The sequence below is a fragment of the Sphingomonas sp. 28-62-20 genome, from assembly GCF_002281505.1.
This window is the reverse complement of the sequence record NZ_NCGH01000002.1, coordinates 221456-330984: the sequence shown is the minus strand read 5'-3', so window position 1 is coordinate 330984 and position 109529 is coordinate 221456. Positions and strand designations below refer to the sequence as shown.

The 109529-nt window shown below is 61.3% G+C and carries 118 protein-coding genes and 2 pseudogenes (2 of these 120 running past the window's edge); 69 read left to right on the top strand and 51 right to left on the bottom strand.

All coding sequences use genetic code 11. From position 1 onward, the window contains the following. The 5 genes from B7Y43_RS03040 to purM form a co-directional block, all read right to left on the bottom strand. Positions 1-449, bottom strand: partial view of an aerolysin family beta-barrel pore-forming toxin gene (locus B7Y43_RS03040; RefSeq protein ID WP_374130126.1) — the 5' portion only. It extends 178 nt beyond the left edge of the window; 449 of the gene's 627 nt are visible here — the first part of the coding sequence; its start codon is at positions 447-449; the stop codon falls past the left edge of the window. 440 nt (positions 450-889) lie between these two features. Beyond that, positions 890-1510: a hypothetical protein gene (locus B7Y43_RS03035; RefSeq protein WP_374130125.1), complete on the bottom strand. Its 621-nt coding sequence runs from the start codon at positions 1508-1510 to the stop codon at positions 890-892. Then, positions 1507-1884 (bottom strand): MmcQ/YjbR family DNA-binding protein, encoded by a 378-nt coding sequence (locus tag B7Y43_RS03030; protein ID WP_374130124.1) that lies wholly within the window; start codon positions 1882-1884, stop codon positions 1507-1509. Before B7Y43_RS03030 ends, B7Y43_RS03035 begins: the two co-directional genes overlap by 4 nt. Next, positions 1881-2450, bottom strand: coding sequence for a phosphoribosylglycinamide formyltransferase (gene purN / locus B7Y43_RS03025; RefSeq protein ID WP_374130123.1), 570 nt, complete (start codon positions 2448-2450; stop codon positions 1881-1883). Before purN ends, B7Y43_RS03030 begins: the two co-directional genes overlap by 4 nt. Continuing rightward, a complete protein-coding gene (purM, locus tag B7Y43_RS03020) occupies positions 2443-3552 on the bottom strand; it encodes a phosphoribosylformylglycinamidine cyclo-ligase (RefSeq protein WP_374130122.1) in 1110 nt (369 codons plus the stop codon). Before purM ends, purN begins: the two co-directional genes overlap by 8 nt. A 63-nt stretch (positions 3553-3615) precedes the next feature. Here purM and B7Y43_RS03015 point away from each other — a divergent pair, with 63 nt between their 5' ends. Genes B7Y43_RS03015 through B7Y43_RS03000 form a run of 4 tightly spaced genes read left to right on the top strand, consistent with a single transcriptional unit; the run spans position 3616 to position 9199 of the window. After that, positions 3616-4875 (top strand): heavy-metal-associated domain-containing protein, encoded by a 1260-nt coding sequence (locus tag B7Y43_RS03015; protein WP_374130121.1) that lies wholly within the window; start codon positions 3616-3618, stop codon positions 4873-4875. Beyond that, positions 4872-5507, top strand: coding sequence for a chromosomal replication initiator DnaA (locus tag B7Y43_RS03010; RefSeq protein WP_374130120.1), 636 nt, complete (start codon positions 4872-4874; stop codon positions 5505-5507). The genes B7Y43_RS03015 and B7Y43_RS03010 overlap by 4 nt, the downstream gene beginning before the upstream one ends. Then, positions 5504-7678 carry a polyphosphate kinase gene (locus B7Y43_RS03005; RefSeq protein ID WP_374130119.1) on the top strand — a complete coding sequence of 725 codons (2175 nt, stop codon included), beginning with the start codon at positions 5504-5506 and terminating at the stop codon, positions 7676-7678. The genes B7Y43_RS03010 and B7Y43_RS03005 overlap by 4 nt, the downstream gene beginning before the upstream one ends. 24 nt (positions 7679-7702) lie before the next feature. After that, entirely contained in the window at positions 7703-9199 is a 1497-nt protein-coding gene (locus B7Y43_RS03000; RefSeq protein ID WP_374130118.1) for a Ppx/GppA family phosphatase, read from the top strand. Between the two features lie 157 nt (positions 9200-9356). On the opposite strand, the gene rnd is transcribed toward B7Y43_RS03000, so the two are convergent. Beyond that, positions 9357-10532, bottom strand: a complete 1176-nt coding sequence (gene rnd / locus B7Y43_RS02995) for a ribonuclease D (RefSeq protein ID WP_374130117.1) — start codon at positions 10530-10532, stop codon at positions 9357-9359. A 179-nt stretch (positions 10533-10711) separates the two neighbouring features. On the opposite strand from rnd, the gene aspS reads away from it, so the two are divergent. The 5 genes from aspS to B7Y43_RS02970 all read left to right on the top strand — a co-directional run bounded on the left by aspS (position 10712) and on the right by B7Y43_RS02970 (position 17408). Continuing rightward, a complete protein-coding gene (aspS, locus tag B7Y43_RS02990) occupies positions 10712-12514 on the top strand; it encodes an aspartate--tRNA ligase (RefSeq protein ID WP_374130116.1) in 1803 nt (600 codons plus the stop codon). A 28-nt stretch (positions 12515-12542) separates the two neighbouring features. After that, positions 12543-13943, top strand: a complete 1401-nt coding sequence (locus tag B7Y43_RS02985; protein WP_374130115.1) for an APC family permease — start codon at positions 12543-12545, stop codon at positions 13941-13943. Between the two features lie 7 nt (positions 13944-13950). After that, entirely contained in the window at positions 13951-14727 is a 777-nt protein-coding gene (locus B7Y43_RS02980; protein ID WP_374130114.1) for a polyphosphate kinase 2 family protein, read from the top strand. A 72-nt stretch (positions 14728-14799) separates the two neighbouring features. Continuing rightward, on the top strand, positions 14800-15936 hold the full coding sequence (locus tag B7Y43_RS02975) for a glycosyltransferase (RefSeq protein ID WP_374130113.1): 1137 nt from the start codon (positions 14800-14802) through the stop codon (positions 15934-15936). 68 nt (positions 15937-16004) lie between these two features. Continuing rightward, the gene (locus B7Y43_RS02970) at positions 16005-17408 is read left to right on the top strand and encodes a nitronate monooxygenase family protein (protein WP_374130112.1); all 1404 of its coding nucleotides are present in this window, start codon (positions 16005-16007) and stop codon (positions 17406-17408) included. Positions 17409-17456: 48 nt separating this feature from the next. On the opposite strand, the gene B7Y43_RS02965 is transcribed toward B7Y43_RS02970, so the two are convergent. From B7Y43_RS02965 to B7Y43_RS02955, 3 genes are all read right to left on the bottom strand, one after another. Beyond that, a complete protein-coding gene (locus B7Y43_RS02965; protein ID WP_374130111.1) occupies positions 17457-18626 on the bottom strand; it encodes a hypothetical protein in 1170 nt (389 codons plus the stop codon). Positions 18627-18839: 213 nt separating this feature from the next. Continuing rightward, on the bottom strand, positions 18840-19259 hold the full coding sequence (locus B7Y43_RS02960) for a phosphate-starvation-inducible protein PsiE (protein WP_374130110.1): 420 nt from the start codon (positions 19257-19259) through the stop codon (positions 18840-18842). A 71-nt stretch (positions 19260-19330) separates the two neighbouring features. Further along, on the bottom strand, positions 19331-20320 hold the full coding sequence (locus B7Y43_RS02955; RefSeq protein ID WP_374130109.1) for a 2-hydroxyacid dehydrogenase: 990 nt from the start codon (positions 20318-20320) through the stop codon (positions 19331-19333). 117 nt (positions 20321-20437) lie between these two features. Here B7Y43_RS02955 and B7Y43_RS02950 point away from each other — a divergent pair, with 117 nt between their 5' ends. The 33 genes and pseudogenes from B7Y43_RS02950 to B7Y43_RS02790 all read left to right on the top strand — a co-directional run bounded on the left by B7Y43_RS02950 (position 20438) and on the right by B7Y43_RS02790 (position 43909). Further along, complete coding sequence (locus B7Y43_RS02950; protein WP_374130108.1) at positions 20438-20929, top strand: SH3 domain-containing protein; 492 nt, start codon at positions 20438-20440, stop codon at positions 20927-20929. Beyond that, positions 20929-21432, top strand: a complete 504-nt coding sequence (locus B7Y43_RS02945; protein WP_374130107.1) for a GNAT family N-acetyltransferase — start codon at positions 20929-20931, stop codon at positions 21430-21432. Before B7Y43_RS02950 ends, B7Y43_RS02945 begins: the two co-directional genes overlap by 1 nt. An 88-nt stretch (positions 21433-21520) precedes the next feature. Further along, the gene (gene ndhC, locus B7Y43_RS02940; protein ID WP_374130106.1) at positions 21521-21895 is read left to right on the top strand and encodes an NADH-quinone oxidoreductase subunit A; all 375 of its coding nucleotides are present in this window, start codon (positions 21521-21523) and stop codon (positions 21893-21895) included. Beyond that, positions 21886-22425 (top strand): NADH-quinone oxidoreductase subunit B family protein, encoded by a 540-nt coding sequence (locus B7Y43_RS02935; RefSeq protein ID WP_374130105.1) that lies wholly within the window; start codon positions 21886-21888, stop codon positions 22423-22425. The genes ndhC and B7Y43_RS02935 overlap by 10 nt, the downstream gene beginning before the upstream one ends. A gap of 102 nt (positions 22426-22527) precedes the next feature. Next, positions 22528-23163, top strand: a pseudogene (locus B7Y43_RS02930) (NADH-quinone oxidoreductase subunit C); the annotation flags it as partial. 5 nt (positions 23164-23168) lie between these two features. Beyond that, entirely contained in the window at positions 23169-24404 is a 1236-nt protein-coding gene (locus B7Y43_RS02925; protein ID WP_374130104.1) for an NADH-quinone oxidoreductase subunit D, read from the top strand. Next, positions 24401-24844, top strand: coding sequence for a hypothetical protein (locus tag B7Y43_RS02920; RefSeq protein ID WP_374130103.1), 444 nt, complete (start codon positions 24401-24403; stop codon positions 24842-24844). Before B7Y43_RS02925 ends, B7Y43_RS02920 begins: the two co-directional genes overlap by 4 nt. 4 nt (positions 24845-24848) lie before the next feature. Next, complete coding sequence (locus B7Y43_RS02915; RefSeq protein ID WP_374130102.1) at positions 24849-25004, top strand: hypothetical protein; 156 nt, start codon at positions 24849-24851, stop codon at positions 25002-25004. Then, positions 25001-25258, top strand: coding sequence for a hypothetical protein (locus tag B7Y43_RS02910; protein WP_374130101.1), 258 nt, complete (start codon positions 25001-25003; stop codon positions 25256-25258). Before B7Y43_RS02915 ends, B7Y43_RS02910 begins: the two co-directional genes overlap by 4 nt. After that, positions 25251-25631 (top strand): cupin domain-containing protein, encoded by a 381-nt coding sequence (locus B7Y43_RS02905; protein WP_374130100.1) that lies wholly within the window; start codon positions 25251-25253, stop codon positions 25629-25631. The genes B7Y43_RS02910 and B7Y43_RS02905 overlap by 8 nt, the downstream gene beginning before the upstream one ends. Beyond that, positions 25631-25858, top strand: coding sequence for a hypothetical protein (locus tag B7Y43_RS02900; RefSeq protein ID WP_374130099.1), 228 nt, complete (start codon positions 25631-25633; stop codon positions 25856-25858). The genes B7Y43_RS02905 and B7Y43_RS02900 overlap by 1 nt, the downstream gene beginning before the upstream one ends. Continuing rightward, positions 25858-26526: an NAD(P)H-dependent oxidoreductase subunit E gene (locus B7Y43_RS02895; RefSeq protein WP_374130098.1), complete on the top strand. Its 669-nt coding sequence runs from the start codon at positions 25858-25860 to the stop codon at positions 26524-26526. The genes B7Y43_RS02900 and B7Y43_RS02895 overlap by 1 nt, the downstream gene beginning before the upstream one ends. After that, positions 26523-26747, top strand: a complete 225-nt coding sequence (locus B7Y43_RS02890; RefSeq protein WP_374130097.1) for a hypothetical protein — start codon at positions 26523-26525, stop codon at positions 26745-26747. Before B7Y43_RS02895 ends, B7Y43_RS02890 begins: the two co-directional genes overlap by 4 nt. 1 nt (position 26748) lies before the next feature. Beyond that, positions 26749-26907, top strand: a complete 159-nt coding sequence (locus B7Y43_RS02885) for a hypothetical protein (RefSeq protein ID WP_374130096.1) — start codon at positions 26749-26751, stop codon at positions 26905-26907. Between the two features lie 40 nt (positions 26908-26947). Then, positions 26948-27115 (top strand): hypothetical protein, encoded by a 168-nt coding sequence (locus B7Y43_RS02880; protein ID WP_374130095.1) that lies wholly within the window; start codon positions 26948-26950, stop codon positions 27113-27115. After that, positions 27112-28419 (top strand): NADH-quinone oxidoreductase subunit NuoF, encoded by a 1308-nt coding sequence (gene nuoF / locus B7Y43_RS02875; protein ID WP_374130094.1) that lies wholly within the window; start codon positions 27112-27114, stop codon positions 28417-28419. Before B7Y43_RS02880 ends, nuoF begins: the two co-directional genes overlap by 4 nt. Then, positions 28416-28646 carry a hypothetical protein gene (locus B7Y43_RS02870; RefSeq protein WP_374130093.1) on the top strand — a complete coding sequence of 77 codons (231 nt, stop codon included), beginning with the start codon at positions 28416-28418 and terminating at the stop codon, positions 28644-28646. Before nuoF ends, B7Y43_RS02870 begins: the two co-directional genes overlap by 4 nt. A 2-nt stretch (positions 28647-28648) precedes the next feature. Then, a pseudogene (locus tag B7Y43_RS02865) lies at positions 28649-28816 on the top strand (NADH-ubiquinone oxidoreductase-F iron-sulfur binding region domain-containing protein); the annotation flags it as partial. 185 nt (positions 28817-29001) lie between these two features. Then, positions 29002-29454, top strand: a complete 453-nt coding sequence (locus B7Y43_RS02860; protein ID WP_374130092.1) for a hypothetical protein — start codon at positions 29002-29004, stop codon at positions 29452-29454. Beyond that, a complete protein-coding gene (gene nuoG / locus B7Y43_RS02855; RefSeq protein ID WP_374130091.1) occupies positions 29454-31469 on the top strand; it encodes an NADH-quinone oxidoreductase subunit NuoG in 2016 nt (671 codons plus the stop codon). The genes B7Y43_RS02860 and nuoG overlap by 1 nt, the downstream gene beginning before the upstream one ends. Further along, positions 31469-31870 (top strand): hypothetical protein, encoded by a 402-nt coding sequence (locus tag B7Y43_RS02850; RefSeq protein ID WP_374130090.1) that lies wholly within the window; start codon positions 31469-31471, stop codon positions 31868-31870. The genes nuoG and B7Y43_RS02850 overlap by 1 nt, the downstream gene beginning before the upstream one ends. Continuing rightward, the gene (gene nuoH, locus B7Y43_RS02845; RefSeq protein WP_374130089.1) at positions 31867-32928 is read left to right on the top strand and encodes an NADH-quinone oxidoreductase subunit H; all 1062 of its coding nucleotides are present in this window, start codon (positions 31867-31869) and stop codon (positions 32926-32928) included. Before B7Y43_RS02850 ends, nuoH begins: the two co-directional genes overlap by 4 nt. Next, the gene (nuoI, locus tag B7Y43_RS02840; RefSeq protein ID WP_374130088.1) at positions 32925-33410 is read left to right on the top strand and encodes an NADH-quinone oxidoreductase subunit I; all 486 of its coding nucleotides are present in this window, start codon (positions 32925-32927) and stop codon (positions 33408-33410) included. Before nuoH ends, nuoI begins: the two co-directional genes overlap by 4 nt. 33 nt (positions 33411-33443) lie before the next feature. Further along, positions 33444-34055 carry an NADH-quinone oxidoreductase subunit J gene (locus B7Y43_RS02835; protein ID WP_374130087.1) on the top strand — a complete coding sequence of 204 codons (612 nt, stop codon included), beginning with the start codon at positions 33444-33446 and terminating at the stop codon, positions 34053-34055. Then, a complete protein-coding gene (gene nuoK / locus B7Y43_RS02830; protein ID WP_374130086.1) occupies positions 34052-34357 on the top strand; it encodes an NADH-quinone oxidoreductase subunit NuoK in 306 nt (101 codons plus the stop codon). The genes B7Y43_RS02835 and nuoK overlap by 4 nt, the downstream gene beginning before the upstream one ends. A 115-nt stretch (positions 34358-34472) precedes the next feature. Further along, positions 34473-36524: an NADH-quinone oxidoreductase subunit L gene (gene nuoL / locus B7Y43_RS02825; RefSeq protein WP_374130085.1), complete on the top strand. Its 2052-nt coding sequence runs from the start codon at positions 34473-34475 to the stop codon at positions 36522-36524. A gap of 5 nt (positions 36525-36529) precedes the next feature. After that, positions 36530-38071 (top strand): NADH-quinone oxidoreductase subunit M, encoded by a 1542-nt coding sequence (locus B7Y43_RS02820; protein ID WP_374130084.1) that lies wholly within the window; start codon positions 36530-36532, stop codon positions 38069-38071. Then, positions 38071-39516, top strand: a complete 1446-nt coding sequence (gene nuoN / locus B7Y43_RS02815) for an NADH-quinone oxidoreductase subunit N (protein ID WP_374130083.1) — start codon at positions 38071-38073, stop codon at positions 39514-39516. The genes B7Y43_RS02820 and nuoN overlap by 1 nt, the downstream gene beginning before the upstream one ends. A gap of 8 nt (positions 39517-39524) precedes the next feature. Next, entirely contained in the window at positions 39525-40223 is a 699-nt protein-coding gene (locus tag B7Y43_RS02810; protein WP_374130197.1) for a biotin--[acetyl-CoA-carboxylase] ligase, read from the top strand. 114 nt (positions 40224-40337) lie between these two features. Beyond that, positions 40338-41120 (top strand): type III pantothenate kinase, encoded by a 783-nt coding sequence (locus B7Y43_RS02805; protein ID WP_374130082.1) that lies wholly within the window; start codon positions 40338-40340, stop codon positions 41118-41120. 188 nt (positions 41121-41308) lie between these two features. After that, entirely contained in the window at positions 41309-42889 is a 1581-nt protein-coding gene (locus B7Y43_RS02800; RefSeq protein WP_374130196.1) for a ribonuclease J, read from the top strand. A gap of 5 nt (positions 42890-42894) precedes the next feature. After that, a complete protein-coding gene (locus B7Y43_RS02795; RefSeq protein ID WP_374130081.1) occupies positions 42895-43173 on the top strand; it encodes a DUF1467 family protein in 279 nt (92 codons plus the stop codon). Positions 43174-43492: 319 nt separating this feature from the next. Continuing rightward, the gene (locus tag B7Y43_RS02790) at positions 43493-43909 is read left to right on the top strand and encodes a MucR family transcriptional regulator (protein WP_374130080.1); all 417 of its coding nucleotides are present in this window, start codon (positions 43493-43495) and stop codon (positions 43907-43909) included. Between the two features lie 15 nt (positions 43910-43924). On the opposite strand, the gene B7Y43_RS02785 is transcribed toward B7Y43_RS02790, so the two are convergent. The 5 genes from B7Y43_RS02785 to B7Y43_RS02765 all read right to left on the bottom strand — a co-directional run bounded on the left by B7Y43_RS02785 (position 43925) and on the right by B7Y43_RS02765 (position 48463). Then, on the bottom strand, positions 43925-44356 hold the full coding sequence (locus B7Y43_RS02785) for a MarR family transcriptional regulator (protein ID WP_374130079.1): 432 nt from the start codon (positions 44354-44356) through the stop codon (positions 43925-43927). A gap of 18 nt (positions 44357-44374) precedes the next feature. Then, positions 44375-44809, bottom strand: a complete 435-nt coding sequence (locus B7Y43_RS02780; RefSeq protein ID WP_374130078.1) for a hypothetical protein — start codon at positions 44807-44809, stop codon at positions 44375-44377. A 45-nt stretch (positions 44810-44854) separates the two neighbouring features. Beyond that, the gene (locus B7Y43_RS02775; RefSeq protein ID WP_374130077.1) at positions 44855-45208 is read right to left on the bottom strand and encodes a hypothetical protein; all 354 of its coding nucleotides are present in this window, start codon (positions 45206-45208) and stop codon (positions 44855-44857) included. Between the two features lie 68 nt (positions 45209-45276). Continuing rightward, positions 45277-45831: a helix-turn-helix transcriptional regulator gene (locus B7Y43_RS02770; protein WP_374130195.1), complete on the bottom strand. Its 555-nt coding sequence runs from the start codon at positions 45829-45831 to the stop codon at positions 45277-45279. A 322-nt stretch (positions 45832-46153) separates the two neighbouring features. Then, positions 46154-48463 carry a hypothetical protein gene (locus tag B7Y43_RS02765; protein ID WP_374130076.1) on the bottom strand — a complete coding sequence of 770 codons (2310 nt, stop codon included), beginning with the start codon at positions 48461-48463 and terminating at the stop codon, positions 46154-46156. Positions 48464-48545: 82 nt separating this feature from the next. Between B7Y43_RS02765 and B7Y43_RS02760 the strand changes: the two genes are divergently transcribed. The 4 genes from B7Y43_RS02760 (at position 48546) to B7Y43_RS02745 (ending at position 52612) form a co-directional block, all read left to right on the top strand. Continuing rightward, a complete protein-coding gene (locus tag B7Y43_RS02760) occupies positions 48546-48839 on the top strand; it encodes an Hpt domain-containing protein (RefSeq protein WP_374130075.1) in 294 nt (97 codons plus the stop codon). A gap of 67 nt (positions 48840-48906) precedes the next feature. Next, complete coding sequence (locus B7Y43_RS02755) at positions 48907-50088, top strand: hypothetical protein (protein WP_374130074.1); 1182 nt, start codon at positions 48907-48909, stop codon at positions 50086-50088. A 35-nt stretch (positions 50089-50123) separates the two neighbouring features. Next, positions 50124-51230, top strand: coding sequence for a DUF2336 domain-containing protein (locus tag B7Y43_RS02750; RefSeq protein ID WP_374130073.1), 1107 nt, complete (start codon positions 50124-50126; stop codon positions 51228-51230). Next, positions 51227-52612 (top strand): HAMP domain-containing sensor histidine kinase, encoded by a 1386-nt coding sequence (locus tag B7Y43_RS02745; protein WP_374130072.1) that lies wholly within the window; start codon positions 51227-51229, stop codon positions 52610-52612. Before B7Y43_RS02750 ends, B7Y43_RS02745 begins: the two co-directional genes overlap by 4 nt. A 43-nt stretch (positions 52613-52655) precedes the next feature. Here the strand turns inward: B7Y43_RS02745 and B7Y43_RS02740 are convergent, their stop codons facing one another. Then, positions 52656-53939, bottom strand: a complete 1284-nt coding sequence (locus tag B7Y43_RS02740; RefSeq protein ID WP_374130071.1) for a type II citrate synthase — start codon at positions 53937-53939, stop codon at positions 52656-52658. 16 nt (positions 53940-53955) lie between these two features. After that, positions 53956-55413: a glutamate--tRNA ligase gene (gltX, locus tag B7Y43_RS02735; protein ID WP_374130070.1), complete on the bottom strand. Its 1458-nt coding sequence runs from the start codon at positions 55411-55413 to the stop codon at positions 53956-53958. 127 nt (positions 55414-55540) lie between these two features. Here gltX and B7Y43_RS02730 point away from each other — a divergent pair, with 127 nt between their 5' ends. Then, positions 55541-57694: a ComEC/Rec2 family competence protein gene (locus B7Y43_RS02730; protein ID WP_374130069.1), complete on the top strand. Its 2154-nt coding sequence runs from the start codon at positions 55541-55543 to the stop codon at positions 57692-57694. Further along, positions 57652-58383 (top strand): 2OG-Fe(II) oxygenase, encoded by a 732-nt coding sequence (locus tag B7Y43_RS02725; protein ID WP_374130068.1) that lies wholly within the window; start codon positions 57652-57654, stop codon positions 58381-58383. The genes B7Y43_RS02730 and B7Y43_RS02725 overlap by 43 nt, the downstream gene beginning before the upstream one ends. Here B7Y43_RS02725 and lexA read toward each other — a convergent pair. From lexA to B7Y43_RS02690, 7 genes are all read right to left on the bottom strand, one after another. Further along, on the bottom strand, positions 58374-59051 hold the full coding sequence (lexA, locus tag B7Y43_RS02720; RefSeq protein WP_374130067.1) for a LexA family transcriptional regulator: 678 nt from the start codon (positions 59049-59051) through the stop codon (positions 58374-58376). The two genes, B7Y43_RS02725 and lexA, sit on opposite strands and share 10 nt — an antisense overlap. 55 nt (positions 59052-59106) lie before the next feature. Then, the gene (locus B7Y43_RS02715; RefSeq protein WP_374130066.1) at positions 59107-60294 is read right to left on the bottom strand and encodes a molybdopterin molybdotransferase MoeA; all 1188 of its coding nucleotides are present in this window, start codon (positions 60292-60294) and stop codon (positions 59107-59109) included. 13 nt (positions 60295-60307) lie between these two features. Then, entirely contained in the window at positions 60308-61690 is a 1383-nt protein-coding gene (locus B7Y43_RS02710) for an NAD(P)/FAD-dependent oxidoreductase (RefSeq protein ID WP_374130065.1), read from the bottom strand. 67 nt (positions 61691-61757) lie between these two features. After that, complete coding sequence (gene moaC / locus B7Y43_RS02705) at positions 61758-62240, bottom strand: cyclic pyranopterin monophosphate synthase MoaC (protein ID WP_374130064.1); 483 nt, start codon at positions 62238-62240, stop codon at positions 61758-61760. Next, complete coding sequence (gene trpC, locus B7Y43_RS02700; protein WP_374130063.1) at positions 62237-63025, bottom strand: indole-3-glycerol-phosphate synthase; 789 nt, start codon at positions 63023-63025, stop codon at positions 62237-62239. The genes moaC and trpC overlap by 4 nt, the downstream gene beginning before the upstream one ends. Beyond that, entirely contained in the window at positions 63022-64008 is a 987-nt protein-coding gene (gene trpD, locus B7Y43_RS02695; protein ID WP_374130194.1) for an anthranilate phosphoribosyltransferase, read from the bottom strand. The genes trpC and trpD overlap by 4 nt, the downstream gene beginning before the upstream one ends. Positions 64009-64013: 5 nt before the next feature. Then, positions 64014-64598, bottom strand: a complete 585-nt coding sequence (locus tag B7Y43_RS02690; protein WP_374130062.1) for an aminodeoxychorismate/anthranilate synthase component II — start codon at positions 64596-64598, stop codon at positions 64014-64016. A gap of 178 nt (positions 64599-64776) precedes the next feature. Between B7Y43_RS02690 and B7Y43_RS02685 the strand changes: the two genes are divergently transcribed. Further along, positions 64777-65163 (top strand): hypothetical protein, encoded by a 387-nt coding sequence (locus B7Y43_RS02685; RefSeq protein ID WP_374130061.1) that lies wholly within the window; start codon positions 64777-64779, stop codon positions 65161-65163. Between the two features lie 69 nt (positions 65164-65232). Here B7Y43_RS02685 and B7Y43_RS02680 read toward each other — a convergent pair whose 3' ends face one another. Both B7Y43_RS02680 and B7Y43_RS02675 read right to left on the bottom strand, forming a co-directional pair. Beyond that, positions 65233-66753: an anthranilate synthase component I family protein gene (locus B7Y43_RS02680; RefSeq protein WP_374130060.1), complete on the bottom strand. Its 1521-nt coding sequence runs from the start codon at positions 66751-66753 to the stop codon at positions 65233-65235. A gap of 8 nt (positions 66754-66761) precedes the next feature. Further along, a complete protein-coding gene (locus B7Y43_RS02675; protein ID WP_374130059.1) occupies positions 66762-68699 on the bottom strand; it encodes a peptidylprolyl isomerase in 1938 nt (645 codons plus the stop codon). Positions 68700-68823: 124 nt separating this feature from the next. Here B7Y43_RS02675 and tpiA point away from each other — a divergent pair, with 124 nt between their 5' ends. Next, the gene (gene tpiA / locus B7Y43_RS02670) at positions 68824-69588 is read left to right on the top strand and encodes a triose-phosphate isomerase (RefSeq protein WP_374130058.1); all 765 of its coding nucleotides are present in this window, start codon (positions 68824-68826) and stop codon (positions 69586-69588) included. Here tpiA and B7Y43_RS02665 read toward each other — a convergent pair. Then, positions 69581-69727 (bottom strand): lmo0937 family membrane protein, encoded by a 147-nt coding sequence (locus B7Y43_RS02665; protein ID WP_374130193.1) that lies wholly within the window; start codon positions 69725-69727, stop codon positions 69581-69583. The genes tpiA and B7Y43_RS02665 overlap by 8 nt on opposite strands. Positions 69728-70164: 437 nt before the next feature. Between B7Y43_RS02665 and B7Y43_RS02660 the strand changes: the two genes are divergently transcribed. After that, entirely contained in the window at positions 70165-71181 is a 1017-nt protein-coding gene (locus B7Y43_RS02660; RefSeq protein ID WP_374130057.1) for an MlaA family lipoprotein, read from the top strand. A gap of 31 nt (positions 71182-71212) precedes the next feature. Here the strand turns inward: B7Y43_RS02660 and B7Y43_RS02655 are convergent, their stop codons facing one another. Together B7Y43_RS02655 and B7Y43_RS02650 are read right to left on the bottom strand one after the other, a co-directional pair. Further along, the gene (locus tag B7Y43_RS02655) at positions 71213-72604 is read right to left on the bottom strand and encodes a M17 family metallopeptidase (protein WP_374130056.1); all 1392 of its coding nucleotides are present in this window, start codon (positions 72602-72604) and stop codon (positions 71213-71215) included. Further along, positions 72601-74016 (bottom strand): serine hydrolase, encoded by a 1416-nt coding sequence (locus tag B7Y43_RS02650; RefSeq protein WP_374130055.1) that lies wholly within the window; start codon positions 74014-74016, stop codon positions 72601-72603. Before B7Y43_RS02650 ends, B7Y43_RS02655 begins: the two co-directional genes overlap by 4 nt. A 131-nt stretch (positions 74017-74147) precedes the next feature. Between B7Y43_RS02650 and B7Y43_RS02645 the strand changes: the two genes are divergently transcribed. The 3 genes from B7Y43_RS02645 to B7Y43_RS02635 are packed head-to-tail and all read left to right on the top strand — an operon-like array spanning position 74148 to position 76049. Beyond that, entirely contained in the window at positions 74148-74936 is a 789-nt protein-coding gene (locus B7Y43_RS02645) for a ceramidase domain-containing protein (RefSeq protein ID WP_374130054.1), read from the top strand. Positions 74937-74967: 31 nt separating this feature from the next. Next, entirely contained in the window at positions 74968-75411 is a 444-nt protein-coding gene (locus B7Y43_RS02640; protein WP_374130053.1) for a MarR family winged helix-turn-helix transcriptional regulator, read from the top strand. Positions 75412-75452: 41 nt separating this feature from the next. Then, positions 75453-76049 (top strand): hypothetical protein, encoded by a 597-nt coding sequence (locus B7Y43_RS02635; protein WP_374130052.1) that lies wholly within the window; start codon positions 75453-75455, stop codon positions 76047-76049. A 48-nt stretch (positions 76050-76097) separates the two neighbouring features. On the opposite strand, the gene B7Y43_RS02630 is transcribed toward B7Y43_RS02635, so the two are convergent. Both B7Y43_RS02630 and rimO read right to left on the bottom strand, forming a co-directional pair. Then, positions 76098-77396: an NRAMP family divalent metal transporter gene (locus tag B7Y43_RS02630; RefSeq protein ID WP_374130051.1), complete on the bottom strand. Its 1299-nt coding sequence runs from the start codon at positions 77394-77396 to the stop codon at positions 76098-76100. 82 nt (positions 77397-77478) lie between these two features. Continuing rightward, positions 77479-78816, bottom strand: a complete 1338-nt coding sequence (gene rimO, locus B7Y43_RS02625) for a 30S ribosomal protein S12 methylthiotransferase RimO (RefSeq protein WP_374130050.1) — start codon at positions 78814-78816, stop codon at positions 77479-77481. Positions 78817-78924: 108 nt separating this feature from the next. Between rimO and B7Y43_RS02620 the strand changes: the two genes are divergently transcribed. The 3 genes from B7Y43_RS02620 (at position 78925) to B7Y43_RS02610 (ending at position 81134) form a co-directional block, all read left to right on the top strand. Further along, positions 78925-79332 (top strand): DUF1761 domain-containing protein, encoded by a 408-nt coding sequence (locus B7Y43_RS02620; protein WP_374130049.1) that lies wholly within the window; start codon positions 78925-78927, stop codon positions 79330-79332. A gap of 72 nt (positions 79333-79404) precedes the next feature. Continuing rightward, the gene (locus B7Y43_RS02615) at positions 79405-79941 is read left to right on the top strand and encodes a DOMON-like domain-containing protein (RefSeq protein ID WP_374130048.1); all 537 of its coding nucleotides are present in this window, start codon (positions 79405-79407) and stop codon (positions 79939-79941) included. Beyond that, positions 79938-81134, top strand: coding sequence for an exo-beta-N-acetylmuramidase NamZ domain-containing protein (locus B7Y43_RS02610; RefSeq protein ID WP_374130047.1), 1197 nt, complete (start codon positions 79938-79940; stop codon positions 81132-81134). Before B7Y43_RS02615 ends, B7Y43_RS02610 begins: the two co-directional genes overlap by 4 nt. Positions 81135-81143: 9 nt before the next feature. Here the strand turns inward: B7Y43_RS02610 and B7Y43_RS02605 are convergent, their stop codons facing one another. Both B7Y43_RS02605 and B7Y43_RS02600 read right to left on the bottom strand, forming a co-directional pair. Continuing rightward, complete coding sequence (locus B7Y43_RS02605) at positions 81144-81266, bottom strand: hypothetical protein (protein ID WP_374130046.1); 123 nt, start codon at positions 81264-81266, stop codon at positions 81144-81146. A gap of 96 nt (positions 81267-81362) precedes the next feature. Continuing rightward, positions 81363-82541: a VWA domain-containing protein gene (locus B7Y43_RS02600; protein ID WP_374130045.1), complete on the bottom strand. Its 1179-nt coding sequence runs from the start codon at positions 82539-82541 to the stop codon at positions 81363-81365. 119 nt (positions 82542-82660) lie between these two features. On the opposite strand from B7Y43_RS02600, the gene B7Y43_RS02595 reads away from it, so the two are divergent. Further along, on the top strand, positions 82661-84139 hold the full coding sequence (locus B7Y43_RS02595; protein ID WP_374130044.1) for a methyl-accepting chemotaxis protein: 1479 nt from the start codon (positions 82661-82663) through the stop codon (positions 84137-84139). Here the strand turns inward: B7Y43_RS02595 and B7Y43_RS02590 are convergent. The 4 genes from B7Y43_RS02590 to B7Y43_RS02575 all read right to left on the bottom strand — a co-directional run bounded on the left by B7Y43_RS02590 (position 84136) and on the right by B7Y43_RS02575 (position 87920). Then, positions 84136-84675 (bottom strand): CHAP domain-containing protein, encoded by a 540-nt coding sequence (locus tag B7Y43_RS02590; RefSeq protein WP_374130043.1) that lies wholly within the window; start codon positions 84673-84675, stop codon positions 84136-84138. The two genes, B7Y43_RS02595 and B7Y43_RS02590, sit on opposite strands and share 4 nt — an antisense overlap. Before the next feature lie 180 nt (positions 84676-84855). After that, entirely contained in the window at positions 84856-86193 is a 1338-nt protein-coding gene (locus B7Y43_RS02585; RefSeq protein WP_374130042.1) for a glycoside hydrolase family 1 protein, read from the bottom strand. Between the two features lie 95 nt (positions 86194-86288). Continuing rightward, positions 86289-87005 carry an ABC transporter permease gene (locus tag B7Y43_RS02580; protein ID WP_374130041.1) on the bottom strand — a complete coding sequence of 239 codons (717 nt, stop codon included), beginning with the start codon at positions 87003-87005 and terminating at the stop codon, positions 86289-86291. Between the two features lie 12 nt (positions 87006-87017). After that, a complete protein-coding gene (locus B7Y43_RS02575) occupies positions 87018-87920 on the bottom strand; it encodes an ATP-binding cassette domain-containing protein (RefSeq protein WP_374130040.1) in 903 nt (300 codons plus the stop codon). A 76-nt stretch (positions 87921-87996) separates the two neighbouring features. Here B7Y43_RS02575 and B7Y43_RS02570 point away from each other — a divergent pair, with 76 nt between their 5' ends. After that, the gene (locus B7Y43_RS02570; protein ID WP_374130039.1) at positions 87997-88449 is read left to right on the top strand and encodes a hypothetical protein; all 453 of its coding nucleotides are present in this window, start codon (positions 87997-87999) and stop codon (positions 88447-88449) included. Continuing rightward, complete coding sequence (locus tag B7Y43_RS02565; protein WP_374130038.1) at positions 88449-88685, top strand: helix-turn-helix transcriptional regulator; 237 nt, start codon at positions 88449-88451, stop codon at positions 88683-88685. Before B7Y43_RS02570 ends, B7Y43_RS02565 begins: the two co-directional genes overlap by 1 nt. On the opposite strand, the gene B7Y43_RS02560 is transcribed toward B7Y43_RS02565, so the two are convergent. The 5 genes from B7Y43_RS02560 to B7Y43_RS02540 all read right to left on the bottom strand — a co-directional run bounded on the left by B7Y43_RS02560 (position 88640) and on the right by B7Y43_RS02540 (position 92586). Continuing rightward, on the bottom strand, positions 88640-89527 hold the full coding sequence (locus B7Y43_RS02560) for a DUF817 domain-containing protein (RefSeq protein WP_374130037.1): 888 nt from the start codon (positions 89525-89527) through the stop codon (positions 88640-88642). The genes B7Y43_RS02565 and B7Y43_RS02560 overlap by 46 nt on opposite strands. After that, positions 89520-89933 (bottom strand): GFA family protein, encoded by a 414-nt coding sequence (locus B7Y43_RS02555; protein ID WP_374130036.1) that lies wholly within the window; start codon positions 89931-89933, stop codon positions 89520-89522. The genes B7Y43_RS02560 and B7Y43_RS02555 overlap by 8 nt, the downstream gene beginning before the upstream one ends. Beyond that, a complete protein-coding gene (locus B7Y43_RS02550; protein WP_374130035.1) occupies positions 89930-90781 on the bottom strand; it encodes a MoxR family ATPase in 852 nt (283 codons plus the stop codon). The genes B7Y43_RS02555 and B7Y43_RS02550 overlap by 4 nt, the downstream gene beginning before the upstream one ends. Positions 90782-90886: 105 nt before the next feature. Beyond that, entirely contained in the window at positions 90887-91573 is a 687-nt protein-coding gene (locus B7Y43_RS02545) for a hypothetical protein (RefSeq protein WP_374130034.1), read from the bottom strand. Between the two features lie 119 nt (positions 91574-91692). Next, positions 91693-92586, bottom strand: a complete 894-nt coding sequence (locus tag B7Y43_RS02540; protein ID WP_374130033.1) for a hypothetical protein — start codon at positions 92584-92586, stop codon at positions 91693-91695. Between the two features lie 158 nt (positions 92587-92744). On the opposite strand from B7Y43_RS02540, the gene B7Y43_RS02535 reads away from it, so the two are divergent. Continuing rightward, positions 92745-93698 carry a hypothetical protein gene (locus tag B7Y43_RS02535; RefSeq protein ID WP_374130032.1) on the top strand — a complete coding sequence of 318 codons (954 nt, stop codon included), beginning with the start codon at positions 92745-92747 and terminating at the stop codon, positions 93696-93698. A 19-nt stretch (positions 93699-93717) separates the two neighbouring features. Here the strand turns inward: B7Y43_RS02535 and rpoD are convergent, their stop codons facing one another. From rpoD to B7Y43_RS02520, 3 genes are read right to left on the bottom strand one after another with little or no spacing between them, the layout of a single operon-like run. Beyond that, entirely contained in the window at positions 93718-95742 is a 2025-nt protein-coding gene (gene rpoD, locus B7Y43_RS02530) for a sigma-70 family RNA polymerase sigma factor (protein WP_374130031.1), read from the bottom strand. Continuing rightward, positions 95742-97619: a DNA primase gene (gene dnaG, locus B7Y43_RS02525; protein WP_374130030.1), complete on the bottom strand. Its 1878-nt coding sequence runs from the start codon at positions 97617-97619 to the stop codon at positions 95742-95744. The genes rpoD and dnaG overlap by 1 nt, the downstream gene beginning before the upstream one ends. Position 97620: 1 nt before the next feature. Next, positions 97621-98073 (bottom strand): GatB/YqeY domain-containing protein, encoded by a 453-nt coding sequence (locus B7Y43_RS02520; protein ID WP_374130029.1) that lies wholly within the window; start codon positions 98071-98073, stop codon positions 97621-97623. 131 nt (positions 98074-98204) lie between these two features. Between B7Y43_RS02520 and carA the strand changes: the two genes are divergently transcribed. Together carA and B7Y43_RS02510 are read left to right on the top strand one after the other, a co-directional pair. Continuing rightward, positions 98205-99464, top strand: coding sequence for a carbamoyl-phosphate synthase small subunit (gene carA / locus B7Y43_RS02515; protein ID WP_374130028.1), 1260 nt, complete (start codon positions 98205-98207; stop codon positions 99462-99464). After that, the gene (locus B7Y43_RS02510; RefSeq protein ID WP_374130027.1) at positions 99461-99913 is read left to right on the top strand and encodes a hypothetical protein; all 453 of its coding nucleotides are present in this window, start codon (positions 99461-99463) and stop codon (positions 99911-99913) included. Before carA ends, B7Y43_RS02510 begins: the two co-directional genes overlap by 4 nt. A 96-nt stretch (positions 99914-100009) precedes the next feature. Here B7Y43_RS02510 and B7Y43_RS02505 read toward each other — a convergent pair whose 3' ends face one another. Beyond that, positions 100010-100423 (bottom strand): type II toxin-antitoxin system VapC family toxin, encoded by a 414-nt coding sequence (locus tag B7Y43_RS02505; protein WP_374130026.1) that lies wholly within the window; start codon positions 100421-100423, stop codon positions 100010-100012. Further along, positions 100420-100872 (bottom strand): hypothetical protein, encoded by a 453-nt coding sequence (locus B7Y43_RS02500; RefSeq protein WP_374130025.1) that lies wholly within the window; start codon positions 100870-100872, stop codon positions 100420-100422. Before B7Y43_RS02500 ends, B7Y43_RS02505 begins: the two co-directional genes overlap by 4 nt. Between B7Y43_RS02500 and carB the strand changes: the two genes are divergently transcribed. The 3 genes from carB (at position 100859) to B7Y43_RS02485 (ending at position 105390) form a co-directional block, all read left to right on the top strand. Next, the gene (gene carB, locus B7Y43_RS02495; RefSeq protein ID WP_374130024.1) at positions 100859-104191 is read left to right on the top strand and encodes a carbamoyl phosphate synthase large subunit; all 3333 of its coding nucleotides are present in this window, start codon (positions 100859-100861) and stop codon (positions 104189-104191) included. The genes B7Y43_RS02500 and carB overlap by 14 nt on opposite strands. 78 nt (positions 104192-104269) lie before the next feature. After that, positions 104270-104746 (top strand): transcription elongation factor GreA, encoded by a 477-nt coding sequence (greA, locus tag B7Y43_RS02490; protein ID WP_374130023.1) that lies wholly within the window; start codon positions 104270-104272, stop codon positions 104744-104746. Between the two features lie 68 nt (positions 104747-104814). Next, complete coding sequence (locus B7Y43_RS02485) at positions 104815-105390, top strand: rhomboid family intramembrane serine protease (protein WP_374130022.1); 576 nt, start codon at positions 104815-104817, stop codon at positions 105388-105390. A gap of 19 nt (positions 105391-105409) precedes the next feature. Here the strand turns inward: B7Y43_RS02485 and B7Y43_RS02480 are convergent, their stop codons facing one another. Genes B7Y43_RS02480 through B7Y43_RS02460 form a run of 5 tightly spaced genes read right to left on the bottom strand, consistent with a single transcriptional unit; the run spans position 105410 to position 107412 of the window. After that, on the bottom strand, positions 105410-105640 hold the full coding sequence (locus B7Y43_RS02480; protein ID WP_374130021.1) for a DUF4170 domain-containing protein: 231 nt from the start codon (positions 105638-105640) through the stop codon (positions 105410-105412). Between the two features lie 57 nt (positions 105641-105697). Further along, positions 105698-106126 (bottom strand): hypothetical protein, encoded by a 429-nt coding sequence (locus tag B7Y43_RS02475; RefSeq protein WP_374130020.1) that lies wholly within the window; start codon positions 106124-106126, stop codon positions 105698-105700. Next, positions 106119-106481, bottom strand: a complete 363-nt coding sequence (locus B7Y43_RS02470; protein ID WP_374130019.1) for a hypothetical protein — start codon at positions 106479-106481, stop codon at positions 106119-106121. Before B7Y43_RS02470 ends, B7Y43_RS02475 begins: the two co-directional genes overlap by 8 nt. Then, positions 106478-106843 (bottom strand): phage holin family protein, encoded by a 366-nt coding sequence (locus B7Y43_RS02465; protein WP_374130018.1) that lies wholly within the window; start codon positions 106841-106843, stop codon positions 106478-106480. The genes B7Y43_RS02470 and B7Y43_RS02465 overlap by 4 nt, the downstream gene beginning before the upstream one ends. Positions 106844-106860: 17 nt before the next feature. Beyond that, the gene (locus B7Y43_RS02460; RefSeq protein WP_374130017.1) at positions 106861-107412 is read right to left on the bottom strand and encodes a hypothetical protein; all 552 of its coding nucleotides are present in this window, start codon (positions 107410-107412) and stop codon (positions 106861-106863) included. Between the two features lie 152 nt (positions 107413-107564). Between B7Y43_RS02460 and eno the strand changes: the two genes are divergently transcribed. The 3 genes from eno to pdhA form a co-directional block, all read left to right on the top strand. Then, positions 107565-108851, top strand: a complete 1287-nt coding sequence (gene eno, locus B7Y43_RS02455; RefSeq protein WP_374130016.1) for a phosphopyruvate hydratase — start codon at positions 107565-107567, stop codon at positions 108849-108851. A gap of 31 nt (positions 108852-108882) precedes the next feature. After that, entirely contained in the window at positions 108883-109194 is a 312-nt protein-coding gene (locus B7Y43_RS02450) for a septum formation initiator family protein (RefSeq protein ID WP_374130015.1), read from the top strand. An 87-nt stretch (positions 109195-109281) separates the two neighbouring features. Beyond that, positions 109282-109529, top strand: partial view of a pyruvate dehydrogenase (acetyl-transferring) E1 component subunit alpha gene (pdhA, locus tag B7Y43_RS02445; protein ID WP_374130192.1) — the start only. Its footprint extends 799 nt past the window's final position; 248 of the gene's 1047 nt are visible here — the first part of the coding sequence; its start codon is at positions 109282-109284; the stop codon falls past the right edge of the window.

Below are 109529 nucleotides of genomic sequence, written 5' to 3'. Positions count from 1 at the left end.
ATCGGTGCGGAGAAATCCATCGTCTCGGTCTTCATTGTCGCGACCATATCGACCTTGATCATCGAATTGGGTGGTACGGTAACGCTTACCGTCGCCGATGACCCCTTGTTTACGCTGTTCGAGTTCGACTGGCCGACGGTTGTCGAGACGCTGAACGACATCCCCATCTTGAACACGCCTTCGAGGCTGATTTCGCTGGAAAAGGTCATGCCTGCCGTGATGGAGGACGACCAGGCCGTGGTTTCGGTCCATGCGCCCTGTACCGTGAGCGAAATAGCCGCTGGCGCATCGCTATTGTTATAGGCGGTATTGCTGCCGACAATGGCCTGGGTCGGCGACGTCTGCGTACCTTCGCTATAGTTGATCTGGCCAAGTATCTTGTAGCAGTAATGACCATATTGCTGCGTAATCGCTGGCGTGACAGCGTTATAGTAAGTCGTGTCATTCAAGGCTATCCCGTCCGGATTCGTACCCCAGATTTTATTGAAACTGGCACTGACTGCGTTGGGACTCGAATTCAAGGCGACAAGATCCGACCAGAGCATATATTCCTGGGGCATGGTGCTTCCTCTCAATTTTGGGTTGCGGTAAACGAGTCGCTCAAAGGGACGACTTCCACATGTTGAAACAGCAGAAACGGAGTCGCAACTTGATAATTCAGTCCATATCCGATGTAAAAATATGAAATTACTTTTTACCAAACTGACATTTTTACGTCATCAATCGGGAAAGATTTCATCATGGATGACGGACGTGATTTTGCCTGCACTGTGAAATGACGGGCCGTGCGAGGTGTCGACTAACCGATTGCACGCAAGTTTGCGGGGTGGCGTGATCGTTGAAAGGCGTTTAGCCAGCTAGACTGAAGCGCCAGTCAGCCGCTACCGGCCTAATTTCGGCTGGCGGGTGCGACCCTGGACCACAGGGCATTGACCCGCGCCTGATCAGGCTTTCCGCGTTCGCGCAGGATTAGCCCTTCCAATGTTAGCGAGCGACCGAGAATGACGCGCCCTTCGGTTCGCCAAACGATATCGTAAATGGCGCGATCGGTGATGTGCTGGTCGCCATCCCAATAATCGCTGGCGATCATGACGGGGAGCCGACCGGTGCGTCGATCAGCCCCGCCATCGGTCATCGCCATCAGCTTGGCGGCGAACCAGCGTGCTGAAATTGTCGGTGTGGGCGCACTGGTCTGGGGGGAAAGGCCAAAGGCGGTGGGAAAAGTGACGGTGATGCTCTGCACCGGGTGCGCCGCATCGGCGAGCGCCAATTCCTCGCCGCCACGCTGCGGCGTGCTGGTTAGCAGGACGACCGTTTTCGCCTTGGCCGCCAGCGCCTTTTCGGCGCGTCGATCAGCTTCGTCGGCGCGGTGATCGGCCCAACTGCTCCACAGCGCGAGCGCCGAAATGATCAGCCCGGCGATCGCAACAACCTCGCCCAGCGTGACCCAGCGGCGCCGAATCGCTGCAGCTTCAGCTTTTTCGGCGGGGGTGTCGGGCAGGTCGTTCATCGTCCACCCATTTCCAGCAACCGGCGCGGCGCGACCAGTTCCCAACTCGTGGCGATCCGGTCCGCGACCCGGTCCCAATCCGTATCTGGCTGGTCGAGCCGCATGCCGATCCAGCCACTTGGCCCCAGATAGGGCGGCACGAAATAGAATTCCGGGTCCATATCGACAAGCATCGCTTGTTCCTCGCGCCCGCTGGTCTTCACATGGCAGGCGGTGATCCCGTCATGATGATGATTATGCCAGAAATAGGCGAAAAACTTGCCCTTGGTGATGAAGAAACCGGGCGATCCGTGGGACAATCGCTCGTCCGCCGCTGGCAGGGCGAGGCAGATCGCGCGGATTCGCGCTAGCTCGATGGCGGGATCGGGGCTCATTGTGTGGCGAATTCTGCCAGAATACGCGGGTAAAGGCGATGCTCTGCGGCGAGCACGCGATCGGCTAGGCTGTCGGCCGTGTCGCCCGGCAGAATCGGCACCTCGGCCTGGCCAAGCACCGCGCCGCCATCAAGCTCTTCGGTCACGATATGCACCGAACAGCCAGCCACAGCATCGCCAGCAGCAATTGCCCGGGCATGCGTGTCCAGGCCCTTATATTTCGGCAGCAGTGAGGGGTGGATATTGATGATCCGTCCACGCCAGCGCGCGACAAAGGCATCGGACAATAACCGCATATACCCGGCAAGTGCGATGATCTCGACACCGGCGTCACGCAGCGCGGCATCGATCAGGGCTTCATAATCGCTTTTGGCCATGCCCTTCGGGCTCTGCGTAAACACCGACAGCCCCTGCGCGGCAGCCCAGGCGATGCCAGGTGCTTCGAGCTTGTCGGAGGCGACCAGCGCGATTGCATAAGGGCTGTCGTTCGCCTGTGCTGCCTGAACCAGCGCCATCATGTTCGATCCGCGCCCTGACAGCAGGATGCCGACCTTTTTCCTAGCCATGATTGTGGGTCGCCGACCAGCCAGCGCGAGCGCCCCAAACATCGGCAGGTCCCGCCACCGTGCAGCCGCGCGCACCGGCGTCGATATGGCCGATGGTGAAGACGGTCTCGCCCGCGGCCGTCAGCGCATCGGCCACTGCGGTTGCCTGTTCCGCTGCCATGATCGCGATCATGCCGATCCCGCAATTAAAGGTTCGCGCCATTTCCTCGGGCTCGATGCTGCCCTGCGCTTGCAGGAAAGCCATCAGCCTTGGTTGTTCCCAGCGCGCTGCATCGACCATGGCGTGCGCCCCATCGGGTAACACGCGCGGGATATTTTCGAGCAAGCCGCCGCCGGTGATGTGCGCCAGTCCCTTGATCCGGCGCTCGGCGAGCAGCGGGAGCAGGCTCTTCACGTAAATTCGGGTCGGTGCCATCAGCGCGTCGATCAGCAGGGTTTGCTGATCGAACAGGGCAGGGCGATCAAGCCGCCAGCCGCGATCCGCCGACAGCCTGCGCACCAATGAGAAACCGTTGGAGTGTACGCCTGAAGAGGCAAGGCCCAAGATGACGTCACCCGGCGCGATCTCGGCACCGGTCAGCACCCTGTCGCGCTCGACCGCGCCGACGCAGAAGCCCGCCAGATCATAATCGCCCTCGGCATACATGCCGGGCATCTCAGCCGTCTCGCCGCCGATCAGCGCGCAGCCAGCGAGCAGGCAGCCCTGCGCGATCGACGCGATGACGCGCTCGGCCACGTCGGGCACCAATTTGGCGGTGGCGTAATAGTCAAGGAAGAATAATGGCTCGGCGCCCTGGACGATCAGATCATTGGCGCACATCGCGACCAGATCGATGCCAACGCCGTCATGCGCGTTGTGCTCTATCGCCAGTTTCAACTTGGTGCCGACGCCATCATTGGCCGCGACCAGCAACGGATCGACAAAGCCCGCCGCCTTCAGATCAAAGAAACCGCCAAAACCGCCAAGATCGGCGTCTGCGCCTTTGCGCCGGGTGGCCTTGGCCATGGGCCCAATCGCCCGGACAAGCGCGTTGCCGGCAGCGATCGAAACCCCGGCTTGCGCATAGGTATAGGGCTTGGCGGAGGCGTTGGTGTCGTTCATGGACGATGCGGTAGCCATATCCTGCTTGGATTTCCACGCTTGCTTCGCCAAAAGGGCGCCGACATGGCCAAGAACCTCCTCCGATTTTTCCCTGCCGCTCTGGCAATGGCCGCAGTGCTCGCCAGCGGCGGCAGCGTCGCACAGGGCGATAGCGCTCAGAGTCGCAATGGGGCGGGTCGGCCTGCGGTGGGCACGGCCGGCAGCTTTGAAATCGGCGGTGTGGAGGTTGATGCCACGGGCAAGAACGCCTCGGCGGCCCGCCTGGCGGGCTGGCGGCTTGCCCAGCGCAAGGGGTGGCAGATGCTGTCACGCCGCATGGGCGGCGGTGGCGGCGGCCTTTCTGATTCGGCGCTTGATGCAATCGTGTCGGGCATTGTCGTTGAAAATGAACAGATCGGGCCGAATCGCTACATCGCCCGGTTGGGGGTGATGTTCGATCGCAATCGTGCTGCTGCGATTCTCGGCGTTTCGGGCAAAATCCTGCGCTCGCCGCCGATGCTCGTCATCCCCGTCGAATGGTCGGGCGGCGCGGGCCGTGTGTTTGAACAGCGTACCGATTGGCAAGATGCTTGGGCGGCATTTCGCACCGGCAACAGCGCAATTGATTATGTCCGCCCCAGCGGCACTGGTCCCGATTCGCTGCTGCTGAATGCTGGCCAAATCAATCGGCCAGGTCGGCTTTGGTGGCAGGCATTGCTGGCGCAATATGGTGCGTCGGATGTGCTGATTCCGATCGTGCACCTTTCGCGGCTTTACCCAGGCGGGCCGATCGTTGGTAAATTTCAGGCGCGATTTGGTCCCGACAACCGCTTGCTGACGCAATTCTCGTTGCGCGTGGCGAGCGGGGATGCGCTGCCCGCGCTGCTGAATGCCGGCATCAAGCGTATCGATCAGGCCTATCAAGCGGCACTGGCGAACGGCATGCTCCGCGTCGATCCGGGTCTGAATGCCCGCCTCCCTGAAGCTGAAATCGCACCGACCGAGACTGACGAATCGCTTGCGGCTGATGCCGGCGTGCTCGAATCGGCGGGCGCGGGCAATCTCAGCGTCCAGTTCGATACGCCCAGTGCCAGCGCGGTCGAGGCGACTGAGCGCACCCTGCGCGGCATTGCGGGCGTCCGGTCGGCGGTGACCACCAGCCTGGCGCTTGGCGGTATTTCGGTGATGCGGGTCGGCTATGATGGCGATGTCGCGACGCTCAAGGCCGCGCTGGAAGCGCGTGGCTTTGTCGTGACGCTCGGCAGCGGCGCAATCCGCATCCAGCGGCCGCGCGCGTCCTTGCCGCCCCCTGATGTGCAGCCGGAAAACGCGACCGCGGGATGAAGCAACTCGCCCTGCCGCTGCCCTATCCTGAGGAGGCCGGGGAAGCGGCATTCCTGATCAGCAGCTCTAACAGCCGCGCTGCCCAGGCGCTCAAGCGATGGGGTGCCTGGCCGGTCATGGCGGCGATGCTGGTCGGCCCGCGAAAATCCGGGCGCAGCCTGCTCGCGCGGATTTTTGCCGCGCAAAGTGGGGGCACGATCATCGACGATGCCGAACGCGTCGATGAAGAAGTGATTTTTCATGCCTGGAACAATGCCCAGGCCGATCGCCGCCCGTTGTTGATCGTGGCGGATGCCCCGCCGCCCAACTGGCCGGTGACCTTGCCCGATCTTCGTTCACGGCTGGCCGCGACGCCGATCATCGCGATTGAGCCGCCCGATGAAGCCTTGATGCATGCGTTACTGGAGCGCGATTTCGCCCGGCGCGGGCTCGATGCCCGACCCGAACTGGTGCAATGGTTGCTGGCCAGGCTGGAGCGCAGCCACGTCGCCCTAGTGCGCGCTGTCGATGCACTTGATCAGGAGGTTGGCCAGACCCGCAAACGCTTGTCGATTCCGCTCGCACGGGGCACATTAGCGCCAGCCGGCCTGATCATCGATCGCGCCATGATCACAGGGAATGATGCAGCATGAACCGCCCCGCCCATATCGCGGAAGTCGATGACGACGACCTGTTTGTTGGCAGCAGTGCGGGCGAACGCTATTTCAATCGCGAACTATCCTGGCTCGCCTTTAACCGGCGCGTGCTGGAGGAAGCGTGCAACCCTGCGCATCCGTTGCTGGAACGGCTCCGCTTTCTGTCGATTTCAGGGTCGAATCTGGACGAATTCTTCATGGTCCGCGTCGCGGGATTGAAGGGGCAGCAGCTTCAGGATGTCGATCGGCTTTCCGCTGACGGGCTGAATTCCAGCCAGCAATTGACGGCCATCGTGGCGGGGGCCGATGCGCTGGTTGAAAGCCAACGCAATGTCTGGCGCGAATTGCGGCGCTTGCTGGGCGAAACCGGCATCGCCGTGCTCGGGTCAAAGATGATCGATGAGGCATTGCCGGCTGCCGATCTCGCCTGGCTCGAAACACATTTTCGCGAACAGATTTTCCCGATCCTGACACCCCAGGCACTTGATCCGGCGCACCCGTTCCCGTTCATGCCCAATAAGGGGCTGGCGGTAATGTTCGATCTGGTGCGCTTGTCGGACGACCAGCCGATCCAGGAACTGGTGATGCTGCCCGCCCCGATGCCGCGCTTCGTGCGCGTGCCCGGGGAGACGGTGCGCTACATTGCGGTCGAATCGCTGGTGAAGCGCTTCTCGTCAGTGATTTTTCCGGGATACCGGGTGATTGGCGCTGCGGAATTCCGCGTGCTGCGCGACAGCGATATCGAGATTGAGGAAGAAGCCGAGGATCTGGTCCGCTATTTCGCCAATGCCATCAAGCGGCGGCGGCGCGGGCGCGTGATTCGATTGGAACTCGAATCGGGGATGCCCGATCAGCTGAGCGCGGCGTTGCGCGATGAGCTGGGCGGCGCAGATGCGTTCGTTACCGATGGCGCTGCGTTTCTGGGCGTTGGCGATCTTGAAGCGATCGTCGATGAAGACCGGCCTGACTTGAAATTCCCGCCTTATTCGCCGCGCTTCCCGGAGCGCATCCGCGAATATAGCGGTGATTGCTTCGCCGCGATTAAGGCCAAGGACATCGTCGTCCACCACCCTTATGAGAGTTTCGACGTCGTGCTCGCGTTCCTGCGCCAGGCCGCGAGCGATCCTGATGTCGTCGCGATCAAGCAGACGCTCTACCGCGCCGGCAAACAGCCCGCCGTCATCAACGCGCTGATCGCGGCCGCTGAAGCGGGCAAGTCAGTCACTGCCGTTGTCGAGCTAAAGGCACGCTTCGATGAAGAGCAGAACCTGCTCTGGGCCTCCGCGCTGGAACGCGCCGGGGTGCAGGTCGTCTATGGCTTTATGGAGTGGAAAACCCACGCCAAAGTCTCCATGGTCGTGCGCCGGGAAGGCGGCCAGTACCGCACCTACTGCCATTTCGGCACCGGCAATTATCACCCGATCACCGCAAAAATATATACTGATCTCAGCTTCTTCACCGCCGATCCTCGGATCGGGCGCGATGCGGCGCAGATGTTCAATTATGTCACTGGCTATGTCGAGCCGGAGAATATGGCGCTGGTCAGCCTGTCGCCGCGCGATCTGCGCAAACGCCTGGTCGATTGCATCGATGCCGAAATCGCCTTTGCGCGGGCCGGCAAGCCTGGGTCGATCTGGGCCAAGATGAATTCGCTGGTCGATCCGGCAGTGATCGAAAAGCTCTATGAGGCCAGCAATGCCGGCGTGGAAATCGATCTCGTCATTCGCGGCATTTGCTGCCTGAAACCCGGTGTGCCCGATATGTCAGAGCATATCCGCGTGAAATCGGTCATTGGCCGCTTCCTGGAGCACAGCCGCATCTGGGCCTTTGGCAATGGCAAGGCGTTGCCCAATGATGGCGCAAAGGTATTCATCTCTTCAGCCGATGCGATGCCGCGCAATTTCGATCGTCGCGTGGAATATTTGCTGCCGATTGAAAACAAGACCGTGCATGATCAGGTGCTCGATCAGGTCATGGTCGCCAACCTGATCGACAACGAACAAAGCTGGGTATTGCAGGCCGATGGCAGTTATGTGCGCGTTGAGGCGGGCACGCGTCCGTTCAACCTGCATCGCTATTTTATGACCAACCCCTCGCTTTCCGGGCGCGGTGCCGCGTTGCAGGGCAGCGATTCCGTGCCGAAGCTGTCGCTGCGGCGGCGTACCTAATGCCATCTCCGGCGTTATAACCCCATGGCCACCCTGCTTTTCCGCAAGCCCAAGGTAGAAAGCGTCGCCGAACCGCGCACGGCGATCATCGATATCGGCTCCAATTCGATCCGCCTGGTGGTTTACCAGGGGCCGGCGCGGCTGCCGGCGATCCTGTTCAATGAAAAGGTCATGGCCGGACTGGGGCGGGGTTTTGCCGCCACCGGCGCTATTGATGCAGAGGCGCTGAAGACGGCACAGGCGGCGCTTGGCCGCTTTGCAGCGGTGGCGCGCGAAATGGAGGTTGCCCAGCTCCGCACCGTCGCCACGGCTGCCGTGCGGGATGCCACCAATGGCCATGTGCTGATCGACAATGCCCGGTCACTTGGCCTGGAAGTGGAACTGCTGTCGGGCGAGCAGGAAGCGCTTGGCGCGGGGCTCGGCGTGCTGTCAGCCATTCCGCTGGCGGATGGCATTGTCGGCGATCTTGGCGGTGGCAGTCTGGAGCTGGTCCGCATCGCCAAGGGGCAGGTCGAAGACCGAGCCTCTTTCCCACTTGGCGTGCTGCGGATCGCCGCGCTCAGAGCCAAGGGACTGAGATTATTTGATCGCCGGGTCGGCACGATGATTGATGAAGCGGGCTGGACGGGCAAGGGGACTGGCCTGCCGCTTTATCTAGTTGGAGGATCGTGGCGCTCGCTCGCCCGGCTCGATATGCATATCACCGGCTATCCGTTGCCCGTTATCCACCAATATGAAATGTCGCCCGCGGCGATCACTCGGATCGGCCGCACGCTCAGCCATGTCGCCAAGGGAAAGCTGCGCGAGATTTCAGCGCTGTCATCGGCGCGCGTTCCGACGTTGGGGGATGCCAATGCGCTGCTCGGGGTCTTGCTGCGCCACCTTCAGTCCCGGACCACGATTGTTTCCGCCTTTGGCTTGCGCGAAGGCTTGCTGTTTGGCGCGCTGACAGCAGAGCAGCGCGCACAGGACCCGCTGATTGTGGCCGCGCGCGACGAAGGTCGGCGGCTTGGGCGCTTTGCCGAACATGGCGATCTGCTCGATCGCTGGATTTCGCCGCTGTTTGCCGGCGAGCCCCCCGAACTCGCCCGCCTGCGCCATACCGCCTGCCTGCTCGCTGATGTCGGCTGGCGCGCCAATCCTGAATTTCGCGCTGAACGCGGCGTCGAAATTGCGTTGCACGGCAATTGGGTGGCGATTGATGCGCGCGGCCGCGTGCTGCTTGCCCAAGCGCTGTTCACTTCGCTCGGCGGCGGCACCGATTCGTCGCCGCTGATTCCGCCGCTTGCCAGCCCGTCAGACATTAAACGCGCGACGGCGTGGGGCTTGGCCATGCGGCTGGGGCAACGGCTTAGCGGCGGCCTTGCCGGGCCGCTGCAACGCTCCCGGCTCGACGATGACGGTGCCGCAATCGCGGTCACCTTGGCGCAGGACGATTCGGCGCTGTACAGCGAAGCGGTCGAGCGCCGTCACAAGGGGCTGGCCAACGCCTTGGGGCGTCAGGCGGTGGTGCGCGGGTAACGGCCTAGAGTGTGATAACTTCGAATGGGACCTACCCAAACCCCGTTCGCCCTGAGCGAAGTCGAAGGGCATGTGCAGCGCGTGGGCTTCGACTTCCCCCGGACCTGATCCGGGGCCGAACGGGGGTGAGGTTCTATCGCCCTTGCGCCATTACGCTCTAGCCTGCATCCTCCGCCCGCGTCATCTTCAGCTTGCCGTTCTTGACCGCAAAGGCCAGCCGTCCTTCGACCAAGGCCAGCGCATCGCGGCCGAATTGTTCGAACCGCCAGCCATCCAAAATCGCCAGCCCCTCGCGCTGACCGGCGGCCAGCGCCTCAAGATCCTCGGTGCGTGCTAGCAATTTTGCCGCGACATCGATGTCGCGCGCCCTGATTTTCAACAGCAGTTTGAGGAGATCGGCAACCAACGCGCCTTCCTTGCCCATGCCCGGCTTGCGATCATCGCGGCTGGGCATCTCGGCTGCCGCCATCGGTGTTGCCTGCTCCAGCGAGGCCATCAACCGCGCGCCGATATCGTTATTGGCCCAGGCGGGCGACAGCCCGCGCACGCGCGCCAGATCGGCCTGCTTCTTGGGCGGGGTGCCGGCCAGATCGGCCAGGGTTTCATCCTTGATGATGCGGCCGCGCGGCAGATCCTTGCCCTGTGCCTCAAGCTCGCGCCATTTCGCCAGCGCCTTTAACCGGCCAAGCACATCGGCCTTGCGGCTGGCGATCCGCACCCGACGCCAGGCTTGTTCAGGATCATTTTCGTAATTGGCCGGATTGCCGATTCGCTCCATTTCCTGGTCGAGCCAGTCGCCACGCCCGGTCTTGCGCAGCCGATCGAGCATTTTTGGAAAAATCGTCGACAAATGGGTGACATCGCCGATCGCATATTCGATCTGGCGTTTGTCGAGCGGACGGCGGCTCCAATCGGTAAAGCGTGCGCCCTTGTCGACGCTGATGCCCAGATAGCTTTCGACCAGATTTGAATAGCCGATCTGTTCGCCTTGCCCCAGCGCCATCGCTGCCACCTGGCTATCAAACATCGGAAACGGCGTTTTGCCGGTCAGGTTATAGACGATCTCGATATCCTGCCCGCCGGCATGAAAGACCTTCAGCACCTCATCATTCTCGGTCAACAGATCGAGCAATGGTTTCAGGTCGATGTCGGGTGCCATCGGATCAATCGCTGCCGCTTCATTCGCATCGGCGATCTGGATCAGGCAGAGTTCGGGCCAATAGCTGTTTTCGCGCATGAATTCTGTATCGACCGCCACGAACGGTGACTGCGAGAGGCGGTGGCAGAGATTGGCGAGCGACGCGGAATCGTCGATCAAGTCGTGAATGTGCATGAATGATGCCATAGCGAGGGATGTCTGTCTTGACAAAGCCGGGGTTGGCGGGGAAGCGCGAGCCCTCGCTCATGCCCTCCTGTCGATGAAAGTCGGCATTGCGCGGTAACGGACGAACACCCTTGCCCCAACAGGCTCCAGCCTGCGCTGGGGCGACGCTATTTGAGAAGTTTAACGCCATGCACGCCTATCGCACCCATAGCTGCGCCGAACTCCGCCCGGATCATGTCGGGCAAACCGTCCGCGTTTCGGGCTGGGTCCATAAAAAGCGCGATCATGGCGATCTCGTCTTCATCGATCTGCGCGATCATTATGGCATCACCCAGATCGTCACCGACGTCAGCGGCCCGGCCTTTGGCGTGATTGAGCGCCTAAAGAACGAAAGTGTCGTCACGATCACCGGCGTCGTCACGGCGCGCGATGCCGAAGCGATCAATCCCAACTTGCCAACCGGCGCGATTGAAATCCGCGCGACGGAAGCGGTGATCCAAAGCCATGCTCAGGAACTGCCGATGCCGGTGGCGGGCGATGCGGAATATCCTGAGGATATCCGCTTGCGCTATCGCTTCCTCGATCTGCGCCGCGAACGGCTGCACGCCAATATCATGCTGCGCTCGCATGTGATCTCATCGCTGCGCCAGCGGATGATCGGGCAGGGCTTCACTGAATTCCAGACCCCAATCCTGACCGCGTCGTCGCCCGAAGGCGCGCGCGATTATCTGGTGCCCAGCCGCGTTCATCCGGGCAAATTCTATGCGCTGCCGCAGGCGCCGCAGATGTTCAAGCAGTTGCTGATGGTCGCCGGCTTCGATCGCTATTTCCAGATCGCGCCGTGTTTCCGGGATGAGGATGCCCGCGCGGACCGGTCGCCCGGCGAATTTTACCAGCTCGATTTCGAAATGAGCTTCGTCACGCAAGACGATGTTTTTGCGGCAATTGAACCCGTGCTGCACGGCGTGTTCGAAGAATTCGCTGATTGGCAGGGCAAGGGCAGGACGGTCTCCGCACTGCCGTTCGCGCGCATTCCTTACCGCGAATCGATGCTGAAATATGGCAATGACAAGCCCGATCTGCGCAACCCGCTGCTGATCACTGACGTGTCGGATCACTTCAGGGGATCGGGCTTTGGCCGGTTCGCTTCAATGGTCGATAGCGGCAGCGTTGTCCGCGCTATCCCGGCACCCAACACCGCGGAGAAAAGCCGGAAATTCTTCGATGACATGAACAGCTGGGCGCAGAGCGAGGGCTTTCCCGGCCTGGGCTATGCCACGCAGAAACAGGGCGTGTTTGGCGGGCCAATCGCCAATAATCACGGGCAAGACGGGATGAGGGCGATCGCCGACGCGCTTGGCCTTGGTCCTGATGACGGCATCTTCTTCGCGGCCGGTTCGGCAGCGCAGGCGGCAAAGCTGGCGGGGCTGGCACGTACCCGAATTGGGCAGGAGCTCGGCCTGATCGACGAGAGCCGGTTTGAATTCTGCTGGATCGTCGATTTCCCGATGTTTGAATATGATGAGGACGCCAAGAAGATCGATTTCAGCCATAATCCCTTCAGCATGCCGCAGGGGGAGATGGCCGCGCTGGAGAGCAAGGACCCGCTCGATATCCTCGCCTATCAATATGACATCGTCTGCAACGGGATTGAGCTGTCATCGGGCGCGATCCGGAACCATCGTCCTGAAATCATGTACAAAGCCTTTGAAATTGCGGGCTATAGTCAGGCCGATGTCGATCGTGATTTCGCGGGCATGATCAACGCCTTCAAATTCGGCGCGCCGCCGCATGGTGGATCTGCCCCGGGCGTCGATCGCATCGTCATGCTGCTCGCCGATGAACCGAACATCCGTGAAGTCATCACTTTCCCGATGAATCAGAAGGCGGAAGACCTGATGATGGGCGCGCCCAATGTGGCAACAGCAAAGCAGTTGCGAGAACTTAACATCCGTACCTTAGAGGTTGCCGCACCAAAGCCTGCTGTATAGCGAGGCAACCAACAGGGTTAGGGGAATAATGCTCGATCACCAGCTGGAACCGGCCGCGCCAACTGCGCTTGTCCGCAGCCTGGGTGTGGTGGGCGTATTGCTGCTGACCTTGTCGGTGACCAGTCCGGTCTCTTCCTTGTTCGTGATCGTCCCCGGCATGTTGCGCGTGGCGGGGACGGGGGCGATCTGGGCGGTGCTGCTCGCTGGGATCGTCTGTGTGGCGACGGCCTATGTCTACGCTGAGCTCTCGTCGGTCTGGCCAGTCGCGGGCGGCGAATATGTGATGGTTGCCCGAACGCTCGGGCCGTTGGCTGGCTTTGTCATGCTCGGCGTCAATGTCTTCAATAACCTGCTGTTTCCACCCGCAATCGGTCTGGGGTTAGCGGCGATTCTATCGACCGTGATACCGGGCCTGCCGGCTGTGCCGCTCGCGGTAACCGTGATCATTGGATCAACGTTGGTTGCGTTGCTGCAAATCCGTGTCAACGCTTGGGTTACCGGCATTTTCCTGCTCATCGAGTTGGTGGCGGTTGTTTTGGTGGTGGCGCTTGGTTTTGGCGAGATAAGTCGTCCATTTGCTGAGATGCTATCTAATCCGACGATGCTTGGGGCAACCAGTTCGACCCTTGTACCGGCATCGGCGGCATCGATTGGATTGGCCACGTCGATCGCCATCTTCGCGCTCAACGGTTACGGCGCGGCGGTCTATTTCGGCGAGGAAATGCATGAAGCGCCCCGCAAGATTGCCAAGGCGATTTTCTGGGCGGTGGCGCTGACCTTGCTGCTCGAAGGCGTGCCGATGGTCGCCATTCTGGTTGGCGCCCCCGATCTCGTTACGCTGTTCAACAGCGATGATCCGTTCGGGTTGCTGGTCCGCCTGCGCGCTGGCGATGCAGCGGCGAGCTGGATATCGATCGGCGTGGCGACGGCCATCGTCAACGCGATCATTGCCTGTATCCTGGCCTGTTCGCGCTTCTTTTATGGGACCGCGCGTGACCGATGCTGGGGGCGGCCGATCGACGAGCTATTGACCGCCATTCATCCGCGTTATGCCTCTCCGTGGATCAGCACGCTGATCGCTGGCGGGGCAGGGGTCGCTTGCTGTTTCCTGCCACTGGAACTCTTGCTGGTGCTTAGCGGCACCGGGCTGGTCGTAATCTATGCCGGTATCGCGCTGGCGCTGATCGCCGGGCGGCGCAACGGCATGCTGGCCGATGCGCCTTTCAAGAGCCCGCTTTACCCGCTGATGCCGTTCCTGACGTTGCTCGCGCTGGGGTATATTATCTGCCTGAATTGGCTCGATGTGGAAGAAGGTCGGCCGGGTCTGATGATGACGGGCGCGCAGATACTGCTTTCGGCGGCCTATTATTGGCTGGTATTGCGGCGCAGAGGAGTTTGGGACGTTCATGTCCCGTCCCTGATAAAGTGAGTTGTCGATGAGCATCGATCTGGCCGATTTTGAAAAGGGCGCTGCCTATCCCGGCGATTATGATCAGGATCTCGCCAATTTGCAGGAGCGGCTGGCGCATATTCAGGCCGCGCATATCTGCCATGGTCGGCGTGCCGCGATTGTTTTTGAGGGATGGGATGCGGCCGGCAAGGGCGGCATCATCCAGCGCCTCACGACCGAATGGGACCCACGTTACTTCACCGTTTGGCCGATTGCGGCCCCGACGCCGGAGGAAAAGGCCCGGCATTTCCTGTGGCGCTTCTGGAAGCGACTGCCGATGAATGGCGACATCGCCGTGTTTGATCGCAGTTGGTATGGCCGGGTATTGGTCGAGCGGGTCGAAGGTTTCGCCACCGAGGCCGAATGGCGGCGCGGCTATGACGAGATCAATGAATTTGAAGCGCAACAGGCCGATTCGGGCACGACGATCGTTAAGCTCTTCATCCATGTCACCCAGGAATCGCAGGACCAGCGGCTCAAGGATCGGCTCGATCACCCGTGGAAGCGCTGGAAGACCGGGCTTGACGACTATCGCAATCGCGCCCGCCGCAGCGATTATCTCGATGCGATGGCGGAGATGTTCCGGCGGACCGACAAGCGCTGGGCTCCCTGGCATGTGATTGATGGCAACAACAAAAAGGCGGGCAGAATCGCTGCATTGACGGCGATTGCCAATCGGCTTGAGGCAACCGTGCCGATGGACCCGCCGCCGCTTGATCCAGCGCTCGAAAAGATTGCGCGCCAGGCGCTCGGTCTCGATTGATGACGACTAATATCGGCGATGCCCGCCGGGCGAGCGCTGGATTCATCGGCGGACTGGGCTAAAGTCGGCGGAATGCCGCAGCCGGTCCATATCCTGCACCTTCATTCCAGCTTCGATCTTGGCGGCAAGGAAGCGCGCGCCATCCGGCTGATGAATGCCTGGGGCGATCGCGCCCGGCATACCATCGTCTCGGGTGTGCCCGGCATGCTCGGCGCCCGCGACGCTATTGCGCCTGGGATCGCCTATGAAATCGCGCAGGACTCGCCGCCGCTCACGGGCCGGCCTTCGGTCAGCCGCTATGAAGCAATTGCGCGGTATATGCGGCGCTTCGATCTGGTGCTCAGCTATAATTGGGGGGCGATCGATGGCGTGATGGCACGCCGGGTGTTCGCGAAAGCCGTGCCGCCGCTCATCCACCACGAAGACGGCTTTAACGAGGATGAGGCGGGTGGACTGAAGGCGGAGCGCAACGCCTATCGTCGGCTGGCGCTGGGCGCCGCGCAGGCGCTGGTCGTGCCGTCGCAGACGCTTGAGACGATCGCGCTCGACATCTGGAAGCAACCACGCGGGCGCGTCCACCGCATCGTCAATGGCATTCCGATCGAGCGCTACGCGGCCAAGCCCGCCGCGCGCGCCATTCCGGGCTTTCGCCGCAAGCCGGGCGAGGTCGTGATCGGCAGCCTGGCGGGCCTGCGCGCGGTGAAAGACCTGCCGATGCTGGTGCGCGCCGTTGGCGGCGTATCGGGGCGATTGCAGCTGGTGATCGTGGGCGAGGGGCCTGAAAGGGCAAATATCAAGCAGGCAGCGATGGCGATGGGGATCGCCAATCAGCTCCACCTGCCGGGCTTTTTAGCTGATCCTGCGCGCTATATCGGGTTGTTCGATATTTTCGCGCTCTCGTCGCGCAGCGAACAATTTCCAATCTCGGTGGTCGAAGCGATGGCGGCAGGGCTGCCCGTTGTCGCTCCCCCGGTCGGCGATGTGCCGGTGATGGTCTCGGCCGCCAATGCGCCGCTGATTTGTTCCTATCCGGGCGAGGTCTTTTTGCGCGATTCTCTTCAAATGCTGGTCAATGATGCGGGTCTACGTCGCCGGATCGGGGCAGAGAATCAGGCCAGGGCAATGGCAGATTATGATGAAAAAACCATGATTTCGGCCTATGCTCGCCTCTATGGCGCCGCAATTGGCAAAGCCGATCTGTTCGCCTGAGTCGTAATTTTCTCGCGCCGAGCGCCGTAACGCGTATAACAGCAAGATTGAGATAAACGGAGAGAAGCGTGTTCAAGGGCGTAAAGCCGATTATCTATGGCGGCCACGAAGTGTGGCCACTGGTAGAAGGCGGCAAGGGCGTGGCAGCGACCAACCATGCCAGCGCAGGGGCCTGGGCCGCTGCAGGCGGCATCGGTACCGTCTCTGCGGTCAATGCCGACAGCTATGACGCGGATGGCAAGATCATCCCGCAAATCTACCGCGCGCTCACCCGCCGTGATCGCCACGAAGAACTCGTTCAATATGCCATTGACGGGGCCGTCGAGCAGGTCCGCCGCGCTTTTGAAGCCGCCGGTGGCAAGGGCGCCATCAACATCAATGTGCTGTGGGAAATGGGCGGGGCGCAGCGCGTGCTGCACGGCGTGCTGGAACGGACGCGCGGCATGGTTGCTGGCGTTACCTGCGGTGCGGGCATGCCGTATAAACTTTCCGAAATCGCGGCGTCCTATGAAGTCAGCTACCTGCCGATCATCAGCTCGGCGCGTGCCTTTCGTGCGCTGTGGAAGCGGGCCTATTCAAAGGCGTCCGAATGGCTGGCAGCGGTCGTTTACGAGGATCCCTGGCTGGCAGGCGGGCATAATGGCCTATCCAATGCCGAAGATCCGCGCGTGCCGCAGGACCCCTATCCACGCGTGAAGGCGTTGCGCGAGACGATGCGCGAAGGCGGTATTTCGGATGACGTGCCGATCGTGATGGCAGGTGGCGTCTGGTATCTGCGCGATTGGAACAACTGGATCGACAATCCCGAGCTCGGCCAGATCGCCTTTCAGTTCGGCACGCGGCCCTTGTTGACCAAGGAAAGCCCGATTCCGCAGGGCTGGAAAGACAAGCTGACGCACATCGAGGAAGGTGAGGTGCTGCTGCACCGCTTCTCCCCGACCGGCTTTTATTCAAGCGCGGTGCGCAATCCGTTCCTGCGCCACCTCGAAGCGCGGTCCGAGCGCCAGATCCCTTATTCGACCGAAGTGGCGGGCGACCACCAGTTCCAGCTCGATGTCGGCGTGCGCGGCAAGAATTTCTGGGTGACCAAGGGCGATCTGCTCCGCGCCCGTGCCTGGTACGGCGCTGGTTTCACTGATGCGCTCAAGACGCCGGACAATACCTTGGTGTTCGTCACGCCAAGCGAAAAGGCCGAGATTCGCCAGGACCAGTCGGATTGCATGGGCTGCCTCAGCCAGTGTGCCTTCTCGTCCTGGATGGACAGCGAGACTAACTCCACCGGCCGCCTCGCTGATCCGCGCAGCTTCTGCATCCAAAAGACGCTGCAGGACATCGCGCACGGTGGCGATACCGAACAAAATCTGATGTTCGCGGGCCACGGCGCTTATAATTTCAAGAAGGACCCGTTTTATTCGAACGGGTTCGTGCCGACGGTGAAGCAACTGGTGGACCGGATTTTGACGGGGGATTGAGCGAAGGCTGGTTGGCTGGTTTCGCGCCAACCCCAATTTGCAGGATGGTCAGCGTGCATGGGGCAGATGAGTTTGCTCGCTACCCCCCACGTCAATGGCGCGTAAATTGTACCGTCCGGGCGGCAGCATCAGCGCAATCGTCTCGCCGGGACGGATGGCCACCCGGTCCATTGGGACGGAGGTGGCCGGCTCGCCCACCGGCCGTGCCTCGATCACGCGCCAACCCGTTGACGGAAGCAGCGCTTGCGGAATGCTAACGGCTATGTCCCCTGCCAATAGCCGCCATTCGGGGCGACCCTGGACGAAGCGGGCACTGGGATGGTCGATGAGCAAATCGAACGCCCCCGCTGGCTGATCGGCAGGCAGCGCCGAAAATCGCACCGTGTCTCCGCCACCGCGACAAATTGTCTGCGAAATGGTGAGCGGATCGATGCCGGTCTTTTCCTTCAAGCGCGCGGCCATCCATTTGTCACCATTAGGCTGCGGCACTTCGGCCGCGTGCGAATAACCGACATGCACCAGCAATTTGGTGCCGGGGTGCTCGCGCAAGAAAGTCGCCAGATGGTTGGCCTGCCCCTCCTCGCGGACAGCAATTCGCTGTTCCCGTGTCGCGTCTGGCGCGGCAACGCCATGTTGTTCCGCGATGAACTCGTAAGGCAAAAGGCGATAGCCGAGCACCTTGGCGCGCCGCCCGAGTCTGCCGAACCCCGCTTCGTAGAGATAGTAACCGTCATCCTCGCTGAAAAAGGGCAGGTTCGGCTGCCTGCGAAATGTCGGTAGGGATCGTTCCGGTGTGCCGGGGAGCGAGTAGGAAAGCGTTTCAATCGCCAGCGTGTCATACCCCAGCGGCCGCAATCGGCTTGCAACCTCGGCGATGAAGCCACGATGTTGCGACCGTTCATGGCTTTCGCTGATGATCACGATCGACGTTTGGCGCGCCCTGCTCGCGATCTCATTGAGCACAGTCGACGTCGTTTGCAGTGGCGCGCAGCCATTTGCCTTGTAGTCACCGCTTGTGGCAGCGATCAGATCCTCTCTGCCAAACAAGCTTAGGGTCTGGCTGGCCCTTTGTCTGGCCCGTTCATCGGCAAGCAAATGATCAGGACCGATTTCGGCAAGATTTTTGAGCTTGCCTTTTAGATCGCCCGATGAATTTTCTGCCGAAACTCTCTCGAAAGGTTGCACCAGTCGGACGCGGTCGTCGGGGGGCGGCGTCATGGGTATTGCCGCTGATCCAAGGGCGCAGATCGCAACCAGGCCCACAAAAAGGTGACTGGCAAGAATCGGAAGAGTTAAGCGCATTACTAACGCTATAGAGCCATTTAATTCTTTTCAAGAGAAGCGCAGGTCACGGCAACTCGACCACTTAACTTCCCCTGATAACGCCTAAGCGCGACCCTCCTGCGACAGATAAGACGACCGCCAGACTGCTCAGCTGCCAAATTCCTTGCGCGAACGCAGGATGATCGCAACGGCCACTGAAAGCAGCAGGATCGATCCCGCTTCAAACAAGATGTTTTCGGGCTTCATGTCCTTGCCCTGCAGCACGATCAGCCGGGCCAGCGCAGTGATCGCGATGAAGATCGGGTACACGAAGGGCGATGCCGATCCGCGCCCGGTGTAGAACACGCCGATCATGCTGATGACTTCGGTATAAAGAAACATCTGCAGGATATCGGCCAGGGTGACCACCTGCGTGATGATCACCGTGTTCACTTCGCGCGCCACCGCGCCGAGCGTCAGCACCGCGATGATGATGAGCAGGCCGTGTTCGAGGAGGTGAAAACCCGTCAGCGCATAGCTGCTGATGCGCTCATTGGTCGTTTGTCCCGTCGGCTCATCTGGCTGCATGCGGCTTGCCCTGTGCTCTATTGGCCTAATGCGATCTGCCTATACCAGATTTCAGCCAGGGTACGCTGTCGCTAAATCCAGCCTTCCAGCACCTGATCCGGCGGGCGGTGGCCATCGGCCCAAACGCGAATATTGGTGATGACCTTATCTCCGGTCGCCAATCGCCCCTCAAAGGTCGCGGAGCCCATATGCGGCAGCATCACGACATTGGGGAGGGCGAGCAGGCGAGGGTCGATTTGCGGTTCATGCTTCCACACGTCGAGACCTGCACCCGCCAGTCGCCCAGCCTCAAGCGCATCGACCAAGGCATCTTCGTCAACGATGCCGCCGCGCGCCGCATTGATCAGGTAGACGTGCGGTCGCATCAGGCCGATCCGCCTGGCGTCCAGCAAGCCCTCGCTTTCAGCATTGCGGGGTGTGTGGATCGTCAGGATGTCGATGGCGGCCAGCATCTCGTCGAGCGACTCGTGCCAGGTCGCGGCGAGCTGTGCTTCGAGCACCGCAGGCAGGCGATGGCGGTTGTGATAATGGATCGACAGGCCAAAAGCGCGCGCGCGCAATGCCACAGCCTGCCCAATGCGGCCCATGCCGATGATCCCCAGCGCCTTGCCGCCAATGCGGTGGCCGAGCATCCCGCCCGGGCTCCAGCCCTTCCACTGGCCGGATCGGACAAGCTTTTCGCCCTCCGCCAGCCGACGCGGCACCGACACGATCATCGCCATTGTCATGTCGGCAGTGTCTTCGGTCAGGACGCCCGGTGTATTGGTGACGATAATGCCGCGCGCGCGCGCCGCTTGCAGCGCAATATGGTTTACCCCCGCCCCGTAATTGGCGATCAGCCGAAGCCGTTCGCCCGCCCCTTTGATCAGCGCCGCATCGATATCGTCGGTCACCGTTGGCACCAAGACGTCGCAATCGGCCATGGCCGAGGCAAGCTCTTCGCGCGTCATCGGAACATCGCGGCGATTATTGGTGGTGTCGAACAGTTGTTCCATGCGATCCATCACCTGATCGGACAGCTCGCGCGTCACGATCACCTTGGGATGGGGCACCTTTGGCATGGGACGTCTCATTTCGGGCATGGATATGGATTGGCGGGTCTCGATTGCGCCGTCAACGGTGTTGAAGATCGGCCACGGAACACGGTAAACGGGCGATAACCAAATAAGGGGTCGTAGATGCGTTTCTGGGCATGGATGATAGCGATTGCGGGCACGTTGCTGTTCGCTGGCCTAGCCGATGATGCCGCGCAATCGCAAAAGCGCAAGACGCCCTATTTTGCGTCGATCGCCGCGGGCAAGGCGCGGATGCGGACCGGACCGGGCCGCAATTATCCCGCAAGCTGGCTGTATCAGCGCGCCGATCTGCCGATCAAGGTGATCGACAGTTATAAGGAATGGCGCAAGATCGAGGATCCGGACGGCACCCAGGGCTGGATGCAAGGCAATTTGCTGAGCGAAACCCGCACTGGCATCGTCATGGGCAATAGCGCTGAATTGCTGGAGGCACCGCGCTTCAACGCGCCGCTGCTGTGGCGCGTGGCACCCGGTGTTGTCGGCCGAATCAGCCGGTGCGCGCGGGGCTGGTGCTGGTTCGATGTGCGCGGCCGGGCCGGTTATATCGAGGCGAACCGCATTTGGGGTGTCGATCAAGGCGAACAATTGTCCTGATGACAACGCCGACTCGGTTCACAATCATTCAAGACGACGTGACGGGGCCTGAAATTACGGCATTGATCGCGCTGCACCTGGCGGCCGTAGATGACGGCACAGCCGCCGAGTATAGGTTTGCGTTGGGCGTAGAGGCGCTTCGCGCGCCCGGCATTACACTCTGGAGCCTGTGGGAGGGCACAAACCTTCTCGGCTGCGCGGCCCTCAAAGATCTCGGCGAAGGGCAGGGCGAGGTGAAATCGATGCGCACGCACCCCGCGCATCTGCGGCGCGGCGTCGCCGGGCTGTTGCTCGGCCATCTGATCGGACAGGCGCGGGCACGCGGGTGGCACCGACTCAATCTGGAAACGGGGACCAATGCGTCATTTATTCCGGCGCATGCGCTGTATCGCCGTTTCGGCTTTGTCGATTGCGGCCCCTATGCCGATTATGTCGAAAGTCCGCATAACCGGTACATGACATTGGCGCTTGAATCCGGCGCAGTCGATCGGGGACCGGGTTGATCGGATTAAGCTGTTTGCTGCCCTTGCCCCTGCCAATCCATCGTCCTAGAAGCGCGCCAAGTTAAATTCCGCATCTGCGAGAAGCCCATTGGTCGATCTATCCCAATATCTGCCGATCCTGCTGTTTCTGGGGGTCGCGCTTGCGCTTTCGGGCGTATTCGTGTTCGCGCCGATGGCGGTTTCGCGGCTGACGGGCGCGCATAAGCCGACTGCTGAGAAGCTCACCGAATATGAGTGCGGCTTCCCGGCTTTCGAAGATTCGCGCAGCCAGTTCGACGTGCGGTTTTACCTCGTCGCCATCCTGTTCATCATCTTCGATCTGGAGGCGGCGTTTATTTACCCCTGGGCGGTTTCGGTGTTCAAACTCGGCTGGGTCGCTTGGATTTCGATGATGATCTTCATCGCTGAACTCGCGCTTGGTCTGGCCTATGCGTGGAAGAAGGGAGCGCTCGATTGGGAGTAGAACTCGAACGGGCACCTGCGGCTGGCACCCTGCCGGACGTCGGTTTCCTCAACGACATCAACAGCGAACTGGGCGACAAGGGCTTCCTCGTCACCTCGACCGAAGAGCTGTTCCAATGGGCACGCACCGGATCGCTCTGGTGGATGACCTTTGGCCTGGCGTGCTGTGCGGTCGAGATGATCCATGTGAACATGCCGCGCTATGATCTTGAAAGATTTGGCGCCGCCCCGCGCGCATCGCCGCGCCAGTCTGACGTCATGATCGTGGCCGGCACGCTCTGCAACAAGATGGCCCCGGCACTGCGCCGCGTCTACGATCAGATGAGCGAGCCCAAATACGTCATCTCGATGGGCAGCTGTGCCAATGGCGGCGGTTACTATCATTACAGCTATTCAGTGGTGCGCGGCTGCGACCGGATCGTGCCTGTCGACATCTATGTGCCCGGCTGCCCGCCGACCGCCGAGGCGTTGCTTTACGGGATCATGCAACTCCAGCGTAAAATCCGCCGCGTCGGGACGATCGAACGGTGATGGCCCGCGCAGCGATCAGTCTTTTATTCTCCGCGTCTCCGCGCCTCCGCGCGCGCAAAAATTGGGTTCACGCGGAGCTGCGGAGACGCGGAGGAGTGGCTCATGCGTAGCCCTGCTCCTGCCTATGCGACGAATGATGGGGTCATTGACGCTGCAGTCGCCGCACTTGGCGGCCTGATCGTCGATACGCTCGATGCGCATGGCGAAGTGACGCTGACGGTCGATCGGCTTCACTTGATCGACGCGATGGTCCTGCTGCGCGACACGCCCGGCCTTGAATATCAGCAGCTGATGGAAATCGCTGGGGTCGATTATCTCGATCGCGCTGAGCGGTTCGAAGTCTGCTATCATCTGCTCAGCCTGACGCGGAACCACCGTATCCGCGTGCGCGTGACGACCGATGAGGAAAAGCCGGTGCCGTCGGTAACCGTGATCTGGCCGGTTGCGGGCTGGCTGGAGCGCGAAGTGTACGACATGTACGGCGTGCTGTTTGACGGCAACGCCGATTTGCGCCGTATTCTGACCGATTATGGCTTTCGCGGCCACCCGCAGCGCAAGGATTTTCCGCTCTCCGGCTATGTCGAGCTGCGTTATTCGGAAGAGGCTAAGCGCGTGGTGTACGAACCCGTCAAGCTCGCCCAGGATTTTCGCACCTTTGATTTCATGAGCCCCTGGGAAGGGGCGGACTATATCCTGCCCGGTGACGAAAAGGCGTCGCCGCCGCCCGCACCGGAGGCGAAGAAATGAGCGACTATATGGAAAAGCTCGAAGGGCTCACCGACGCCGCCGATCCCACCACGGGTGACGTCGCGATCGAGAATTACACGATCAATTTCGGCCCGCAGCATCCCGCAGCGCACGGCGTGCTTCGCCTCGTGATGGAACTGGACGGCGAGATCGTCGAGCGGCTCGATCCGCATATCGGCCTGCTCCACCGCGGCACCGAAAAGCTGATCGAACACAAGACCTATCTGCAGGCGCTGCCCTATTTCGACCGGCTCGATTACTGCTCGCCGCTGTCCATGGAGCATAGCTATGTGCTCGCGATCGAGAAATTGCTCGATCTGGAAGTGCCGCTGCGCGCGCAATATCTGCGGGTGTTCTTTGCCGAATTGACGCGCATTTCCAATCACATGCTAAACCTCGGCAGCCATATGATGGATGTTGGCGCGATGACGCCCAACCTGTGGCTGTTCGAAATCCGCGAGGATTGCCTCAATTTCTTCGAGCGCGTGTCGGGCGCGCGGATGCATTCGGCCTATTTCCGGCCCGGCGGCGTGCATCAGGATACCCCGCTCAAGCTGCTGACCGACATTGCCGACTGGCTCGACACCCGCCTACCGCGCCTGTTCGAGGATGCGATCAGCCTGGTGGCCGACAACCGCATCTTCAAGCAGCGCAACGTCGATATTGCGGTGGTGAGCCGCGAGGATGCGATCAAATGGGGCTTTTCGGGCCCGATGATCCGGGGTGCGGGCATTGCGTGGGACCTGCGCAAGTCGCAGCCCTATGACGTGTATGACCGGATGAAGTTCGAAATCCCGGTCGGCACGCGCGGCGATTGCTATGACCGGTTCATGGTCCGCGTGGAGGAAGTCCGCCAGTCGGTGCGGATCATGAAGCAGTGCCTGAACGAAATGCCCGAGGGGCCGATCGCCAGCCTCGATCGCAAGGTGGTGCCGCCCAAGCGGGGCGAGATGAAGCGATCGATGGAAGCGCTGATCCACCACTTCAAGCTTTACACCGAAGGGTTTCACGTCCCCGCCGGTGAAGTCTATGTCGCGACCGAAAGCCCCAAGGGCGAATTCGGCGTTTATCTGGTCAGCGACGGGACGAACAAGCCGTATCGCTGCAAGATCCGGCCGACGGCGTTTTCGCATCTGCAAGCGATGGACTTCATGAGCCGGGGGCACATGCTGGCGGACACGACGGCAATCCTGGGGGCGCTCGACATCGTGTTCGGGGAGTGTGACCGGTGAGGTTTTTGCAAGCCATCACCGCCATTGCTTTGCCATCCGTTGTTTTGGCCCAGCCAGCGAATGACCAGAGTGCAGACATAGCGCGTGTCGCTGTATATCTGGTGGCACTCCGCGACTCCAAAGCTGACCTGCGACGCATGGTTACAAGCGATGTTGTTTTAATCGATTCAAAGTCGCAGCAACCTCGAACGCTCGATCAATTTTTTTCTTATGCTACCGAATGTAAGTTGCAGAAGATCGAAGCCGTTGCTTCTAGAAATTCTGGGCTTCCGATATCTACAACTTGGAATTGCAATCGCTTTCAAATCATAAATGGTAAGCCGGTTTGGGACGAGCGCACCGCTTCTTTCTGGTTCAACGGCGACAAGATTAGCAGGATAAGTTGGGGTGAACGTCCGGTAGTGTTCATTGCCCCGCTGCGTCCAGCGGGAGGCAAGTAAACCGATGTCTGGTTCCCCCGCCACCCTCAACCTCGCCGACAAGCTGGTGCAATTTGCCGATCGCTGGAACCCGCGCAGGTCCTCGCGTCGGCAAGCGCTGGCCGATGCGACGACGGTTCTAGGCGCGCGCGATATCGTGTTTGGGGAGTGTGACCGGTGAAGGGCTTGACCGGGATGCGGGTTATTTTCGGCAGTTGCGCCGTGATGTTTTGCGCGGCGGCGATCGCTCCGCTCTTGCTGCGCCTGATGGGCATTGATTTCTTGCCGCTGAAATGGCCGATCCTGATTTACGGGGGGCTGGCGTTGGTCGGCATGCTGGTATCTAGTCCGCCTTGGATTGCGGCTGAGCTCAATCACAAATTCCAGTACAAGAACCGAAATCGGACCAAGGAAGGGGCACAGCACAATGGCTGAACCAGCGTCCACCCCCGCCACCCTCAACATCGCCGACAAGCTCGCGCAGTTCGCCGATCATTGGAACCCGCGCATCATCGGCCATTATAACGGCAATGAAATCCGTGTGGCCAAGGTGCAGGGCGACTTCAGCTGGCACGCGCATGCCGATACCGACGAGCTTTTCCTTGTCGTCGCGGGTGAGCTCGGCATCGAGTATCGCGATGGCGTGCGCCGCTATGGCCCGGGCGAGATGGTCGTCGTGCCCAGGGGCACCGAGCACAAGCCCTTTGCCGACGCCGAATGCCACATCCTGCTGATGGACCGCGAGGGCGAGCCCAACACGGGCCTCAACCCCTCGCACCTGACGCGCGAAAAGTTGGAGGTCATTTGATGACTGAAGCTGAATCGTCAATCATGCTTGAGATTCTCAAGCGCCTCCAGTCCGACATGTCGGAAATGAAGGCCGATATGTCAGACATGCGTCTGCGCATGACGGCGAACGAGGAACACCTTGCCACGTTGGTTATGTCGGTTTCCGGGATCAACCATAGGCTGGATCGTTTGGCCGACCGGGTAGAACGCATCGAGCGTCGTCTCGATCTGCTGGATACGCACTGATGGCCGACCACGCCCATATCCCCGACGAAGCCGAAACCCGCGCACGCTGGGGCGATTTCGCCTGGACGCCCGAAAACGCCGCGAAGGCGAAGGAAATCGTCGGTCGCTATCCGCCGGGTCGCCAGCAATCCGCGTCGATCCCGTTTCTCGATCTCGCCCAGCGGCAGGTCGGCGCGGCGACGCAGACGCAAGGCTGGCTCCCCGTGCCGGTGATCGAGTTCGTCGCGCGCGAACTCGGCATGCCGTACATGCGCGTGTACGAGGTCGCGACCTTCTACACGATGTTCAACATGGCGCCCGTCGGCCGCTATCACGTTCAGGTCTGCGGGACGACGCCGTGCATGCTGGCGGGCTCGGACGATGTGTTCGCCGCGTGCAAGAACCACGGCCTGATCAAGGGCAAGACCACGCCCGACGGGCTGTTCACGCTGACCGAGGTCGAATGTCTTGGCACCTGCGCCAATGCGCCGATGGTGCAGATCAACGACGACAATTTCGAAGACCTGGACTATGATCGCACCACGGCAGTGCTCGAAGCACTGGCGCGGGGGGAGAGCCCCAAAGCGGGTTCGCAGATCGGACGGCAAACAAGCTGTCCAGAGGGTGGCCCTACCAGTTTGAAGGACATGGTGACCGAGAACCACGATTATCGCGGGGAATGGGCATGACGGTTGAGGAAACGCGCTTCATTACCGAGATGCTGCAAGGCATCCGATCGGAGCTGCGCGATTTGCGGGAAGAGCAGCTCAACCAGGGCATGCGGCTGACAGCGGTCGAGCATCGACTGCTTGGGATCGATACGCACATGGCTGCACTTCAGCACGGGGTTGATAGCGTTAAAACCGACATGCGCCGGGTGAAACAACGGCTCGAACTGGTGGAGGAATGAAATGAACATCCTGATCGCAATCGGCTTCGCGCTACTCGCGGTATTTGTCTTGGTGGCGCTGGTGAAGCTTGCCTTTGGGTTGATCGTGCTTGCGCTCGTGCTCGGTACGGGCGTCGCGGCCTATTTCGTTATGGAAAAGCTGATCGGACAGGGCCGTTGATGCGCACCGTTATCGACAGCAATTGGCGGGGAGCCTGGTGATGCCCAAGTCTGCAATGGCTGGTGTGCCCGTGCTCGGCGTCATTTTCCTGCTGCTGGCGGTAATGAAGCTGATCAATGGCGAAGCCTGGGTCGTTTGGGCCATCCTGGGCTTTCTGTTTGGCGGATTCGGCGTTTTCGCGAACCGGTCAGGAGGAAATAAGGCGTGACCCTTGCCGACAAGGATCGCATTTTTACGAATGTCTACGGCTTTCAGTCATGGAAGCTGGAGGCAGCGCTCAAGCGTGGCGATTGGGATAATACCAAGTCACTGCTGGCGCTGGGCCCGGATACGATCATCGACCGGATCAAGGCGAGCGGCCTGCGTGGGCGCGGCGGGGCAGGGTTCCCCACCGGCACGAAATGGTCGTTCATGCCCAAGGAACCGAAGCCGGACCGGCCCAATTTCCTGGTCATCAATGCCGATGAATCGGAACCGGGCAGCTGCAAGGATCGCGAGATCATCCGCCACGATCCGCACAAGCTGATCGAGGGCGCGCTGGTTGCCGGTTTCGCGATGCGCGCGCGCGCCGCTTATATCTACATTCGCGGCGAATATATCCGCGAGGCGGAGGTGCTGTTTGCCGCGATTGCCGAGGCGTATGATAAGGGGCTGATCGGCAAGAATGCGTGCGGATCGGGTTATGATTTCGACGTTTTCTGCCACCGCGGCGCTGGCGCCTATATCTGCGGCGAAGAAACCGCGATGCTCGAAAGCCTGGAGGGCAAAAAGGGTCAGCCGCGCCTCAAGCCGCCCTTTCCGGCGGGGGCAGGGCTTTATGGCTGCCCGACGACCGTCAACAATGTCGAATCAATTGCGGTCGCGCCCACCATTCTGCGCCGCAGCCCCGAATGGTTCGCCAGCTTCGGGCGCGACAATAACAAGGGCACCAAGCTCTTCCAGATCAGCGGCCATGTGAACCGCCCCTGCGTGGTCGAGGAAGCGATGAGCATCCCGTTCCGCGAACTGATTGAGGTGCATTGCGGCGGCGTGCGCGGCGGGTGGGATAATCTGCTCGCGGTCATCCCCGGCGGGTCATCGGTGCCGCTGGTGCCCGCCGCCGAGATCATGGACGCGCCGATGGACTTTGACGGGCTGAAGGCGCTTGGCTCCGGCCTCGGCACCGCTGCCGTCATCGTCATGGACAAGTCTACCGATATCGTCCGCGCGATCAGCCGATTGTCCTACTTCTACAAGCACGAAAGCTGCGGCCAATGTACCCCGTGCCGCGAAGGCACCGGCTGGATGTGGCGCGTGATGGAACGCATGCGCACCGGCGATGCGGACATCAGCGAAATTGATACGCTGTATCAGGTGACCAAGCAGGTCGAAGGGCACACGATCTGCGCGCTGGGTGACGCCGCCGCCTGGCCGATTCAGGGTCTGATCAAGCATTTCCGCCCGGAGATGGAACGGCGCATTGCCGAAAAGCGCGGCGGTGGTGCCGAGCCGATGATGGAGGCAGCGGAATGACCGACGAACGCGCCAATCTGATGCTGGAAATTCTGAAAGGCATCCAGAGCGATGTCGCCGCGATCAAGCGCGAACAGGTGTCGCAGGGCATCCGCTTGCTGGCGCTCGAAGATCATATTCGCGGCCTCGTCGGGACGATCTATGGCATTCAGTCTGACATCGCTGATTTGAAGATGCGCGTCGATCGCATCGAAAAGCGCCTTGGCCTGATGGATACGGAACATTGATGATGCCCTCGGTGACCAAACAGGTCGAAGGCCACACGATCTGCGCGCTGGGCGACGCGGCGGCGTGGCCAATCCAGGGCCTGATCAAGCATTTTCGCCCCGAGATGGAGCGCCGCATTGCGGAGAAGCGCGGTGGTGGGTTGGAAACGATGCAGGAGGCAGCGGAGTGACGAGTTTTCAGAAGGTCGCGATCGCGGTTCTGGCCGGGCTCATCCCCAATGCCGTTTCAGCGCAATTGTCATCGCGCGACGGTCTGCTTGAGGCAGTGCCGACAGCGCAAGCCCGTGTTGCGTTGATAGAATATGCGTCTTGCCTCGTCGCACGGCGTCCGCAACCCGTCCGTCAGCTGCTAACGATGGATGCGCGTTCCACTGATTATTTTTCGAAGATGAACAAATTGATCAATGATCTTGAAAGCTGCCGACTGCCCGGGCGCCTGAAAATGTCGAATGTCTTGTTGCTCGGTGGCTTGGCTGAGGCAGCCTATAAGCATGATTTCGCCGGTCGTAGGGCATTGGATCCAGTGTTACTGGCAGAAAATGTATCGCCGAATTTGCCGTTGGATAGCAATGAAGCTGCATTGGCATGCGTTGTTCGGAAGAAGCCTCAGGCCGTGCATGATCTGCTCGGGACGCGCATTGAGAGCGCACAGGAGCTGGACGCAATCAAGCCGCTCGCCGAGGAGTTGTCGAGCTGCATGGTTCCGGGAACTTCCAGCCGACTGAACAAATCATATTTTCGGTCGGTGCTGGCGCTGGCGCTGTTTCGCTCGGCAACTCTAACCGCTTCGCAAGCGGGGGCCCGCTGATGCCTAAGCTCAAAGTAGACGGCGTCGAGATTGAAGTCCCCGCTGGTGCCACCGTGCTCCAGGCGTGCGAGATCGCGGGCAAGGAAATCCCGCGCTTCTGCTATCACGAACGCCTGAGCATCGCGGGCAATTGCCGGATGTGCCTGGTCGAGGTGAAGCCCGGACCACCAAAGCCGCAGGCGTCGTGCGCGCTCCCTGCTGCCGAGAACCAAGAGATTTTCACCAATTCGCCGATGGTCAAGAATGCGCGCGAAGGGGTGATGGAGTTCCTGCTTATCAACCACCCGCTCGATTGCCCGATCTGCGATCAGGGCGGCGAGTGCGATCTGCAGGACCAGTCAGTCGCCTATGGCCGGGGATCGTCACGCTATGACGAGAACAAGCGCGCGGTAACCGAAAAATATATGGGCCCCATCGTCAAGACGGTGATGACGCGCTGCATCCAGTGCACGCGCTGCGTCCGCTTTGCCGAGGAAGTCGCTGGCGTCGAGGAGATCGGCGCGATCGGGCGTGGCGAGAATATGCAGATCACCAGCTACCTCGAACATGCCGTGTCGAGCGAGCTCTCCGGCAATGTCGTCGATCTCTGCCCGGTCGGCGCGCTGACGTCGAAGCCGTATGCGTTCGAAGCGCGGCCATGGGAGCTGAAGAAGACGCTGACGATCGACGTGATGGACGCGGTCGGCACCAACATCCGGCTTGATAGTCGCGGGCGGCAAGTGTTGCGTTGCCTGCCGCGCATCAATGAAGACGTGAACGAAGAATGGGCGACCGACAAGACGCGTCACGCGATCGACGGGCTCGTCCGCAAGCGACTCGACCGGCCGTTCGTGCGCAAGGGCGGCAAGCTGGTCGAAGCGACATGGGACGAGGCCTTTGCCGCGATCGCCGCCGTTAAGGCGGGCAAGAACGTCGCGGCGATTGCGGGCGATTTGGTCGATTGCGAAACCATGTATGCGGCCAAGGCGTTGCTCGCGAAAATGGGGTCGTCGCTGCTCGAAGGGCGGCAGACCGGCATGGATTATGACGTGACGTCGCTGGCCGCCGTCAATTTCAATACGACAATTGCCGGCACGGAAATGGCAGATGCGATTCTGCTGGTCGGCACCAATTTGCGCTGGGAAGCGCCACTGGTGAACACCCGCGTCCGCAAGGCGATCAAGCGCGGGGCGAAGGTGTTTGCGATTGGGCCAGAGACCGATCTGACCTACAAGGTCGAATGGTTGGGCAATGGCCTTTCCGCGATGACCAAGCTGCCCGAGGCGGCGGCAGCGGCGTTCAAAAATGCGCGGCGCCCGATGATCATCGTTGGCGGCGCGGCGCTGAAATCGGGGCATGGTGCGGCGCTTGCCTTTGCCAAAAAACACAAACTGGTCCGCACGCTGGAAGATGGCACGGCATGGAACGGCTTTAACGTCGTCCATATGGCGGCCGCGCGGATGGGCGGGCTGATGCTCGGCTATGCGCAGCCTGGCGGCATTGCAGACATTGCCGCTGCAAAGCCAAAGCTGGCGTTTTTCCTGGGGGCGGACGAGGTGGATTTCTGGGACTTCGCCAAAAGCTTCAAGGTGTATATCGGCCATCACGGTGACAAGGGCGCGGCGCATGCCGATGTCGTGCTGCCTGGGGCCAGCTATGCCGAGAAATCGGGCACCTGGGTCAATCTGGAAGGACGGGTTCAGCGCGGCGAACATGCGGTGTTCCCGCCCGGTGACGCCCGCGAGGATTGGACGATCCTGCGCGCGCTGTCGGCGGTGATGGGTAAGACATTGGCGTTCGATACGCTCGATCAGCTCCGCGCTGAAATGGCAAAGGACGTGCCCACGCTCGGCATGCTCGGCCTAACACGATTCGATTGGGCCCCCCCTGCACTCGAGGCAAAGGGGGAGGGCGAGATTACCTATCCGATCAAGGATTTCTACCTCACCAACGCCATTTGCCGCGCCAGCCCGACAATGCAGCGCTGCTCGGCTGAGCTGGTGCACGGCCAAAGCTTTGCGGAGGCGGCCGAGTGATGGGCACCATTTTTCAGCATATCCGGCTGGCCAATGCGGCCCAGCCTGATCTGGAAGAGATTGACGCACGAGCGCTGGTCGATTCCGGTTCAATCGACCTTTGCATTCGGCCTCTGTTGGCAAAGCAGCTTCGGCTCGCGCCCATCGAGCAGAGGGTGGTGACGGTCGCTGATGGCCGGAAGGTCTCTGTCGATTACGTTGGTCCCATCAGGGTGGAAGTGTTTGGTCGCCATGCTTTTACGGGGGCGATGGTAATGGGAGATATGGTTCTGCTCGGGGCGATTCCGATGCAGGCAATGGATGTGCTGATCGATCCAAGGCGCGAACAATTAATCCCGAACCCCCAAAACCCGGATATTCCAGGGGCAATGGTGATGAGCCATAGGACGTCGCATCAATGACCTGGTGGTTCACCTATCTCGGCATGTCGTTTGAGGGCGCTTGGTTCCTGGCCACGCTGATCGACATCCTGCTCATCGCTCTGCCGGTGATGCTGGCGGTTGCGCTGATCATCTATGCCGATCGCAAAATCTGGGCGGCGATGGCGCTCCGGCGCGGGCCGAACGTGGTCGGGCCGTTCGGCATCCTGCAGAGCTTTGCTGACGGGCTGAAGGTGTTCCTGCAGGAAACGATTATCCCGTCGAGCGCGAACAAGGGCCTGTTCCTGCTTGCGCCGATCATCACCTTTACGGTCGCGCTGATCGTGTGGGCGGTGGTGCCGTTCCAGGCCGATCTGATCCTGTCGAACATCAATGTCGGGCTGCTCTATGTGCTCGCGGCGAGTTCGCTCGGGGTTTACGGCATCATTCTGGCCGGCTGGTCGTCCAACTCGAAATACCCCTTCTTCTCCGCGATCCGCGCGGCAGCGCAGATGGTGTCGTACGAAGTCGCGATCGGCTTTGTGCTGATTTCGGTGGTGCTGTGGACGGGCAGCTTCAATCTCGCCGCGATTGTCGAGGCCCAGAAAGATGTGTGGGGTTTTGCCGCATTCCCCATCAATGGCTTTGCGTTCAATCCATTGCTGTTCCCGATGGCGGTGGTGTTCTTCATCTCGTCGCTTGCCGAAACGCAAAGGGCGCCGTTCGATCTGACCGAAGCGGAGAGCGAGCTCGTCGCGGGCTATCAGACCGAATATTCGTCGATGGCGTTCGCGCTCTACTGGCTGGGCGAATATGCCAATGTTATCTTGATGTGCGTGCTGAACGCGACATTGTTCTGGGGTGGTTATCTGCCGCCGGTCGACTGGGCACCGCTTTACTATGTGCCCGGCATCGTCTGGCTGTTTTTGAAGATGTGCTTCTTCTTCTTCCTGTTCAGCTGGGTGAAGGCGACCGTGCCGCGTTACCGCTATGATCAGCTGATGCGGCTTGGGTGGAAGGTTTTCCTGCCCTTGTCGCTGTTCTGGGTGTTTTTAGTGAGCGGGTATTTGATGCTCGTTCGCGTGGGAGTGTCGGCATGAATATCGGCCAGACCATCAAGGCCTTCACGCTGTGGGAATTCGTCCGCGCGCATGCGCTGACCTTGCGGTATTTCTTCCGCGCCAAGGCGACGATCAACTACCCCTATGAGAAGAACCCCATCTCCCCGCGCTTCCGGGGCGAACATGCGCTGCGTCGCTACCCCAATGGCGAGGAGCGCTGCATCGCGTGCAAGCTGTGCGAGGCGGTGTGTCCGGCCCAGGCCATTACGATTGAAGCCGAACCGCGCGACGACGGCAGCCGCCGCACGACGCGCTACGATATCGACATGACCAAGTGCATCTATTGCGGCCTGTGCGCAGAAGCGTGCCCCGTCGATGCTGTGGTCGAGGGGCCGAATTTCGAGTTCGCGACCGAAACGCGCGAGGAACTGATCTACGACAAGGCGAAGCTGCTCGATAATGGCGACCGGTGGGAGCGGGTGATCGCCGCGAACCTTGCCGCCGATGCTCCGTACCGTTAAGCGCACACCGATTCCAAGGGGCCTCCACACATCGTGATTCAGGTTTTCGCCTTTTATCTTTTCGCATCGATCGTGCTCGTTTCGGGTGCGATGACGATTGCGTCGCGCAACCCGGTGCATTCGGTGCTCTGGCTGATTTTCGCCTTTTTCAACGCCGCCGGGCTGATGCTGTTGGTCGGCGCCGAGTTCATCGCGATGCTGCTCGTTATCGTTTATGTCGGCGCAGTATCGGTGCTGTTCCTGTTCGTGGTGATGATGCTCAACATCGATTTTGCCGAAATGCGCCAAGGCTTTGTGCACTATTTATGGCCGGGGCTCGCGCTGGCGGTGGCATTGGCGATCGAGTTGTTCATTGCGGTCAACGCCTGGACGGCCGGCGGGATCGAACTGGCGCGCCGGATTGCGCCGACGCCGGATACGACCCCCAATATCGAGGCGATCGGCGATCTGCTGTACACGCGCTACCTTTATATCTTCGAAGGCGCCGGACTTGTGCTGCTGGTGGCGATGATCGGGGCGATTGTGCTCACGCATCGCCAACGCAATGGGGTAAAGCCACAGAATATCGCCCGCCAGGTCGCGCGCCGGCCGCAGGACGCTACGCGCAATGTTGATGCGCCGGTCGGCCAGGGGGTGAAGCTGTGATCGGCCTTGTCCATTATCTGGTGGTTTCGGCCATTTTGTTCACGATGGGGGTGCTCGGCATCTTCCTCAACCGCAAGAACATCATCGTCATCCTAATGGCGATCGAGCTGATCCTGCTCGCGGTGAACATCAATTTCGTCGCCTTTTCGGCCTATTTGCACGATCTGGTCGGCCAAGTGTTCGCCATGTTCGTGCTGACTGTTGCAGCCGGTGAAGCCGCGATCGGCTTGGCTATTCTCGTCATCTATTTCCGCGGCCGGGGCACGATCTCGGTCGACGATGTCAATCGGATGAAGGGGTGATGACGTTGTCCCAGACCCCTTTCGTCACCCCCGCAAAGGTAGGGCGCCCGCTTCTTTGCGGGGTCGAAAAATGTAGCTGGTTCCCCGCCGTCGCGGGGATGACGGTGGTAATTAAATGAATCCGATCCTTCTCATCGTCTTTCTGCCGCTGGTGGCCGCGTTTGTTGCTGGGTTCAGCAACAAGGCGTTTGGCGCGACGTTGCCAAAGATCCTGACCACGGTCGCGCTGTTCACCTCCGCCGTGCTGAGCTGGACGATTTTCCTACCTTTCGTGGCCGGCACCGCCAGCCCAAGCGTCACCCCGGTGTTCGATTGGATCCGATCGGGATCGCTCGACATCGTCTGGTCGCTGCGCGTTGATGCGCTGACGGCGGTGATGCTGGTCGTCATCACGTCCGTCTCGGCGCTCGTCCACCTCTATAGCTGGGGCTATATGGAGGAGGACCCGGATCAGCCGCGCTTCTTCGCCTATCTCTCGCTCTTCACCTTCGCGATGCTGATGCTGGTGACCGCCGACAATATCGTCCAGATGTTCTTCGGCTGGGAAGGGGTGGGGCTCGCGTCCTATCTCCTGATCGGGTTCTGGTTCCGCAAACCCAGCGCCAATGCCGCTGCAATCAAGGCGTTCGTCGTCAACCGCGTTGGCGACCTTGGCTTCATGCTCGGCATTTTCGGCACCTATCTTGTCTTCAACACCGTCCAGATCGATGAGATCCTGCGGCTCGCGCCGGGGATGAGCGGGTCGACGATCGGTTTCCTGTGGTTCCGCGCTGATACGATGACGGTGCTCTGCCTGCTGCTGTTTGTCGGCGCGATGGGCAAGTCCGCGCAGCTTGGGCTCCACACCTGGCTGCCCGATGCGATGGAAGGGCCGACGCCCGTCTCCGCGCTGATCCACGCCGCGACAATGGTCACGGCGGGGGTGTTCATGGTCTGCCGCCTCTCGCCGATGTTCGAGGCGAGCCCCTTTGCGATGACGGTGGTGATGACGGTGGGTGCCGCGACCTGTTTCTTCGCGGCCACGGTCGGGCTGGTGCAGACCGACATCAAGCGTGTGATCGCCTATTCGACCTGTTCGCAGCTGGGCTATATGTTCTTTGCCGCCGGCGTCGGCGCTTATGGCGCGGCGATGTTCCACCTGTTCACGCACGCTTTCTTCAAGGCGCTGCTGTTCTTGGGCGCCGGCTCGGTGATCCATGCGATGCACCATGAGCAGGACATGCGGCATTATGGGGACTTGCGGAAATCGATCCCGCTCACCTTCTGGGCGATGATGATGGGCACGCTGGCGATCACTGGCGTCGGCATTCCGGGCGTGATCGAGGGGCTTCCCGCGATTGGCTTTGCCGGCTTCCATTCGAAGGACGCGATCATCGAAGGGGCCTGGGCCTCGGGCAATATGGGCGCGTCGATCGTCGGGATGATCGTCGCGCTGCTGACGAGCTTTTATTCGTGGCGGCTGATGTTCCTTACCTTCTGGGGCAAGCCGCGCTGGGCGACGTCCGAGCATATCCAGCACGCGCTGCACGATGCCCATGGTCACGGCCATGACGATCATGCCAATCACGACGACCACGCGCCTGCAGACCATGGCGACGGCACCGGCGGCTACCATCCGCATGAGAGCCCCTGGACGATGCTGCTGCCGCTCGGCCTGCTCTCGGCGGGCGCGGTCGCGGCGGGGTTCATTTTCCACGGCGCATTCATCGAACCGGAAGCGGGCAAGGAGTTCTGGAAGGGCGCCATCGCGTTCAGCGAGCACCTCGCCCACGCCACGCATGAGGTGCCGTTGTTGGTGAAGCTGAGCGCCGCCATCGCCTGGATCATCGGGCTGGCCGGGGCCTATTTCGCCTATATCCGCGCGCCAGAGCTGCCAGCGCAGATAGCGCGCAGCTTCAGCGTGGTTTACGACTGGCTGCTGCATAAATGGTATTTCGACGAGCTGTATGACCTGCTGTTCGTCAAGCCATCCTTCACGATCGGTCGTTTCTTCTGGCATCGGGGTGACGAGCAAACCATCGACCGGTTCGGCCCCAATGGCGCGGCGGCGTTCGTCGCTTCGGGCAGCCGGTTGGCCGGGCGGATGCAGACCGGCTATATCTATACCTATGCGTTCGTGATGCTGATCGGCCTGACCGCGGTCGTCACCTGGGCGATTGCGAGCTGATGACGATGAACGGCCTTCCCATCCTCTCGATCATGATCGCCGTGCCCGCTATTGCGGCCATGCTGTGCCTGTTTGTCGGCGCGAATGGTGCACGCTGGCTGGCGTTGATCGCCACGCTGGTCAACCTGGCGCTCGGCGCGGCGCTGTGGACCAATTTCGATGTCGGCGGCCCGCAATGGCAATTCGTCGAGCATGCCCAAATTCCAGCATTTGGCACCTTCGGCTGGGCGCTTGGCATTGATGGCTTCGCGCTGATGCTGATCATGCTCAGCGTGTTCCTGATGCCGATCTGCATCGGCGCGAGCTGGACCGCGATTACCAAGCGCGTGCCCGAATATATGGCGGCGTTCCTCGTGACCGAAACGCTGATGATCGGCACCTTCGCGGCGCAGGATATGTTCCTGTTCTACATCTTTTTCGAAGCCGGGCTGATCCCGATGTATCTGATCATCGGCATCTGGGGCGGCGCGAACCGAATCTACGCGAGCTATAAATTCTTCCTCTACACCTTGCTCGGATCGGTGCTGATGCTGGTCGCGATGCTGTGGATGGCGAATTATGCGGGCACGACGGACATCCCGACCTTGCTCACCACCGATTTCCCGCGTGAGGCGCAATTCTGGCTGTGGCTCGGCTTCTTTGCCTCGTTTGCGGTCAAGATGCCGATGTGGCCAGTCCATACCTGGCTGCCCGACGCGCATGTCCAGGCGCCGACGGCGGGATCGGTGATTCTGGCGGGTGTGCTGCTGAAGCTGGGCGGCTATGGTTTCTTACGCTTTTCGGTGCCGATGTTTCCGGAAGCCTCAGCGAGCTTTACCTGGCTGATCCTTGGCTTGTCTGCCGTCGCGGTCATCTACACCTCGCTGGTCGCGCTGGTGCAGTCGGACATGAAGAAGCTGATCGCCTATTCGTCCGTCGCGCATATGGCGATTGTGACGATCGGCCTGTTCGCCTTCAACCAGCAGGGCATTGAGGGCGCGATGATCGTGATGCTCAGCCATGGATTGGTATCGGCGGCGTTGTTCTTGTGCGTCGGCGTGATCTATGACCGACTGCATACCCGCGAGATCACCCGTTATGGCGGCCTCAGCATCAACATGCCGCGCTATGCGATCCTGTTCCTGCTGTTCACGATGGCAAGCGTCGGCCTACCCGGCACAAGCGGGTTCGTTGGCGAATTCCTGAGCCTGGCCGGCACCTATCAAGTCTCTACCGTCGCCACCTTGCTCTGCACGACGGGGATCATCCTTGGCGCGGGCTACATGCTCTATCTGTATCGCCGGGTCGCGTTTGGGGAGATCGTCCATGATGATGTCCGCGCGATGCCCGACTTGTCGATGCGCGAGATGGCCTTGCTGGTGCCGATTGCCGCAGCGGTGATGTGGATGGGGGTTTATCCCGAAAGCTTCCTGGCGCCGATGCGCGGCGATGCAGCGACACTGGTTGCGCGCGTCTCGCGGGCCCAGCCGGCAGGGGATTCACTGCCCACGCCGGGGCGCCCCGCACCGGTCGCTGCCCCAATTGCCGCGCATGCGGAGGCGCACTGATGGACTATACCGCAAATCTGGTGATGACCCTGCCGGAGATCGTCCTGTCGGTCGGCGCGCTCCTCTTGATGCTCGTTGCGGCATGGGGCGGGCAGAGCGCGTCACGGGCGATTTCCTGGGCCTCGATCGCCGTGCTGATCGGCGCAGGGATCGCGCTGAGTGGACCAGCCTCGAGTGGCGGCGTCGCCTTTTACGGCCTGTACCGGGCCGATGGCTTTGCCGCCTTTGCCAAGGTGTTGATCTTTGGCGCGGCAGCGGTCGCGATCATCATGGCACCCGGGTTTTTCGAACGAACGAGTGGCGACAATCTGCGTCCCGAATATCCCGTGCTGATCCTGCTGGCAGCCGTCGGCATGGGGATGATGGTATCGGCGACTGATTTCTTGACACTCTATGTCGGGCTCGAACTGCAGAGTCTCGCTGCCTATGTGCTGGCAAGCTTCATGCGGCAGGATGCGCGGTCAGCTGAGGCTGGGCTTAAATATTTCGTGCTCGGTGCGCTGGCGAGCGGGATCCTGCTCTACGGCATTTCGCTGGTCTATGGCTTTAGCGGCACGACGGGGTTTGATTCCGTCGCCACGGCCTATGTCGCCGGCCATTCAAAGGGGCTCTTGTTCGGGCTGGTGTTCGTGTTCGCCGGGCTCGCTTTCAAGATGAGCGCGGTGCCGTTCCATATGTGGACCCCCGACGTGTACGAAGGCGCGCCGACGCCAGTAACGGCGTTTTTCGGCAGCGCGCCCAAGGTCGCCGCGATCGCGCTCACCGTTCGGGTAGCGGTTGAGGCGATGGGGCCGGCGTTGCTCGAATGGCGTCAGATCGTGATCTTCGCGGCGCTCGCCTCAATCATCCTCGGCGCGGCAGGCGCGATTGGCCAGACCAATATCAAGCGGCTGCTGGCTTACTCCTCGATCAACAATGTCGGCTTCATTCTGGTCGGTCTGGCTGCGGGAACGCAAAAGGGCGTGGCGGCAGTATTGTTCTACCTGGTGGTGTATGTCGTCATGACGCTCGGCAGCTTTCTGGTTGTCCTGCAAATGCGCGATGGGAACGGGCAGCCGATCGAGCGGATGGACAGCCTGTCGGGCCTTTCGCGGACGCGGCCGGGTCTGGCGCTGGCGATGGCGATCTTTATGTTCTCGCTGGCGGGGATTCCGCCCATGCTGGGCTTCAACGCCAAGCTGGCGGTGTTCGATGCTGCTGTGTCGGCCGGGCTATTCCCGCTGGCGGTAATTGGCTTCGTCGCGTCGGTGATCGGGGCTTATTATTATCTGCGCGTCGTCAAGATCATGTATCTCGACGAGCCTGCCGAGCCGTTCGGCCGCGGTGATGTGGTTGAGGGCGGATTGATTGCGGCAGCGGCGATCTTCATCTCGCCTGTTGGCTGGATATTGCTCTCGACGCTCAGCATCTGGAGCATGACAGCGGCCAAGGGGCTGTTCCCATAAGCGCGACAATCCGCGTTGTTGCGGAGACGGGCTCCACCAATGCCGACCTGATCGCGCTGGCGGCAACGGGATCGCCCGAGGGGTTGTGGCTGCGTGCCGAACGCCAGACGTCGGGGCGCGGACGGCAGGGGCGGGAATGGGTTTCGCCGCTGGGCAATCTCTACGCCAGCACGCTCGTCCGGCTGCGCCCCGCCGATCCCGCGCCGGCGACGTTGGCGCTGGTTGCAGCGGTGGCACTGGAGGAGGCGGTGTCGGCCTATCTTGGTGCGGGGCGCGTCCAGCTGAAATGGCCAAATGACTTGCTGCTGGCGGGCGCGAAGCTGTCGGGCATTCTGCTTGAACGGTCGGGCGACGCCATCATTATCGGCTTTGGCGTCAACCTCGCGCACCACCCGACCGATCTCGATCGGGTCGCCACAAGCTTAGCCGCGCACGGTGTTAGCGTTGATCCGGACGACTTCCTCGTCACGCTGTCGGACGGATTCGCGCGCTGGCTTGGCAAATGGCGGGGGGAGGGGCTCGCCGCCGTCCGAGACCGCTGGATGGCGCGCGCGCACCCGCCCGGCACCGCGCTGACCGCTCGCCTGCCCGATGGGGTTGCGGTGGAAGGGCTGTTCGATCGGCTGGACGGTGACGGCGCGCTCATCCTGCGCTTGGCGGACGGCGGCACCCGTGTCATTCACGCGGGCGATGTGTTTTTGATTTGAAGACCCAACCGCCGTTCGCCCTGAGCGAAGTCGAAGGGCAGGCGCAGCGCCGGGGCTTCGACTTCGCTCAGCCCGAACGGGGGTAGGCTTGGGGGTAGGCTAATGGAGGCAGACATGCTGCTCGCGATCGATGCCGGAAATACCAATGTCGTATTCGCGCTGGTCCGCGATAATGCCATCATCGCGCGCTGGCGGATCGCAACTGATCCGCGGCGCACGGCGGACGAATATGCGGTGTGGCTCAGCCAGCTGCTCCAGCTTGAGGGGCATGATCGCAAGGATATCGCCGGTGTCATCATCGCAACGGTGGTGCCGCGCGCGCTCCACAATCTGCAAACCCTGGCGCGCAAATATTTCGATACTGAGCCGCTGATCGCGGGCCAGCCGCCGGTCGAATGGGGCATCGAAATCGACGTCAAGGAGCCCAATTCGCTGGGGGCCGACCGCGCGGTCAACACGATTGCCGCGCACGCGCTGCACCCCGGCGATTTGATCGTCATCGATTTCGGTACCGCCACCACCTTCGAGGTCGTCGATTATACCGGCGCGTACAAGGGCGGGATCATCTGCCCCGGCATCAACCTGTCGCTCGACGCGCTGGTTACCGCCGCTGCCAAGCTACCGCGCATCGCCATTGAAGCGCCCGCAGATACCAGCGTGATCGGCCGCGATACGATCAGCCAGATGCATATCGGCATCTATTGGGGCTATATCGGCATGCTCGAAGGGCTGGTTGCGCGGATCAAGGCGGAGGTCGGTCGCCCGGTCAAGGTGATCGCGACCGGCGGATTGGCAACGCTTTTTGAGAAACAAACCAATGTTTTCGATGTCGTTGAGCCTGATCTGACTATTCAGGGGCTGGCGATGATGTGGGATCGCGCCCATATAGCAGCGTAGAGTTGCATCGGAGCGCGCCCAACCGCGCCGCTTCGCTCCCCCATCTCGATGATATTCTGCGCCTGACCGCGCACCTTCCATGGCCGCTCGCCTGTGCCGGTGGCCGAAATTGAAAGAACAGGACCTTAGTGACTACCCCAAAGAAAGAACTGCTTTTCCTGGCCCTTGGTGGGTCGGGCGAAATCGGCATGAACGTCAATCTTTATGGCTGCGACGGCAAATGGGTGATGGTCGATTGCGGCATCACCTTTGCCGATCCCAATTACCCTGGCGTTGAGGTGATCCTGCCCGACCTGGCCTTTATCGAGGAGCGCTTGGACGATCTGCTCGGCATTGTGCTCACCCACGGGCATGAAGATCATATCGGCGCGCTACCGTATCTTGCCGAAGATCTCGGCGTGCCGCTGTTCGCGTCGCCTTTCACTGCCGGGTTGATCCGCGGCAAGCTCGACGAAGAGGGCATTGCTGACCGGGTCAAACTCAACATCGTCAAGCCCGGCAAGGAATTCCAGCTTGGGCCATTTGGCTTTCGCTTTGTGCCGGTCGCGCATTCGATCCCCGAAGGTAACGCGCTGTTGATCACAACGCCTTATGGCAAGGTATTCCATACCGGCGATTGGAAGCTCGATGACGAACCCGTCATCGGTGCCCCGGCGAGTGCCGATGTGATGACGGCAATCGGCGATGAGGGCGTGCTCGCGCTGGTCTGCGACTCAACCAATGTGTTCAACCCGCAAGCATCGGGTTCGGAAAGCTCGGTGCGCAAGGGCTTGTTTGACGTGGTCGCCGCCGCCAAGGGGCGCGTGCTGGTCACCACCTTTGCCTCCAACGCGGCGCGGCTGAAGACGCTGGGCGACGTTGCGCGCGACAGCGGTCGCGCCATCTGCGTTGCTGGCCGATCACTCGATCGCATCCTGAAGGTCGCGCAGGCGACCGGCTACCTCACCGATTTTCCTGAACGAGTCGATTGGGACGCGGCGATGCGGATGCCGCGCGACAAGGTGCTGATCGTCGCGACCGGCGGGCAGGGCGAAGAACGCGCCGCACTCGCCCGCGTGGCGTTCGGTTCGCACCAGATTTCACTCGATGCCGGCGACACGGTGGTCTTCTCATCGAAGCAGATTCCCGGCAATGAAGTCGCCATCGGGCGTATCCAAAATGCGCTGGCGGCAAAGGGCGTGATCATGATCACCGACCGACAAGCGCATGTCCATGTGTCGGGCCACCCGGGTCGCCCGGAACTCGCCACAATGTATGGCTGGATCCGGCCCGAACTGCTGATGCCCGTGCATGGCGAGATGCGCCATATGATGGAACATGCCCGTTTCGGGCTTCAGCAGGGTGTGCCGCGTGCATTGGTGCAAAGCGACGGCGATATCATTCGGCTCGCGCCGGGTGCGCCTGAGAAGATCGGCCATGCGCCCGTTGGGCGATTGGTGCTCGACGGCGATGTGATCCTTCCCGCTGACGGTACGACCATCAACGAGCGCCGCAAGCTTTCGCTCAACGGCCAGATCTCGGTCGCGGTTGCGCTGGGCAAGAATGGTGGGTTGCTGGGCGATCCGCAGATCAAGTTGCAGGGCGTCCCGGTCGAGGAGGATCGCGACCCATTTATCGACGAAGCGGTCGATGCGGCTGCCAAGGCGGTGCGTGACGGCGGCAAGGATCGCGAAAAGACCCGCGAACAGGTCCGCCTTGCGGTTCGCCGCGTCGCCTCGCGCTGGACCGGCAAAAAGCCGATCGTCGATGTACTGATGATCGAGGCCTGATCGCCATGCAGATCACCTCAATGGTCGCCATTTATTTTCTGATGTGGGCCTTTTCGGTGTTCCTGGTGCTGCCTTTTGGCGTCCGCACGACTGAAGAAGCGGGCGCCGAACGTGTCCCCGGCCAGGCCGAGAGCGCGCCGCATGTTTTCAGCCCAGGCCGCTTCATTCTGCGCACCACTATTGTCGCGACAATCATGTTTGCGCTGTTCATGCTGAACTACGAATTTGGCTGGGTGCGGGCGGAGACGTTCGATTTTTTTGGCGGCATGAAGCCAGTAAATTGACCCGCGGCCTGGACGTTTTTATCGCGAATCGCGGCGCGCCGCCGACGCTATTTTGACTCAAAACAGTCGAGTCGCGAATTGATTCGGGTGGCCACGTCCTTGTGCATTCTAGATAATGAACGGCATGACCTTAGCGGAGTATACTTCGAAATTGGCACGCTGTGTGCCGCAAACTATTAAAGTCTAAGGAAATTTCAAAACTGGCTCATCACCGCTGTGTTTGATCAAACCGCATAGCTTTTGCCCGACTTGCCATTGATCCAAATCGGATGAATATTGGCAATGCACTTCGGTGTTTTTGGGTAGAAGGAATGAATGAATGAACGCACCAGTTGGTTCCGATGATGCGCTTGTTGCGCTGACGGCAGATATTGTCGCCGCACATGTCAGCAACAACAGTACATCCGTTTCGGACCTGCCGAGATTGATCGAGTCTGTTCATGGCGCGCTTGCCGGGCTGGGTAGCCCAATTGCCGCGCCAGTGGTTGTTCAGGAGCCAGCGGTTTCGGTGCGATCGTCTATCAAACCGGATTATATCGTTTGTCTTGAAGACGGCAAGAAGCTGAAGATGCTCAAGCGCCACCTGATGACTCACTATAAGATGACGCCAGACGAATACCGCGCCAAGTGGAAGTTGTCTGCTGACTATCCGATGGTCGCGCCGAACTATGCCGAGCAACGCCGCGATCTGGCCAAGAAAATCGGCTTGGGCACTAAACCACGTAAGCGGCGGTAACCGCCCGGTTCAAGCTCAACGGCCATAGCGATCGAGCCAGTCTCTCATCATCACTGATGCTTTGTCGCTGAGTCTTACGGTTGATCGCCGGCGGTCTTCGGAATCCGCCCGGCGAACAATCATGCCCCGCGCTTCAAGGTTGCCAAGGTGACGCAGGGCGGTTGTGTTGGGTACCTTTGCGGCCGAGCAGGCGGTCGAGATCGATATTTCTCGACCGTCGGCACGGGCCGAATAGAGGGCAAGCAAAATGTCCCAGGCCGGTTCGCCGAACAATATTGCGTCGGCACCAAAACAGGCATCGCGCATCCGCCGAGCTTGATAAGCTTCGGCAGCGATGTCCTGCGGTTCTTCTAGCGAAAGAATGCGGGAACGGGCATCGGCCAGAACTGTTTCCAGTTCTTCAATCTCCGCCAACGCTCCTTGGATTGAGCGGTGCTCATATGACATTGTCGTCTCCGGATAATTTTAGCGATTCCAGGCGGCATCGCTGCCGTATGTTTGCAGCCGGGCCCGATGCCGCCACGTGCCGATCGCGAGAATGATAGGGATGGGGTAGTTCCACGCGGCAATCATTACTGAATATGACCATGGCATGAGTGACGGCGTCAGCATCAGGGCATGGGTCAGTACGATGTCGAGCAAGATGGCGGCCATCCACATTGGCCAATATCGCTGTGCATGAATGGCAATTGCGACAACAGCGACCAAACAGGCCGTATCGACGGCCATGATGCCATATTCGATTCCCTGAAATCGGATGGCATTGGATGCTGGGGCAAATACGCTTGCGATGATTGCTGCGACCAACGTTAGCGCAGCTAACCGCTCGGGTGGGCCGCCGCGCATCCCTGCGTAGAGGCAGCTCACCACGAGGATCGCGAGATACACCAAAACATTCATAAGCGTTTACCGGAGCAATGATGATCGCTGGTATCAATGACCGTATCAGGCGACAGCGACAAGCGGTGCAGCCGGTTCGACGGTTGCACGGGGCGTGTCATGGGGCGGTGTTTCGAAGATGTCGCCCAAGCCAAGCACATTGTGATGGACTGCAGTCGCGCGCAATTCCTTGTGGGCACATTGAATGTCCTTCATTGCCCCAAATACCTTGGCAGTCGCTTCGCCGACAAAATCGACGGCAGCTTGGCCCTCCAGCGGATGAAAGGTCCCATCGGCACGTGCTGTCAGGACCGCAGTGCCCATAGCAAGTACCTTGAGCGCGGCCTCGTTCACTGCTTTTTCAGCAGGCTGCAGGGACCGAGCGATGCGAACGGCGGCAGTTGTCTTTGCAGAAGTCATGATATCTCCTCCACGCGATCAATCCGATCGCGAGCTAAAGGTTTAAATTTTCGAACTAATTCGGCTGCTTACTTGGTGATCAAGAAAAGCGCAGAAACCCCGTTTAGGAAATTGGCGACGACGAACATGATGATCAGCGCCAAGGCACAGATCCAGCCCAGTCGTTGGATTGATGTCAGGTCATTTTCCTGCCTCCCCTGCCGGCGGAAGGGCACCGCAAGGCGAGGCGCCGTTTCCGTCCGGACTGAGGACGATATGGCAAGCACGGGGGGTGGTTCGGCAAGGTCCGGTGACTGGGTAACCAATTCTTGGTTATCCTGCGCCTCTGAAATCTCTAGTGCGCGAGCAGCATCGCGCCGACTGCTTGCCCCAAGCGTCTTGATGGCCCGTTTCAGGTAAAGATCGACGGTGTGATGAGAAATGCCGAGCTCTGCCGCAATCTCTTTTGACGAGTGACCGCGCGCGACAAGCCGAAGACAGCCGCGCTGGCGGTCCGTGAGCAGTTCGACTCTCGCGTTTGTCATCGGACAACTAACGCATATTTGATCCGTAATCTCAACCAAAGCGGAGTGAAATGCGATTCCTGAAGCGGGATTGTTGATGGCCGGTACCCGCGATGGCATCACCAATAGGTGTCGCCACAATTAGTCCGTATCGGCTGGACCGGCGGAAATCGGGGACTGAACGGCGATGACTTGTCGATGCCGGCCGATTTGCGCTCATGCCACTGCCTTGTTTTGCATGGCGACGGAATGGCACTTTCTTTTGCTTATCACCGAACGTTGGTCCAGCATCTGCCCCGTGAAATTGACTTGGCAGCGTCGCGCCAGCCGCCGAGCATCAGGCCGTCAATTGATGGCTGCAATGTGACCCGTTGCCACGGAAGCAGGGCGAGTCGCTGGGGGATTGATTGTGCAGGGGCTCCTGCGTGGCGTCCCGAAAGCGTTAGGTACGCAACCGCTCAATGGCCTGGGCAAGCGCGACATAGAGTTTGCCCATGTCTGACGATAGCAGGGTCACGCTCATCGGGGCGCCATCGCGCTGGGCAAGAATCGTCCGCAGCATCGCTTCGAAATCATGGATATAGCGATTGACCTGTTCGCGGAATGCGCCGTCGCCGTCGTAGAGGCGGGCAACATCGCGCGCTTCGCCGGCATCGAGCAGGCGGACAGCGCGGCGCGTGAAAACGCCCCGATCGCCCTTCAAATACGCCGCCCAGGCGCTATCCGACACTTCCGACGAAAAGCCTTTGGCAATGTCGATCGCCCCGGAATTAAGCGCTTCGATGAGCAGTGAGGCGCGCCGTGCGAAGCTATCACTGTCGGCCTTTTCACGTTCTGCGCGGGCATCTTCGATGCGGTTCTCGACAAGCGATGTTGTCTCCGCGATTGTCAGCATCTGCTGCGTCAACCGATCAGAGGCGCGCGCAGCGGCCTCCACTGCATTGTCGGCGGCAGCGGCGATGGCGTGGACCTGGCTCTCCACCGCATTCCCAACCGCGCGCTGCATCGCCTGGGCACTCGCCAGTTCCAGCGACCGCGCCGCCTCTGGGATGACCGTGGCCAATGTTTCGCGCGCGCGGTCAGCGGCGGTGGCGGCAGTGTCGCGGACCCGCATCAGCGCTTCGACCAATCGGGGCGCGGCCTGTTCCGCAAAATCATGAGTGCGGCTGATTGCCTCGTCGAGCGTTCCGCCAATCGCACTGGCCTTGTCGCGGCCATCCTCCAGCGTTTGGATCAGCAGAGCAGACAGTTGATCGAGCGTGAGGCGCTGAGTCTGGATGACCTGGGCAATCGCCTCGATGGCGTCATGCGTGCTCTCTGCAGCAGTAACAAGCGCGAGCAATTCGGGCTTGGCGCTGGCAACCACGCCGCGGCTGGTGGAGATCTTTGCCTCAAGCCGGGCGAGCGCCTCTGGCAAGGTCTCGTCAATTTCGCGCGCAGCGGCATCCAACGCGACAAGCAGTTCTTCCGTTGTGCCAATAACTGTTTTGGCCATTGAGTCGCCGGTCTTGAGCGCCTCCGTCATCGCATCGGCGGACCCGCCCAATGCACTGATTGATGCGGCCAGGGTTTGCGTGCGATCAATACCCTGGCTGTGGAACGCGGCGACCTTGGCTTCGACCGCGGTAAAGTCAGCCTCGACAGTGCGGACCATCGCCTCGCTGACGGTACGCTGCTCGTCGAGCCGAGCAGTAATGCGATCAATCACTGTTTCGATATCAGCGATCCGGTTGCCGAGCGTTTCAACGGATTCGCGACCAGTGCGGTCCAGTGCAGCCTGATTGGTTGCAACGACGGCCATCATTTCTTCGCCCTGTGTGGCGATGGCTTGGCGCGCTTCGTCAATTGCTCTGGTGGTGCGATCAACCAAGCCATCGATTGCACCGGACATTTCGGCAGTAACGGTTTCAAGCCGTGCGCCCGTTGTTTCGCTGGTTGTTTCCATCCGGGCGATATGGGACGCGAGTTTTTGAGCAGCCATGCCGGCAACCGCATTGGCTTCACGGCCGCGTTCAGCCAGCGCAACCATCTGGCCGTCCAGCGCGGCGGCGTGATCGCTGGCGATCTGCGCGGTCGCTTCCAGCGTCTTCGTCAGGCTGGCTGTTTCGCCATGCGCTTTGGGCAAGGCAGCCAGCAAGGTAGAAAGGTTGTTCTGCGCCGTACTGATCGCGTCGGCCAAGCGCCGCGCCTGATCGTCAGCGGTGGCGATTTCGTGGCCCATACCATTGCTGATCGCGACCAGGCGTTCGCTTGCCCCGTCGCCGATGATCATCAACTCGTTGGTTTGTTTCGCCAGCGTATGGCGGTTGGCATCAAGCTGGCGGGAGACGATCGCGAGCGTGCGTTCGAGTGCTGCCGCTTCGGCGCGCATTTGCCGGGCGGTCGCGCCGAAACGCTGCGCCTCGGCACTGCTGGATCGCATCGCCAGCAACCATAAAATGCCGATCAATGCCGGAGGCATGCACAGCGCAGCGACGAATTGCACAAGCTCAAGCGGGCCAATGCCAATTTCCAGCCGCGACCAGCTGAGCCAGATCATGCCGCCAAACCACGCCACGCTTGCAATCAAGGCGAAAGCTGGGATGACCATTGCCCAGGCGCTGCGCTTCGGCGGCGAGGGCGCAAGATCTTCATCCAGAAGCGTTATTTCGGGTTGGGTTTCCGCTTGGGGGGCTGATAGCAACAGCTCATCGACCGTCGCAGTTTCCGCCACGTTCGGCATGAGGTCGATGATCCGCGAACTTCTGCTCATGCGGCAGGTTTACCACGATTTCTGGCGGAACAAAGCGAATAGCATAACCTTGTGTTAACGGGTCGAGTTGTAAATCTGCCCAATGGCATATGATCCCGGTGCAATTGATGCGACGTTGGCGGCAGCAGTGGGCGATGAGCCCGCTCTGATCGCCGAATTGCGTGAAGCCTTTATCGATAGCGCCCATCGCGCAGTGAAGGCGATGGAGATTGCCGTTGCGCCCAGTGAATGGCGCGATGCGGCGCTCCGGCTGAAGGGGCTCGCCGCCAGTTTCGGGGCCGTTCGCCTGCTGGCGATCGCGACAGAGGCAAGTGAAAGCCTGCCGCATGCGCCGCAGATGCTCCAGCGCGTCCGTCGCGCGGTCGAACGGACTTAAATCTTTCGTTTGGGGGCGAACGTTACGCCCCTTTGCCAAGCAGCGATTGAGGCCGTAAGCGCCTGCCATGCTTGCAGGGCTGATATTCGCAACCGACGACGCTCATGATCGTCCAGACATGCTCGCCGCAACGCTGCCGTTCGGCGGCGGGACGCTGATCGAATTCCAGGCCCGATTGCTGGTGACAGCGGGGGCGGGGCAATTGATCATCGTGGTCACCCGGTTGACCCCCGAATTGGTTGGTGCCGTCAATCGGATGAAGCGGCGTGGGATTGGTGTGGATATCGTGCGCACCGCCCGTGAGGCCGAGGAAAAGCTGCACCCGCTCGCCCGAATATTAGTGATCGCCGATGGGCTCGTCACCACGGATAGCGTAATCTCCCTGTTGAGCAGCGAGGGTAGCGATACCCTGCTGGTGACCGCAGATGCTGATGCGCTGCCGGGATTGGAGCGCGTCGGTGCCGATGCAATCTGGGCGGGGCTTGCACGGGTCGAAGCGCAACGGATCACTGATGTCGCGGCCTTGCCCAAGGATTATGATTTCGAATCAACGCTGTTGCGGGTCGCCGCGCAGGCAGGGGCCGATCATCTGCTGCTGCCCGGCGGCGCGGCACGGGACGGCCATGGCATCGAACGCGATTCTGCCCGCCTGCGCGCGCGCAATGAGGAAGTCGTCAGCGCCTTTGTGTCCAACCGCGTATCCTGGGTGGATCGCTTCGTGATCGCGCCGATGGCCCGGCTGGCCCTTCCGTGGCTGATCGGACGAGCGGTGCCGGGGCTGGTGGTCGGTGGCTGTTCGGCGGGCGTGATGGCGCTGGGGCTTGGGCTGATGGCTTGGGGCTTGCCGATCATTGGCCTGCCGCTGGTAACGGCATCGATTGCCGGATTGGCAACGGGGGCGGTTTTGTCGTGGATGCGCGATGCGGAAAGCGAAGCACTTGTCCAGCGGGGCGTCATTGCCGGAGGATCGGCGGCGGCAGTGCTGTTGCTCGGCCAGTCGATCAGCCGTGCGGAGGGAACCGGCACTGGCCTGACGATTGCGGTGGCTTTTGTGGTTCTTGCGGCACTGCTCGAACGCAGTACCAATGATCGCCAGCGACAGCGGTGGTGGGGCAGTCCGGCTGCCTATCCATTGATTTTGCTGCCCTTTGTCGGGATGGGCTATCCTTTGCTCGGACTCTGGGCCGGCGCGAGTTACGCAGTCGTGTCACTTGCCGCCGTTATTGAGCGGTTGCGAGAAAAGCCTTAGCTTGAATTTAACGCTGTATCCTTACGTCTGGGACCATGTCGATCGACCCATCGCGCGTGAACGATGGCACTGCTCATGGTGCCAGCCAGCTGCTTGCCCGCGGCGCGGCTGATAATGTCTGTGCGGATCGACGGGTCATGGCCGCGATCGATGACTTTTTTGTCGCCGAAACGGCACGGCTTGATGACCGTGTGCGCGGTGGATTGGCCGAAGCGCTCGCCAGACTAACCAGCGCGATCGAGGGCGAATTGCGCCAATATGCCGCCCGGTTGCTGATCGGTCGCGGCGAGCCCGAGCTGGCCGAGCGGCTGGTGAACGATCCGCTGATGGTGCAGGCGGCGCTTCGCCAGGCAGGTCTGCTGCAGGATGGCGAGTTAATGCGTGAGCTGCTGGCGCGGGTACGCCAGGAAGTTTTGGGCGAGGCCTTGTCCCCGGCCGCACCGGATGATCCGGACCGACCGAGTTTGGTGGCGCGGCTGGTCGGCAGTCCAGATGGCGTTGTGGCAACCGCAGCGACCGGCTTGCTGGCGGCGGATGCGCGGCGGCGGGCTGCGATCGACACGGGTGGCGCACCCCGCAGCGATTTGCCGGCCGAATTGCATCATCGCCTGGTGTGGTGGTCGGCGGCGGCGTTGCGCAGCCTGGTCCTATCACCGCCCTTGGCAGCGCTCGACCGCGCCTTGACCGAGGCCGCCCTGCGCAGCCTGGCCGCGCATGATGAAGGGGATCGGCTGGAGGCAGCGGCCGTGCGGCTGGCTGCTGCAATTGGCGCTCAACCCCATGAATTGCCTGATTTACTTGTCGAGTCCCTTGGCGACCGGCGTGTGGCGCTTTTCGTTGCATTGCTCGCGCAGGCACTGGATTTCAGCTATGATGTTACACGTGACATCGTGCTTGATCCTATTGCCGATCGGCTCTGGCTGGCGCTGCGAGCGGCATCGCTCGATCGTGCGGCGATCGCTGCCATTGGGCTTTCCCTTTGTGAAGCGGATCCGTGCCGCGATGTGGAAGCGTTCGCTGACCAGATTGACGCGATTATGGCGGTAAGCCCCGATGCCGCGCGCCAAGCACTGTCGACCCTGAGCTTGCATCCCGATTTCCGCCAGGCGCTGATGGCGTTGATCAAGGCGCAACGGGCATGAATGTGATCGATCCTGGCCTGCCGCCGGTGTACGGCCTGGTCAACGCCGCCGGGCGCCTGATCGAGGCCGATGCCCGGCTGAACGAGCTCAACGCTCGGGCGGGCGGTGAGATTGGAGCCCCGCTTGCCGTGCCGCAGCTGGCGACACTGGTTCGACTGGTGCAGCGGCTGCGGATTTTGGTGTCGCGCGGTATTGTTGCTGCCGATGGTGACGACGATGTCGATATGTGGGTACGCGCCGAACCCGTCGGCGATGACGGCGTCCGATTGGCGATCACGGGATGGAAACTGCGTCAGCCCTGGCAGCCGACCACAGAAAATGGTGTGCGGGAGCGCGACTTTGTTCGCAGCGCCGCCAACTGGCTATGGGAAACGGATTCGGCGTTGCGGCTGACGTTTCTGTCGGCAGACGCGGGCGTGCGGCATGGCTTTGATGCGCCGCCGCTGCTGGGTCAGCCGCTGACCCGGCTGTTCATCTTGGCCGAAGATTCCAGCGGTGTTTTTCCAATTCTGGGCGCGCTTGCGATGCGCCAGCGTTTCGCCGAGCAGCCAGCCAAAATCCGCGCGACCGGCCGTCCGGTGCTGCTTTCTGCCGCCCCGCGCCTTGATATCGAGGGCAGTTTTGCTGGCTTTGCGGGGGCGACCCAGATGATGGAGACGGCGCAACCGCTTGCGCCGATTGTGCCGCAGACAGCAGAACTTGGCCTGCCCGCAGCCTTCAGCACTCGGTTAGACAAGGCGTTGCGGGCGCCGCTGGGGCGGATCATTGCCAACGCTGACAGCATCAACGCCCAATCGGAAGGGCCGCTGCGCCAGGATTATGCCGATTATGCCGCAGATATCGCGACGGCTGGGCGGCATTTATTGGGCCTGGTCGATGATCTGGTCGATCTCCAGGCGATTGAACGCCCCGATTTCGTGGTTGCCGCCGAACCAATCGACATGGCCGATGTTGCGCGCCGCGCCGCTGGCTTGCTTGGGGTGCGCGCTGCCGCCGTCAAAGTTCGGATCGATCGCCCAAGCGTTCAGGAGAGTCTGCCCGCCACGGGTGAGTTCCGCCGCGCCTTGCAGGTGCTGGTTAATCTGATCGGCAATGCCGTGCGCTATTCGCCCGATGATGGCATGGTATGGATCCGTGCCGAGCGTGATGGCGATTTCGCCGCCGTCGTTGTTGCTGATCAGGGCAAGGGCATCGCCATCGAGGATCAGGCGCGCATTTTTGACAAATTTGAGCGGATCGACGCGACCGAACCGGGCGGCAGTGGGCTCGGCCTGTATATTGCCCGGCGTCTGGCGCGGGCGATGGGCGGCGACGTGACAGTCGATAGCGCCCCAGGGCAGGGCGCGCGGTTTGTCTTTACCCTGCCGTATCGCGCCCTCTGAGCCGCCCCGGTTACCCGAGGCGGCTTGAAAAGGGTAAGCGTGATCAGCGTCCGCTGAGCGCCGGATAATCGCGTTGGGCGGGCCCAGTATAGAGCTGGCGCGGACGGCCGATTTTCTGTTCTGGATCGGCGATCATTTCGTTCCACTGTGCAACCCAGCCGACGGTACGCGCGAGCGCGAACAATGCCGTGAACATCGTGGTCGGGAAGCCGATCGCCGACAGGATGACGCCCGAATAGAAATCGACGTTCGGGAACAGCTTCTTTTCGATGAAATAGGGATCGTTAAGCGCCATTTCCTCGAGCTGAAGTGCCACGTCGAAGATCGGATCAGTGACGCCGAGCGCCCCAAGCACTTCGCGCACTGTCTGCTGCATCACCGTCGCGCGCGGATCGTAATTCTTGTACACGCGGTGGCCAAAGCCCATCAGGCGGAACGGATCATTCTTGTCCTTGGCGCGCGCAATATAGTGCGGAATACGGTCTGGCGTGCCGATCTCGCGCAGCATGTTGAGCGCGGCTTCGTTGGCGCCGCCATGTGCGGGTCCCCAGAGACACGCGATGCCCGCCGCGATGCAGGCAAACGGATTGGCGCCCGATGACCCTGCCAGGCGCACCGTCGATGTTGACGCGTTTTGTTCGTGGTCGGCATGCAGGATGAAAATGCGATCGAGCGCCTTTTCGACGACCGGATTGACCTCATATTCCTCGGCCGGCACGCCAAATGTCATGCGCAGGAAATTGCCGGTGTAGGACAGCGAGTTCTTTGGATAGACGAAAGGCTGGCCGACCGAATATTTATAAGCCGCCGCCGCAATCGTCGGCATCTTGGCGATCAGCCGGTGGCTGGCAACCATGCGCTGATAGGGATCGGTGATGTCGGTCGAATCGTGATAAAAGGCGCTGAGCGCGCCAACGACGCCGCACATGATCGCCATCGGATGCGCGTCGCGGCGGAAACCCCGATAGAAGGTCATCAGCTGTTCGTGCAGCATCGTGTGGCGCGAGATCGTATAGGTGAACTTGTTCAGCTCGTCGCTGCTCGGCAATTCGCCGTTGAGCAGCAGGTAGGATACCTCCATGAAGCTTGATTGTTCGGCGAGCTGGCCAATCGGATAGCCGCGATGGAGCAGGATGCCTTCATCGCCATCGATATAGGTCAGGCCTGATTCGCAGCTCGCCGTTGAGGTGAAACCGGGGTCGAAGGTGAACTTGCCGGTCTGCGCATAGAGCTTGCGGATATCGATAACCTGGGGACCGACACTGCCAGAGACCACCTTATAGTCGTTTTCGGCGCCATCGATGATCAGCTTTGCGGTGTCAGTCATAGGTCCCTCTTCTTGTCTAAAGCGTTTCTGTGCCAGCGGCCAATGTGCCCGCCATCTGGTCAGCAATTCGGCCGAGACTTTCATTCCGCCCGAGTAAAACGAGCACGTCGAAAATCCCCGGCGATGTCTTTCGTCCGGTCAGCGCCGCGCGCAAGGGTTGCGCAACCGCACCGAGTTTCACCCCGGCCGCCTCAGCCACCTGGCGGACGGCATTTTCAAGGCCTTCCGTATCCCAGTCATTCAGGGCGTCAAGCGCGGCGTGTATCTGGGCGAGCAGGGCAGGTGCGGCGCCCGCCAAAAGCGTCGCGGCATCGCTATCCATGGCCAATGGCCGTTCGCGAAACAGAAAGCCGGCACCGTCAGCCAATTCCAGCAAATTGGCGGCGCGCGGCTTCAGGAAGGGCATAGCGCGGCGCAACAGATCATATCCAGCCGCGCCAATATCGTCCCCAAACCGGTCCGCCACCAGCCGGGCCAACCGATCATCATCGGCGAGCCGAATGTAATGGCCGTTCAGGTTTTCCAGTTTCTTGATGTCGAACCGGGAGGGTGATTTGCCGACGCCCGAAAGATCGAACCAGTCGATCGCCTGCGCCCGGCTGATGATCTCATCATCGCCGTGCCCCCAGCCGAGCCGCAACAAATAATTATCAAGCGCCTCGGGCAGAATGCCCAGAGTGTCGCGATAGGCGTCGACCCCGACCGCGCCATGCCGCTTCGACATTTTTGCGCCGTCGGTGCCGTGGATCAGCGGGATATGGGCATAGACGGGCACGGGCCAGCCGCCTTCAATGGCATCCATCGCCTGCATGATCGGAATCTGGCGGAAGGCGTTGTTCAGGTGATCATCGCCGCGAATGACATGCGTGACGCCCATATCATGATCGTCAACGACAACAGCGAGCATATAGGTCGGTGTGCCGTCCGAACGCAGCAGCACCATATCATCCAGCTCGGCATTCTGGACGGTGACGTCGCCCTGCACGCGATCCTGAATCGTCATGGCGCCTTCGCGCGGCGCCTTGAGCCGGATAACGAAGGGCGCGCCGGCAGCGGCCTCGGCCGGATCGCGATCACGCCAGCGACCATCATAGCGCGCCGGCTGCTTGGCGGCCTGTTGCGCCTCGCGCATCGCGGTCAGCTCTTCGGCGGTCGCAAAGCATTTATAGGCATGGCCCGCCGCGAGCAGCTGGTGCGCGACGTCGGCATGGCGCGCCGCGCGCGAGAACTGATAGGTAACCTCGCCGTCCCAATCGAGCCCGAGCCATTGCATCCCATCGAGGATCGCGTCGATGGCAGGCTGGGTTGACCGGGCGCGATCGGTATCTTCGATCCGCAGCAGAAATGTGCCGCCCTGGGCGCGGGCAAACAGCCAATTGAACAACGCGGTCCGGGCACCACCAATGTGCAAAAACCCGGTGGGTGAGGGCGCAAATCGCGTGACCACAGGGGGTTGGGCTGACACCGCATTCATGGCTGCGACAATTTCTTAACTTGCGCCACGATGCGGCTGCTCCCACTCTTCAACTTCAATGGCCAGTTCAGCCACGCGCGCCTCTAGCACGGCCCTTGCCCCGCTTCAAACTGCGGCGTGGTGGCGCGTGGAGAGGCCCCAGCAGCCGATTGAGCACTGGCTCGATCTTGAGCGTGACCAACTGTTTTTGTGGGTGCCCGTCATGCTGGGGTTGGGCGTCAGCGCCTGGCTCTGGTTGCCCGATCCGCAAGCCTGGACGAGCATTATGCTGGCGCTGGTCGCCGTTGCGCTGCTGGCGCTGGCGGCGGATCGTGGGGGGCGAGCATCGCGGGCAGTCGCCATTGGGTGCGCTGGCGTAGCGATCGGTTTGGGCTTGATTTGGGCAAAGGCGGAGCGGGTTGCCAGTCCTGCACTGACAAAGCCCAGTGCTGTACAATTCGAAGCGCGCGTAGAGCGGATCGAGATGTTGGCGCCGCGCGGCATCGTCCGGCTGCGGCTGGTGCCAATCAGGATGATCGATCGGCCTGGCCGTCGCTCAGCTGCGGCTCTGCCAGCGCAATTGCGGGTCAATCTGCCGATTGCGGATCTGCCGATGGGCTTGTCACGGGGCGCTGTTGTGCAAATGGGCGCCCGGCTGGTGCCGCCACCGCCGCCATCGGTGCCCGGGGCTTATGATTTTGCGCGTGTCGCCTGGTTTGACGGGATTGGGGCGACGGGCAGGGGCTTTGGACCAATTGAGCTGATTGCGCCCGGCGATGCCAGCGGCGGCGAGCTGCGGGCACGTCTATCGATGCATGTTCGTGCGCAGGTTGCGGGTGGGCCCGGCGCGATTGCGGCGGCGCTGGCAACAGGGGATCAGGGCGCGATACCGCTTGACGATGCAGAAGCGATGCGCCGCGCCGGGCTCTCCCATTTGCTGTCGGTGAGCGGTCTGCACATCACGGCCGTGGTCGGCATCGTGATGCTGGTTGTGCTTCGACTGCTGTCGCTTAGCCCATGGTTGGCGCTGCATTGGCGATTGCCGCTGATCGCTGCCGGTGCAGGGGCCTTGGCGGCGATTGGCTATACGATCCTGACCGGGGCTGAAGTGCCTACCGTCCGGTCGTGCGTGGCCGCGCTGATGGTGTTGCTGGCCGTCGCGCTTGGCCGCGCCGCGATGACGCTGCGGCTGGTGGCGACGGGCGCGATCATTGTGCTGTTGTGCTGGCCAGAGGCGCTGGCCGGCCCGAGTTTTCAGCTTTCGTTCGCGGCCGTAACAGCGATCATCGCCCTGCATGAATCGCCACGCGTCAAGGCGTGGTTTGCAGCGCGTGATGAGGGATGGATGCCCTGGCTCGCGCGCCAGCTTGCCTCGTTGTTGCTGACGGGGATCGTTGTCGAGGCGGCCCTGTCGCCGATCGCGCTATATCATTTCCACAAGGCAGGGCTCTACGGATCGCTCGCCAATATCGTCGCCATCCCATTGACTACCTTTCTGGTTATGCCCGCCGAAGCATTGGCACTTCTGTTCGATCTCGTCGGGCTGGGTACGCCTTTCTGGTGGGTGGTTGAGCAGGCCTTAAGGTTGGTTCTGGCCATCGCCCATGCCATTGCGGCCGCGCCGGGCGCTGTCACTGCGTTGCCGGCGATGCCGCAGGGCAGCTTTGCCCTGATAGTCCTTGGCGGGCTTTGGATCGCACTGTGGCGGTCGGCTGCGCGATTAATCGGGGTGGTGCCACTGGCGATCGGTGCTTTCTGGGCCGTCTCGACGCCGCCGCCCGATCTGTTGGTGACCGCCGACGGTCGGCATCTGGCGCTGCGCACGATTGACGGCGAGATTGCACTGCTGCGCGACCGAGCAGGGGACTATACCCGTATGATGTTGGCCGAAAATGGCGGGTTTGACGGTGAACCGGGGTTGCTCTCTGAACATCGCTTCGCCCGGTGCAGCCGAGATCTGTGCATAGCCGACCGCGTGATTGCAGGCAGGCAGTGGCGCATCGTTGCGACCCGCAGTGCCTATCTGCTGCCCGCCACCGATCTGATCGCCGCGTGTCGCGGGGCCGACATTGTGGTGAGCGAGCGGCGCCTGCCCTTGCGATGTCAGCCACGGTGGTTGCGGCTTGATCGCCCCATGTTGGCGCAGACGGGCGGAGTCGCGATCACCTTGGCTACCCGACAGGTGGTGACCGTGCGTCAACCGGATGATCGCCATCCGTGGCGCGTGCCCGCGCGCGCTGCTCAGGGAAGCGATAATTTATGTTGCAGTATGCAGGGCTTGGCGAAACAAAGGCAGCTATGACGTTGCCGCCATCCGTGCTTGATCGCGTCGGTCCCTATGTGGTTCGGGACGATGTCTTGCCGCCAGCAGAGGCGCAGGCGTTGTTGGCTTGGGCTATCGATCACGAAGCCAATTTTGTGTCGTCGCGCGTGCGTGACGGCGCGCTTCGGTCTGACGTCCGCCATTCCCGGCAGCTGCGCAACGTCGATTTTACCGATTGGCGGCGGTGCCTAAAGGGGCATTTCAAGCCATTGGTCGCCTTGCTTATTGGCGAACTGGCGGTGACCCCGTTTGAAATCGCGGGCACCGAAATGGACGTTGCCAGCCATAATGACGGTGACTTTTACCGCCAGCATATCGACATGCGGACAGGGCCCGTTGATCTGGAACGGCGACGTGTCCTCAGCCTGGTCTATTATTTCAACGCCGAGCCTGCGGCGTTCGCCGGTGGTGCGCTTCGCCTGCATGCCGCTGCCCGGCGACATGCCGCTTCCACCGACCTGAGCCCTGCGCGCTTTGTCGATATCGCACCCGTGCATAACCGGCTCGCTGCCTTCCCCTCATGGATGCCGCATGAGGTATTGCCGGTACACTGCCCGTCAGGGCGTTTTGCCGATTCCCGCTTCTCGATTAACTGCTGGTTCTATGCAGCCGTCCCCAGCGGCGTCTCCGGCGCAACGCCGAGCGCGATGCCTAGCAATCAGTCGTAACGGCGCAGCAGCCCGGCCAGCTTGCCCTGGACGCGAACCTGACGCGGATCATAACGCTGTGGGTCATAAGCGCGATTGGCTGGATCGAGCCGAACCATCGCACCTTCGCGACGGAAATATTTCAGCGTGGCCTCGCTATCTTCAATCAGCGCGACGACGATCTCGCCATCACGCGCGACATCCGTCCGGCGGATCAGCGCATAATCGCCATCCAATATGCCAGCATCGACCATCGAATCGCCGGCAACTTCCAGTGCATAATGTTCTCCACCGCCCAAGAGCGCAGCGGGTACCGCCAGCATTGCATGATCCTCAAACGCCTCAATCGGGACACCGGCGGCAATTCGGCCATGCAGCGGAATTTCGATCACATCATTGGCCGGTTGCGGCATGCTGCGGACATTGCCAGCCACGGCTGGGGCGGACGTCTTCGCCTTACGGGCCGGTTCCGGGCGATCGGGCATGCGCAGCACTTCCAGCGCGCGCGCGCGATTGGGCAACCGGCGGATGAACTGGCGCTCTTCCAATGCACTGATCAAGCGGTGCACGCCCGATTTGGATTTCAGGTCGAGCGCCTCCTTCATTTCTTCAAAAGAGGGGGAAACGCCGGAATCGGCCAGGCGATCGTTGATGAAGCAGATCAGCTCGTGCTGTTTGCGCGTGAGCATTATGTTCCTCCGTCCAGAACAGACGACGAACGTTTAGGCAACGGTAAGCGCCAAGTCAAGCAAGCGGCAAAATGCTGACGGAATCGCCCGCCACGGCTGCCGGCGCAAAGGGTGGCCGGATGATCAGGCAGGCGGCTTTGGATAAGGTAAGCAGCAGCGAACTATCCTGTTTTGCGGCCGCCACGACCTTTCCTTCATGCCAGCTGCCGCGCAAATAATCCTGCCGCTGATCATTGGCGGGCAGCGCTTCACCCAACATTGCCGTAATCGGTTCGGGGACTGGCGTGTGCGCCCCGCCAAACGCCGCAATCAGCGGGCGCAGGAACAATTGCGCGGTGACAAAGGCGGAGACGGGATTGCCCGGCAGCCCAAGGATCACCGTCTCCCCGATCATGCCCGTCAGCATGGGTTTGCCGGGCCGCAGTGCGATCCGCCAAAAGTTGATGCTACCACCAGCGGCGTCGATGGCAGGACGGATGAGATCGTGATCGCCAACCGATGCGCCGCCAATCGTAACGATAATGTCAGCCTGGATATGCGCAAGGGCGGCGCTGATGACGTCGAGCCGATCGGGCAGGATCGGCGTTAGATCAACATCAACGGGCAAATCAGCGAGCAAGGCGGCAAGCATTACGCCGTTAGATTCGGGCAGGTGCGCGTCGGTAAGCGGCGCGCCGGGCGGCACCAGTTCATCGCCCGTTGTCACGATCGCCACACGAATTCGCCGGTTGACGGTGATCATGCCCTGTCCACCCATGGCCGCCAGCGCAATCCGGGCCGGGGTGAGCCGATCACCCCGCGCGATCAGGGCCTGGCCGGCACTGAAATCAAGGCCCCGAGGCCGCACATTGCGCCCGGTTGCTGATGGCCCCGCACCAGCCTGCACCACGCGGCCATCCTGAAGCGCAGCCTCTTCCTGCACCATCACCGTATCGGCACCCAAGGGCAGCGCTGCGCCCGTAAAGATGCGCACGGTTTCGCTCTCGCTCAGGGTACCAGCAAATGGGCGACCTGCCGCACTTTCGCCAATCAGCGTCAACGGCCCTGGCAGGTCCTGAAAGCGAATCGCATAGCCATCCATGGCCGACAGATCGGTCACCGGCTGGGATCGCTGGGCGACGATGTCGGCGCTTGCCCAGCGCCCGGCAGCGGTGCGCAGATCGACTGACTCGCTTGCGACCGGGCTCGCCAGCGCGAGCAACTGATCCTGGGCATCGGCGACCGGCAGCAGCGCGACCATCATCCTGTTCCGTTGTCTAGTGGAGCTTCAGGCGGGGGCGGATGACTTGGTTGATCCGGCCCATCGCGATCAACGCCACGCCCTTTAGCCAGCCATGGATGGCGACGATATGCATGCCGTAAAGCGAGACATAGATCAGCCGCGCAATTCGCCCTTCCACAGCCATGCGCCCACCGACCAGATTGCCCATCAGGCTGCCCACCGTCGAATAGCGGGACAGCGAAACGAGCGATCCTTTGTCTTGATAGATGAAAGCCTTAAGGGGCTTGCCAGCGATCAGCGCGCGGATGTTATGATAGGCTGTCCCGGCCATCTGGTGCGCCGCCTGGGCGCGGGGTGGGATTGGCCGATCAGCACCGGCCGGGATATAGCGCGCGCAATCACCAATCGCGAAGATGCGCTCGTCGCGGGTTGTTTGCAGCGTTTCGGTAACGACAAGCTGGTTGCCGGGGGTTGTTTCAAGCCCTCCAATGCCTTGCAGAAAATCGGGCCCCTTCACGCCTGCGGCCCACACGCGCAAATCAGCGGGAATGAAATTGCCGTCTGACGTCGCAATGCCTTTATCGGTAATCTCGGTAACCTGCCTGCCGGTCATCACATGAACGCCAATTGCCTCCAGCTCTTCGGTTGCTGCCTCTGACAAATAGTCGGGCAGCGCTGGCAGGATGCGCGGGCCAGCCTCAACCAGCGTCACGTCCAGCCGCGATTCGTCGAACACCTCAAGCCCGTAATAGGCGAGACCTTTGGCAGCGTTGAACAATTCGGCCGATAGTTCGACCCCAGTTGCGCCACCGCCGACAATCGCGACACGCACGCGGGCATCGGCGCTGGGATCCGCACTCATCGTGCGGGATACCCGCAGGCACTGATTGAGCAGGCGCTTGCGAAAGCGATCGGCCTGGGTGCGATCATCAAGGTAAATCGCGTTTTCGCGGACGCCGGGTGTCCCGAAATCATTGGAAACCGATCCAACCGCCAGCACCAGATAATCATAGCGAATGCGGTGTCGTCCGACGATTTCATTGCCGCTTTCATCAAGGATTGGCGCAATGATGACCTGGCGAGCGTCGCGATCGATCGATTCGAGCGAGCCGTCGAAAAAGCGGTAATTCCAGCGATAGGCATGGCTGCGGTAACCGACTTCATCGAGATTGGCGTCGAGCGATCCCGCCGCCACTTCGTGCAGCAGCGGTTTCCAGATATGCGTCTGATTGCGGTCGACCAGGATAATGTCGAACTTCTTGCGGCCGAGCATCTTGCCCAGCTTCGCGACCAGGCCAAGGCCGCCGGCCCCACCGCCAATGACGACGATCTGGATCTTTTTGGGCGATCGTAAGACGACGCGCGCCTCGGTGCCGGTGTCCGCTACGTCTCGATTGTCCAAAGCGGTATCCGCCATGGCTTTGATGTCTCCAGAAAATGCGGCCTTCGCACCTGTTGCGCGATATTGCAGTGCGGTACCAGTGCTAAGTTGCTGGCGGCGGTGCCCGCCAGTCGCCAGATTTGCCGCCACGTTTTTCCAGCAGATGAACCGCGGTGATCGTCATGCCGCGATCAATCGCCTTGGCCATGTCGTAAATGGTCAGCAACGCAACCGACACCGCCGTCATCGCTTCCATTTCAACACCCGTCTTGCCCTCTGTCGCGCAAGTTGCGGTGACGGTAACGCCGTCCTTGTCTGGGGCCAGATCGAGGGCCACCCGCGTCATCGGCAATGGGTGACAGAGTGGAATCAAATCACTCGTCCGCTTGGCCGCCATGATGCCAGCGATCCGCGCGACGGCCAGCACATCGCCCTTTTTGGCGCTACCCTCCCGAACAGCGAGGATCGCGGCTGGCGACATCGTAATCCGCCCTGTCGCAACGGCTTCGCGCATCGTCGTCGCTTTGCCGCCGACATCGACCATGTGGGCGGCACCGCTGGCGTCGAGATGGGTGAGCCCGGTCATTGACCCAGCAGCATCCGCGTGGCCGCTTCAACATCGTCGGCGCGCATCAGCGCTTCGCCAACCAGGAAGCATTTAACGCCCTTTTCGGCCATTGCATCGAGATCAGCACGGCCCGAAAGCCCGCTTTCAGCGACGAATGTACAGCCCGTCGGCGCGCGTGAAATCAGATCATAGGTGCGTTGAAAATCAACGCTGAAATCGTGCAAGTCGCGGTTATTAACGCCGATCAGCCGCGATTTGAGCTTCATCGCGCGCTCAAGTTCCCTGGCATCATGGACTTCAACTAGCACATCCATCCCGCATTCGATGGCTGCAGCCTCAATTTCGGCGAGCAGATCGTCGTCGATCGCAGCAACGATGAGCAGAATGGCATCGGCCCCCAGTGCGCGCGACTCGGGCACTTGCCAGGGATCAATCATGAAATCCTTGCGGATCACCGGCAGGCTGACGACGCCGCGAGCCGCCGTCAGATAGGCGTCGGCACCCTGGAACCAATGTTCGTCGGTGAGCACCGACAGGCAGGCAGCGCCCCCAGCCTGATACGCCGTGGCATGGGCAGGCGGATCGAAATTTTCGCGGATCAGCCCCTTTGATGGGCTGGCCTTTTTGATTTCAGCGATCAGCGCCGGGCCATGCTCCGCCTTTGCATCCAGCGCCGCACGAAAGCCGCGCGGGGCGGTTTGTTCAGCGATCATCGCATCAATGTCGCTCATCGAAATACAGGCCTTGCGGGCTGCAACATCGGCGCGCTTGGTTTCCAAAATACGAGTCAAAATCGTCGTCATGAATAGGCGATCCAGCAATCCAGCAGCGCGCTGGCAAGTCCGTTGTCGAGCACTTCGCCAGCTTCTTCTACCCCGTCAGTGAGCGATGCAGCGCGTCCGGCCAGCATCAACGCTGCAGCCGCGTTGAGCAATACGGCATCCCGGTACGCCCCCGTCTCGCCAAGCAGAAGCCGACGCAGGGCGGCGGCGTTATAGGCGGGGTCCCCGCCGCGCAATGCCGCAATAGGCTGGCGAGCCAGGCCGCCATCCTCGGGCGCGACGGTGGATGGCAGCCTGATATCACCAACGCTGACAATAATGCTTGGCCCAGCGCCAGACAGCTCGTCGAGCCCCTCTTCGCCGGATACAACCAGCGCTGCCTCGGTGCCGAGCTGAGCGAGCGCATCGGCATAGACCGGTGCATAATCTGGCCTGGCGATACCGATCAGCTGGCGCGTGACTCGGGCTGGATTTGCCAGCGGCCCCATCAGATTGAAGATGGTTCGCGTGCCAATCTTGCGGCGAATGGGCGTAATCCGCTTCATCGCTGGGTGATGGTTGGCGGCGAACAGAAAAGCGATGCCCAGGTCGCGCAGGCTTGCCTCGGCGAGCGTGCCCGCCCGGGCCATATCAAGGCCAAGGGCCTCGAGCGTATCGGCTGCGCCGGCCTTGCTGGAGGCTGCGCGATTGCCATGTTTGGCAACCGGCACCCCGGCTGCCGCGACAATCAGGGAGACGGCTGTCGAGACGTTGAGCGTGTGGTGTCCGTCGCCGCCCGTGCCACAGACATCGATCGCGCCGGTCGGGGCTTCGATCGGGATCAGCCGCGCGCGGAGTGCCCGTGCGGCCTCGGCAATCTCAGTACTGGTCTCGCCGCGCTGGCTGAGGCCGATCAGAAAATCAGCTATTGCCTGCTCAGTGGTACGTGCATCGAGGATATCGGCAAATGCCTGCGCCGCCGCTTCTGCCGAGAGCGGCACGCTTGTGTCCGGCAATCGAACCATGGTCGTCACGCCGATACGCCGGGCGTGAGGCCGGCGAGCGCCATAAAGTTGGCGAGCATGGCGTGGCCGTGTTCGGTGGCGATGCTCTCCGGGTGGAACTGGACGCCGTGGATCGGCAACGATGCATGCCGAAAGCCCATCACCGATCCGTCGTCGGCGGTTGCATTGACGATTAAGTTGCTTGGTATGTCCTGGACGATCAGTGAGTGATAGCGGGTGGCCGTGAAAGGGGAGGGCAGGTCAGCGAACAGTCCAGTGCCGTCATGCGATACTGGTGACGTCTTTCCATGCATCAGGCCGCCGCGCACCACCTGGCCGCCAAAATGCTGCCCAATCGCCTGATGGCCCAGGCAAACGCCAAGCAATGGCTTTCCCGAAGCGGCGCAGGCGGCGACCAGATCGAGCGATATCCCGGCCTCGGTCGGCGTTTTGGGGCCGGGCGAGATTAAAAAACCATGGGCATTGCTGGCCATCGCTTCAGCAGCTGTCAGCGCATCATTACGGACGACGCGCACTTCTGTCCCCAACTCCATCAGATAATGGACGAGGTTCCAGGTAAAACTATCATAATTGTCGATAACGAGGATCATGCGGCGCGCTTGTAGTCGATGCGCTCTCAAGCGCAACCGGGCGACCCGATAATCGCGGGCGATCATTTCGCGATTCTAAGCCGCCCAGCTTGCTGCAAGTCACTGGACTTCCGGCATGGCTGCTGTAGGATTTGGGCGTCGCTGCGGCGTGCGGATCATCGGTGTGGGAGTGAGTATCATGGTTCGTTCGTTCGTCATCGGCACGCTGATGGTGCTGTCGGCAACCACTTCTTTTGCGCAGGATGCGCCAGAAACCGGCAAGCCGCCCGCAAAAATCCGCAGCGTTACCTTGACGCCCGGGGAGCAATGTCCGCCATCGACGGATGGCGAAATCGTCGTCTGCAATACCCTTGAGGAACCCTATCGAATCCCCAAGGCATTACGCCAAAGCGTGCCAACCGCTGCCAATCAACCCTGGGCAAACCGGGTTGAAGGATTGGACGAGGCGGGGCGCGAAGGGGGCGGCCTGCCCAATACCTGCTCGCCATCGGGCACGGGTGGCCAAAGCGGGTGCACCCAACAGTTGCTCGATCGCTGGCGGGCAGAGCGGCGCGCGCCAAAATAATCGGTCGCTCAGCACAAATCAGCCCGATAATTGGCCAAATTCAGAACGATTATTGGCTCGAGTGCCCAGCTATTGCCCGAACCGGGCACTGCCCGCCTGGCTGATCGCTTCGCGCGCTGCAGCCAATAGCGCGCCGGCCTTCGCCTCGCATTCGCGCTGCTCATAAGTGGGGTCGCTGTCTGCAACGATGCCGGCACCGGCCTGAACGTGCATCGTTCCGTTCTTCACAATCGCCGTGCGCAGAACGATGCAGCTGTCCATAGATCCGTCGGGCGAAAAATAGCCAACGCCCCCGGCATAGGCCCCGCGCACTTCGGATTCGAGTTCGGCGATGATCTGGCAGGCGCGAACTTTGGGTGCGCCCGATACCGTGCCTGCGGGAAAACCAGCAAACAGGGCATCGATCGCGTCATGTTTATCATCCAGCCGCCCCACCACGTTGGAGACGATATGCATGACATGGCTATAAAATTCGACGGTATAGCTATCAGTGACCTGGACGCTGCCTGCCGCAGCGACGCGACCAGTATCGTTGCGGCCAAGATCGAGCAGCATCAGATGTTCGGCGCGTTCCTTCGGGTCAGCAAGCAGGCTGGCGCGATTGGCTTCATCCTCTGCCGCTGTCCGCCCGCGCGGCCGCGTGCCGGCGATTGGGCGAATGGTGATCTCGCCATCGCGCACCCGCACCAATATTTCCGGGCTCGATCCCGTCAGCGAGAAGCCCGGTAAATCGAGATGATAGAGGAAGGGCGAGGGGTTGATTCGCCGCAATGCCCGGTAAAGTTCAAAAGCGGGCAGGGTGAAGGGAAGAGTGAAACGCTGGGCAAGCACCACCTGAAAGATATCGCCCGCAACAATATAGTTCTTCGCTGCCGCAACCATTTCAGCATAGCGCCCCGGCGGCAGAACCGGCTGAAGCGTGACGTCGCTCGGCTCGGCACGGATGGGTGCCGGCAGGGACGCGGTTGCCAGTTTAGCGGCGATGTCGTCGATCCGCTCGGCTGCCGCCTCGATCAGGGCGTCGCCGTGCCGTGCAGGATCGGGCCAGACCGGCGCGACGATGAACAGGGCATCCGTCAGCCGATCAAAGATCAGAATGACGGTGGGGCGCACGAACATCATGTCCGGCAGATCAAGTGCGTTAGTGGCGGGGCGATCGAGCTTTTCGACGAGCCCGACCGTTTCATAGCCGAAATAGCCCACCAGGCAGGCCAAGGCGCGCGGCAGCGCATCGGGCACGTCCATCAGGCAACTGGCGACAAGCGCGCGCAGGGCATCCAGCGTGGGCTGCGCGCACGCCACAAAAGCAGCGCGATCGGTTTGCCAATGCGGGTTAATCGCGGCGGTGGCGCCATGGGCGCGGAACACAAGATCGGGCGCGAGCCCGACCAGGCTGTGGCGTCCGCGCACCGCGCCGCCCTCAACTGATTCGAGCACAAAATCGCCACGCCCGGGCTCGATCAGCTTTAGCGCTGCCGCCACGGGCGTTTCGGTATCGGCAATCTGGCGCTGCCAAAGCAAAGCAGGACGCCCGGCTGCCAGCGCCAAGCGCGCAGCGTCAGTCCCCTCGATAGCCGATCCCGCGTACATCAGCTCGCTCAGCGCTCGCCCGCCAGGTCCTTGCGGGTCTGGGCAATCAACGCATCATTCTTCTTCACGCCGACGTCGCGACGCACAGCTTGGACGAACTGGCCGATATATTCGCGGCCGATGACCTTGCTCAGGTCCCCACGCATCGCCTGAATGAGTCGGGGATTGTTAGAGGCGGCGCTCCGTTCGATTTGACCGAGATAGATGACATAATAGCCTGCCCGTTCAGGGGCTTCGAGCAGTTTGGCGGTTTTGGGAGCCATGCTGAACAACAGCACCAGGGGCGGCGGGGCACCCTTTGGATTGGCAGCGAGCTGCGCGCGCGACGCAGCGATCGGGCGAACAGCGGGCAGCTTGGCCGACGCTTGGGCTACGGCATCAGATAGCTTCATACCCTTATTGGCTTTGGCGACGATCTCCGCAGCGATCGTGCGCGCGGCGCGTCGGGCGCGATCAATCGTGAAATCGCGCTTCACCAGATCGGCGATCTTGGCGATCGGCGGTGGCGCGCTAGGGACGATCCGATCGAGCGAAACGAGCGCGAAGCTGCCATCCTGGCCCACCGGTACCAATTGCGGATCATCGCCTTGTTCGGCGGCGAACCCGGCGATCCAGACCTGCGCAAGCTGAGGATCTGGGAGGACGGAGCCGTTGTCGGGGTCGCGGCCATCCGCGATCACCGGCACTGTGGTAATGGGCTGCAGCTTTTGGTCTGCAACAATTTCGGCAAAAGTCGAATTGTCCCCAATCGAATCGTCGATCTTGTCATGCAGCGCACCAAGCGCCTTGGTGAGCTTATCGGCGCCCAATTCGCGGGTGAGATCAGCGCGCGCTTGATCGAGCGTTTTGGCAGCGACCTGATCAACCGAATCGACCCGAATGATCGTCCAGCCAAAGGCAGATTTGATTGGCCCGACCACGCTGCCGCGCGCGGCGGCAAACACAGCGGAGGCAATTTCTGTGGTCGTTTGTGCGCTATAGGCCAGCTTTTCGATTCCCGTCAGCTTTGCTGCCTGAAGTCCTGCTCCCTTGGCTGCGACGTCGATCCCGGTGCCTGATTTGATCTTGGCAACCAGGGCATCAGCAGCGGCCCGATCCCCAATGACGACCTGCGAAAGCGATCGCTTCTCGGTTGCCGCAAAGCGCCCGGCTTGCGCCTTATAGGCCGCCGCGATCTCTGCTTCGGTCGGCGTCGCCGCTGCTTTGACCATCGCCGGGGTAATCAGCGCATAGCGGATCGCCCGCCGTTCTGGGATGGTGTAGCGGGCGGCGTTGCGCTTGAAATAGGTGGCAATTTCAGCCTCTGTGGGCGGCGCACCAGCGCCAACCGCCGTGGTTGGCACAAAGCCGACCACGCCAGCGCGCTTTTCGAGCAGCAGTGCGGCATAGGGTGCGGCAAGATCAAATGGCACCTGGCTTGCGCCTTCGGTCGGGACGGTCAGTTGCTGGCTGATCGTGCTGCGGGCAATGTCGGATCGGATCTGCGCATCGGTAATCTGGCGCTGGGCCAGCAGTTGCTGATATTTTTTCTGGCTGAACTTGCCGTCCACTTCCTGCAGATCAGGTACACTGGCAATCTGACCATCGATCGATCTTTTGCTGACGACCATCCCGACCTTTTCGCCGAACTGCGACAGGGCCAGCGAGCCAATCAGCCGTTCCAACGTGCTTTCAAAGCCGCCACCATTGACGAATTGCACCATATCCAGCGTCGGCTGGCGCTGCCGGAACGTTTCCATTTCATCCCGGGTCCGGCGCCTCAGTTCGGCTTCGCCCACATCGACCGTGCCAATCTTTGCAATGCTGGTCCCGCTCGTCGCGCTGCCATTGCCCGCAACGCCAGTGATATCGCTGACGGCGAAGGCCAGCGCGATCAGGCCGAGGAAAATGAAGGTGACGACAATCCCCGTCCGCGAATTGATGATCGAGCGAATAAAGCTAAGCATGCGTGGGGGAGACCGATCCTGCGGGTGATTTGGCATCGCTTTACGCAGCGTTGCTGGCGGCTTCAAGCTTGTGTGCGCCGTGGAGCGCGCTATCGACAGGCGGCAGAGCCAAAAAGGGGTGGAAATGCGACGCAAGCTGGTGGCCGGCAATTGGAAGATGAATGGATCATTGGCCGCGCTGGTGGAGCTTGATGCGATTGCCGGTGCGGCGTCTCGCACACCGACGGTCGATGTCGCAATGGCCGTGCCGGCGACGCTGATCGCACCGGCAGTGGCAAGGGCACTGGGTCTGATGGTCGGCGCGCAGGATGTGCATGGCGCGCCCTCTGGGCCCCATACGGGCTGTCTTTCGGCGGCAATGGTCCGTGAAGCGGGCGCGCGCTTTACGATTGTCGGCCATAGTGAACGGCGTGCCGATCAAGGCGAAACCGATGCCGATGTTCGCGCCAAGGCGGCGCGAGGGCATGAGCAGGGTTTGTCGATCATTTTGTGCGTCGGCGAAACATTGGCCCAGCGCGAAGCGGGCAGGGCAGAGGCAGTAGTGACCGCCCAGCTCAATGGCTCTTTGCCGGAAGTATTCGATGGAGCCTGGCTATCGATTGCCTATGAGCCGGTCTGGGCGATCGGCACCGGCCGGGTCCCTAGCGTTGGCGATGTTGCTGCCATGCATGCGACCATTCGGGCAACGCTTGCCACCGGCATTGGGCAGCGGGCATCGGCTGTCCGCATCCTCTATGGCGGATCGGTCACGCCCAATAACGCCGCTGATTTGCTCATGACCGATAATGTCGATGGGGCACTGGTCGGCGGGGCGAGCCTGACAGCGGGCAGCTTCATGCCGATCATTGCTGCAGCGGCGGCAATCAGCGAGGGACGACCAGCTAAATAGCCCGGCGGCCGCTCACCAGCCGCACAACAATGACCACAGCGGCAATTACAAGCAGCAGGTGGATCAAGCCGCCGGCAATATGGAGGCCAAGGCCGAGCGCCCATAGCACGAGCAAGATGAGAACGATTGTCCAAAGCATCCAGATAGCCTTTCGTGGTGTCGGCGATGAGCCGATATTGCCTATCCGGGGGTAACGCGTCGTTTCGGTAGGGGTTCCGATTTGCCAATCGATCATCTTGCCAGCTGCGCCCAGATGGCTAAGAAATTCCTTTTTCTTGCGGTGCTTTAGAGAATTTTGAATGTCCTGCATCCTAATGCTGCCCAGGAAAATGACCTTTAGATTTCCGGCGTCGTAATGTTTTCTCCCTCTAGCCAAAGCGTACTAATCCCGTATTCCATCTTGGCGTAAGGGTTGTACGGTTCAAAAGGCTGAAGCCGGGTCTGCAGCGCTGCGCCAATCTTGGTGCAATAGGAGTTTTCAGTGATCAATTTGAGGATGATTAGGGACCAAGGATCATCACGGCTTCACGGCGTGCCCTTGCTAATCACCCTGGATGGGGACGAGGGCTCAATCCATTGCTGACTCTGGCGATTTTAATTGCGAGTGGGCTGGCCCAGACCAGCGATCTGCCCGTTGCCCCCAAGCAGACCATTGCTGCGCCGGCGTCCAGCGAAGCCCTCCCAAGCCAGGTGCCACTGGCCCTGACGCCGCCGGCTACAGCGCCGCTTGGCCCGGTTGAACCGACCCAGAATGTCCCGGCTCAAACGCCCCCGAGCGAGGTCACGCCGAGCGCGATTGCGCCACAAGCCAGCCCTGAGGCGTCGATCCAAGCCGTAACACCGAACCCAATATCGACAAGCCCGAGCCGCGACCCGAATGAGATTGTCGTCAAAGCAAGGGAGCGGACACGGGGTGATCCGTTTGCCCGGCTGAATGCCCGATCATTCGCGATTACGCAGGAGGTCGATAAGGCCGTTATCGGCCCTGCGGCGATGGCATACCAGGAACGTGTGCCGTCACCGTTACGCAGTGGATTGCGCAACCTGATCGGCAATATCCGTGAACCAGTTAACTTCGCGAATTATTTTTTGCAGCTAAAAGTTGGCAAGGCTGCCGAAACTGCCGGGCGCTTCGTGATCAATTCGACGGTTGGCGTGGCGGGCGTGTTTGATATCGCGAAAAGGCGACCGTTTCGGTTGCCGCGGCGCGTGAACAGCCTTGCCAATACGATGGGCTTTTATGGCATTAAGCCAGGTCCGTTTTTCTACTTGCCGCTGATCGGGCCGACGACGCTGCGCGATTTGACGGGGACAATCGTCGATCGCTTGGTGCTGCCGCTCTCGTTCGGCACACCGTTCAATAATGTCTTCTTTACCGTCCCGGTTGGCGTGGTCGGGCAACTCGATACCCGCGCTGAGTTTGACGAACAGTTGCACGCGCTCCACGATCACACGCCAGACCCCTATGTCGCCACGCGCGATTACTATCTCACCCGGCGCCAGGCAGAAATCGATCTGCTGCGGTTGCGGCATCGGCGTAAAGCGACACCAGCCCCTGCCGACAGCATACCGGCTCCGCTACCAGTCAAATAAGAGCCGCAGGCAAAGGCAAGCAGCTATAGGTTCATGATCGAGCATAGCGGCGCTTGAGCATGTCCCACACCGCGCGCAGGCCAAGCGCTTCGCCCCCTTTTGGCCGCGCGGGCTTGGCCGTTGGTCGCCAGGCGAAGGTGTCGAGATGCACCCAGGGCGTCCCCTTTGGCACGAAGCGGCGCAGGAATAGTGCAGCGGTGATCGTCCCCGCAAAGCCGCTATCGGGTGCATTGACCAGATCGGCGATGTCGGATTTCAGCATGTCATCATAGCCGTCCCACAGCGGCAACTGCCACAACGGATCATGCACCGCGCGACCGGCAGCGAGCAGGGTTGCCGCGAGCGCGTCGTCATTGGCGAAGGTGGCTGGCAGGTCCGGCCCCAGTGCGACCCGCGCCGCGCCGGTCAGCGTCGCGAAATCGATAATTAGATCGGGCTTTTCCTCCCCTGCACGGGTGAGCGCGTCGCCCAGGATCAACCGCCCTTCGGCATCGGTATTGGTGTTCTCGACAGTCAGGCCCTGCCGGGTCGGCAGCACGTCGCCAGGGCGAAACGCATTGCCCGCAATCGCATTTTCGACCGCCGGGATCAGCAGATGGAGCCGCACTTTCAACCGGCCGCCCATGATCAGCCCGGCCAGCGCCAGCGCGTGCGCCGCGCCGCCCATGTCTTTCTTCATTAGCCGCATGCCAGACGAGGGCTTGATGTCCAGCCCGCCGGAATCGAAGCACACACCCTTGCCGATGATCGCGAGCCGGGGGTGCGCGGGATCGCCCCATTCAAGCTCAATCAGGCGCGGCGCGCGGGCGCGCGTGGCAGCTTGGCCGACGATGTGGATCATCGGAAAGCCCTGCTCGAGCGCATCGCCGCGCGTGACGGTCAGCGTTGCGCCATGGGATGCGGCCAGCGCCTCGGCTTCCTTTTCCAGTTCGGCGGGCCCAAGGTCCGATGCGCCGAGGTTGACCAGGTCGCGCACCTTGGCAACGGCTCCGGCCAAGCGCACGGTTTCTTCGATCCGCGCGACATCGCGGGTCAGCAGGATGCGCGCGCCGGTCGGCTTGTCATCTTTACGGTAGCGATCGAACCGGTGCTGCGCGAGCAGCCAGCCTAGTCCCGCCGCGCCAACGTCGCCGTCTTTCAGGCGATAAGTTCCTTCGGGCAGATTCTCCCCCTGCGACGCAATCCGCCAGGGTGAGCTTTCAACCTCGTCGCAGACCAGCAAGGCATGCCAATCGTCCGGCCCGTCGCCGGGCAGGATCGCTTTATTGCCGGCCTTGCCCGACAGCTTTTGCGCCGCCACCATCGCCCGGACGCGCGGTGGTTGCGCACTCAGCCAATTGTCGAACGCGTCGGGGTGGACGACTTCGATCAGGCGCGCGGGCTGGCCCAGATCGGGCTGTAGCAGGGACGAGAAATCGGTCATTGCGCGGGCATCACCAGAAATTGTTCGTATCGGCCGGTGTCGCCGGGTTCGGCATAGCTGATGACGGTCAGCTTGCGATCGGGATAGGTCACCCGGTAGTTGCGATTGACGAAGCCACCGCGCAGCCGGGGCGGCCCCAAGGGCTCAAAGCTGATCGGGTCGCCCAGCGGACCCAGCGACGCCTTATAATCTTCGGCCGCAGTGCCCGTGAAGAAGTAATTCCAGTCCTCGGTCATCTTTGCCGGGTCGAGCGTTCCGGCGCGCATCGCATTGAAAATCGCCCGCGCCTGCGCCGTCTTGGCGACTTCCGGATCGGTCGCTGCGGCTGGTTTCGGTGGCAGGATCAGGTCAGCAATGCCCTTGGCGATTGTGCCCTGTGCATCACCGAAATCGGCATTGACCGCGACGACAATCGCCGCCTTGTCATCGGGATAGACGATATTCTCGGTCAGGAAGCCGACCGCTTCGCCGCCATGCTCGACGAAGCGGCGGCCATCGGCACCGGTCCGCGTGACGACGCCCAGGCCATAGCCGGTGTTCCTGCCATCCGGCAGCACGACGGGTGTTTCCTGTGCGGCCCAGTCATCGGCGGGAAGGACGGTACGGTTGATCCGGGCGATGTTCCATTTGGCCAGGTCGGTCGGTGACATCGATAACTCGCCCGCTGCGAACAACCAGCCATGCGCGGCGGGCGTCGCGATCCTGACGGGCCCTAGCGCATAGCGATGATAGCCCTGCGGATATTTGGGTCCGATCGCCAGATCCTGATCCATCGCCTTCATGCCCAGTGGCTTGAAGACATTCGCTTCAAGAAAGTTGATCAGCGACATGCCCGCGACTTTTTCGACGATCATCCCCGCCACGACATAGCCGGTGTTCGAATATTGCCACTTGGTGCCGGGCGCGTAATCGAGCGGTTTCTTGCCCCAGCGATCGACGATCTTCTGCGGCGTGGTCGGCGTTTCCATCGCCTGGAAGCTGTAATCCTGCGGCCAGTAATCCTGCAGGCCCGATGTGTGGCTAAGCAATTGGCGAAGCGCGATCTTGTCGCCATCGGTGACGCCAGGGAGATATTTTGAAACCATATCGTCAAGGCTCAACTTGCCCTGATCCTCGAGCAGCAACAGCGCTGCGGCGGTGAATTGTTTGGAAACCGAGGCAATCTGGTAAGGGGCAGCAACGCTGGGTGACTTCATCGTTTCCGATTGTTTGCCATAGGCTTTGGTGAAGACGATCTGCCCCCCGCGCACAATCGCGATCGAGGCGGAGGGAACGCCCGTGTTCGCCAGGTTTTCGGCGACAATCAGATCGATCTTGGCGGTTTCCTCAGGCGTCAGTGCCTGTGCCATTGCAGCGCTGGAAGCAGTGGTGGCGAGCAAGGCAAGGCCGCACGTGACGAAGCGAAGGCGCATCAACAATCCCTTAAGAAAACCAGCGTTGGCGCGTTCTTGCAGATCGTGCCGTCGCACGCCAGAGGGCGGGCCTTGCCGCCGCGCCGCTTTGCGATACGGTGGCCGCTAACGACAAAACCAGGGGGCAGGGGATGCAGCCGATCGGCGCGCGCCGGATTTTCACGGCGCTGATTTTTGCGGCACTCTCCGCCCTTGGCATTGTGGCGCTGCTATCGGCGCTCGGGCCCGATTGGAGCGTCTATGCCCCTGCGACCTGCACGACGACGCGTTGTTTTTGCGAAATGCCGCGCGCCGGCGCGCTGATCGTTCAGCCAGCGAATAGTTGGTCGTCTTATGGCTATGTTTTTGCAGGATTTCTGATGATCCTGCTGGCGGCGGGACGCGATTGGTCGTCGGCGATGCCGCGTATCGCGGCGACGATTTTCGGCCTCACGGCAATTTCAGTCGGACTGGGATCGGTGTTGTTGCACGCCACGCTGACCCTATGGGGCCAGTTTTATGATGTGCTCGGCATGTATCTGGTTGCGTCCTTCATGCTGGTGAGCGGGCTCAGCCGCTGGCTGCGGATCCCCGACAAGCCGGCAATCGCACTTTACCTGCTGTTGTGCGGTGCTCTGGTGACCGTACTGATCGCCGAGCCGGAAGTCCGGCGCTGGCTGTTCGCGGTGGAGCTGATCCTAGCGATCATCATCGAAATGGGCTTTGCCCGGCCAAAGCGCGCCGGTGTTCAGGTCAGATATTATCTGCTTGGTATCTTGGCAAAGGCGGTCGCCTTCACGATTTGGAACCTCGATCAGCATGGCATTGTCTGTTCGCCGACCAGCCTGCTGCAGGGGCATGCGATCTGGCACTTGCTGGGCGCGACGTCGATCTTCCTGACCTTCCTTTATTATCGCAGCGAACGACGCGGCGGGGCTTGATTATAGGTGTAGATGCACCTAAATAAGCGCTATGAGCGAAACAAAGTTCCTGACTCCGCAGCAAATGGGCGCAGCTTGCCTGTGCCTCAACACCCAGCGCGCAGCGCGGGCTGTCGCGCGACGCTATGATGCTGCCTTTCGACCGATTGGGATAACCTCGGGACAATTTTCGATCCTGGCGGGGCTCAATCAAGCCGCGCCCGTCAATATCGGCACCCTGGCTGATGCGCTTGGGCTCGAACGAACGACGCTGACGCGCAATCTCGCGCCGCTCGAGCAGGCTGGCCTCATTCAATCAACGGCCGCTGATGGCGACAAGCGTGTCCGGGGGCTGACCCTGACGTCAAAAGGGCGCGACAAGCTTTCAGTCGCGATGCCGTTGTGGTCGGCGATTCAGGCAGACAGCGTCAAGAAGCTCTCCCCGCATGACTGGCACGCCGTCCAGCCCGCTCTCGATCAGCTGGGAGCAAGCTGATCCTTCTTTACCCATAAATGTGTAATTACAGGAGAATATTCATGGCCACACGATACGAACAACCACAACGGGCAGGGCGGATCATCCTGGTTCTGCTGTTGCTCTGGGCCGTGGCAATTTCTGTGGCGGCAATCGCCGGTTGGCTTACCGCCATGCCGACCATCGGCGTCCCGACGATCACAGCGACCGGCATTACCCTGCCGATGCTGGCCTATGCGAACAGCCCCAGCCTGCGTCGCTGGTTTGCGGATGTCGGCCTGAAACGCCTGACCCTGTTCCATGCCTGGCGAATCGGCGCAGCAGGGTTGTTCTTCGTGTTTGGCGCCAATGGGGCGCTGCCGCCGACGCTGGTCCTTGACGGCGGGATCGGGGATCTGCTGGCGGGCATTTTCGCCTTGATCGCGGTCGCATTGCCCTTCGCGCGCTGGCGCTATTGGGGGACGCACCTGTTCGGCGCGGCCGATCTGATCGTCGCCATGGGCACGGGAATCTATTTCTCGTTTACTGATCCAGCGTCGATGGCAAATGTCCGGCTGCTGCCCTTTGCCCTGATCCCGATGTTTGGTGTCGCGGTGACCTTCACTGCGCACCTGGTCGCGTTTGACCTGCTCCGCCGCCACCCCGGCAGCGCGCAATAATAACGCAGGCTGACGAAGGAGGCGCCATCATCGGCGATGGCGCCACCTTTACAGCGCGAAGGCGAAGAAGATTATGGTCGCCGCCGCCATGACAAAGGTCGCGCTCCAGCCAAGGATCGTCGAGCCGATCGGCAAGGTCAATCGACCCATGGCCCGGCGATTGCGGACGATGAGCATCATCATCACCATCAGCGGCGCAGCGAGCACGCCATTGACCACCGCCGCCCAATACAGCGCCCGAACGGGATCGATACCGACCATATTGATCGACGATCCGGCCAAGGTCGTAATGGCAATCGTCGAATAGAAAATACGCGCATCAAGCGGCTTGGCATCCAAACTGCCGGGCACGCCCAGCATCTCGGTCACGGCATAGGCCGCCGATCCCGCCAGCACCGGCACCGCGAGCAAGCCGGTGCCGATGATCCCGAGCGCAAACATCAAAAAGGCGAATTGCCCGGCGATCGGCCGCAACGCTTCTGCCGCCTGCGATGACGTGGTGATGTCGCGGATGCCGTGGGCGTTGAGCGTCGCCGCGGTCGCAAACACAATCGCCAGCGACACGATTGTGCTGAATGCCATGCCGATCAGGGTATCAAGCCTGATCCGCGCAATCTCGGGGCCCGCCTCGCGCGGCGTGATGCACAAAGGCTTGGCGTGCCGCCGATGTTCTTCCTCCACTTCCTGCCCGGCCTGCCAGAAAAAAAGATAGGGGCTGATCGTCGTGCCAAGGATTGCCACAAAGGCAGTGGCATAGGCCGCGTTCAACTGAATTTCGGGCACGACGAGCGATCGCAGCGCACGGCCCCATGGCACGCCAGCGACCATTACCACTGCGACATAAGTGAACAGCGATAAGGTCGTCCATTTCAGCGCCGACGAATACCGCGCATAGCTCAGCACCACTTCAAGCACGACGCAGACGATGCCAAACAGCAGCGTGTAAAGCCCAGCATTGCCGCCGGTTAGGAGTTGCAGCGCGGCACCCATAGCGCTCAGATCCGCGCCGAGATTGATGATGTTGGCGATTAGCAGCAGCGACACCATCGGCCACAACACCGGCCGGGGATAATGCCGCCGCAAGTTGCGCGCGATGCCGGCCCCGGTTACCCGCCCGATTTCGGCGGCGACCTGCTGGATTGCGACCATCAGCGGAAAGGTGAGCACAAAGGTCCAGGCCAGCCCATAGCCGAATTCCGCACCGACCTGGCTATGCGTGCCGATCCCGCTGGGATCGTCATCGGCAGCACCGGTGATCAGACCGGGGCCAAGCCGCGCGAGAAAGCCCTTCAGCGCGGATTTTGGCCTTTCATCAGACTGGACGTCGGTCGCGTTGAGGTCTGGCAATGCGATGATCCTCGCGGCCGAAGCAGGTCGATCTCGGCAGTGTCGCGATTAGACCCTTTGCGGCGCACTGGCGAGGCACTTTTCAGCGGCGGACCGGCACCCCGAACAGATCATGTTCGTCGGCATCTTCGATCTCGACCGCAATGATATCGCCTTGGCTCAGGTGCCCGGCGTCGCGCAGATGCACCTCGCCGTCGATCTCGGGCGCGTCGGCCTGCGAACGGCCGGTTGCGCCGCCGGTTTCTTCATCGACCGCATCAATGATCACGTCGAGCGTGCGGCCGACCTTGGCACGCAGCTTTTCCGCTGAGATCCGCGCGGTCAGGTCCATCAGCCGGGCGTAGCGCTCTTCCTTCACCGCTTCGGGCACCGGATCGGGCAGGTCGTTCGCCGCTGCGCCCTCGACGGGCTCGAATCTGAACGCGCCGACGCGGTCGAGTTGGGCTTCTTCCAGCCATTCCATCAGATAGGCGAAATCCGCCTCGGTCTCGCCAGGGAAACCGACGACAAAGGTCGATCGGATCGCGATATCGGGGCAGATCGCCCGCCAGCCCTTGATTCGCTCGAGCACCTTGGCCTCGTTGGCGGGGCGCTTCATTGCGCGCAGCACATTGGGCGAGGCGTGCTGGAAGGGAATGTCGAGATAGGGCGTCACCAGCCCCTCGGCCATCAGCGGCACGACCTGATCGACATGCGGATAGGGGTAGACATAGTGGAGCCGCACCCATGCCCCCAGCGACCCCAGCTCGCGCGCTAGATCGGTCATGTGCGCGCGTACTTCGCGTCCATGCCATTCGCGGGGTTGATGGCGGATATCGATGCCGTACGCCGAGGTATCCTGGCTGATGACGAGCAATTCGCGGGTGCCCGCCGCGACCAGCTTTTCCGCCTCGCGAAGAATGGCATCGGGCCGCCGGCTGACGAGATCGCCCCGGAGCGACGGAATGATGCAGAAGGAACAGCGGTGGTTGCAGCCTTCGGAAATCTTCAAATAGCTGTAATGGCGCGGGGTGAGTTTCAGGCCGCTTTCGGGCACCAGATTGAGGAACGCACTCGGCGGCATCGGCGCTGCCTCATGCACCGCGCCGACGACTTCCTCATATTGGTGCGCGCCGGTGACCGCGAGCACGTTCGGGAATTTCGCGCGGATCATCTCCGCTTCCTTGCCCATACAGCCGGTGACGATGACGCGGCCATTCTCGGCAATTGCCTCGCCAATCGCCTCCAGCGATTCCTCCTTGGCGGAATCAAGAAAGCCGCAGGTGTTGACCAGCACCACATCTGCGCCCGCATAATCAGCCGACATCGCATAACCATCGCTGCGCAGCTTCGTGAGGATACGCTCGCTGTCGACCAGATTCTTGGGACAGCCGAGCGAGACCATGCCGATCTTCGGCGGGGAGGGGAGAATTGTTGCCATGAGAAGCGGCGCACATAGGGCTTTGCGTGGCTTTTGAACAGAGCGCGCATCGACCTGAGCTGGATGGCGCGTTAGACTGATGTTTCAACCTGGGGGGGGGACATCAAGATGGGCACGACAATTCACTGGGTCGCGATACTGGCCGCCGCTGTTAGCGGCTTCATGATCGGCGGTATCTGGTACGGGCCGCTGTTCGGCAAGGCCTGGCAGGCAGAGCGAGGACTGTCGGACGAGACCATGAAGAATGGCAATATGCCGCTGATTTTTGGCCTGACGTTTGTGCTCAATCTGGTCGCAGCGTTCATCCTGGATCACACCCTATCGACCTATTCGGGGCTTAGCTTGTCGACCATCGTCCAAATCGCCTCGGGCGTGGCGCTTGGGTTCATCATTCCGGCGATCGGCGTGAATTACCTGTTCTCGCGGCAATCGCTGAAGCTGTTCCTGATCGATGGCGGCTATTGGCTGGCGATCTACACGGTGATGGGGTTCGAGTTCGCGCTAATCGCGATATAAGCGCCTTGTCGTGTTCGCGCTAAGGCAGAAACCCCGGCTGGACCCCCGCTTTCGCGGGGGTACAAGGAGCATATGTTCGAGCTGATACCCCATCCTGATACGCCGCCGGCATCGGTTCGCGCGGTGCGGATAGCTTTGACCTATGATGCCGATAAAATCCTGCTGACGGCCAGCATCGACGGACAGGAGAAACTGGCGATCCCAGATTGGCAATCGCCGGCGCGCGCTGACAATCTTTGGAAAGCCACTTGCTTTGAGATTTTTTTGAATCCTGCCGGAGCACAGCAATATTTCGAGTTCAACTTTTCGCCGTCATGCCAATGGGCTGCCTATATTTTCGATAGCTATCGAGACGGGATGCGCGACCTGCAGTTACCGGTGGACCCCTTTATTGAAAGAGGTATCGAAGCCGGCGAGGACTATGTGATCGAAGTTGATTTGGACCTGACCAGCATTCCGCCGGGGGCGCTGAGAATGGGCCTCTCCGCCGTCATCGAAGAACGCGACGGCACCAAATCCTACTGGGCGCTCGCGCATGCGCCGGGGCCGCCCGATTTCCACAATTCCGATTGCTTTATCGCCACCCTCCCGGCACCAAACGCCCCATGAAATTCGGTATCGATCGCCTCCTCGCTGACCCGCTATTGCGCAAGCCGCTGCATGGCAAGCGCGTCGCCCTCCTCGCGCACCCCGCCTCAGTGACGGAGGATCTGACCCACAGCCTCGACGCGCTCGTCGCCTGTGGTCTCAACGTGTCCGCGATGTTCGGGCCGCAGCATGGGGTGCGGGGTGATTTGCAGGACAATATGATGGAGTCCCCCGACTTCACTGATCCGACCTATAACATCCCCGTGTTCAGTCTGTACGGCGAAGTCCGCCGCCCAACAGGCCAGTCGATGGGCACTTTCGACGTGATGCTGGTCGACATGCAGGACCTGGGCACGCGCATCTACACCTTTGTGACGACGCTGCTTTACGTGCTCGAAGCCGCCGCCGAACATGGCAAATCGGTGTGGGTGCTCGATCGCCCCAACCCGATCGGTCGCCCAGTCGAGGGGCTCACCTTGCTGCCCGGCTGGGAGAGTTTCGTGGGGGCAGGGCCGATGACGATGCGGCACGGCCTGACCTTGGGCGAACTCGGCCACTGGTTCATCGCGCACTACAAGCTCGACGTTGATTACCGCGTGATTGCGATGGAGGGCTGGGCGCCCGATGCCGCGTCCGGATTCGGCTGGCCATCCGACCGCATCTGGATCAACCCCAGCCCCAATGCCCCCAATATCAACATGGCGCGCGCCTATCCCGGCACGGTGATGCTGGAGGGGACGACCTTGAGCGAAGGACGCGGCACCACGCGCCCGCTTGAAATCTTCGGTGCGCCCGACATCGATGCCAAGGCGGTGATCGCCAAGATGCACGCGATTGCGCCCGAATGGCTCAAAGGGTGCACCCTGCGCGACATCTGGTTCCAGCCGACCTTCCACAAGCATGTCGGGCAGCTTTGTAACGGCGTTCATATCCATGCCGAGGGTCCGGGCTATGATCATGTCGCGTTCCAGCCGTGGCGGGTGCAGGCGCTTGGTTTCAAGGCAATCCGCACCCTTTACCCCGACTATGATCTGTGGCGCGATTTTCCGTATGAATATGAATTCGGCAAGCTCGCCATCGACGTCATCAACGGCGGGACTGGCTTGCGGCTATGGGTAGACGACCTGGCCGCGACACCGGGGGATTTCGACGCCGCGACCCGGCGCGACGAAGCGGCGTGGGTGGATGAACGCCGATCGTCGCTAATATACTAAAAGCTAGGTCTATTCCGCCGGAGGTAGGATCGGATCGCGGTCGGTGATGCTGACCAGGCCAAGGCCAAACATGAACGCCAACATCGCGATGATGACGAGATAGGCGAACCAGTAGGATTCGATCGCAGGCATGATGGTCTCCCTCATTGTTGATGAGGGTATTATTCCTGCAGGCCCGTGCTTTGCTTTGATTTTGATCAAATCATCGTCATTTGCCGGCGTCGTCCCTCACCGCTTCCGCGTCAATTCCCGCATCCCGTCGTCCAGCCCCGCCAGCGTCAGCGGGTACATCCGATCGGTCATCAATTCCTTGATGATCCGGATGCTCTGCGAATAGCCCCATTGCTCCTCGGGCACGGGATTGAGCCAGACCGCCGCCGGATAGGTCGTCGCCATCCGGTGCAGCCAGACCGCACCCGATTCCTCGTTGAAATGCTCCACCGAACCGCCGGGATGGGTGATCTCATAGGGGCTCATCGATGCGTCGCCGACAAACACCAGCTTGTAGTCATGCCCGAACTTGTGGAGCACATCCCACATCGGCGTGCGCTCACTGAAACGGCGGCGATTGTCCTTCCACACGCCCTCATAGGGGCAATTGTGGAAGTAGAAGAACTCCAGATTTTTGAACTCAGTGGTCGCCGCCGAGAACAGCTCCTCACACAGCTTCACCCAGGGGTCCATTGATCCGCCGACGTCGAGGAACAGCAACAGCTTCACCGCATTTCGCCGTTCCGCGCGCATCACCACGTCGAGCCAGCCCTGCCGCGCGGTGCCGTCGATTGTTGCGTCGATATCCAGCTCGTCGGCGGCGCCCTCACGCGCGAACTTGCGGAGGCGGCGCAGGGCGACTTTGATGTTGCGCGTGCCAAGTTCGCGGGTTGAATCCAGGTTGCGGAATTCGCGCTGATCCCAAACTTTCAGCGCGCGCTTGTGCTTGCTTTCGCCGCCGATCCGGACGCCTTCGGGGTTATAGCCCGAATTGCCATAGGGGCTGGTGCCGCCGGTGCCGACCCATTTGTTGCCGCCCTGGTGTCGGCCCTGCTGCTCCTCGAGCCGTTTTTTCAGCGTCTCCATGATCTCATCCCAGGAGCCAAGCGCCTTGATCGCCTCCATTTCCTCGGGCGACAGATATTTCTCCGCTACTGCCTTCAGCCAGTCAGCGGGGATCTCGGCTTCGGTTTGGCCAAAGGTCGTTGCGATGCCACGGAATACCTTGGCGAAGACCTGGTCAAACTTGTCGAGCAGCCCCTCGTCCTTCACGTACACGGCACGCGAAAGATAATAGAAATCCTCCGGCGTGCGTTCGATCACGTCGCGATCGAGCGCTTCCAGCAGGATGAGATGCTCCTTCATGCTGGCTGGGATGCCCGCGGCACGGAGTTCGTCGAGAAAATTGAGAAACATTGGTGGTCGTTCCCGTCAAGGCGCGTCGCTTACCGTAACGGGAGCACCCACAGCGTCAAAGGTAATTAACCATTAGGACATTTTGTTTATCTGAATCGGGGAAGGGGCAATTTCGAAGAATGGGATCACCGGTCGAACTTGAGCGTATCATCGGCGACGTTGCGCGCAGTTGCAGCTCGCTGGTGATGGAATGTGCCGATGTCGGCGGCCATGTCGCTGGGGTGTCCGCGCGCATGGACCAACGCGTCGCCCAGCTCGAACGGCTAGAAACCGCAACGGCGGAACTTGCCGCCGATCAGCGCCGCGTCGTTGACGCCGTCGATCAGTCCCAGACATTGTCGCAAGACATCAAGGACAAGCTGACCCAGGGACGCGAATCAATCATTGAATCGGTTGCTGGCTTTACCGATGTGACGGATCTCGTCATGCGGCTCGGCGACCGGATCGATCGGATCATTGGCGCGCTTGGCCATGTCGAGCAAGTGTCGCTGCTCATCGGCGGGATTGCCCAGCAAACCAATATGCTCGCGCTGAATGCGGCGATTGAGGCGGCGCGGGCGGGGGAGGCGGGCAACGCCTTTGCCGTTGTCGCGACCGAGGTGAAAAAGCTGGCGCAGAATACCCGCCAGGCGACCCAGCGCATAACCGATACGATCGCTACGCTGGCCGAAGAGGCTGGCCATTTCGGCAACGAAATCCGGGGCGGCGTTGAACAGAGCAAGACGGCCGCCGCCAAATTTGCTGCCATCGAATCGACTGTGGAAGATATCGGGTCGATTGTTCACCTGGTTGACGAACAGGCGGTTGGCATTTCGCATAGCGCCACAGAAATGCAAAAGAGCATCGCATCGGTCAGGGCCGAAATGGTCTCTGCCTCCTGGTCGGTGCGCGCCAATGATGCGGCGCTGCGTGATGCGCGTCAGCGGCTCGAAAAGCTTGAATCGGTCGGCAATCAGATGCTCGATCAACTGGCCAGCAGCGGTATTGAGATTGACGATAGCAGCAGCATTGCGACGGCGCGGCGCATCGCGGATGAAATCACTGGGCTTGTCGAATCCGCCATTCGTTCAGGCAATTTGCGCGCTGACGCGGTATTTGACGTGGATTATCGGCTGATCGCCGGGACCAACCCGGCCCAATATACGACCGCCTTTAATGACTTTGCCGATCGCTATATCCGGCCGATCCTAGATCGCGCGAAAAGCGCGGATGCGCTGGCCATTGGTTCGGTGATTACCGACCTGAACGGCTATTTGCCGACCCATTTATCGCTGCGATCCCAGGCCCAGGGGCGCGATGTTGAATGGAACAACACCTGGTGCCGCAACCGCCGCATCTTGATGGATGATTGCACGCGCCGAGCGATCGCGAATGAATCGCCGTTCATGCTCAATTGCTATCGGATGACGTTGGGGAAGGGCGAATTTCTGCCCCTGAAAAGTGTCTTCGTGCCGCTCCGCTTCAATGGTCGGCGCTGGGGCAATTACGAATATGCCTATGTCGATGAATTTACCGCCACCGCGGAATCGATTTCGCCCGAAGCGCTTGCCGCCAGTCTCAACCGCGCGCGCAATGCAGGCAGTGAAATCGCCGCCTAACGGACGTAAACGTCGATCAGCGCGGCAACATAATCCGGGCTGCGGCTCGTCAGTTCATTGGCTTCGCGCCCGCCGTAGATAAAGCCGGAGACAGGATAGTTGGTTGAGCCGAGCCCCGCTGATCCGCGATACCATACCCGTACCGCGCTCCAGTCGCCGGCATCGGAAACATCGGTCAGCGTGACATCTTGTTCGACGCGGCCGCGAACCCCGTCAATGCGTGACCAATTGGCATGGGTGACCATGGCGACACGGTCGTCCACCACGCGGCTGATAACAGCCACATGCCCCAGGGGTAGCCGCGCGCTTCTGGCAAAGACGATAACGGCGCCTTCGCGGGGCACATAGCCGCGGCGATATTTCCCCTCGGCTTTGTCCCACCAGGTCCAGGCATCACCATAAATCTGAATACCCGATGCCGCCCGCGCAAACGGAACGCATTCGCCGATATAGTCGAGCAACGACGCCGCTGCAGCAGGCGCCACCGCCAGCAACGCCAATGGCATCGACAAAAGGGCAAGAATCTTCCGGTCCATCCGGCAAATCATTGCCGGAAACGCGTGGACTATGCGTGACTGCGGATGGTTTAGCGATCAGTTACCATGATTTAGATCGATCAGGTTGCCAATCGGATCATGTCATGTCGATCATCGTCATTGGCATCTGGGGCAGACAGGTCCGCTCCGAAAAAGGCTGCTTGCGCAGCTATCCCGTCGTCAAACCCGATTGGCCTTGGCCCGTGCGCCCAGATGAAGGGCGCTTGGCTTGGGCGTCCGCTTGAACGTCGTGCGATCCACCGCCACCAGGCCAAAGCGCTGCTTATAGCCAAAAACCCATTCGTAATTGTCAAGCAGTGACCAGTGCAGATAGCCACGCACGTCGATGCCATCGTCAATGCACGCCCGCACGCCCGCTAACGCCCGATCAATATAGGCAATGCGACGGCTATCGTCATCGGTGCCGATGCCGTTTTCGGTGACGTAAATCGGTTTGCCGGTCATCTTCGCCGCATAACGGATCGTCGCCTCAAGCGCTTCGGGGTAGAATTCATAGCCGGCAGCCGTCAGCTCCGCGCCCTTTGGCGGTGGCATGATCCCTTTGGCGTCGACCCGCACCCGGGTATAGGTCTGGACGCCGACAAAATCAGCCTTGGCGGCCTGCGCAATCCAGGGGCCATATACGGCTTGGGCGATTTCTTCGGCCTTGTTGCCTTCGCCGACTCCCTGAATATCCTGCATGCTGATCGTCACGCCGACCGGAAAATCGCCGGGTCCAGCCTTGATCGCGTCAAAGGCGAGTTCATGGGCGCGCACCTGATTGGCTTCACTCTTGGCGAGATCGGCGAAAAGCACCGATGCAAAGCGATCCGATCCACTTTCCTTGGCACAGGCGGCGAGCATCGCGCGGACCAGCGGTTCAATTGCTTTTGCTTCCTGCCGAATTTGAATCACGCGGGCAATATTGGCTTCATTGAATGTTGAAGCGGCGGCCATCAGCGGCCCGAGCTTCGCCGTTGCCCGCTCGGCAAAGCGCGCGAAAAGGGCCGGGCTGTCGGTATGTTCGAAGCCGCCCATCGCCGCAAACCAACGCGGTACCGTCCAATGGCTATAGGTGACGACGGGGGCCAGCCCATGGGCGTGGCATGCCTCCATGACCCGCACATAATGGTCGAGCTCGGCTTCGCTGAACTTGCCGGGTTCGGGCTCGATGCGTGCCCATTCAATGCCAAAGCGATGCGCATTAAAGCCGAGCTTTGCGGCAAGGATGATGTCTTCTTCGTACCGATGATAGCTGTCGCAGGCGTCGAGAGACGGCTCCTGAAACAGGGTCGGTTTGACGTTTTCGGCCAGCCAGAAATCCGAATTGGTGTTGTTACCCTCAATTTGATGGGCGGCGGTGGCGGTGCCCCACCAGAAGCCCTTGCGTAGCGGCTTGCGCGCCGGCGCAGCCAACCCCGGTGCAGGCGCTAACGCCGCTGCCGCGAGCCCGACGCCTCCCGCCATCAGCGTGCGGCGCGAAAGGGAAGAGTCTTCGTGCGTTGGTCTGGTCATCATCGCTCTCCCGCATTTTTTTCTGGCGCGCAGGCTATCGCATCATTCGGTCGGGGAAAAGCGGCATGCAGGCCACAGGCGTTCGCGGTGCGGCAGCGTCAGGCCTCGCGGCGCGACAAGTGGAACAACATTGCCGCGAGTCCAGCCAGGCCTCCCCATCCGCCGATCTGAAGCGCGACGGTCTGCATGGCTTGGTCCGTGGACAGCATATGCAGCGGCATCAGCCAGGGGAAATAAGCCCCTTCGCGCGCTGCCGCCGCGACGACCGAAAAGAAGGTGCCGATAATGCCAAGCAGCAGCGGCGGCACGAAGCTGCGAAAGCGCAGCGCCGTCCAAAGCTGAAGCACGCACATTAGCCCGCTCGCCAGCAACATCCGACCGAACGTGGTCGCCAACTGGCGCAGATCGATCATCCCCGTCACCGGCTTGGCTAGATCGAGGACAAAGCCGCCCAGCACGAGCATGGCACCGACCAGCACCGTCATAATCGCAACCAGGGCGAACATCGTCACTGCCTTGGCCAGGAACAGCCGGTTGCGCGCGCCGGGCATCGCCAGCAAATGGTCCCAGGTGCGCGGGCCATGCTCCATCTGCGCCATCAGCACGCTCAGCGCGGTAACCGACAGCGGCAGCATGGCAAAGGCCCAGAAGGCGGCCCCCGTCATCCAGTAATTGGCGAGCGGCGAGGCGGCTTTCCCGCGCAGCCCGATCAACACACACATGACGGTGACGCACACAGGTGCAGCGAGGCACAGGAACACCACCAACGAGCGGCGGAGCTTGAGGATTTCGGCAATCAAATAGCGGTGGAACATGGCATCAATCCTTCAGGCCGCCGCGATCGCGCGGTGATAAGCATGTTCGAGTGTCGGTCGGCGCAACGCGAGGTGGTGAAGCACCTGTCGTTCCCCCACCAGCAGCGCGGCGATCGGTGCTGATGCGGTCGGCTGGTCGGGCGACGCGGTAACGAGCAACAGCCTGCCGCTGAGATCATAGGCGACCGCATAGCCCGCGCGGTCGAGCAGCTCGGCGCTTGCCACCAGGTCATCGGTCGCAATCTCGACTGCGGTCTGCTGGCCGAGCAGCGCATCCAGCGGCTGTTCGAGCAGCAACCGGCCGTGGTGGATCAACCCGACATGCGTCGCGACCTGCTCGATCTCGGCAAGGTGGTGGCTCGATACGATTAGCGTCGCGCCGTCGGTGGCGGGCAGACGGCGGATCAGGCTGCGCATATCGACGATCCCTTCGGGGTCGAGTCCGTTGGTCGGCTCGTCAAGGATCAGCAACTGGGGACGGCCGAGCAGCGCCCGCGCAATCGCCAGCCGTTGCCGCATGCCGAGCGAGTAGCCACCGACCCGCTGCCGTCCCGCACTCGCCAGATCGACGATCGCGAGCACCCGGTCGATCTCGCCATGGTCCAATCCGAGCAAGCGACGCGTAATGTCGAGATTCTCGCGGCCCGTGAGGTGTGGGTAAAGCGACGGATTCTCGATGAGCGCACCAACGCGGGGCAGCGTATCTCGGCCGACGCGGCGGCCAAACAGCTCGACCCAGCCCGAATCGGCGCGGAGCAGGCCGAGCGCCAGCCGGAGCGTGGTTGTCTTGCCGGCCCCGTTTGCTCCCAAAAAGCCGTAAATCGCCTGGGTCGGCACCGCCATCGACACATCATCGACAGCGATATGTCGCGCAAAGCGCTTGGTGAGGCTCCTCGTCTGAAGGGCAATGGGCATATTCGAATCCTTAAAGTCTTACTTAAAGTTGCAAATCGGGAAGTTTTAAGTCAAGCTTAAATTTTTAGGGATCGTTATGCTGCTCTGGATCACCCGCCCCGCCATCGCCTCAAAGGCCATTTTGGTCGTTTTCGTTGTGCTCTGTCTCGTTTTCGCGATCGAGCTGATCGGCATTCCGCGCAGCGTTGGCACCCCGCTCATCCTGCTCTATGACGTTATTCCAATGCCTTTTTTTCTTGCAGCGATCTGGAGCGTGCGGCGTGCCGTCATCCTGATCGGGGGCGGCGGTGCGCTCGAATTGCTGCTCTCGGCGTTGCTGTGGCGCGTCGGCGCGTCGCTTTTCCTCGGCGGGTTGGCGCTGGTTTTCGCGGCTCCGCTGCTGGTGCGGCTGTTCACCGGCAGCGGCAGCTACGCGCACTATGATTCATCGGCGATAACCGTGGGGGTCGTCGGGCTTGCGCTCATGATCGTCGCCAGGGTCGTGACCGAAGCGGGGGCGATGCGTGCTGAACTCGACGAGATCCTCTGATGCCCGTCACCGTCACGCTCGATCAACTGCTCGCCGCGCGGGGCATGACCGGCCGCGACTTGGCCGAACGGATTGGGTTGAGCGAAACCCAGCTCTCCATGTTCCGCTCGGGCAAGGTGCGCGGCATTCGTTTCTCGACGCTCGCCCGGATGTGCGCCGCACTTGAATGTACGCCGGGCGACTTGCTCGGCTATGCAATCGACCCGTCCGATCTGGCTGCCCCGCCCGAGGCGTGAGGCGCGCGATGCAGCAGCGACACCAGCACGAATGAAATGATCATCAGCAGATACCAGGCGCCAAGCTTTTCGGGCGACACAAGCTGCCAGCCGTCGCGCTGGCCGGGATAAAGCCAAGCCCGCGAGAAGGTGCCGATATTCTCGGCGCCCCAGATGAACAGCGCCACCAGCAACCAGCCCAGCAGCAGCGGCATTGCCCGCGCTGTGCGGAACGGGGTGAACCACACCGGTGTCCGCCAGAACAGCATTGCCGTGGCCGCGAAGAGCAACAGCCGGATGTCGGGCAGCCAATGATGCGTGAAGAAATTCACGTAGATGGCGGTCGCGAGCGTGATCGTTGTCCAGCGCGGCGGATAATGATCGAAACGAAAATCGAAAATGCGCCAGACCCGAGCGATGTAGCTGCCGACGGCTGCGTACATGAAGCCAGAAAAGAGCGGGACGCCGCCAATCCTGAGCACGCTTGGTTCTGGATAAAGCCAGGATCCGTGCGCTGTCTTGAATATCTCCATGATCGTGCCGACGATGTGGAAGGCCAGGATGACCTTGGCTTCGCGGAGTGACTCCAGCCGGAAGGCGATCATCCCGAGCTGGATCGCCACGGCACCGATCGTCAGAAAATCATAGCGGGCGAGCGGCGCGTCGGCGGGATAAAACAGATAGGTCGCGATCAGCATCGCCAGCATCAGCCCGCCAAACAGGCACGCCCAGCCTTGCTTGAAACCGAACAGCAAAAATTCATACGACCAAGTCGGCCAGCCTGGCGATGGCGTGAACGCTTCAAGCCGGGCGCGAACCCGCGCAAAACGCGTAGCGCCGCTCGGGGTAATCGGGTCAGCCAATCGGCGGGGGCTGGCGCTCGACCTGTTTCAGGTCAGGGTCGAAACTGGCCCAACTGGGCGCCGATGCCGTCCAGATCACTTCGGTAGGGCGCACGCTGTCCGGATCGTCGAGCGCACCGACCCGGATTGCAATGATGTCATGAAAATCGGCCATCCCGGTGAACATCGGCGTGCCACATACCGGGCAAAAGCCGCGCCGCATCGCGTTGCCGCTATCCGCGACGCTCTGATACCATTGGAGATTTCCGGTCACTGCAAGGTCGCTGGAACGATAGGCGGCATTGGTCGTGCCGTTGCCCGATCCCCAATATTGGCAATCCCGGCACCAGCATGTTCGCACGCGGAGCGGCGCGCTGGAGATTGCCACCCGCACCTGTCCGCACCGGCAGCCGGCGCCTTCGCTCATTTGTTCTGTTGCCGCTTGGCCATGAACGCCAGCCGTTCGAACAGCATCACATCCTGCTCATTTTTCAGCAGCGCGCCGTGGAGAGGTGGGATGGCCTTGGTTGGGTCGCGGTTCTGCAGCACGTCCAGCGGCATATCCTCGTGGAGCAGCAGCTTCAGCCAATCAAGCAGTTCCGACGTGCTCGGCTTTTTCTTCAGGCCCGGCACGTCGCGAACGTCATAGAAAATGTCCATCGCCTTGTTGACGAGGATCCTCTGGATGCCAGGAAAATGGACGTCGATAATCGCTTGCATCGTCTCGCGATCGGGGAACTTGATGTAATGGAAGAAACACCGGCGCAGGAACGCGTCGGGCAGTTCCTTTTCGTTGTTGCTGGTGATGACGACGATCGGGCGTTCGACCGCGCGGACAGTCTCCTTGGTCTCGTAGACATGGAATTCCATCCGATCGAGCTCCTGCAGCAGATCGTTGGGGAATTCGATATCGGCCTTGTCGATTTCGTCGATCAGCAGGACAGGGGGCTTGGGGCGGGTAAATGCCTCCCACAATTTGCCACGGCGGATGTAATTGCCAATGTCGTGGACGCGCTCATCGCCAAGCTGGCCATCGCGCAACCGGGCAACGGCATCATATTCATACAGGCCCTGCTGCGCCTTGGTCGTGGATTTGATGTTCCATTCGATCAGTTCGGCATCGATCGCTTTGGCGATTTCATAGGCAAGCACCGTTTTGCCGGTGCCGGGCTCACCCTTGACCAGCAACGGTCGGCGGAGCGTTACGGCAGCGTTGACGGCAACCTTCAGATCATTGGTTGCCACATAGCTTTGCGTGCCCTCGAAGCGCTTCATGCAATCATCCCTGCCAGATTCGAATATCCGGTTCGGAGATAGAGGCATTTTGGCCATGCGCGCAAGCCGGGGCGCACGGGGTAATCGGGTCAGCCTTGGCTGCGCCTATTGGCGATCGCGGGCGCTTGTTCGCGCTTCCAGCAAATCCCATAAGCCGCGATGCTGGGCCAGGACTTGCTGCACGCCAAAGGCCATTGCCCGCTCTACTGCCGGATTTTCGGCAACCTGAGCGACAATGGTTTCGGTCTCGGCGGCAAGCGGCAAAGCATAAGCGGGCGGCTCGATACCGAAGCGGCGGGCCGCTGCCTCCATGATCTGCCGCATGGCTGCCCAATCGCTGACGAGTGCGACCGCAGCACCAATCGCGCATCCGGTACGGTCCGACTGGGCAAGCATATCCAGCGCGTGGCGCTGCGATGCGACGGCGGCCTCCGATTCGGCCTGACCGGGTGTAGACGGCAGCGGACCAGCGGCGGACGCCAATTTAGCGAGTAAGGCGCGTTCCACGGCAAAACCCTCAACCGCGACTTCGAGCCAAGCCTGGGCAGCGGGTTGCGAATTACGGGCAAGCGCGTGATCGATGATGCCTGGCTGGCGCCCATGCAACAGGCACAGGGCATGGACGGCATCAGCAATGTCGCGAACCGGCAATTGTTGGGCCGTCAGCCGGGCCATTATTGCATGTTTGTGGCTTCCATCTGCTGCGATCAGCGCGACGACGATGCTTCGTCCAGCACCCTGGATCCCCAGTGCCGCTGCCCGATCGGATGATTCTTCCGGTTCCGATGCCATGACGTTTTGTTGATCCCCGATAGATTGCCCGGACACCCCGGTTCCAATCACCTATCGGGCACACATATACTGAACCGCGTAAAGACGCGGTTTATAAGCGCTTAAGCCTGTCTCAACGCTTATCGAACCACGACGGCGACAGCGATCGCCTCGACAATCGATCCGCGCCTGATCGGGCTCAGTCCCAGCCTGACGGGGCGAGGCCTGGCGCCTGCCACGAGCAGCATCGCATCGGCAATCCGCGACATTTGCTGGTCAATTGCTGCCTCAATAGCCGCGTCTACAGTTGCTCTGCCGGCAGGCTCAAACAGCGTGGTGAAGCGTGCGTCGGCCAACACCTGAGGTTCGACGCCAACCAGCACGGCTAATGCCACGACCGGTGCTTCCAGAAATCCCCGGAGCGACAGGCGAACATGGGCCATCATGCCAGTTGCGATCATTGCTTCGGTTTCAGCGACGGCATGGGCTCTGGCAGCAGCGAGGCTGTCGATGACCGTAACATCGTGCACGAGCAGAATAGCCCCGGTGTCGCACGGATGAATGGTGACACTCAGCGTGCGTCCGGCAAAGGGCGCGGCATATTCTGCCGTTTCGACCAGGCCGGACGCCATTACCCGCTGTGCTGCTTCATTCAACAGCAGCATGGCGACGCTCGCCGCCAGCCCCACCAGGGGAGCACCGGGCTGTGCCCGCTCACCAAAATAACCACGTGCAGCCCGGCTTGCGGCAATCAACTTCATGTCGTGATCGATCAGCAGGATGATGTCGCGTGTTACGTCGAGCAGCGTCTCTACACCGGCATTGGCACCGGCTTCGGGTTCCCCGTCATGAGGCGCACACAAGGCCTGCATGATTTCCACCGATGTCAGCACCAGACGCGGCCGGCCGCGATGCAGGACGTAAACAGGTTCGCGTGTCGCGCGATCTTGCCAGATGCCGAAATGGCGGACAAGTTCGGATGCGGTGACGACATTTGTGCCGTTTAGCGGACGTGGTAGAGATGATATGACCATGTGAATATTTCGCAACGTGCGCCGCCTGAGCGCAAGGGATTTGCTCCATTTTGGATGTAGCTGCCGAACATTGGGCAGGCGCTTGTTTCGCGAGCGTTCATGTTGGGCAGATTAGGTTCTTTTGATCTGGCAGGTCGTTATGGGGAGCACCAAGACCAATGCAGTTGCGGCAAAGCGCGGCCTTTTGTGTATTTTTCGTACTGATTCTTGGCGGTAATGCGTCACCCGCGCAGCAAGCGAGTGCCGAGTCAGCAGCCGGTCCTGAACTCACGGTTCGCCCTGGCGAGGTGGTTACCGCGACGGTAGAGGGGGCACCCGCCGCCATTCGCGTTTTGTCTGGCGGACCCGATCGGTTGCTGCTTGACCCGGATTATGTCGCCCGTCGCGGGATCAAGCCAGCGCCGTTTCTGGGCAGGGGAAACCTCAACGTCGCCGGGCGGCGCGAGTTCAAGGGGTGGAATCGCCCGCTTGATTTTGTCATCGACGGTGTGCGCCAAAAGGGCAGAGCATTCTGGTTTGCCGGTGCGCCGCCGATCGAGGGCGATGGTACGATCGGTCCCTGGGCCCTGCCGCAGTCCCGCGTTACCTTGGTGTTCGGGGGCAATGATGCCCGGACACAGCGACACGATTTTCCGCTGTTCGGCGACATTAGCTCGTCCAGTTTCACAGGTTATCGGGGAGCGACCTTCGGCCTGGCGGTGTCGTTCGATCTGGACGCTACGGAGCAATATCCGGTCGCGTCAGCAGCGGCGGGGGCAGCGATTGCTAAGGCCTATGGTGGTCAGTTGAGCGGGCCTAGCTGGGATATCGACATCCTCCTTGGCGTAAAGCGCCCGGTGCGGTTGATGACGCTGTCACAACCTTTTGTTTTTGGGCCTTTGTCCTTTGATCGGATTGCGGTGCGCGTCCGTGACCGGATCGATTCAGCCGGGCGCGGCGACCCAATTCCTGACGGTACCGAGGACCCATCTGAAATTGTCGTCGCTGCCACGAAAAAGGGACCTCAGCCCCGATACGGGTTGAACATCCCCCGCGCAGGGCTGTCGCGATGTTCAAAACTAACCTTCGACAAGGCGGCAAAACGGATCGAGCTGTGGTGCAATCCAGCCTGATAATGCCGATCCGCCCGCTCTACTGATCCAAAAACGACCGCATTTTCCGCGACCGACTCGGGTGCTTGAGCTTGCGCAGCGCCTTCGCCTCGATCTGGCGGATGCGCTCGCGCGTCACGCTGAACTGCTGGCCGACCTCTTCAAGCGTGTGATCGGTGTTCATGCCGATGCCGAAGCGCATCCGCAGCACGCGCTCCTCGCGCGGGGTGAGACTCGCCAGCACGCGCGTGACCGTTTCCTTCAGGTTCGCCTGGATCGCCGCATCAACCGGGATCACCGCATTCTTGTCCTCGATGAAGTCGCCGAGATGCGAATCCTCCTCGTCGCCGATCGGCGTTTCGAGGCTGATCGGCTCCTTGGCGATCTTCATCACCTTGCGGACCTTTTCGAGCGGCATGCTCAGCCGCTCGGCCATTTCCTCGGGCGTCGGCTCGCGGCCCTGCTCGTGCAGGAACTGGCGGCTGGTGCGGACCAGCTTGTTGATCGTTTCGATCATATGGACCGGGATGCGGATCGTGCGGGCCTGATCAGCGATCGAGCGGGTGATCGCCTGACGGATCCACCAGGTGGCATAGGTGCTGAACTTGTAGCCGCGGCGATATTCGAACTTATCGACCGCCTTCATCAGGCCGATATTGCCCTCCTGGATCAGATCCAGGAACTGCAGGCCGCGATTGGTGTATTTCTTGGCGATCGAGATCACCAGACGCAGGTTTGCCTCGACCATTTCCTTCTTGGCGATCCGCGCTTCGCGCTCGCCCTTCTGGACCATGTTGACGATGCGCCGGAACTCGCCCAGCGACATGCCTGTCGCCTGACTAATCTCCGAAATCTCGATGCGAACGCGATCGACGGCATCGCCTTCATTGGCAACAAACGCTGCCCATTTTTTGTCGAGCTTGCCAACCGTGGTCAGGAAGCCTTCGTCGAGTTCGTTGCCAATGTAGCGATCAAGAAAGTCCTTGCGCGGCACCTTGTGGCGCTCGGCCAGGCGCAGCATCTGGCCGCCAAGCGCGGTCAGCCGACGATTAAACGCGTAGAGTTGATCGACCAGAAATTCGATCTTGGCGTTGTGGAACTGAACGCTTTCGACCTCTGCCGTCAATTCTTCGCGTAATTTCTGATATTTGCGCTCGTCGGCATTCGAAAGCTCGCCGCCCGCCGCCATCGCGTCGAGCCGACCGGCCTGCATTTTCGAGAATTTCTTGTAGAGCGACGTGATGTTGGCGAATTTTTCCAGCGCCTGCGGCTTCAGCTGCTCTTCCATCTGCGCGAGCGAAAGGGTGTTATCCTCTTCCTCATCGTCCGATGGGCGCGGCGTGCGCCGCTCGGTCATCGAATCTTCTTCTTCGTCAACCGATGCCTCTTCGGGCTCGGCTTCTTCCTTGAACGAAGGACCGGCATTTTTCTCGGAAATCTCGCCATCGGCCGAATCATCGTCATCGGTGAGCGATTCGGGGGCAGGGTCCTTGGAGAGCATCGCATCAAGATCGATAATCTCGCGCAGCTGCATCGTGCCTTCATTCAGCGCGGTCGACCAGTCGATGATCGCGTTGAAGGTGATCGGGCTTTCGCACAGCCCCAGGATCATCGTGTCGCGGCCAGCCTCAATCCGCTTGGCGATGGCGATTTCGCCTTCGCGGCTGAGCAGCTCGACGGCGCCCATTTCGCGCAGATACATGCGCACCGGATCATCGGTGCGGTCGATCGTTTCTTTTTTCTTTTCTAGCGCAGGCGCGGCTTCTTCGGTGGCATCAACCGATTCGACCTCTTCCTCTGGCGAATCCTCGCCATCGGCGTCTTCGCCAGCTTCGTCATTTTCGACGATGTTGATGCCCATCTCGCTCAGCGCCGAGGTGATATCCTCGATCTGATCGGAGGTCATGTCCTGCGGCAGCCCCTCGTTGAGCTGGTCATAGGTAATATAGCCGCGCTTCTTGGCGCGTGCGATCAGCCGTTTGATCGACGCATCATTCAAGTCGATCAGCGGTGCGTCACCGGATTCTGTCGTGTCGGTCGCGTCCGCCATAGTCGCCTTCGCCATTAACTGCCCTCAGTATCAAGAGTTCGTGCGTCTTCGTTCGCTTGGCACAGATTTGCAAGCCGTGCTTCGAGCGCCTGTTGTTCCTTCACCAGCGCCACTTGCCGTTCAAACGCCTCTTCAGAGAAACGCATGGCCAGCGCCGCTGTTGCATCGGCCAGCGCCCCATCCACCTCGGGACGCGCGACCAGGATCGAAATTGCCTCGCCAAGATCGGCACTTGCGCGTCCGGGCGCCGCCATTTTCTGGGTAAAGGAATAAGGTGTTGCATCTGCCCGGAGCAAATCTGTCGCCATTTGATCAAATCCGGAATTTGCCAATATGGTGCGCAGTCGCTCGCTATCAAGCGCCTGATCTTCAATCGCGACATCGACCACTGCTTCGAAGAGTCTCCCCAGTGCGCCGCCAGCGAATCGCAGCGATCCCAATACCTCGACATGCCGCGCTATTTCAGCTGGATGCCGGATCAGTCCAGCAAGCACGGCCTTGGCCAGCACCGGATCGATGCCGCTCGCCTTTACGCCCTGCGCTTGTGGGTGATCGCCACCGGCGGGTGGGGCAGGGCGCCATTTGCCGCCCTTTTGGGTGTTGGCAGGGCGCGGCGCATTCCACACGCGCGGCGGCGGCGCAAAATGCGCATCGAAGCGACGGCGGAAATCGCTGAGATATTCATGCTTTACCGATGGATCGGCAATGGCCTGGGCAAGCTCGTTCAGCCGTTGCTTCAGCCCAGCGCGCTCTTCGGGCGTACCGAGCGGGCCAGCGGCGAGTTCGCTTGCCCAGAGCCGCTCGACGAGTGGCTGGGTCTCGGCAAGTACCGCCTCGAAGGCGGCAGGCCCCTTGGCGCGGACCAGATCATCAGGGTCCTGACCGGGTGGGAGTGTCGCAAAGGCCAGGCTCCGACCTGGGGCGAGCATTGGCAAAGCGCGATGCGCGGCGCGAAGTGCGGCCTTCTGTCCAGCACTATCGCCATCGAAGCACAGGATCGGGACATCGGACAGCCGCCATAGTCGCTCGAGCTGCGCCTCAGTCAGCGCCGTGCCGAGCGGGGCGACCGCCTCGCCAAACCCCGCCTGCGCCAACGCGATCACGTCCATATAGCCTTCGACGACGATCACGCGGCCGGCCTTCCGGCTCGCCGCTGCCGCCTTGTCGAGATTATAGAGCGTGCGCCCCTTGTCGAAGAGCGGCGTGTCGGGCGAATTCAGGTACTTTGGTTCGCCATCCCCGATCACCCGCCCGCCAAAGGCAATCACCCGGCCACGTGGATCGCGGATCGGGATCATCAGCCGGCCCCGGAACCGGTCATAGGGTTCCTTCTCATCGACCTTGATCAGCAGCCCGGCCTCGACCAGCAACGAATCGCCATAGCCCTTTAGCTGCGCCTTCAGTTTGCCCCGGGAATCGGGCGAAAAGCCCATGCCGAACGCCTGCGCCGTCTCCGCCTTGATCCCGCGCTTTTCCAGCACCGCGCGCGCCTCGCCACCGGCAATGCCCATCAGCTGTTCGGTGAACCAGACTGCGGCATCATCCATCGCCTCGTAAAGCCCCTTGGCCGCTTCCGCTTTTTGGGCAGCGCGCGGGTCCATCGCGGGCAATTCCATCCCCGCCGCCTGCGCCAGCTCCTTCACCGCATCCATGAAAGGCAACCCGCGCTGATCGGTCATCCAGCGGATAGCGTCGCCGTGGGCAGAACAACCGAAGCAGTGATAAAACGCCTTGTCGTCGTTGACGTAGAAGCTTGGCGTGTTCTCATTGTGGAAGGGGCAGCATCCTTTGAACTCACGCCCCGCCTTGGTGAGCTTCACCGTCTTGCCGACAAGCGCGGACAGCAAGGTCCGCGCGCGCAGTTCGTCAAGGAATTGGGCGGAAAGGCTCACCTCAGCTCAGCGCCGCCTTCACCAGCCCGCTCGCTTTGCTCATGTCGAGGCTGGTCGCATGCCGCGTTTTCAGTTCGGCCATCACCCGGCCCATGTCCTTCATACCGTCGGCGCCCAGCTCTGCCTTGATCGCCAGGATCGCCGCGGTGGTTTCCGCCTCGGTCATCTGTTGCGGCAGAAATGCCTCGATCACAACGATCTCGGCGCTCTCGGCATCGGCGAGTTCCTGACGGCCGCCCTTCACATACATGTCGATCGATTCGCGGCGCTGTTTGACCATTTTCTGCAGCACTTCGACCACCAGCACATTATCGTCATCCGGCGACTTACCGGTGCGCGCCTCGATATCGCGGTTCTTGATCGCTGACTGGATCAGGCGGATGGTGGCGGTGCCCGCCTTGTCGCCGCCCTTCATGGCGGTGACGAGCGCGGTCTTGATGTCGTCGCGAATCATTTGTGGTCCTTTTCGGTAATCTTTACCCGTAGCGCGACCCGGCGATTTTTAACAGATTGACGCTGCGGTCCTGCGTCTCTAGCTGCGGTGCCTTAGCGACATCGACAGCTTTATCAGGAGCGCCCACACCCATGGCCGACGCCAAGCCCCTACGTGCGTCCAGCGCTGCGCCTGAAGGAGCCACCGGCGTTCTGGTGCTCGCCAATGGCGAAATCGCGTGGGGGCGGGGCTTTGGCGCGGAGGGCGCGGCGGTGGGCGAGGTCTGCTTTCACACCGCGATGACCGGCTATCAGGAGATCATGACTGATCCGAGTTTTGCCGGGCAGATCATCACCTTTACCTTTCCGCATATCGGCAATGTCGGCGCCAATGCCGATGATATCGAGGCCGACGATCCCCATGCGCTCGGCATGATCGTGCGCGAAGACGTTACCCCGCCTAGCAATTTCCGCGCGGTCGAGCCGCTGGATGTGTGGATGAAGAAGCATAACCGCATCGGCCTGTCGGGCATTGACACCCGCGCACTCACCCGCCGCATCCGCTCGGGCGGGGCACCCAATGGGGTGATTGCGCATGCGGCGGACGGCAAGTTCGACATCCCCGCGCTGTTGGCCCAGGCACAGGGCTGGCCGGGGCTGGAGGGCATGGACCTCGCCATCGATGTCACCACGCAAACGCATTTCGGCTGGGAAGGCGGCGTATGGCGGCTGGGGGCGGGGTATGGCGACGGTGCTTCGACTTCGCTCAGCACGAACGGGGAGGGGCTGGGTCTTCAACCACAGCCGTTCGCCCTGAGCGCAGTCGAAGGGCAAGCGCACCGCCCCCATGTCGTCGCGATCGATTACGGCGCAAAGCGCAACATCTACCGCAACCTTGTCGCCGCCGGCGCCCGCGTCTCGGTCCTCCCCGCGACCGCAACCTTCGATCAGGTGATGGCGCTCAACCCCGGCGGCATCTTCCTCTCCAACGGCCCCGGCGATCCCGCTGCGACCGGTGAGTACGCCGTCCCCGTCATCCGCCAGCTGCTGGAGACGAAACTCCCGCTGTTCGGCATTTGCCTCGGCCACCAGCTCCTCGCGCTCGCGGTCGGCGGGCAGACGACCAAGATGTTCCAGGGCCATCGCGGCGCCAACCACCCGGTCAAGCGGCTGAGCGACGGCGCGGTCGAGATTACCAGCATGAACCACGGCTTCGCGGTGGAACGGGACTCGTTGCCCGGAGGCGTGCGCGAAACGCACGTGTCGCTGTTCGACGGCAGCAACGCGGGGATCGAACTGGAAGGCGGTCGGGCGTTCTCGGTGCAATATCACCCCGAGGCGAGCCCGGGGCCGCAGGACAGCTTGTATCTGTTTGAGCGGTTTGTGGGGATGATCCGCGAGCGTGCCGCGTGACCGCGCCGAGCGCGCCACTAAGGGCCGGTCAGCCGCGCTCGCTTGCCGTTGGGCATGGCGCGCCCACTGCCACGGCGCGTTTGGCGCAGGTGCAGTTATTGCGCAGCATTGATGGCGGGGAAGCGGCGCTGGGTGGGCCGATTGAAGCCGAAGGGGTACTGCGCCTGGTGGCGATACCCGGATCTGGCGACGTCACCTATCGTCCGGGCTTGGCCACCGCCGTCCCTCTGCCGGGGCATCATGGCGGGGAGAACATCCTCGCAATCGATCCTCGAGGCGGCACGGGACTGGGTGCCTTCCCGCCTACGCACGATTCATCTGTTCGCCGCTCGCGCGTCATGCCGGTTGATCCGCTCGGTGCGCGGGGTGGCGTGCGCTGGCTTCGCTGGGGCGTGGCGGTGCTCGCTGTGCTGGCGCTGGTCGCGCTGGTGGCGCGGTTGACGCCATGACAGTTCTACCGATCGTCAGCGACGGCGCGGCTCCCTCTTCCCGGCGGGGAGAGGGTTGGGGTGAGGGGGAGCGCGCTCTTGCGCTTTTGGCGTGCCCTAAGTGGCCCAGGGATCGATCAGCTCAACCCCGGTCCATTCAAAATCCCTCACGTTCCGCGTGGCAACCGGAATCGAGCGATATTGCGCCTGCGCCGCGATCAGCATGTCGATCACTTGCGGCTGGCGCGCTTTCACTTGCGGGTGGGCTGCGATCCGGCCGTAGCAATCAGCGTCGTCATCCCCGAACGGCAGCGTGTGGTGATAATAGCGGCTACGCAATCCCTCCAGCCATGGTTCGAGAAACGGGCGCTTCCGCGCCGCCGCTGGCAGCGCGATACCGTACTGGATTTCCGCTACCACCAGCACCGACAGCGCCAGGTCATCGTCATGCGCTTCTAACCAAGCCAGCACGGCAGGGTCGCCGGCTGGCTTGGTCAGTTCGCTCCAGACGTTGGTGTCGACAAGGATCAAAAGTCCGGCGCCTCGAGGGTCGGATTCAGGCGCGGTGGCAAGTCCAGGCTTGCCCCGTTCGCGAGCCGACGCAATTCGGCCATCGCATCCTTAGCGGTCAGATATCGGATGTCGGCATATTTCCGGCGGTCGAGCACGCCGTCGAACAGGTCGTCACCTTTACCATTTGCCGCCTCGATCAACGCGCGCACAATTTCCTCTCCGGATGGCTGATGACCAAATGTCGGTGCTGCTTCGGCAACATGGCTTACGCGAGCGTCGCCGAAATCAGCCTCGATGATCAGCGTGCGGAGATGCTCCTCCATCGACCTGCCATGCGCCGCCGCCACCTGGCGGAAACGAAGCTTGGCCTCGTCGGGGATATTGCGGACCGTAAGCGTCGCCAAAGCCGATCTCCTTTTGCAATCAATGTATTCAATGAAAGCATTGCCGTCAATGCCTAAGCGCACCGACATCTCCTCCATCCTCGTCATCGGCGCGGGGCCCATTGTCATCGGCCAGGCGTGCGAGTTTGATTACTCCGGCACGCAGGCGATCAAGGCGTTGAAGGAGGATGGCTACCGGATCATCCTCGTCAATTCGAATCCCGCCACGATCATGACCGATCCCGAGCTGGCGGACGCCACCTATGTCGAGCCGATCACGCCCGAGATCGTGCGGAAAATCATCATCAAGGAGCGGCCCGATGCGGTGCTCCCCACGATGGGTGGGCAGACCGCGCTCAACACCGCGCTCGCTTTGTTCAACGACGGCACGCTGGCGGAATTCGGCGTCGAGATGATCGGCGCGGATGCCGAAGCGATCGACAAGGCCGAGGACCGCCAGAAATTCCGCGACGCGATGACCAAGATCGGCCTCGAATCCGCGCGCTCCGGCATCGCGCATACGCTCGACGAGGCGCTCGCCGTGCTCGAACGCACCGGGCTACCCTCCATCATCCGCCCGAGCTTCACCATGGGCGGCACCGGCGGCGGCATCGCCTATAATCGCGAGGAGTTCGAGGTCATCGTCCGCTCCGGACTCGATGCGTCGCCTACCACCGAAGTGCTGATCGAGGAATCGCTGCTCGGCTGGAAGGAATATGAGATGGAGGTGGTGCGCGACCGCGCCGATAACGCCATCATCATCTGCTCTATCGAGAATATCGATCCGATGGGCGTCCACACTGGCGATTCGATCACCGTCGCGCCTGCGCTGACGCTGACCGACAAGGAATATCAGATCATGCGCAACGCGAGCATCGCTTGCCTGCGCGAGATCGGCGTCGAGACGGGCGGATCGAACGTGCAGTTCGCGGTCAACCCCGCCGATGGCCGGCTGATCGTCATCGAGATGAACCCGCGCGTATCGCGCTCCTCAGCGCTGGCGTCGAAGGCGACCGGCTTCCCCATCGCCAAGGTCGCGGCGAAGCTGGCGGTGGGGTACACGCTCGACGAGATCATGAACGACATCACCGGCGCCACGCCCGCGTCGTTCGAACCGACCATCGACTATGTCGTCACCAAGTTTCCGCGCTTCGCGTTCGAGAAGTTCAAGGGTGCCGAGCCGCTCCTCAACACCGCGATGAAATCGGTCGGCGAAGTGATGGCGATCGGCCGCAACATCCATGAATCGATGCAAAAGGCCCTGCGCGGGCTCGAAACCGGCTTGAGCGGCTTCAACCAGATCGACGCGTTGGTCGGCGCACCGCGCGCTTACATCGAGGCCGAACTGGCACGCCCGACGCCTGATCGGTTGCTGGTCGCAGCCCAAGCGCTGCGCGAAGGCTTCACCGTCGCCGAGGTCCATGCCATCGCCAAATACGACCCCTGGTTCCTGGAGCGCATCGCCGAAATCGTCGCGGCGGAGGAAGAGGTCTCCACGAACGGCCTGCCGCGCGATGCAGCGGGGATGCGCCGCCTAAAGTCGATGGGCTTTTCCGACAAGCGGCTGGCCTATCTCGCGCTTAAGTCAGTCAATATGCGCGCGGGGTCTGAGACAATGGCGCGTAGTTCGGGCCTTATCGGTCAGGTCGCGAAGGCGATGGCGGGTGGCGTCACCGAAAGCGAAGTCCGCTCGCTGCGCCACAAGCTCGGCGTGCGCCCAGTGTTCAAGCGGATCGACACCTGTGCCGCTGAGTTCGATGCGAAAACGCCCTATATGTACTCGACCTATGAAGCCCCCAGCTTCGGCGAGCCCGAATGCGAGAGCCAACCGACCAACGCGCGAAAAATCGTGATCCTGGGCGGCGGGCCGAACCGGATCGGGCAGGGCATCGAGTTTGATTATTGCTGCTGCCACGCCTGCTTCGCGCTGCACGATGCGGGGTATGAGACGATCATGGTCAACTGCAACCCGGAGACGGTGAGCACCGACTATGACACCTCCGACCGGCTCTATTTTGAGCCGCTTACGGCCGAAGACGTGCTCGAAATCCTGCATATCGAGCAGCAGAATGGCACGCTGGTGGGCGTTATCGTCCAGTTTGGTGGCCAAACTCCGCTCAATCTCGCCAAGGCGCTCGAGGATGCCGGTATCCCGATCCTCGGCACTAGCCCCGATGCGATCGACCTCGCTGAGGATCGCGAGCGCTTCGCCGCGCTGATCACCAAGCTCGGCCTGCGCCAACCCGCCAATGGCATCGCGCGCAGCCGTGACGAGGCGATCGCGGTGGCGCAGCGGATCGGTTATCCGGTGTTGATGCGGCCCAGTTATGTGCTGGGTGGCCGCGCGATGGAGATCGTCGACGGGCCCGACCAGCTCGACAATTACATCCAGACGGCGGTCCGCGTGTCGGGCGACTCGCCCGTCCTGATCGACCAATATTTGCGCGACGCGATCGAAGTCGATGTCGATGCGATCTGCGACGGCACGGATGTGTGTGTCGCGGGCGTGCTCCAGCATATCGAGGAAGCGGGCGTCCATTCGGGTGACAGCGCCTGCTCGATCCCGCCCTATTCGTTGTCGGCTGATGTCATCGCTGAGATCGAGCGGCAGACGACGGTGTTGGGCGGGGCGCTCTCCGTCAAAGGGCTGATGAACATCCAGTTCGCGGTGAAAGACGGGCTGGTTTGCCTGATCGAGGTCAATCCCCGCGCCAGCCGGACGGTCCCGTTCGTCGCCAAGGCGATCGGCGCGCCTATCGCCAAGATTGCAGCGCGGGTGATGGCGGGTGAAAAGCTTGCGGATCTGCCAGCGGTTGATCGCCATATCGATTATTATGCGGTGAAAGAGGCGGTTTTTCCCTTTGCGCGCTTTCCCGGCGTCGATCCTGTGCTCTCACCGGAAATGAAGAGTACCGGCGAAGTCATGGGAATCGATCCCGATTTTACGCTCGCCTTCGCCAAGGCGGAGCTGGGGGCGGGGACAATCCTGCCGCGCGCGGGCACGGCCTTTGTCAGTGTGAAGGACAGCGACAAGGCGGTTATCCTTCCGGCCGCCCGCACCTTGGTCGAGCAGGGCTTTGGTATCGTCGCGACGGGCGGCACGGCCGATTTTCTAATCAGCCATGGTGTGCCCGTTGAGCGCGTGAACAAGGTTGCGCAGGGCAGACCGCATATTGTTGACCGGATTAAGGATGGCGATGTCGCGCTGATCTTCAACACTACCGAAGGCTGGCAATCGTTGAAGGACTCGCAACCAATCCGCGCCTGCGCTCTGGCACAGAAGATCCCATATTTCACGACAGCCTCGGCCAGCGTGGAGGCGGCGAAGGCAATTGCAGCACTTTCAACGCAAAGCCTTGAAGTACGTCCATTGCAATCCTATTATTCCCATTCGCATAGTTGACCCCGACATTGATAAATGCGTGCGGGCGGACCCTGTGGGTCTGCGCGGGAACAGGGATTTTTACGAAGGACGCGATCAATGGCGACGGTAGACAAGATGCCGATGCTGCAGGAAGGCTATGATAAGCTTTCCAAAGAACTGAAGCGGCTCAAGGCCGAACGTCCGCTCATCGTTGACGCGATCGAGGAAGCGCGTGCACATGGCGATCTGTCTGAAAATGCCGAATATCACGCCGCCAAGGAACGGCAGGGCCAGATCGAGGCCTCGATCAGCGATATCGAGGATAAATTGTCGCGCGCCCAGATCATCGATCCGAAGGAAATGTCGGGCGACAAGGTGGTGTTTGGCGCAACGGTTACCCTGATGGACGAGGACGACAAGCCCATCAGATACCAGATCGTCGGGCAAACCGAGGCGGACGCCAATGTCGGGCGTATTTCTTACAATTCGCCGCTTGGTCGCGCGCTGATTGGTCGCAAAGTTGACGATGAAGTTGAGGTGACGGTGCCGTCGGGCGATCGTTATTACCTTGTTTCAAAGGTGGAATTCATCTGAGACGCTCAGCGCTTGACGAGACTCCCGCAACCATCATCATTGCCGGGCTGACGATCGCCGTTTCGGTCTTGATCACCTTGATCGGCATCGAGGGCTATGCTGCGATTGGCGCGGGGTTCATTCCAGCGAGCCTATCGGTAGATCTGGTCGCACCGCAGGGCATCATCCTGCTGCCATTCTGGCTGACGCCGCTGACCGCAACATTGGTGCATGGCGGCTTTTTGCATCTCGCGCTCAATATGGTGATGCTGGTTTATTGCGGACGACTGCTTGAGCGGGCGCTTGGCGCGGCGGGCACGGTCTTGCTTTATGTCGTCGGCGCCTATGCAGGTGCAGCCGGGCATTGGGCGTTCGGACCGATGTCGGCAGCGCCGATGATCGGGGCGAGCGGCGCGATTTCAGCGATCCTGGCTGCTTATGCGATGCTGTTTGCCGAGCGGCCCGTACCTGCAATCGGACCCATCCCCTCGCGCGTGGTGCGCGTCGTCTGGTTGGCGGCGGCTTGGATCGTGATCCAGTTGCTGATTGGCTTTGCCTCGGGTGGCGGGCTGCAACCGGTGGCGGTGGGCGCGCATATTGGCGGATTCATCGCCGGGCTTGCGCTAGCCCGGCCGCTGTTGCTTTGGCGCTACCGATCGGCCTGATTGGCGACCCGCCAATGCTTCACTCTTTGGCTGGAGCCATTAAGTCGGGCTGGACCAGCCTGTGCAAATGCACCACGACATATTTCATCTCGGCATCATCGACGGTGCGCTGCGCTGCGGCGCGCCACGCTTTTTCTGCGCTCTTATAGTCGGGAAAGATGCCGACGATATCGATCGACTCCAGATCATCGAAATCCAGGGTCATTGGATCATCCACCCGACCGCCAAAGACGAGATGTAGTTTGTTCATCGTGAGCGGCCCCTCAGAAAAGCCCGCGCTTAGCCCGAAGCGGGCCGGTTTTGAAGATCAGTTCTCGTTCGCGCCGGGCTTTGTTGCATGGGACGCGGCCTCACCGGCGGTCTTGACCGCGGTGACGACCCCGTCGAGCAGTTTGGACACCTGCGCGCGGGCTGCTTCTCGGCTGATGCCAGCGGCGACCAGTTCGGCTGTTCCTGCATCACGGGCGGCGCGGGCGGCGGTCACTGCCCCCTCGGTCAGCCGCTTGCCGACTGGCCCTAACATGGCGGTTTCGCGTTCGGTGCGGGGCAGCAACACGCCTGCGAGCACGCCGACGGCGATACCACCGACGAGTACGGACAGCGGGTTATTCTCGATGGTGTCGACCGTCCGTCGGGCCGCATCCTGTGCGGTATCGACGACATTATCCAGGGCCTTGCTGGCGGCCTGGGTGGCACCACTATGCTTATGGGCAAACGGATTATGGGGATCACTCATCGGATTTCCCTTCCTGGGGCTGGGGCTCGCCAATTTGGTCGTCGGTCTCTTCTAAACGCGCTGCAGAAGCTGCGGTTGTACCATGGTCTGCAAAGGCATCGCTAATCCAATCGCGCGCAAAAATCGCCACTAGTGTCGCGCCAATGCCGATCAGGGGACCGGGGTTGTGCTGCGCCGCTGCCAGCGTGCGGCGCGCGATAGCAATCCCGGTTTCGCGCAGCTCTTCAATCGCGTCGCGCGCCAGCGCACGCGGATGAAGGCGCGCCTGAATATCAACCAGTGTGCCGGTGAGCTGGCTACGGGCCGCCGCCGCAGCGATTTCGGCGCGGGCGCGCTCTTCTTCGATATCGCTCATCGCGGCTTGTCCTTGATGTCGGTCGCCTGGCGAATCTTGATCATCGCGATCCAGGCGAGCAACCCGGCAATCGCCATCGATCCGCCAAAGACGGCCGCTGTCGCGCCGATCGCGCCAAGCTGCTGCCGCAGGATTACGATCAGGCCAACAAGCAGCGCGATCATCGCCGATTGGGCAAGGAAAAGGCTTGCCAGCAGCATGATGACAGCGCTGCGAACCTCCACCAGCCGCGCAAACAGCGTGGCGCGATAGAGCTTTAATTCGGCGCGGACGAAGCGTTCGGCATCGTCGACCAGCCGCGCAAACAGCGCGACGATCGAATCGTCCTCCGGGCCTTCCTCGCTTGGTCCGTCCTCGTCCATCCCCCGCCGACCGTCCGTCAGGCGTCGGGGGCGGTTGGGGTGTCGCTTGCATCATCGGCAGCATCAAGTCCGGCCTTGACCAGCCGAGCCACGACAAAGCCAAGCGCGGCGGCAATGCCGATGGCGACGGCCGGGCTCTTGCGGACAAAGGCGGTTGCATCCGCCATCAGATCCTCAATCTCCTTGCCCTTCAGGCTTTCGGAAAAGCCGGCAATGCCTTCGGCTGCGGTGCGGGCATATTGGCCATATTGCGGGCCGATTTTTTCATCGACTGTGGTGGCGGCGTCTTCCATCAGCCTGGAAACTTCGTCGAGCGCCCCACCGGCGCGATTTTTGCCCTCGGCGACGTAGTCGCGGGCCTTGTCGGTCGCCTGGCGAGCGAGCTTGCCGGCACCGTCCTTGATCGTCTGCGCGGCGCTTGTGGGCATTTCAGCCGGGATGACGGCCGATGCCAGCGGCAAAGCTTTGGCCTTGACCCCGGCGCTGCCCGGTCCGTCCTTGATCGGGGCCTGCGGCACGGCGCGCTTCCTTGGTGCCTTTGGCGTTGTGTCGTTCGTGTCTTTGGCCATGATGAAGAGACCTTTCCCGTTCAATCGTAAACAACGGTCACCAGCTGTTTGCGTTCCAGTCGCGTAAGCGAATTGCTCCCCGTAAACGAACCGGATAGAGCCGCGCCAACGCTTGCACGCCTGTGCAGCCCCAGCATTAGGAGCATCATTTCATGACCGCAATCATCGACATCCATGCCCGCCAGATTGTCGATAGTCGCGGCAACCCCACGGTCGAGGTGGATGTGATGCTGGAGGATGGCAGCTTTGGCCGCGCGGCGGTGCCATCGGGCGCGTCGACGGGTGCCTATGAGGCGGTCGAACGCCGCGACGGGGACAAGACGATGTGGCTGGGCAAGGGCGTGCAGGGCGCCGTCGATGCCGTCAATGCCGACATCGCTGAGGCGGTGCTGGGGATCGACGCCGAGGATCAGCGCGAAATCGATCAGGTGATGATCGAGCTCGACGGCACCCCCAACAAAGCGCGGCTGGGCGCGAACGCGATTTTGGGTGTCAGCTTGGCCGTCGCCAAGGCAGCGGCCGATGCGCGCGGTATGCCGCTCTATCGCTATGTCGGCGGCGTTTCCGCGCATGTGCTGCCAGTGCCGATGATGAACATCATCAATGGCGGCGAACATGCCGACAACCCGATCGACTTCCAGGAGTTCATGATCGTGCCGATCGGGGCCGATTCGATCTTTGATGCCGTGCGTTGTGGATCGGAGATTTTTCACACGCTGAAAAAACGGTTGCATGACAAAGGGCTCGCGACGGCGGTCGGCGATGAAGGCGGCTTTGCGCCCAACATCGCCTCGACCAGCGACGCGCTTGATTTCATCATGGGGTCGATCGAGGCGGCGGGATACACGCCGGGCGACGACGTGATGCTCGCGCTGGATTGCGCCGCGACCGAATTTTTCAAGGACGGTGCCTATCATATCAGCGGCGAGGGCAAGGTGCTTAATCCGCAAGAGATGGCAGGTTATCTCGCTGATCTCGTCTCGCGCTACCCGATCTTCTCGATCGAGGACGGGATGAGCGAGGATGACTTCGAGGGCTGGAAGGCGCTGACCGACCTGATCGGCGACAAGGTGCAGCTGGTCGGTGATGATCTGTTCGTCACCAATCCGGAACGGCTGCGCATGGGCATCGACATGGGCCTCGCCAATTCGTTGCTGGTCAAGGTCAACCAGATCGGCACACTCACTGAAACACTGGCCGCGGTATCAATGGCCAATCGCGCGGGCTACACGGCAGTGATGTCGCATCGATCGGGTGAGACCGAGGACGCGACGATCGCCGACCTCTCTGTTGCGACCAATTGTGGACAGATCAAGACCGGCAGTCTGGCGCGCAGCGATCGGCTGGCCAAATACAATCAGCTGATCCGGATCGAGGAAGAATTGGGCGACATGGGCCGTTATGCCGGGCGCAGTATAATCCGCAAAAATAGGCCTTGATCGCCGAGTCGCGGTAGTCCAGAATCATCGAATGTCAGGTTCTTCCACCCTCAAGATTATTTTGCGCCGCGCCGGCCCCCCGGCGCTGGCGCTGATCGTGATGGCGTTCTTTGGCGGCTATGCCGTGGTCGGGCCGAATGGGATGTTTGCTTATGGCGATTACAAGCGTGAGCTGGCAGCCCGCGAAGCCGTTTATGCAAAGCTCGATAAACAGCGCACCGTGCTGAAAAACCGTGTGGCGCTGCTTGATCCAAAGCACACCAATCCGGACATGGCCGAAGAACTTGTGCGCAAGCAGCTGAAGCTGGCGCACCCGGATGAGGTGATCGTACCGCTCAACTAAGCGCTTTAAGAACCTGCCAGCAATTGCATGCGGCGGGTGACTGGGCTTATAGCCGCGTCTCCCCAGGAAGAAGAGGTCTTGTTGACCGTGGCAAAACCACCCGCGCGCAGCCGCAAAAGTGAACCGCCCCTCCCGAACCGCGAACGCCCGGACGAGCCAACCCGGTTTGACGCCAGCAAGGATCAGCTGCTTGAATTCTACAAGCAGATGCTGCTTATCCGCCGGTTCGAGGAAAAAGCCGGTCAGCTTTATGGTCTTGGGCTGATTGGCGGGTTCTGCCATCTGTACATTGGCCAGGAAGCCGTTGCGGTCGGGCTGCAATCCGCGCTGTCGGA

What these genes read in the sequence shown, in the direction of transcription:
- B7Y43_RS03035 (WP_374130125.1), bottom strand. Translation starts at nt 1,510, where the DNA reads ATGAACGACCTGCCCGACACCCCCGCCGAAAAAGCTGAAGCTGCAGCG.
- B7Y43_RS03030 (WP_374130124.1), bottom strand. Translation starts at nt 1,884, where the DNA reads ATGAGCCCCGATCCCGCCATCGAGCTAGCGCGAATCCGCGCGATCTGC.
- purN (WP_374130123.1), bottom strand. Translation starts at nt 2,450, where the DNA reads ATGGCTAGGAAAAAGGTCGGCATCCTGCTGTCAGGGCGCGGATCGAAC.
- purM (WP_374130122.1), bottom strand. Translation starts at nt 3,552, where the DNA reads ATGAACGACACCAACGCCTCCGCCAAGCCCTATACCTATGCGCAAGCC.
- B7Y43_RS03015 (WP_374130121.1), top strand. Translation starts at nt 3,616, where the DNA reads ATGGCCAAGAACCTCCTCCGATTTTTCCCTGCCGCTCTGGCAATGGCC.
- B7Y43_RS03010 (WP_374130120.1), top strand. Translation starts at nt 4,872, where the DNA reads ATGAAGCAACTCGCCCTGCCGCTGCCCTATCCTGAGGAGGCCGGGGAA.
- B7Y43_RS03005 (WP_374130119.1), top strand. Translation starts at nt 5,504, where the DNA reads ATGAACCGCCCCGCCCATATCGCGGAAGTCGATGACGACGACCTGTTT.
- B7Y43_RS03000 (WP_374130118.1), top strand. Translation starts at nt 7,703, where the DNA reads ATGGCCACCCTGCTTTTCCGCAAGCCCAAGGTAGAAAGCGTCGCCGAA.
- rnd (WP_374130117.1), bottom strand. Translation starts at nt 10,532, where the DNA reads ATGCACATTCACGACTTGATCGACGATTCCGCGTCGCTCGCCAATCTC.
- aspS (WP_374130116.1), top strand. Translation starts at nt 10,712, where the DNA reads ATGCACGCCTATCGCACCCATAGCTGCGCCGAACTCCGCCCGGATCAT.
- B7Y43_RS02985 (WP_374130115.1), top strand. Translation starts at nt 12,543, where the DNA reads ATGCTCGATCACCAGCTGGAACCGGCCGCGCCAACTGCGCTTGTCCGC.
- B7Y43_RS02980 (WP_374130114.1), top strand. Translation starts at nt 13,951, where the DNA reads ATGAGCATCGATCTGGCCGATTTTGAAAAGGGCGCTGCCTATCCCGGC.
- B7Y43_RS02975 (WP_374130113.1), top strand. Translation starts at nt 14,800, where the DNA reads ATGCCGCAGCCGGTCCATATCCTGCACCTTCATTCCAGCTTCGATCTT.
- B7Y43_RS02965 (WP_374130111.1), bottom strand. Translation starts at nt 18,626, where the DNA reads ATGACGCCGCCCCCCGACGACCGCGTCCGACTGGTGCAACCTTTCGAG.
- B7Y43_RS02960 (WP_374130110.1), bottom strand. Translation starts at nt 19,259, where the DNA reads ATGCAGCCAGATGAGCCGACGGGACAAACGACCAATGAGCGCATCAGC.
- B7Y43_RS02955 (WP_374130109.1), bottom strand. Translation starts at nt 20,320, where the DNA reads ATGCCAAAGGTGCCCCATCCCAAGGTGATCGTGACGCGCGAGCTGTCC.
- B7Y43_RS02950 (WP_374130108.1), top strand. Translation starts at nt 20,438, where the DNA reads ATGCGTTTCTGGGCATGGATGATAGCGATTGCGGGCACGTTGCTGTTC.
- B7Y43_RS02945 (WP_374130107.1), top strand. Translation starts at nt 20,929, where the DNA reads ATGACAACGCCGACTCGGTTCACAATCATTCAAGACGACGTGACGGGG.
- B7Y43_RS02925 (WP_374130104.1), top strand. Translation starts at nt 23,169, where the DNA reads ATGAGCGACTATATGGAAAAGCTCGAAGGGCTCACCGACGCCGCCGAT.
- B7Y43_RS02915 (WP_374130102.1), top strand. Translation starts at nt 24,849, where the DNA reads ATGTCTGGTTCCCCCGCCACCCTCAACCTCGCCGACAAGCTGGTGCAA.
- B7Y43_RS02905 (WP_374130100.1), top strand. Translation starts at nt 25,251, where the DNA reads ATGGCTGAACCAGCGTCCACCCCCGCCACCCTCAACATCGCCGACAAG.
- B7Y43_RS02900 (WP_374130099.1), top strand. Translation starts at nt 25,631, where the DNA reads ATGACTGAAGCTGAATCGTCAATCATGCTTGAGATTCTCAAGCGCCTC.
- B7Y43_RS02895 (WP_374130098.1), top strand. Translation starts at nt 25,858, where the DNA reads ATGGCCGACCACGCCCATATCCCCGACGAAGCCGAAACCCGCGCACGC.
- B7Y43_RS02890 (WP_374130097.1), top strand. Translation starts at nt 26,523, where the DNA reads ATGACGGTTGAGGAAACGCGCTTCATTACCGAGATGCTGCAAGGCATC.
- B7Y43_RS02885 (WP_374130096.1), top strand. Translation starts at nt 26,749, where the DNA reads ATGAACATCCTGATCGCAATCGGCTTCGCGCTACTCGCGGTATTTGTC.
- B7Y43_RS02880 (WP_374130095.1), top strand. Translation starts at nt 26,948, where the DNA reads ATGCCCAAGTCTGCAATGGCTGGTGTGCCCGTGCTCGGCGTCATTTTC.
- B7Y43_RS02870 (WP_374130093.1), top strand. Translation starts at nt 28,416, where the DNA reads ATGACCGACGAACGCGCCAATCTGATGCTGGAAATTCTGAAAGGCATC.
- B7Y43_RS02860 (WP_374130092.1), top strand. Translation starts at nt 29,002, where the DNA reads ATGGATGCGCGTTCCACTGATTATTTTTCGAAGATGAACAAATTGATC.
- nuoG (WP_374130091.1), top strand. Translation starts at nt 29,454, where the DNA reads ATGCCTAAGCTCAAAGTAGACGGCGTCGAGATTGAAGTCCCCGCTGGT.
- B7Y43_RS02850 (WP_374130090.1), top strand. Translation starts at nt 31,469, where the DNA reads ATGGGCACCATTTTTCAGCATATCCGGCTGGCCAATGCGGCCCAGCCT.
- nuoH (WP_374130089.1), top strand. Translation starts at nt 31,867, where the DNA reads ATGACCTGGTGGTTCACCTATCTCGGCATGTCGTTTGAGGGCGCTTGG.
- nuoI (WP_374130088.1), top strand. Translation starts at nt 32,925, where the DNA reads ATGAATATCGGCCAGACCATCAAGGCCTTCACGCTGTGGGAATTCGTC.
- nuoL (WP_374130085.1), top strand. Translation starts at nt 34,473, where the DNA reads ATGAATCCGATCCTTCTCATCGTCTTTCTGCCGCTGGTGGCCGCGTTT.
- B7Y43_RS02820 (WP_374130084.1), top strand. Translation starts at nt 36,530, where the DNA reads ATGAACGGCCTTCCCATCCTCTCGATCATGATCGCCGTGCCCGCTATT.
- nuoN (WP_374130083.1), top strand. Translation starts at nt 38,071, where the DNA reads ATGGACTATACCGCAAATCTGGTGATGACCCTGCCGGAGATCGTCCTG.
- B7Y43_RS02805 (WP_374130082.1), top strand. Translation starts at nt 40,338, where the DNA reads ATGCTGCTCGCGATCGATGCCGGAAATACCAATGTCGTATTCGCGCTG.
- B7Y43_RS02800 (WP_374130196.1), top strand. Translation starts at nt 41,309, where the DNA reads ATGAACGTCAATCTTTATGGCTGCGACGGCAAATGGGTGATGGTCGAT.
- B7Y43_RS02795 (WP_374130081.1), top strand. Translation starts at nt 42,895, where the DNA reads ATGCAGATCACCTCAATGGTCGCCATTTATTTTCTGATGTGGGCCTTT.
- B7Y43_RS02790 (WP_374130080.1), top strand. Translation starts at nt 43,493, where the DNA reads ATGAACGCACCAGTTGGTTCCGATGATGCGCTTGTTGCGCTGACGGCA.
- B7Y43_RS02785 (WP_374130079.1), bottom strand. Translation starts at nt 44,356, where the DNA reads ATGTCATATGAGCACCGCTCAATCCAAGGAGCGTTGGCGGAGATTGAA.
- B7Y43_RS02780 (WP_374130078.1), bottom strand. Translation starts at nt 44,809, where the DNA reads ATGAATGTTTTGGTGTATCTCGCGATCCTCGTGGTGAGCTGCCTCTAC.
- B7Y43_RS02775 (WP_374130077.1), bottom strand. Translation starts at nt 45,208, where the DNA reads ATGACTTCTGCAAAGACAACTGCCGCCGTTCGCATCGCTCGGTCCCTG.
- B7Y43_RS02770 (WP_374130195.1), bottom strand. Translation starts at nt 45,831, where the DNA reads ATGCCATCGCGGGTACCGGCCATCAACAATCCCGCTTCAGGAATCGCA.
- B7Y43_RS02765 (WP_374130076.1), bottom strand. Translation starts at nt 48,463, where the DNA reads ATGAGCAGAAGTTCGCGGATCATCGACCTCATGCCGAACGTGGCGGAA.
- B7Y43_RS02760 (WP_374130075.1), top strand. Translation starts at nt 48,546, where the DNA reads ATGGCATATGATCCCGGTGCAATTGATGCGACGTTGGCGGCAGCAGTG.
- B7Y43_RS02755 (WP_374130074.1), top strand. Translation starts at nt 48,907, where the DNA reads ATGCTTGCAGGGCTGATATTCGCAACCGACGACGCTCATGATCGTCCA.
- B7Y43_RS02750 (WP_374130073.1), top strand. Translation starts at nt 50,124, where the DNA reads ATGTCGATCGACCCATCGCGCGTGAACGATGGCACTGCTCATGGTGCC.
- B7Y43_RS02745 (WP_374130072.1), top strand. Translation starts at nt 51,227, where the DNA reads ATGAATGTGATCGATCCTGGCCTGCCGCCGGTGTACGGCCTGGTCAAC.
- B7Y43_RS02740 (WP_374130071.1), bottom strand. Translation starts at nt 53,939, where the DNA reads ATGACTGACACCGCAAAGCTGATCATCGATGGCGCCGAAAACGACTAT.
- gltX (WP_374130070.1), bottom strand. Translation starts at nt 55,413, where the DNA reads ATGAATGCGGTGTCAGCCCAACCCCCTGTGGTCACGCGATTTGCGCCC.
- B7Y43_RS02725 (WP_374130068.1), top strand. Translation starts at nt 57,652, where the DNA reads ATGTTGCAGTATGCAGGGCTTGGCGAAACAAAGGCAGCTATGACGTTG.
- lexA (WP_374130067.1), bottom strand. Translation starts at nt 59,051, where the DNA reads ATGCTCACGCGCAAACAGCACGAGCTGATCTGCTTCATCAACGATCGC.
- B7Y43_RS02715 (WP_374130066.1), bottom strand. Translation starts at nt 60,294, where the DNA reads ATGATGGTCGCGCTGCTGCCGGTCGCCGATGCCCAGGATCAGTTGCTC.
- B7Y43_RS02710 (WP_374130065.1), bottom strand. Translation starts at nt 61,690, where the DNA reads ATGGCGGATACCGCTTTGGACAATCGAGACGTAGCGGACACCGGCACC.
- moaC (WP_374130064.1), bottom strand. Translation starts at nt 62,240, where the DNA reads ATGACCGGGCTCACCCATCTCGACGCCAGCGGTGCCGCCCACATGGTC.
- trpC (WP_374130063.1), bottom strand. Translation starts at nt 63,025, where the DNA reads ATGACGACGATTTTGACTCGTATTTTGGAAACCAAGCGCGCCGATGTT.
- trpD (WP_374130194.1), bottom strand. Translation starts at nt 64,008, where the DNA reads ATGGTTCGATTGCCGGACACAAGCGTGCCGCTCTCGGCAGAAGCGGCG.
- B7Y43_RS02690 (WP_374130062.1), bottom strand. Translation starts at nt 64,598, where the DNA reads ATGATCCTCGTTATCGACAATTATGATAGTTTTACCTGGAACCTCGTC.
- B7Y43_RS02685 (WP_374130061.1), top strand. Translation starts at nt 64,777, where the DNA reads ATGGTTCGTTCGTTCGTCATCGGCACGCTGATGGTGCTGTCGGCAACC.
- B7Y43_RS02680 (WP_374130060.1), bottom strand. Translation starts at nt 66,753, where the DNA reads ATGTACGCGGGATCGGCTATCGAGGGGACTGACGCTGCGCGCTTGGCG.
- B7Y43_RS02675 (WP_374130059.1), bottom strand. Translation starts at nt 68,699, where the DNA reads ATGCTTAGCTTTATTCGCTCGATCATCAATTCGCGGACGGGGATTGTC.
- tpiA (WP_374130058.1), top strand. Translation starts at nt 68,824, where the DNA reads ATGCGACGCAAGCTGGTGGCCGGCAATTGGAAGATGAATGGATCATTG.
- B7Y43_RS02665 (WP_374130193.1), bottom strand. Translation starts at nt 69,727, where the DNA reads ATGCTTTGGACAATCGTTCTCATCTTGCTCGTGCTATGGGCGCTCGGC.
- B7Y43_RS02655 (WP_374130056.1), bottom strand. Translation starts at nt 72,604, where the DNA reads ATGACCGATTTCTCGTCCCTGCTACAGCCCGATCTGGGCCAGCCCGCG.
- B7Y43_RS02650 (WP_374130055.1), bottom strand. Translation starts at nt 74,016, where the DNA reads ATGCGCCTTCGCTTCGTCACGTGCGGCCTTGCCTTGCTCGCCACCACT.
- B7Y43_RS02645 (WP_374130054.1), top strand. Translation starts at nt 74,148, where the DNA reads ATGCAGCCGATCGGCGCGCGCCGGATTTTCACGGCGCTGATTTTTGCG.
- B7Y43_RS02640 (WP_374130053.1), top strand. Translation starts at nt 74,968, where the DNA reads ATGAGCGAAACAAAGTTCCTGACTCCGCAGCAAATGGGCGCAGCTTGC.
- B7Y43_RS02635 (WP_374130052.1), top strand. Translation starts at nt 75,453, where the DNA reads ATGGCCACACGATACGAACAACCACAACGGGCAGGGCGGATCATCCTG.
- rimO (WP_374130050.1), bottom strand. Translation starts at nt 78,816, where the DNA reads ATGGCAACAATTCTCCCCTCCCCGCCGAAGATCGGCATGGTCTCGCTC.
- B7Y43_RS02620 (WP_374130049.1), top strand. Translation starts at nt 78,925, where the DNA reads ATGGGCACGACAATTCACTGGGTCGCGATACTGGCCGCCGCTGTTAGC.
- B7Y43_RS02615 (WP_374130048.1), top strand. Translation starts at nt 79,405, where the DNA reads ATGTTCGAGCTGATACCCCATCCTGATACGCCGCCGGCATCGGTTCGC.
- B7Y43_RS02610 (WP_374130047.1), top strand. Translation starts at nt 79,938, where the DNA reads ATGAAATTCGGTATCGATCGCCTCCTCGCTGACCCGCTATTGCGCAAG.
- B7Y43_RS02605 (WP_374130046.1), bottom strand. Translation starts at nt 81,266, where the DNA reads ATGCCTGCGATCGAATCCTACTGGTTCGCCTATCTCGTCATCATCGCG.
- B7Y43_RS02600 (WP_374130045.1), bottom strand. Translation starts at nt 82,541, where the DNA reads ATGTTTCTCAATTTTCTCGACGAACTCCGTGCCGCGGGCATCCCAGCC.
- B7Y43_RS02595 (WP_374130044.1), top strand. Translation starts at nt 82,661, where the DNA reads ATGGGATCACCGGTCGAACTTGAGCGTATCATCGGCGACGTTGCGCGC.
- B7Y43_RS02590 (WP_374130043.1), bottom strand. Translation starts at nt 84,675, where the DNA reads ATGGACCGGAAGATTCTTGCCCTTTTGTCGATGCCATTGGCGTTGCTG.
- B7Y43_RS02585 (WP_374130042.1), bottom strand. Translation starts at nt 86,193, where the DNA reads ATGATGACCAGACCAACGCACGAAGACTCTTCCCTTTCGCGCCGCACG.
- B7Y43_RS02580 (WP_374130041.1), bottom strand. Translation starts at nt 87,005, where the DNA reads ATGTTCCACCGCTATTTGATTGCCGAAATCCTCAAGCTCCGCCGCTCG.
- B7Y43_RS02575 (WP_374130040.1), bottom strand. Translation starts at nt 87,920, where the DNA reads ATGCCCATTGCCCTTCAGACGAGGAGCCTCACCAAGCGCTTTGCGCGA.
- B7Y43_RS02570 (WP_374130039.1), top strand. Translation starts at nt 87,997, where the DNA reads ATGCTGCTCTGGATCACCCGCCCCGCCATCGCCTCAAAGGCCATTTTG.
- B7Y43_RS02565 (WP_374130038.1), top strand. Translation starts at nt 88,449, where the DNA reads ATGCCCGTCACCGTCACGCTCGATCAACTGCTCGCCGCGCGGGGCATG.
- B7Y43_RS02555 (WP_374130036.1), bottom strand. Translation starts at nt 89,933, where the DNA reads ATGAGCGAAGGCGCCGGCTGCCGGTGCGGACAGGTGCGGGTGGCAATC.
- B7Y43_RS02550 (WP_374130035.1), bottom strand. Translation starts at nt 90,781, where the DNA reads ATGAAGCGCTTCGAGGGCACGCAAAGCTATGTGGCAACCAATGATCTG.
- B7Y43_RS02545 (WP_374130034.1), bottom strand. Translation starts at nt 91,573, where the DNA reads ATGGCATCGGAACCGGAAGAATCATCCGATCGGGCAGCGGCACTGGGG.
- B7Y43_RS02540 (WP_374130033.1), bottom strand. Translation starts at nt 92,586, where the DNA reads ATGGTCATATCATCTCTACCACGTCCGCTAAACGGCACAAATGTCGTC.
- B7Y43_RS02535 (WP_374130032.1), top strand. Translation starts at nt 92,745, where the DNA reads ATGCAGTTGCGGCAAAGCGCGGCCTTTTGTGTATTTTTCGTACTGATT.
- rpoD (WP_374130031.1), bottom strand. Translation starts at nt 95,742, where the DNA reads ATGGCGAAGGCGACTATGGCGGACGCGACCGACACGACAGAATCCGGT.
- B7Y43_RS02520 (WP_374130029.1), bottom strand. Translation starts at nt 98,073, where the DNA reads ATGATTCGCGACGACATCAAGACCGCGCTCGTCACCGCCATGAAGGGC.
- carA (WP_374130028.1), top strand. Translation starts at nt 98,205, where the DNA reads ATGGCCGACGCCAAGCCCCTACGTGCGTCCAGCGCTGCGCCTGAAGGA.
- carB (WP_374130024.1), top strand. Translation starts at nt 100,859, where the DNA reads ATGCCTAAGCGCACCGACATCTCCTCCATCCTCGTCATCGGCGCGGGG.
- greA (WP_374130023.1), top strand. Translation starts at nt 104,270, where the DNA reads ATGGCGACGGTAGACAAGATGCCGATGCTGCAGGAAGGCTATGATAAG.
- B7Y43_RS02480 (WP_374130021.1), bottom strand. Translation starts at nt 105,640, where the DNA reads ATGAACAAACTACATCTCGTCTTTGGCGGTCGGGTGGATGATCCAATG.
- B7Y43_RS02475 (WP_374130020.1), bottom strand. Translation starts at nt 106,126, where the DNA reads ATGAGTGATCCCCATAATCCGTTTGCCCATAAGCATAGTGGTGCCACC.
- B7Y43_RS02470 (WP_374130019.1), bottom strand. Translation starts at nt 106,481, where the DNA reads ATGAGCGATATCGAAGAAGAGCGCGCCCGCGCCGAAATCGCTGCGGCG.
- B7Y43_RS02465 (WP_374130018.1), bottom strand. Translation starts at nt 106,843, where the DNA reads ATGGACGAGGACGGACCAAGCGAGGAAGGCCCGGAGGACGATTCGATC.
- B7Y43_RS02460 (WP_374130017.1), bottom strand. Translation starts at nt 107,412, where the DNA reads ATGGCCAAAGACACGAACGACACAACGCCAAAGGCACCAAGGAAGCGC.
- eno (WP_374130016.1), top strand. Translation starts at nt 107,565, where the DNA reads ATGACCGCAATCATCGACATCCATGCCCGCCAGATTGTCGATAGTCGC.
- B7Y43_RS02450 (WP_374130015.1), top strand. Translation starts at nt 108,883, where the DNA reads ATGTCAGGTTCTTCCACCCTCAAGATTATTTTGCGCCGCGCCGGCCCC.